The following is a 95040-nucleotide window of genomic DNA, read 5'->3' as shown; positions in this document are numbered from 1 at the left end:
CCGCCTGCAGGGCGCAGATCGGATCGATCTCGGTCACCATCACGCGTGCCCCGGCATGGCGCAGGGACTCGGCCGAGCCCTTGCCCACGTCGCCGAAGCCGGCCACGACGGCGGTCTTGCCCGCCATCATCACGTCGGTGGCGCGGCGGATGCCGTCCACCAGGCTCTCGCGGCAGCCGTACTTGTTGTCGAACTTCGACTTGGTCACCGAGTCGTTCACGTTGATCGCCGGTGCCAGCAGCGTGCCGGCCTTGGCCATCTCATAGAGACGCAGCACACCCGTGGTGGTCTCCTCCGAAATGCCCTTCACGTCCTTCATGATCTCGGCGTACTCGGGCTGGTGCAGCATCGCCGTCAGGTCGCCGCCGTCGTCCAGAACCATGTTCGGGCGCCAGCCGTTGGGGCCCTCGATGGTCTGCTTGATGCACCACTCGTATTCCTCCTCGCTCATGCCCTTCCAGGCAAAGACAGGAACACCCGAGGCCGCGATCGCCGCCGCCGCCTGGTCCTGGGTCGAGAAGATGTTGCACGACGACCAGCGCACCTCGGCGCCCAGCGCCGTCAGCGTCTCGATCAGCACACCCGTCTGGATCGTCATGTGCAGGCAGCCGGCAATGCGCGCACCCTTCAGTGGCTGCGAGGACGCAAACTCCTCGCGCGTCGCCATCAGACCCGGCATCTCCGTCTCGGCAATCTCAAGCTCAAGACGGCCCCAGTCCGCCAAACTGATGTCCTTCACCTTGTAGTCGCTCTGATCACCCATCGTTCGTTCCATTCCCGTTGCATGGAAGTGATGAAGTCGATTTAGCAACCGGCTTCACCCCCGGCAAGTCCCTTGCGGGCCACCGAACTGCAGTACTGTCGCGTTTCAGCCACGACGAGTCGCGACCACCGAAGCTGGGGAAAGGCCAATCAAGAGAACATGCAGTGACAAAACAGCACAGCCAGCCAAAGGTCGCTGTGTCAGTTTGGCAACAGGAAACCGGGCCACCAATAAAAAGGGTGTGGTGACATGGCTGATACCGACGATCTGGATCTGCGTTCGCTCAACGACGAGGAACTCGTGCAGCAGATGCATGATGACCTCTACGACGGCCTGAAGGAAGAGGTCGCGGAAGGCGTGAATATCCTGCTGGAGCGCGGGTGGTCACCCTACCGCATTCTGACCGAAGCCCTGGTGGAAGGCATGCGTATCGTTGGCATCGACTTCCGCGACGGCATCCTCTTCGTGCCCGAAGTCTTGATGGCAGCCAATTCCATGAAGGGCGGCATGACCATCCTGCGCCCGCTGCTGGCCGAAACCGGGGCGCCCAAGATCGGCAAGATGGTGATCGGCACCGTCAAGGGCGACATCCACGATATCGGCAAGAACCTGGTTTCCATGATGATGGAAGGGGCCGGCTTCGAAGTGGTCGACCTGGGCATCAACAACCCGGTCGAGAACTACCTGGAGGCGCTCGAGGAGCACAAGCCCGACATCCTGGGCATGTCCGCCCTGCTGACCACCACCATGCCCTACATGAAGGTCGTCATCGAGAGCATGAAGGAACAGGGTCTGCGCGACGACTACGTCGTCCTGGTCGGGGGGGCTCCCTTGAACGAGGCCTTCTCGGAAGCCATTGGCGCCGACGCCTATTGCCGCGATGCGGCCGTCACCGTGGACACGGCCAAGGACTTCATGCAGCGCCGTCACAACAGCCTGGCTTCGGCCTCGGCGATGGCCTGACCCCCTACACCCCCTGCGCGGGAGGTTGCCATGTCTGAACGGAAGACCCTGGTCCTGGCCTGTGGCGCCCTGGCGCGCGAGATCGTCGATGCAATTCGCCTGAACGGCTGGTCACATCTGCAAATTCGCTGCCTGCCGGCAATCTGGCACAACACCCCCCAGCGCATCCCCGAAGCCCTGCGAGGGAAAATCCGCAAGGCCCGCGAGGAAGGCTTCGAAGAGATTCTTGTCGCTTATGGAGACTGTGGCACCGGGGGTTTGCTGGACGCCATGCTGGCCGAGGAAGGCGTGGAGCGTATCGCCGGCGATCATTGCTATGCCTTCTATGCCGGCCTCGAGACCTTTGCCGAGCTGCAGGAAGCCGACCCGGCCACCTTCTACCTGACCGACTACCTGGTGCGCCATTTCGACCGCCTGGTGGTGCGCGGCCTGGGTCTGGACCGGCACCCGGACCTGCTGCAGCTTTGTTTCGGCAACTACAACCGCCTGATCTACCTGGCCCAGACCCACGATCCGGAGCTGCAACGACAAGCCGTGGCCGCAGCAGACAGACTGGGACTGTCCTATGAGTACCGCTACTGCGGGTTGGGCGGCCTGGCCGGTTTTCTGGGAAAGACGGCCCAAGAGGAGGCAAAGCTGTCATGGCCAGCCTGACCATTCTCTACTGGCGCGACATCCCGGCCCAGGTCGTGGCCAAGGCAGGACGACAGAATGCCAAGGCCGTGCTCTCGACACGCTTCGAGACGGCCATCGACCGCGCCGCCATGAAAGCCGGGCTGCGCGACACCGACAGCTACCTGGCCCACTGGCGCCGCGGCGAACCGCAGCCCTGTGGCGAAGACCTGGAAGCCGCCGTCCGGCAGATGGTGGAGCAACTGGAAACTGACTACGACACACAGCACCTGCAGGCGCTGATCGACAATGGCGGGCAGACGGTCGCGCGCCGTGCACACCCGGTGACTGAAGGATGCGGGCCATGAGCGTACTTGAAATGACCCCGATGCAGGACCCCTTTATGCAGGACCCCCTAATGCAGGATGGCGAACGCGACCTGAAAAGCGCCATACGTGCCTTCATGCAGGGCTTCACCGTGGAAACCACCCCGGGTGCCTCAGCCAAGACCGCGGATTATCGCGAGATGCTGCGGCCCGGAACCTCCGTGGCGGTTACCTTCCTGCCCGGATCCGACTTTGGTGATACCATAGCCACTGCCGCCCGCCTGAAGCGGGAAGGCTTCATTCCTCTGCCCCACCTGGCCGCACGCTCCATACCCAGCCAGAACGCTTTCCAGGATTATCTGGCCCGCCTGCAGGGCGAAGTAGGCGTTGAGGAGGTGATCGTGCTGGGCGGCGCCGTACCTACACCGCTTGGACCGTACGACAATTCCATGCAGCTGCTGGAAAGCGGCCTGCTGGATCGTCACGGCATTCGCCGGATCGGCGTGGCCGGGCACCCGGAGGGCAGCCCGGACATCCGCGACGAGGACATCATGGCAGCGCTCACATGGAAGAATGCCTTTGCCGAACGCACCGATGCAGAACTCTACGTCATCACGCAGTTCGTCTTTCAGGCCGAGCCCATAATCGCCTGGGACCGTCGCATCCAGGCGGAAGGCAACCGCCTGCCGATCCGCATCGGCGTTCCCGGCCTGGCGACCCTCAAGACGTTGCTGAACCATGCCCGGAACTGTGGGATCGGGGCTTCAATGGGGTTTCTCGTCAAGCAGGCACGCAATGTGACGAAGCTGATGACGGTGAATGCGCCCGACAAGCTGGTTCTGGATCTGGCGCACTACAAGGCCACGGATCCAAACTGCGGCATCCAGAACGTGCACATGTATCCTCTGGGGGGCCTGCGCAAGACGGCAGCCTGGAGCCATGCCGTGGTTGATGGCGACTTTGAGCTGAAACGAGACCACAGCGGCTTCACCGTCAATCGCAGCATCGAATAGCCCGCAATCGCAGCTCGTTCGCGGCGTCGGCTCAGGCGCAAAGCCGCCATTGAGTGTCGCGCCGACACGAGCCCGACTCCACCCCGGACTCCCCTAATGGGCCTGAACAGCGGCCAGCAATCAGGAGTTTCTTGCGCATGTCCCGCACTGTCGTTTCCTCCCACAACCGCGAAGTGATCATCGGCTTCGACCAGCCCTTCTGCATCATCGGTGAGCGCATCAATCCCACAGGGCGCAAGAAGCTGGCCGCCGAGATGGCGGCCGGCGACTACAGCACCGTCGAGCGGGATACCCTGGCCCAGGTCCAGGCCGGGGCGCGCATGCTGGACGTGAATGCCGGCATACCGCTGGCCGACGAACCGGCCATCCTGGCCGACACGATCAAGCTGGTGCAGTCCCTGGTGGATGTCCCGCTGAGCATCGATTCCTCGATTGTCGAGGCCCTGGAATCCGGGCTGTCCGTCTATCAGGGCAAACCGCTGGTCAACTCGGTCACCGGCGAGGAAGAGCGGCTCGAAGCGGTCCTGCCCCTGATCAAGAAGTATGATGCTGCCGTGGTGGCCATCTCCAACGATGAAACCGGCATCTCCGAGGATCCGGACGTGCGTTTCGCGGTGGCGAAGAAGATCGTCGAACGCGCGCTGGATTACGGTATCCCGCGCGAGGACGTGGTCGTGGATCCGCTCGTCATGCCGATCGGCGCCATGCGCACGGCCGGCCAGCAGGCCTTCAGCATCCTCCGGCGCCTGCGCGAGGAGTTGGGCGTGAACACGACCTGCGGTGCCTCCAATATCTCCTTCGGCCTGCCCAACCGGCACGCCCTCAACGCGGCCTTCCTGTCCATGGCGGCCTGCGCCGGCATGACCTCGGCCATCATGAATCCCCTGCACAGCGAAGAGATGGCTGGCGTGATGGCCGCCGACGTACTGCTGGGCACCGACCGGGACTGCCGTTCCTGGATCCGCAAGTTCCGCGAGCCGGCGGCAGAGGGCTCAGCCGAGGCTTCGGCCCGCGAGGCGCGTGGCGAACGCAGGCGCAGGAGGGCGGCGGCCGGTTGAACCGGTCGCACGCAGTATATTCATGCCCGACAACCGCGATGATGCCCTGGTCGTCTTCACTCCCTCGGGAAAGCGTGGACGCTTCCCCGTTGGTACACCCCTGCTGAAATGCGCCCGCAACCTGGGCGTTGATATCGACACGGTCTGCGGCGGACGCGGTCTCTGCGGACGTTGCCAGGTCACCATTGGCGAGGGCGAATTCGCCAAGCACGCCATCGAAAGCCGCAAGGATCACGTTTCCGACTGGAGCGGCGTCGAGGCCCGCTACCAGTCAAAGAAGGGCATGAAATCCGGCCGGCGCCTGTCCTGCCAGGCGCGGCTCATGGCCGATGCGGTCATCGATGTCCCGGCGGAAAGCCAGGTCCACAAGCAGGTGGTGCGCAAGCGCGCGGAAGTGCGCAATATCGAGCTGGACCCCGCCATTCGCCTGCATTACGTCGAGGTTCAGCAACCCGACATGCACAATCCCACGGGCGATCTGGAACGCCTGCTGAAGGCGCTGGAAACCCAATGGGGCCTGACCGACCTGACCGCCGACCTGCGCGTATTACAGGGCTTGCAACAGGCTCTGCGGGCCAGTGACTGGAAGGTGACGGCGGCGGTACATCGCGGCCAGGTGCTCACCACCATCTGGCCGGGCTTTCGCGACAAGGCCTATGGCCTGGCCATCGATATCGGCTCCACCACCATTGCCGCGCATCTCTGCGACCTGGCCACGGGCGAAGTCCTGGCCTCCAACGGAGTCATGAACCCGCAGATACGCTTCGGCGAGGATCTCATGAGCCGGGTTTCCTACATCATGATGAACCCCGGCGGCGACAGCGAGATGACCGAGACCGTACGCGATGGCATCAATCGCCTGGTTCAGGAGATCTGCGGCGAAGTCGGCCTGACACCGCAGGACGTGCTGAACGCAACCTTCGTCGGCAATCCCATCATGCACCACCTGTTGCTGGGCATCGACCCGAGCGAGCTCGGCGGCGCGCCCTTCGCGCTGACCTTCAACTCGGGCATCACGCTCTGGGCGGAACAGCTGGGCATCGACCTGGCCCCCGATGCCCGGGTCTATGTCCTGCCCTGCATTGCCGGACACGTCGGTGCGGACACGGCAGGCGTGATCCTGTCCGAACAGCCGCACCTGCGCGACGAGACAACCCTGGTCGTCGATGTCGGCACCAATGCAGAGATCGTTCTGGGCAACCGGCAGCGCCTGCTGGCCTGCTCGTCTCCGACCGGTCCGGCCTTCGAGGGCGCCCAGATCTCGGGCGGCCAGCGCGCGGCGCCAGGCGCCATCGAACGCGTGCGCATCGATCCCGAAACCCTGACCCCGCGTTTCAAGGTGATCGGTTGCGATCTCTGGTCCGACGAGCCCGGCTTCGCCGAAGAGATACGAAAGATCGGTGTCACAGGCATCTGCGGTTCCGGAATCATCGAGACCCTGGCCGAGATGTTCCTGGCAGGCCTCATCCTGTCCGACGGTACGGTAAACGGCCGCAAGGCTGCCGTCAGCACGCGCGTCTTCATGGAGGGACGGACCTTCAGTTATCTGCTGCATGAACCGGCCAATCCGGAAGAGCCGCGCATTGTCATCACCCAGAACGACATCCGCGCCATCCAGTTGGCCAAGGCCGCCCTCTTCGCGGGAATCCGGTTGCTGATGGAGCGCCTGGGCGTGGAGCGGGTCGACCGAATCCAGCTCGCCGGAGCCTTTGGAAGTCACATTGACGTGAAGTATGCCATGATCCTGGGCATGATCCCCGACTGCGACCTGGACAAGGTCAGCTCGGCGGGCAACGCGGCGGGAACCGGTGCGCGTATCGCCTTGCTGAACCAGAAGGCACGCGACGAAATCGAGCGTGTCGTCAAGTTGGTGGAAAAGGTTGAAACCGCCGTGGAGCCCGCGTTCCAGGCTCACTTCGTCGAGGCCATGGCCATTCCGCACAAGTCCCTGAGCTATCCCTCGCTTGCTCAGGTGATCGACCTGCCGAAACCCCAGATCATCGACCCCTCACCCTCCGACGGCGCACAGCCGCGGCGTCGGCGCCGACGCGCTTCCTGAACCCGGGCTATGGGTTACAGGCCGTCGGGACCGGGCGGCAGCCCGCGTTCCTTGCGGGGGGTGCGGCCAAAGAAATCGCGATAGCACTTCGAGAAGTGCGAGGCCGAGACAAAACCACAGGCCAACGCCACGTCGATCACAGACAGGTTTGTCTGAAGTAGCAGCAGGCGGGCCCTGTTGAGACGAAGCTCAAGATAATAGCGTGCCGGCGAACGGCTCAGGTACTTGCGGAACAGGCGCTCGAGCTGTCGGGTGGACAGGCCGGCCTCGCGCGCGAGCTGGGCCCGCGACAGCGGTTCCTCCAGATTGCGCTCCATGGTCGAGATGACACTGAGCAGCTTGGGGTGACGGACGCCCAGACGTGCCGGCAGGCTCATGCGCTGATGGTCGTTCTGATCCCTGATTCTCTCGTGCAGGAGCTGCTCGGCCACGGCCGCGGCCAGCTCATGACCGTGCTGCAGGCTGACGACATTCAGCATCATGTCCAGCCCCGCCGTTCCGCCGGCACAGGTAAAGCGATGGCGATCAATCTCGAACAGCTCGTTGGTGACATCCAGTTCGGGGAAGTCCTCGACGAAACCGGCCAGGTTCTCCCAGTGGATGGTGCAGCTGTAGCCATCCAGAAGCCCCGCCTTCGCCAGGATGTGGCTGGCCGTGCAGAGACCGCCAATGTCCGCACCCTGCCGGTCCATGCGCCGCAACCAGGACAGCAGGCGCTTGTCAGCCACCTTCTTCACCTCAGGGCCCGAGCAAAGGGCGAAGGTCAGAACCTTGGACGCATCATCAAGGTTGCCCTCGGGCGTGATGGAAAGACCGTTGGACGCTTCCACCGGCTGCCCATCAAGCGAGAAGATGGGCCAGCTGTAAAGCTCGCGACCGCTCTGACGATTGGCCTGGCGCAGCACCTCGACAGCCGAGGCAAAGGCGATCATGGAGAAGTTCGGCAAGAGTATGAAGCCAATGGCCTGCGGAAACTCTCTCGGCACGCTGCCCAGCATGACACCCTCTGATCATTCAGCCTATCGTTGAATAACCGCACGCGGTCGAGGCGTACTATGCCAGATTCCATCGCTGTTGCACGCGCCTTTGTGTAACGGAATCATCATCAAGGAGACATTTTTCACCAGATTCTGGAAGTCAGAACGACAACCGGTCCGGAAGCCATTCTGGTGACTCTTTGTGAGACTTATGCCTGCCGCAAAAAGGGGGGCGCATTAGCCGTTTTGTGAAGGCTCTGGTGCCGCCTGCCCTGCCCGAGTCGCACTGGCATCCTGCCCGTCGGTGGATTGCGCGTTTCTGGCATCGGGCTGATAGAGATTCTCCCAATCATAGCGCCGCAATTTCGAGTTCATGCTCTCCAAGGGATCCAGACGATCCAGGTCGATGAAGTCATAGCCTGCGGCTGTCGCCGCCAGAAGCTGGCTGGTTTTGTGCACGCCGCACAGATAGACGCCCTGTTTGTTCTGGTCCGCCTTGCGTGCGAACTCATCCAGCATCTGTAGCAGGCGGGCATCCTCCATGGACTTGCCTTGCAGCAGGACATCAAGATCCTGCCCCACAGCCAGGAACCCCATCCCCTTCAAGCGTGACAGATAATCTGTCTTGAAAGTCGAGCGCAGCAGGAAGCCCTTTGCACAGGAACGCAGGTAATCCTGAACCTCACCAACACGAAGGACAGGCATCTCGGGCGTGACCCCACAGAGCTCGATGAGGGTCAGGCGCGCATAGGGCGCCACATGGGTCTTCAGCAAGTTGCCCAACACCTCACGATTGCGCCGCTTGCCCAGGCTCTGGATATGGACCGGCAGGATGAGCAGCATCGGGAAATCCCTTTCCTTCGCCTGGGCGTGCACCTCTCCGGCCTGACGCGCCGCCAGGCAATCGATCCGGCACAGCAAATCCTCCGAGTCCTCCCCCAGATCATCGGGGACGCGCTGCCATTGGCCATCCTCGGCCTGCCATAGTGTGTTCAGGTGGTTGGCCGCAATGACGCACTTCTGCACGTTCCAGACAGCCCGAAGGCTATAGCTGATTGCCCGTTGACGTCCCTTGTAGACCACCCTGGGGCGTGCGCCGGCGTCTTCGGAGTCGACCGGGGGCAGGCCGTCTTCCTTTGTCTGGTAATCTTCGCTCATGGGACGAATCGTGGCGGACTTGTCCTCAGGCGCCGTAGCGGCAGATTCGACAGCCTCGGGTCGCGGCGCGGTGGCTTCCGGTGCCAATGTAGTGGCCTGCCTCAACCCGCTCATCAGGCCCTCGGCGTCCACTGCCTGGAACTTGATCTTGCCATCCACGCGCTTCAGGCCCGTCCTGATGCTCACGTCCTTCAGGGCCGGCTCACCCAGGAAATACTGATAGATTTCCGAAGCAATGGTGGCCAGCTTGACTTTGGATTCCTGCTCGTCCAGGTGCGCGAAAACGACAACGAATTCCAATTCATCGACTTCAGCGCAAATGTCCTGCTTTTCCATGTGGCTGCGGATGCGCTGGTTCACAGCTTCGCGGATGGAATCTTGCATCTCCTCCCAACGCGCGCCGAAATGTTCCTTGAGGCGATCCAGATTCAGCATGCTGATCTGACCGGCCGGCACCCAGCTGTGATCGTAAAGCATGCCCAGAATCTGGTCGCGAAAGAGCTCCATGGTCTCCTTCTTAGCGACCTTGTTGCGCCGTTCGCGCACCACAACTTTCTTGGGCTGTTCCTCTTCACCCAGCAGGCGGCTCATCCAGGAAAGGATCATGGGCTCCCCCTTTTCCCGCTCACGCGGACGGCAAATCACGCTGCGTAGCGAGCAAACTGTGCAGCGATGCGATCAACTGCGACGGCTTGAAGGGTTTCTGCAAAACATCGTTCGCACCGAAATCCCGACTTATTTCCAGGAAATGCAGTTGCCGGGTGCGCCCACCTCCCGAAATCGCAATAATGGGCAGTTCTGGTTGCTTGCGTCGTATCTCGATGATGGTCTCCAGCCCTTCCTTCTCAGGCATGATGATGTCCGTGACGACGGCGTCCACAGCTTCTTTCTCAAGCAGTTGGAGCCCCTTTTCGCCATTTTCTGCCGGCAGGACTTCGTATCCAGCCTTGACCAGGGAATCCCCCATGACCTCAATGATACTCGTCTCGTCATCGATCAGCAGTATCGTTGGCATGTGATACAAGCCTCACTTTACACAATTCAGTAAAAACAAATGAATAATCTCTTTTATTAAGTAGTATGCGAGATGCAAATTAACAAATAGAAAATACCTCGTTGAAGATAAATAAATGCAATAAATAAAATATTTTGAAGAAAATTTTATAATAAATAATTAATATGGTATTTTTGAAATATTATCCCTTTTTGCAAGCAATCTCTTTCATTTGGATGTCGGTTTTGGATAGTCTCGTTCGACAAGAGGCAGGTTTACCGATCGTGTTTCCGCCTCTTTCGGAAAGCATTGAAAATAAATGGGGGTCATGAATGTTCAGGAAGTGGAGAGTCGCCACCGCTATCGCGTTCGGAGCGTGGGTCGCGCTGTCGATCGTACCGGCAGCGGCCGAAGACGACAGCAATATGAATACAAGCAAGCCCGACGGCATCGACTATGCCATGTATTTCCTAAGCGAGGCCAAGGACGCGGACCAGTGTTCCATGTCTGTGGTGGAGGATATGCTCATGGTCTCGCCCGAGATCAGCAATCCGGCCATGACCTGTCCGGACATGAGCGCCTGGAAGCTCTTCGCGGAGGTGATCCAGGATCGCTTCTGGCGCAACTGGGCCAGTGACGACCAGGTCTGGCCCAGCGAGCCCTATGGCATGTGCGAGGCCGGAGAAAGCGACGCAGATTGCTGCGCACCGGGTGCCGAGAACCCCGGTTACGACAGCGACACGCCCGCCACCCACTGTCCCTACTATCCGGGCGATCACCTGGCGGAAGGCGAAAGCCTGACACGGACCGGGCGGGCCCTCTCCAAGGCACATTCCACCAACATGACCGAGGCCATCGGGAACAGCGCCCACCCGAGCCGGGCGGACATCGATCCGGGTCGCGTCGCCCGCCAGGAAATGGCCGAGATCGTCCAGCGCAACAAGCCGATGTTCGACTACATCTTCGAGAACAATCTCTACAACACCCAGGGCCTGGCCGACGCCTTCGAGGCCAATGCCCGGAACATCGACCAGAATGCCCCCTATCGCGTCGGTGATGGCAAGCTGGCGAAGATCGATCTTCCGGTGCATTCGATCATGCTGAAAAGCAACTGGCTGCTCGAGGAACAGGCCCGCGAGCTCGGTTTCGAGCAGGACGGCGAGCATCCCTATATCACCATGACCATCGACAAGAAGGACGAGGACCGCTTTGGCGAAAAGATCCAGCCCGGAACCTACTGGCTGGTGGCCATGCACGTCAGTTCCAAGGACACACCCAACTGGGTCTGGGCCACCTTCGAGCATGTAGATAACCCCGGCCGTTGCGACTACACCGGCTGCAACGATTCCTACGGCTACGCCTCGGCCGATAACCTGCCCGAGGATGCAGCCGACAACTTCACGGCACCGCACCAGACCAGCGACGATCTGGCCACGCCGCAGCAGGTCTTCGAGCGCGGCAAGCCCTATGACAGCGGCCCCATCAACCCGGAACTGGAAAGAATCTTCGTGAATCTGGATATTGCCACGGAACCGGGAGGCGATGAGCCCAAGATCGCGGACCGGGCGTGGCGCTCCTATCGCCTGAAGGGCAGCCAGGTTGAATTCACGGACTCCATGGGGCGTGAGACCTACCTAGGCAACTCCGTGACGGAGGGCGGGTTCATGAATTCCGCCTCCTGCATCTCCTGCCACGCACGTGCCGGGACCGATGGCGTGGCAGACAGCAAGCCGCCGCAGATGCCGCTCGGGGTTTTTGAGAACCGCCTGAATGTCACCGGCTATCAGCAAAGCAACAGCGGCGTGCCCAATCCGGCCTGGTATCACAGCTCGGCCCAACCGCCGGAGCTGCAGGTCCTGCAGACCGACTTCAGCTGGGGCTTCATGCACGCGGCCCCGCTCAGCGAATAACACCGCAACCATCACATCCTACAGGGCCCCTTCCTCCTCAGGCAGGAAGGGGCCCTTTTCTTTACGCCATTTCCAACATGTCAACGCAGAGCGGGCAGATGCCATGGCTGATGCGGACCTCCGAATGACCGCCCCGGACATAGTAGTCCTCGGGCGAAATCCATTCCCGTGCATCTTCTCTGGTTTCACCCACCGGCCAGGCAACTTTTTGGCAATAGGAGCAAAGCGTGACAATGGGATAGGCTTGTTCATCCGCCAGGACACCCAGAATCAGGTCTGGATCCAGCAGACCGATTGGCGGCCGGACAACTTCCGAGAGCACCTGCGACTGGTAAAGCACCGCTGCATGGCCCTGATCCTGGTCCACACGCGAGAGCGACAGGCGCATCTGGCGCATCACCTCCGGGCCGTCGCAGCGGTACTGGAAGGTTACGCGCGGTTTCTCGCCCTGACAGACGGACTCATGCAAGCGCCTGTAGCTGGCCCGCACGTCATCGCCCGTAATCTGGGAAAACAGATTGGTTCCGATAGCCGCTTCCGTCACGGACGGCAGGAAACCCGTCTCCTCAAGGAATCCCTTCCACTGTGGCTGACCGACGCTCAGGATGGTGCCCTCACTGTCCGTGAGGTAGGCAATGCCATCCATGGCGTTCAATAGCTTCTGTGACGATTCAGTCATAATCGTTGAAATAGTAGCATTCTCTGGTGTTGGGCGACATGGCCTTTGTCCCGGAAAAGCCTGCAACAAACAGGTCTCAGGCCTCCCCAAGGACCTTCAACCCGACAATCCCCGACAGGATCAGAACGATGCAGCCAAGCCGGCCGGCATCCGCGGATTCATCGAACAACAGCATGCCCAGCAGCACCGTACCCGCTGTTCCGATACCCGTCCAGACGGCATAGGCGGTACCCAGGGGCAGGCTGCGCAGCGACAGGCCCAACAGGGCGAAGCTGCTGACGATCGCAACAAGCGTGAAAAGCGACGGCCAAAGCCGCGTAAAACCGTCGGTGTACTTCAGGCCAACGGCCCAACCGATCTCGAGCAGACCGGCCACCACCAGCATGAACCAGGCCATGAAATCCTCGCGTGTGATGGGGTCGTCCCCGATAACCGGACAGGACTGCCGGGTCGTCTCGGCAGATGAGCGTATAAACCGGAGAGATAATACCCTGGAAGCAAAGATTCCAGCTCTGGCTTAGGCAAGCGCTCCCTGCTGCAGCCAGTTCTCCAGTTCGCGCGAAAAGAGGCCCGGCGTATCCAGCATCGAGAAGTGGCCGGCATCGGGCAGGACGCGCAGCTCGGCTTCCGGCACCATCTGCTGCAGGCGGCGGCCCACGGCAATATCGACCCATTGATCGAGCGCCCCCCAGAGCACCAGGAATGGCACTTTCAGTTCCGGATAAAGCTGCTCCAGCTGTGCGGTATAGGCATGATCGTACTGGGCCACCTGGCGGTAATAGGCCGCCTGCCCGTCCTGGCCGCTCCAGGGCGCCAGCAGGGCTGCCTCCGTTTCCCTGTCCAGGGGCCGTGCCACAGCAGTGGCCAAATGCGCGCGCAACTGGGCCAGGTGCACGTACTCCGGCACGGCGGCAAAGACCGCTTCGTGCCGGCTGACATGCAACGAGAAATCCGTGCCCCAGGGATTCAGGACGACACCGTCGGCAACCACCAGGCTGGCCACCTCCTGCCCTTCCACAAGATGCGCCCCCAGGACGGCGGCGGCCCCGAAATCATGGCCCACCATGTGCGGTCGTTTCAGACCGGCTTCCCGACAGAACTCTCGGACCACACGCGCGAAGGCGCGCAAGCGGACCTCCTGTCCGGCGAACTTCTGCGAAGCCCCGTATCCCGGCAGGTCGAGCCATGTCAGTCGATAGTGTTTCTTCAGCCGCTCGATCACCGGTCGCCAGATCACCGAGGAGGTCGGCGTACCGTGAACGAGCAGAAGATCCGGTCCTTCGCCCGCAGTGTCCCAGGCCACTTCGCCCAGCGACGATGCAAAACGTCGTGACAGGGTATGCTTGTCGACATCCATGGCCAATCAGGCGAAAGCGTCGGGCATCGAATCCTTGCGCTTTCGGATGAAGTCCTGCAGCGCCTCCTCCACCGCCGGATCCAGCCCTGGCTCCTGATAGCTTTCCAGCCAGGACTTCCAGAGCTTGTTGGCCCGGGCCGTGGCATCCAGGCTGCCTTCCGCCAGCCACTGCTCATAGGAATTGTTGTCGGCAATGGTCGAGCGATAGAAGGCGCTTTCGAAATTCGCCTGGGTATGGGCGCAGCCCAGATAGTGCTTGCCCGGCCCGACCTCGCGGATCGCGTCCATGGCCTGTCCGTTCTCGCTCATGTCAACACCGCCCGCGATCACCTGCTGCATGCCGAGCTGGTCGATGTCCATCATGAACTTCTCGTACGAGGAGACCAGCCCGCCTTCCAGCCAGCCGGCCGCGTGCAGCGTGAAGTTCACCCCGCCCATCAGCGTGGCGTTCACTGTGTTGGCCGACTCATAGGCGGCCTGTGCGTCCGGCAACTTGGAGGCACAGAGACCGCCGCCCGAGCGGAAGGGCACACCCAACCGCCGCGCCAGCTGGCCCATGCCATAAAGCACCAGGGCCGGCTCGGGCGTACCGAAGGTCGGCGCGCCGGACTGCATGGACATGGAGCTGGCGAACGAGCCCAACACCACCGGCGCCCCAGGCCGGACCAACTGGGCCAGGGCCATGCCGGCCATGGATTCCGCCAGGGTCTGGGTCATGGTGCCGGCCACGGTACAGGGCGCCATCGCGCCTGCCAGGATGAAGGGCGTACAGATGACCGCCTGGTTGTTGCGGGCATAGACCTTCAGCGCTCCCAGCATGGTGTCGTCCCAGACCATGGGCGAGTTGGCGTTGATCAGGCTGATCATCACGGTGTTGTCCCGCACGAAATCCGCACCGAACAGCAACTGCGCCATTGCCACCGAATCCTCGGCCCGCTCCGGTGCCGTCACCGAGCCCATGAAGGGTTTGTCGGAATAGCGCATGTGGCTGTAGATCATGTCCAGGTGGCGCTTGTTCACTGGCACGTCGGTGGGCTCGCAGACCGTGCCGCCGGAGTGGTGGATCGCCGGCGCCATATAGGCCAGCTTCACGAAGTTGCGGAAGTCTTCCATGGTCCCATAGCGGCGCCCCCCCTCCAGGTCGCTGACGAAGGGCGGGCCGTAGACCGGCGCGAAGACCGTGGCATCGCCGCCGATCTCCACCGAGCGCTCGGGATTGCGTGCGTGCTGGGTAAAGCTGGCGGGTGCGTTTTCCTGGATCAGCTTCCGGCAGAGCCCGCGCGGGAAGCGCACGCGCTCGCCCTCAACGTCGCAGCCCGCCTCCTTCCAGATTTGCAACGTCTCGGGATCGCCGCGAAACTCCAGCCCGATCTCCTCCAGGATGGTATCTGCGTTCTGCTCGATGATCTCCAGCGCCTCGTCGTTCATCACCTCGAAGCGCGGCACCTTGCGCAGGATATAGCGCAGCTGCTGCTGGCCCGCGCCCCGGCGTGACGCGCGGCGGCTTTCCGCGCCGCCACGTCCTCTTCGCCCGGCGCGACCGCCTCCGTCTTCCGGGGCCGTGTCCGTTACCACTGCTGGCTCGTCTGTCGCCTGGTCGCTCATGGCCCTGTACCCGCTTTCTGGTGATCCGAGTCATACAGTCTCCATTTGGTAACGCCCCCGTTTGCAGAGCTTGCGAAACAGCGACCCTCAAAGGCGCAGAAACGCCTTATTTCCAAGGCTTTTCCATGTCGCAATCGACAAGGCCTGTGTCGCGATTCGGTCGGCACGGAAACGCCACCATTGCGATGCTCGAACTTGGCGGAACCCACGGCATCTTCGAGAAGGGCAGCGGTCATGAAAACACAGGCACGGGTGGTGGTTATCGGCGGCGGGGCTGTCGGCGTCTCGACCCTTTATCACTTGGCGAAATTCGGCTGGTCGGACGTTGTCCTTCTGGAGCGCACCGAACTGACGGCGGGCTCGACCTGGCATGCCGCGGGCCTGCTGCCGCTGTTCAACATGAGCTACAGCGTGGGCCAGATCCACAAGTATTCCGTGGACCTCTACAAGTCGCTCGAGGAGGAAACGGGCCAGAACGTCTCCTTCCACGTCAACGGCAACCTGCGCCTGGCCGAGACCCAGGAGCGCATGGACGAGTACCGAAAGTACTGCGGCACGGCCAACACCATCGGTGTGCCCTATGAACTGATAACGCCCAGCGAGGTGAAGGAACTCTGGCCGCTGGCCGAAGTCGACGACCTGGTGGGGGCCATCTACCACCCGGACGATGGCCACATCGCGCCAGCCGACCTGACCACAGCCCTGTCGATCGGCGCACGCAACCGCGGGGCCGAGATCTATCGCCAGACGCCGGTGACGGGCGTGACCCAGAAGGCGAACGACGAGTGGATCGTCCATACGACGAAAGGCGACATCACCTGCGAGCATGTGGTCTGCGCCACCGGCAACTATGCCCGCCAGACCGGCGCCCTCTTCGGCCTGGACGTGCCGGCCATTCCGGTGGAACACCAGTACATCGTGACCGAGCCCCATCCAGCGCTTGTCCAGCGTCAGAAGGAGGGCAAGCCCGAGCTCCCTGTCCTGAGGCCCTCCGACGACGCCTATTACTTCCGTGAAGAGCGCCAGGGCTTCCTGCTCGGCCCCTACGAGAAGGGCGCGCCCGCCTGCTTCGTCGACGGCGTGCCGGACTCCTTCGGCCAGGACCTCTTCCCGGGCGACCTGGAGCGCCTGATGCCCCATGTGGAAGCCGCCATGGAACGCATACCGGCCTTCACCGAAGTCGGCATCAAGGACATCATCAACGGCCCCATTTCCTACACGCCCGACGGCAACCCGCTGGTGGGCCCGGCCTGGGGCGTGAAGAACGTCTGGCTGAACGAGGGCCACTCCTTCGGCATTACCGCAGCCGGCGGCGCCGGTCGCTACCTGGCCGAATGGATCATCGAGGGCGACCCCTCCATCGAGTTGATCGACGTGGACCCGCGCCGCTATGGCGCCTATGCCAACAAGCGCTACACGAAGCTGAAGAACGAAGAAGCCTACGAGCACGTCTTCGTCATTCACTACCCCGACGAAGAGCGTCCGGCCGCACGCCCGGCCAAGATGAGCCCGGTGCATGACCGGCTGGATGCCGCCGGAGCCGTCTGGGGCCAGCGCTATGGCTGGGAGCGGCCGAACTGGTTCGCCCCCGAGGGCGTGGAACGCAAGGACGTCTGGTCCTTCCGCCGGACCAACTACTTCGAGCATGTGGGCAACGAGGCGCGGCATATGCGCGAGAAGGCCGGACTGATCGACCTGACCTCGTTCTCCAAGTTCGAGATTTCGGGCCCCGGGGCCGAGGCCTACCTGGACCGGCTGGTGGCCAACACCATCCCGAAAAAGGTTGGGCGCATGTCGCTCAGCCACGCTTTGACCCAAACGGGCGGTGTGCGCAGCGAGTTCACCATCACCAAGCTGGCGGAAAACCGCTACTACCTGATCTCCTCGGGGTCTGCGGAGCGTTTCGACTGGGACTTCCTGTTCAAGAACCTGCCCGACGACGGCAGTGTGCGCCTGGACAACGTCACCAACAGCCGCGGCGTCTTCGTTCTGTCCGGTCCCAATGCCCGGGATATCCTGCAGCAACTGACCGACAGCGACCTGTCCAACGCTGCCTTTCCCTGGCTGACCGGCCAGACCATCAACGTGGGCCTGGCCAGCGATGTGCGGGCCCTGCGTGTCAACTTCGTTGGCGAACTGGGCTGGGAGCTGCATCACCCCATCGAATACCAGCGCCATATCTTCGGGGAGATCATGCGGGCCGGCCAGGCCCACGAGCTTGGCCTGGTCGGAATCCGCGCCATGGATGTCCTGCGTGTCGAGAAGTCCTATCGCATGTGGGCCAAGGACCTGAGCCGTGAGTATTCCGCCTTCGAATCCGGGCTGGATCGCTTCATCAGGCTCAACAAGGGCGAATTCACCGGGCGTGAGGCCCTGGTCCGCCAGCAGCAGGAAGGCATTCCACAGCGTTTCGTCACGCTGGAGGTCTTTCCCGAAGCCCGCAACGGACGGCAGATCGCCGATCCCGGTGGCAACGAACCGCTCTACAGCAACGGCACCATGATCGGTCGCGCCACATCCGGCGTCTACGGCCACAATCTGGGCAAGAGCCTGGCGCTCGGCTATGTCACGCCGGACTATGCCGAGCCGGGCACCGAACTGGAAATCGAGATCCTGCGCGATCGCTTCCAGGCGCGGGTCCTGCCGGAATCGCCATGGGATCCCGAAAACGAGCGCCTGCGTGCCTAGTCCTCCCCGCATGAAGGCCTCCTCCGGCGGCTGGCCCTGCCAGTCGCCGGTCTTTCTCATCTCCCTCTGCCCATCTCGTGAAAAAGGTCCGGGACAGCACGGGGATCACGGCTTATTCTCGGCCCTGGTCTTAAGCCCTTGAGAGAGCAGGAGCCTCGACGATGAAAGTATTCTATCCCGCCCTTGGCATGGTCGCCCTCTTCCTGTTGGGCGCCTGCAGCCAGAGCGGCATCCCCGGATCCGAACGTGGCAACGCCCCGGCACCCGGCGCGGCGGACCTGGAAGACGAGGATGGCCTGCCCGAAACCGCCCCCATCGTCTATATCTGTGACGGCGGCGTGATGGTTGCGGCCATCTACGACGGTGAGGAAGCCGTGGTGACCTACGAAGGCCGTTCCGAGGAGATGCAGACCGTGCGCTCGGGCAGTGGCGCGCGCTATGCCGGTGAGGACTGGATCTGGTGGACCAAGGGCAACACCGGCTTCCTGCAGACCCGCGCCACCGAGGAAACCATCGTCGATGGCTGCTCCATTCATGGAGAAGACTGAGTCCAACCCTGACTGTATCGGGAGAAACGCCGCTATATGAGCGACCTGCTGCAAGACCTGCTGTCCCGCCGCCCCTGGTTGCTGGCCGATGGTGCGACCGGCACCAATCTCTTCGCCCTTGGCCTGCAGCACGGAGATTCCCCGGAACTCTGGAACCTGAACCAGCCCGAGAAGGTCCGCCAGCACTACCGCTCTTTCATCGATGCCGGTTCGGACATCGTGCTGACCAACTCCTTCGGCGGCACGGCCAACCGCTTGAAGCTGCACGCAGCCGACAGCCAGGTGCACGAAATCAATCGCGAAGCCGCCCGTCTGCTGAAAGCGGAAATCGCGGACAGCGGGCGCGAGGTGGTCTGCGCCGGCTCGGTCGGTCCCACGGGCGACCTCTTCGTGCCGCTGGGCCCGCTCAAGTACGAGGATGGCGTGGCCGCCTTCACGGCCCAGTGCGAAGGCCTGGCCGAAGGCGGTGCCGACGTGGCCTGGATCGAGACCATGTCGTCACCCGACGAACTCTCTGCCGCCATCGAGGGCGCAGACCAGGCCGGCCTGCCCGTGGTCTGCACGCTGTCCTTCGACACCAACGGACGTACCATGATGGGCGTGACACCGGAGGATCTGACCCGGTTGGCCCATGGCGCAATCCGTCAACCGCTTGCCTTTGGCGGCAATTGCGGGACGGGCCCGGCCGAGATGGTGGCCGCGCTGGTCAACATGCACAACGCCGCCGGACCCACAGATATCCTGGTCGCCAAAGCCAATTGCGGCATCCCGGTTTTTGTCGATGGCGAAGTGCGCTACAATGGCACGCCAGAGTTGATGGCGCGCTACGCTGTCCTGGCGCGCAATGCCGGGGCACGTATTATCGGCGGCTGCTGCGGCACCACCCCCGATCACCTGCGCAGCATGCGACATGTACTGGAGTCCACGGCGCCGGGCGACAGCCCCTCGCTGGAGGAAATAAGCCGCGAGCTGGGCAGCATCTCGGCCGGCGGCCGCGGCGAGAAACCCGGCGAAAGCAATGGACGGCGTGGAGCCAGACGGCGCAGCCGGGTCTGAACCCCTGCAACGGACAAGGGCGGAAGCACAATGGCCAAGCAAGACTGCAAGCTATATATCGCCGGCAAACAGCAGAACGCAGTCGACGGGCAGACATTCGAAACCCGCAATCCGGCCACAGGTGAGCTGCTGGCCCAGGTGCAGCAGGCCGGACAGGCGGATGTCGCACGTGCCGTTGAAGCCGCGCAGGCAGGCTTTGCCACCTGGTCGGCCATGACCTGTGCCGAGCGCGGGCGCATCCTGCGCCGTGCCGCCGACCTGCTGCGTGCCCGCAACGACGAGCTGGCCCGCCTGGAAACGCTGGATACCGGCCGTCCCATCCAGGAAACAAGCGTCGAGGATATCAATAGCGGCGCCGACTGCCTGGAATACTTCGGTGCGCTGGCGGCCGGCCTGTCGGGTGAGCACATCGACCTGGGCCCGCAGGCCTTCGCCTACACCCGGCGCGAACCGCTGGGCATCTGCGCCGGCATCGGCGCCTGGAACTACCCCACCCAGATCGCCTGCTGGAAGGCGGCTCCAGCACTGGCCTGCGGCAACGCCATGATCTTCAAGCCCGCCGAGCTGACGCCGCTGACCGCCATGAAGGTGGCCGAGATCCTCAGCGAGGCCGGCCTGCCCGACGGCGTCTTCAACGTGGTGCACGGCTTTGCCGAAACCGGGCAGCTGCTGACCCGTCATCCGGACATCGCCAAGGTCTCGCTAACCGGCGAAGTCGGCACTGGCCGCAAGATCATGGCCGATGCCGCGGGCACAGTGAAACACGTGACGCTAGAGCTGGGCGGCAAGTCCCCCATCCTGGTCTTCAAGGAAGCCGAGATCGACCGCGCCGTCACGGGCGCCATGCTGGGCAACTTCTACAGCGGCGGCGAGATATGCTCCAACGGCACGCGCGTCTTCGTGCATGAAAGCATCAAGGACAGCTTCCTGGAACGCCTGGTGGCACGCACCGAGGCGCTCAAGATCGGCGATCCTCTGGACCCGGATACCCAGGTGGGTGCGCTGATCTCCGAGGAGCACACCCAGAAGGTCCTGAAGGCCATCGCCGACGGCCAGAAAGAGGGGGCAAAACTGGTCACCGGCGGCCAACGCGTCACCGATCCGCCCTTCGACCGCGGCGGCTTCGTCACGCCCGCCATCTTCGATGCCTGCGAGGATGACATGACCCTGGTGCGCGAGGAGATCTTCGGGCCCGTCCTCTCGCTGCTGAGCTTCAAGGACGAGGAGGAAGCCATCGCGCGCGCCAACGATACGCCCTACGGCCTGGCCGCAGGCGTCTTTACCCGAGATCTGGCCCGCGCCCACCGCGTCATCGCCCGCCTGCAGGCCGGTACCTGCTGGATCAACAACTATAACCTGACGCCCATAGAGATGCCCTTCGGCGGCGTCAAGCAATCCGGCCTCGGCCGCGAGAACGGCAAGGCGGCCATCGAATACTATTCCCAGCTGAAAAGCGTCTATGTCGAGCTGGGCGAGCTAGAAAGCCCCTATTGAGGCGCGCCGGCACAGGGGCTCTATCAGGAGGTTGTCGCCGGATTTCGCATGAAAGCTGACACGCACTTCGACTACATCATCATCGGTGCCGGTTCGGCAGGCTGTGTCCTGGCCAACCGCCTGAGCGAGGATCCCGAAGTCAGCGTCCTGCTTCTGGAGGCCGGCCCGCGCGACCGTTCGATCTTCATCCGCATGCCAGCCGCGCTGGCCTACCCCCTGGGCGACCGCAAGTTCAACTGGTTCTATCAAAGCGAGCCTGAGCCCTGGATGGACCACCGCCGCCTCCACTGCCCACGCGGACGCGTGCTGGGCGGCTCTTCCTCCATCAACGGCATGGCCTATGTGCGTGGCCATGCCCGCGACTACGACCGCTGGAGCAGCTATGGCCTGGAAGGCTGGGACTATGCCCACTGCCTGCCCTATTTCCGGCGTGCCCAGGCCCATGAATACGGGGCCGACGACTACCGCGGCGGCGACGGGCCGCTGAAGGTCTCGGCCGGGCGCATGGAAAACCCGCTGCAACAGGCCTGGATCCAGGCCGGCCAGCAGGCCGGCTATGCCCTGACCCCTGACATGAACGGCGAGCGACAGGAAGGCATCGGCCACATGGACATGACGGTCCACAAGGGCGAACGCTGGTCCGCAGCCAAGGGCTACCTCTACCCCGTCCTGGATCGCCCGAACCTGACCGTCCGCCATTCCGCCCTTACCTTGCGCCTGCTGCTCGAGGGACAGCAGGCCAACGGGGTCGAGGTCACCTTCGGCGGCATGGCCCAGAAGTTCCATGCCGATCGCGAGGTCCTGCTCTGCGGCGGTGCCATCAACTCGCCCCAGCTGCTCATGCTATCGGGCATCGGTCCTGCCGACGAGCTGCAGGCCCTGGACATTCCCGTTGTGGCTGACAGGCCGGGTGTGGGCCGGAACCTCCAGGATCATCTGGAGGTCTATATCCAGCATGCCTGCAGCCAGCCGGTCTCGCTCTACAGCTCGACCAGGCTGTGGAACAAGGCCTGGGTCGGCCTGGAATGGCTGCTGTTCAAGCGCGGCGTCGGAGCCAGCAACCACTTCGAAGCCGGTGGTTTCATACGCAGCCGTGCGGGCATCGAGCACCCGAACCTGCAGTACCACTTCCTGCCCATCGCCATGAACTACGACGGCAACAATCCGCTCCGCGGTCACGGCTTCCAGGCCCATGTCGGCCCCATGCGTCCCACCAGCCGCGGCCAGGTGCGCCTGCTCAGTCCGGATGCGCGCGAAGCTCCGGTCATCCAGTTCAACTACATGGCCACGGAGAATGACCGGCAGGAAATGCGCGAGGCCATCCGCCTGACCCGCGAGATCTTCGCCCAGCCGGCCTTCGACCCCTACCGCGGCGCGGAACTGGCCCCCGGCCCCGATGTCCAGAACGACGCCGACCTGGACGCCTTCGTGCGCGCCCATGGCGAGAGCGCCTACCATCCCTCATGCACCTGCGCCATGGGTCCGGCCGGCGAAGAAATGGCCGTCACCGATGGCGCGGGGCGGGTTCACGGCATGGAGAACCTGCGCATCGTCGATGCCTCGATCATGCCCGACATCGCCAGCGGCAACCTGAATGCCCCCACCATCATGATCGCCGAGAAACTGGCCGACGCCATCCGCGGCAAGGAGCCCTTGGCTCCGTCCGACGCACCAGTCTGGATTCATCCGGAGTGGCAGACGAAACAGCGTTAGGCCGACCCGGCACTCCGGCCGGGTTAATCCTTATGCACTCTGGAAGATTCTCAGTCCGCAGCGTTAAGCTTTTGACCGGTGTAGGCATTATCCTGCTGCCGGAGGCACGAAGGATGATGAAACTGGCTGGCATAGCCCTGTTCATTGCAGTATTTCTTCTCGCGGACTCCCTTGGACCCGATGCCGTCACGGCACAGGCGGAAATGGGACAAAAGCTGGGGCGGCACAACACGCTTACCCTGATCTCAGAAAACACGCCTCGCTTCAGCTCACAGAGTTTTTCGCGCATACGTACGACCATCCGGGGTGCGGACGGCAAGTCGGTGCCTGTGGAGGTTTCGGTTCGCCTGCAGAGCCAGGGTGGGGACGAGGCCTTCCTGACTCTCGTCCGTGATGGCGCCCCCGGCGACCTGATCCTGGCTCTTCCTGACACCACCCTCGGTCCTGAAGATATCCACGCTCTCATCATCCAGGACGGTGGGGAGAGCGAGATGCACTACACCACCATCGGTGCCCTGCGCGCCGGAAAACACGGGCACGGCCTTTCCTTGCAACATCAGGAGATTGATGACTCAACACCGGCCCTCCTGCTGCGCCGCGCAGGCCGTGACAGACTGGAAGCACGCCTGCGTCTGCGCGACACAGTGCGGATCGGGCGCATCCTGGTCACCCTGGGCGGGACAAGCGGCTGGACCTCGGTTTGAGATCACGTAACGCAGATTGGTCTATGAATTTGCATTCTAACCCCATGCTGATTAAGGGTAATATTTTATCGATAGAAAATAACTTTAGAATGAGGTATTATTAGAGTTAAGCTTGTTTCACGATCATAGCAGGTGTTGTACGTGACAACAGGAATATTCTTAACCATAATAGCAATTATTATTTCTGGGTTTGCAACTATACTTGCTTCCAATATACAGCAGAGATATTGGGATATACAATATCGTCGCTCAATTGAAGATGCGCAGTTACAGAGAGCACAAATACTCTGTGATAAATTAATAGAACTGTGCGACAAAAGGCTCTATAGATTAAGATTACTTACTATATCCATAAGAGAAAGAGATAGTAAAAATAATATACAGGAAAAGAGAGATTTATATAAAGAATCGGTAAAATTATGGAATGAAAATTTTGGATTTGTAAGGTCAAATTTATTAACTTTATATAATAAAAGAAATTTAGATCATTTTGAAAAAAATATACATGATAAATTTTATAGAATTGGGAATCACATAGAATATTGCCTGAAAAATAGAAAAATACCATATAATAATATAGATGAAGATATAAATATATTATCTGCTGAGTATTATGATTTTTGCTCAAAATTACAAGAACGTATTCGCGATAGAACACTTCCTCATTTTGACGAAATAGATGAAATTAACTTCAAAAATTCAGATAGATTGACGTTAATATATCTCATACGAAGGCTTTATGGAATTTCCACGAAGATGAGCCGCGTATAGCATCCTTCTCTTTATGTTTTTACTCCAGATTGGAGAATAATTATTTGTAATATTTATAATTTCTTGGCAATCATTTAAAGGTAATATTTTATCTTTTCTCATATATATAGCTTTTGGTACTGGGTAAACTAATAGTGATGCAATTAAATCTGCTTGACTCTCACTCAAGTCAATTGCCTTTTTCCCAAATATCATCAATGATGCAGAATCTGCACCCTTTAACTTATACCCTGTATACGCAATACTAAGATATGATCTTAATATATCTATCTTTTTTACTCGGTAATTAATTGCATTTGCTATTACTGATTCTCTTAATTTTCTCGAAATATTTCTCCTCCTATCATCTAATATTGTTCTAACAATCTGCTGCTCTATCGTACTTATACCACCTATTCTCTTGAAGGATAAAATCCTTCTAATTGTACGAAGTATAGATCTTATTATTTCTAAACCAGAATGTTCAAAAAATCTTCTATCCTCTAGCAAAAGTACAGACCATTCCAAATTAGATATCTTATTATAATTAATTATAGATAAATAATTTTCTTCTAAAGCAATTTTATCTATATTATTTACAACTTTATCTGCAGATATATTTAGTGCGATTAATATTTGTTTCGGCGCAGGTGGCCACATTATATTTTTTAACTTATAGTGATAATTATATTTATTAATATTTCTACTATTATATTTTCTTATAAGTTTTTTCATAACCCCCCCCTATTCTAAAAGCATCTATTGCATAATATTGTAATTTAATTATTATGGAATTTTTAATAAAAGATAATTGTAATTTTTATTATATGAATAGTAATTATCTAATTTAATACATAACTATTACTCTGTAACTAAACAAATTCAATACATTTTTTATATTTCTACTTATGATATCAACCATCTTTTCCTGAAAATCAGTCATTCATATCGATGATAACGCATATCGATGATAGAATCAGTAATTCCCAATCCCAGTGCCATTCCCGGATCCGCACCATAGTAAGGGCCCAAAAAGCAGGTTCCTAACGGTAGAGTCCTCTGCACAATTCCAGCGTAAAGGCAACGACAACCGGCAGCTAAACTTGCGTATATCCGAAGCACCGGACGATCAAGTGCGTCTCCGAATGGCCCCCCTAAACATCCTGGAACTGATTGCCCAACATGCATCCCCTACCCCTCCACCAGCTTCTGTAGCGTTTCCAGCCGGTCTGCCTCTTCGGCCGGCTTATCCCAGCGGATGCGGCTGATGCGCGGGAAGCGCATGGCCAGCCCCGACTTGTGGCGGGTTGAGGGCTGGACGGCGTCGAAGACCACCTCGAAGACCAGGCCGGGGGCAACGGCACGCACCGGGCCGAAGCGCTCCACGGTGTTGTCGCGTACCCACTTGTCCAGCTTCTTCAGCTCTTCGTCCGTATAGCCGGAATAGGCCTTGCCCACCGGCACCAGCTCACCCGCCTCGGTCCAGGCGCCGAAGGTGTAGTCGGAATAGAACGAGCTGCGCTTGCCGTGGCCGCGCTGGGCGTACATCAGCACGGCGTCCAGCGACAGCGGGTCGCGTTTCCACTTGTACCAGAGCCCGCGCGGCCGTCCGGCGACATAGCTGCTGTCGCGCCGCTTTAGCATCAGACCCTCAAGGCTTTGCTGCCGCGCCTCGGCGCGCAGGCGTGCCAGGCTGTCCATGCCGTCGGCCACCACCAGGGGTGAGAGGTCCATGCGCGGCGGCCGGTGATGGGCATACCAGTCCTCAAGCCGGCGTCGGCGCTCAGTGAAGGAAAGATCGCGCAGGTCCTCATCGCCTTCGAACAGCAGGTCATAGAGGCGTATATGGGCCGGATGCTTGCGCAGGCCCGCCGCTGTCACGGACTTGCGGTTTAGGCGCTGCTGCAGGTCGTTGAAGGGCGCCACCTCGCCGTCACGCACCACCAGCAGCTCGCCGTCCAGCACGCCCTCGAAATTCACGCCCTCCAGCACGTCGGGAAAGCTGTGGCTGATCTCCTCGCCCGTGCGGCTGAACAGCCGCGCCTTGCCGTCATAGGCGACCAGCTGCACGCGAATGCCGTCCCACTTCCACTCAACAGCAAAGCTCTCCAACTGGAGAGACTCGACCTCGCGTTCCTCCAGAGGGTGCGCCAGCATCAGCGGACGGAAGGCGGCACTGCGGTCCGGCTCGGGGCGCGCGCCCTGCCCTTCCAACCAGGCGAAGAGCGTTTCATAGGGCGGGGCCAGGCCGTGCCAGACCTCCTCGATCTCACCCACGGCGCAGTTACCAAACTCGGCCAGGGCCGTCTTGGCCAACCGTTCGGAGACACCGACGCGCAGGCCACCGGTGATGAACTTCAGCAGCGCCCAGCGCCCGGTGGTATCCAGCGCGTCCAGCCAGCCTTCCAGCAGGCCCGGCACCTGGGCCCGGGGCGCGTCCTGCAGGCGCTCGACGATCTCGTTCAATTCGGGCGGGCGATTGGCGCCGGCGCGTGCCTGCCAGATCAGCGAGACGGTCTCCGCCAGATCGCCCACATAGTCGTGCGACCAGCGGAACAGCACGGGATCGTGGCGTTCCTCGGCCAGCGTACGCACCTGGGCGGGCTTGGCGCTGCGAAAATCCAGCGTGCCGGTCAGCGCCCCCAGCGCCCAGCCGCGATCCGGGTCCGGCGCATGGGCGAAATAGTCCGCCATCAGGCGCAGCTTGTCGTTGCGCCCGGGGGTCAGGCTGAGGCGATCGAGCAGGAAGGCGAAACGCTCCATGGGTTCAGACGGCCTCCTGCTCCTCGTCGCCGCGGCCGATCAGCGACAGGGCCCGGGCGCGCAGCCCCTGCTGCTGCGCATAGTGGATCAGAGCCTCCTCGTTGCCGTGGGTGACCCAGATCTCCGGCGCGCCCACATCGGCAAAGCTGCGCGTCAGCTCGTCCCAGTCGGCATGATCGGAGATCACAAGCGGCATCTCCACGCCGCGCTGGCGGGCGCGCTGGCGCACCTGCATCCAGCCCGAAGCCATGGCAATCACCGGCTCGCTCAGCCGGCGCGCCCAGCGGTCGGCGATGGCCGAGGGCGGCGCCAGCACCAGGGCGCCCGTCATCTCCTCCTTCTGGCTGGCGGTGGCCGGACGCAGCTCGCCCAGCTCGACCCCGTGGGCGCGGTAAAGCTCGCAAAGCTGCTGCAACGCACCGTGGATATAGATCGGCGCATCGTAGCCGGCGCGGCGCAGCAGGGCGATCATCCGTTGCGCCTTGCCCAGGGCATAGACGCCCACCACGTGCGTGCGCTCCGGAAAGAGCCGCAGGGAGTTGAGCAGCTTGGCCACCTCGCGATCCGGATCGGGATGACGGAAGACCGGCAGGCCGAAGGTAGCTTCCGTTATGAAGACGTCGCAGGGCACCGGCTCGAAGGGTGCGCAGGTGGGATCCTCCCGCCGCTTATAGTCGCCGGAGACGACGATGCGCTGCCCGCGATGTTCCAGCACCGCCTGGGCCGAACCCAGCACATGGCCGGCCGGCACCAGACGGACCCGTACCTCGCCGATCTGAATCACCTCGCCATAGGCCAGTACCTGCCATTCGCGGCCCGCCTTGTCCTTGTAGCGGCTGCGCATGATGGCCAGCGTCTCGGCCGTGGCCAATACCTTGTCATGGCCCGGACGCGCATGGTCGGCATGGCCGTGGGTCACCAGCGCGCGCGGCACGGCGCGGTGCGGGTCGACATGGAAATCGCCGGGCGCACAGTAGAGACCCTGGTCGGTCACATAGAGCCAGTTTTCGGGCAGGAGTTCGCTTCGAGGCATGCTTCAGGATATGGCGATCCGAACAGCCCTGACCAGCCCTCTTCGCACAAGCTGAAGGCATTACAGGTCGGCCCCAAGCAGGATCTCTACGGGCTCAGCTGCGCGCGCAGGACGTATTTCTGGATCTTGCCCGTCGAGGTCTTGGGCAGGTCTCCGAAGGTCACATGGGTCGGGCACTTGAACCGCGCAAGGTGCTGGCGGCACCAGTCAATGACCTCCTCCGCGGTCAACGCGGCGCCCTCGCGCGGCGTCACCACGGCATGCGGCGTCTCACCCCACTTCTCGTGCGGCACCGCCACCACCGCAGCCTCGACGATGTCGGGGTGGCTGTAGAGCACCTCCTCGATCTCCAGCGAAGAGATGTTCTCGCCGCCCGAGATGATCACGTCCTTGGCGCGGTCCTTGATCTGGACATAGCCATCGGGTTGCACCACCGCCAGGTCGCCCGTGTGATACCAGCCGCCTGCGAAGGCTTCCGCACTGGCTGTCGGGTTCTTCAGATAGCCCTTGTGTACGGTATTTCCCCGGATCATCAGCTCCCCCACCGTCTCACCGTCTGCAGGCACCGGGGTCATGTCCAGGGGATCCATGACCTGCAGGTCGGAGATCATCTGATGGGGCACGCCCTGGCGCGCAACAAAGGCCGCGCGTTCCTCCAACGGCACCCCCTGCAGGCCCGGCTGCCAGGCGCAGAGCATTGAGGGGCCGAAGGTTTCCGTCAGCCCGTAGAGATGTGTGAGCGCAAACCCCATCTCTTCCATCCGTGCGATCACGCTGCTTGGCGGTGCGGCACCGCCCGTTGCCACCTGGACCCTGTGCTCGAAGACCCGCTTTATGTCTTCCGGTGCATGGATCATCATGTTGAGCACGATCGGCGCGGCACAAAGGTGTGTCACCTGGTGCTCGGCGATCGCCGGGAAGATCAGGGCTGGATCGGGCCGCCGGATACAGACGTGCGTGCCCCCGGCGCAGGTCACGGCCCAGGTGTAGGTCCAGCCGTTGCAGTGGAACATCGGCAGGGTCCAGAGATAGACACTCTCCGGGCCGATCCGGAAGCTGATCACATTGGCCGCCGCATTCAAGTGCGCGCCGCGATGGTGGTAGACGACCCCCTTGGGGTTTCCCGTGGTGCCCGAAGTGTAATTGAGCGTGATGGCATCCCATTCACTGTCGGGCATCCAGTCGTCGAACCCGGGATCGCCCTCGCCCAGGAAGCCCTCGTAATCGGTCTCGCCGATCAGTTCGCCGCCCTCCACATGGGGCGGGTCGATATCGATGACAGCCGGCCGGGGCCCCTTCATCAGGTCCAGCGCCTCGCCGATCACGTCGGCAAACTCGCGATCCGTCAGCAGCACCCTGGCCTCGCCGTGATCCAGGATGAACGCCAGTTCCCGCGCGGCCAGGCGCACGTTCAGCGCATTGAGGACGGCGCCCGCCATGGGCACCCCGTAGTGCGCCTCCAGCAGCGCCAGGCTATTGGGGGCCATGACGGAGACCGTATCGCCCTTGCCGACCCCGCGGCGTTTGAGGGCCGAGGCCAGGCGCCGGCAGCGCGCCGCCATCTGCGCATAGGTGAATTCCTGCGGCCCGTCGATCACGGCCGTGCGAGACCCATAGACCCGCTCCGCCCAGGCGAGATAGGTCAGTGGCGTCAGCGGCACGTGATTGGCCGCGTTGGGCTCAAGGTCTGTCTCGAAAATGGAGTGTCCGTCAGACTGCTGGCTCATGCTTGCGCGCCTCCACCCTTCCGATCCACTTTAGCGGCCTGCATCGAATGCGGCCAAATACTTCGGATTGGCGCGTGCCAGCCGGTCCCGCGTATCCTCGACCAGCGCCCTGTACAGCGGATCGGCCGTGGCAGGATCATCCCAGGTGCCGGCCCGGATCGCCCCAGCCAGCGAAGCCGCGCCCCCCTGCTCGCCCCCCAGGGCCAGCAGGCGTGCCTCCTGGCGCAGCGGCAGGGCGTCCGTGCTGTCGCTCAAGGCCCGTTCGGCCAGCCCCATGGCGCTCAACACCATCAGCATGTCCAGGCGCCTGTCGTCCGGTACGGCCGGCAGAATCTTGTCCTTGAGCAGGGATCGCGCGGTCGCCAGCAGCGCCGCTGCATCGGGCCGGTCCGGGGTCATGCCGCTGTCTCCGCATCAACATGGCCAGGAAGCGCCTGTCCCGGCGCGGTCATGTTCAGAATCTCGATCTCGATTTCCGGCAGGCGCAGGCCGATCAGTCCCAGCTCCAGCGTCGCCTCCTCGCCGCTCAGGTAGCGGTCCGTCTGCTGCAAGGCGATCACGGCCCAGCGCAGGTGGGCAAAGACCTCCCACCAATAGACCTTTGCCGGATCGATAACGCGTCCGCTTTCCGCGCAATAACCGCGGTAGAAGGACTCCCGGCTGCCGATGCCGCCCGCCGGCCGGTCGCGCCGGCCGAAGCGCCAGCACATGGCACAGAACCACCCGATGTCCTCATGCGGGTCCGACCAGCCGGAAAACTCCCAGTCGAGAATGCCCGTCAGCCCGGTTTCGTCCACCATGTAGTTGCCGGTGCGGTAATCCCGGTGGGCCAGGACAACCTCCTCGTTCTCGGGCAGACGCAGGTGGAGCCAGCGCAGGCCCCACTCCAGGGCGAGCTGTGCGCCGTCGACGGCATCGACATAGCCATACAGGGTGCGAAGCTGGTGGGGGGCCGGCGCGTCTTCCGGCAGGTCGAGAAAGCCGAAACTGTGGGTCGTGGGCGTGATCGTGTGGATGCGTGCCAGTTCCCGGCCCAGCGTCTCGGCCAACTGCTCCCTGTCGCCGCCGGCCAAGGACTCGTCCTTCACCACCTTCTGCCCCACGGCCGTGCCCTCCACGCGGCGCATCAGGCAGAAGTCCTTGCCCAGCACGCTGTAGTCCCGGCTGTGATGGAGCGGTTCGGGCACGCGCACGCCGGCCTGCCAGGCGGCCTGGAGCAGTTCGAACTCCTCCAGGCGAGAATGACTGACGGCCACCCCGCTCGCACTGTCCGTGCGCAGCACCAGGGCATGGTTGCCGCCGCGCGGTCCCCCGCTGACCTCGACGTCCAGGGCCCAGTTCTCCTGTATGGCGCCGCCCGACAATTTCTCGTGCGCCGTCACCTGGACCTGCTGCGCGCCAAAAGCCTCGGTCAGGTGGTCTTCCAGTCTCGAGAGCTGCGCATCGTCCAGGTGCATCGCCATCGCCTTCAGACTCCCCAGCGCCAGAACTCCTGGCCTTCTTCGCGCAGGAAGCGGTTCAGCACCGTCTTGTGCACCTCGGACGCTCCGTCGACCAGCCGGGCCTGACGCGCATAGCGATAGATCCATTCCAGAACCGTGTCCTTGGAGTATCCGCGCGCGCCGTTGAGCTGGATCGCCGTGTCGACGGCCTGGTGTAGGGCGTCGGCCACCTCGATCTTGGCCATGGAGATCTGCTTGCGCGCCTTGTCGCCCTGGTCGAGGGTCCAGGCCGCGCGCATGGTCAGCAGGCGGCCGATCTCGATGCGCATGGCCGCCTCGCCCAGCTGCATCTGCACCGATTCCCGCTCCACCAGTTTCGTTCCGAAGGCCTCGCGCTCCTCGACATAGTCGCGGGCGATCTGCAGGGCGCGCTGCGCCAGGCCCAGCCAGCGCATGCAATGGGTCAGGCGCGCCGTACCCAGGCGGATCTGGGTGGCCTTCAGCCCATCGCCCACCTCCATCAGACGGTTCTCGTCGGGAATCTCCAGACCATCGAACAGCAGTTCGCAGTGCCCGCCATGCTCCTCCGGCCCCATGATTGGGATCCGCCGGACGATCTCCCAGTTGGGATCGTCGCGATGGAACAGGAAAGCCGTCAGCCCCTTGCGCGTGTCATCGGAGGTGCGCGCCACCAGGATGAAATGACTGGCCACCTGCGCCCCCGTGATGAACCACTTGCGCCCTGTGACACGCCAGTGATCGCCATGCCGCTCGGCGGTCGTGCGGATCATCGAGGGATCGGAGCCGCCGCCGGGGGCGGGCTCCGTCATGACGAAGGAGGAACGAACCTGCCCGTCGACGATGGGCTGCAGCCAGCGGCTTTTCTGATCCGCGCGCGCCACCTTCTCCAGCAGGATCATGTTGCCGTCATCCGGCGCCGCGCAGTTGAAGCAGACGGGGCCGAAGATCGAGTGATTGGCCGCCTCGTAGAACGCGGCCATGGCCTGCACGTTCAGGCCGAGACCACCGCGGCTCTCCGGCATCTGCGGCGCCCAGAGGCCGGCTTCCTTCGCCTTCTTCCGCATACGCTCGAGCAGCGGCCCGGCGATATTCTCGTGCGCGTCATAGCTTTCCGAATCAGCTTCCAGGGGCAGCAGCTCGGTCTCGACGAAACTGCGGACCCTCTGGCGCAGGGCTTCGACATCGTCCGGCAGGGCAAAATCCATGGGAGTTTTCTCCTAGAGCGCGTTGACCGAATGACCGCCGTCGACCGGAATGACCGCCCCCGTCATGTAGGTCGAAGCCGCGTCACAAAGCATCAGCAGCGGCGCATCCAGGTCCGAAAGCTGGCCGAGCCGGCGCTGCGGCACGCGCTTGATCAGCGCCTGCCCGCCCTCGCTGGCGAAGAATTCCCGGTTGAGGTCCGTTTCGATGTAGCCCGGAGCAAGGGCGTTCACGCGGATGCCATGGCGGGCCCACTCCACCGCCAGCTGGCGCGTCATCTGCGCCAGGCCCGCCTTGGAGATTGCATAGGGGCCAACGGCCCCCGCCGGGCGAAGTCCCGTGATGGAGGCGATATTGATCACCGTCCCGCCCTTGCCGGCCTCCACCATTTTCTCAGCAACCGCATTTGCGAAGAACCATGCACCCTTCAGGTTCGTGTCGAGCACGCTGTCCCAATGCTCTTCCGTGACCTCCAGGGCCTTGGCGGTCTCGACCGTGCCTGCATTGTTGATCAGGCCATCGGGCACCCCTGCACTTTCGACAATATTGGCAATGGCGGCACGTATGGCAGAGACATCGCGGATATCCGCTTCCGCTACCACGGGGGCCGTTCCCGTCTGGGAGGCCAGCTTACTGGACAGAGCCTCCAGCTTGCCCCGTCGACGGGCCACCAGAGCCACCTGTGCGCCGGCACTCGACAACACCTCCGCGAAATGTGCGCCAAGACCGCTCGAGGCGCCGGTTACGACAAAAAGCCTGCCAGTAAGGTCACTTGATAGAGTCATTGGAACGTACCTTGCCCTCCTTCACTTCCGTGGACAAGATCGCAACAGGGAATGAAGACCAATACTCTGCGTTCTCCGGCGCTGCCGGCCTGCATTGAGGCAAACTTGCAATACTTGCAGGAAATACGTACGGTTTTAAGCGATGGTCGGCGCATGACGTAGACCAAAAATAAGCGTGGACCACCACAAAATAATAATTTTTTTGGGGAGGAACGCACAAATGATTACACGAATAACGACGCCGCTCGGTGCGGCAGTTGTCGGTGCCGGCTTGACGCTTGGCGCAACTGCTTCGGCACAAGAACCAATCAGCATTGGCGCAATCTACATCCTCTCGGGTGTCGGTTCGACCTATGGCGAGTTTGCCCAGAACGGCGCCAATCTCGCCATTGATGAAATCAACGAGGACGGCGGTGTGCTGGGCCGCCCGCTGGAGATCACCTTCGAGGACAGCCAGCTCGAGGCACAGGCGGCGATCCAGGCAATGCGCAAACTGGTCTATCAGGACGGCGTGGATGTGCTGATGGGGCTCGACTCAAGCGGTGTCGCCACCGGGGTGGTGCCGGTGGTGCCCGAGGTCGAGACGCCGTTCATCATTACCCATGCGGCGACACCCGATGCCACCGGCAAGCTGTGCAATGAGTGGACCTACCGCAACAGCGTCAACATCCCGCAGAACATCAAGGGCGCGGCGATCATGGCGGACGAGAGCGGGGCGAACAGCTGGACCACCGTCGGCCCCGACTACGCCTTCGGCCACCAGTCCTGGGAATATTTCCAGCGCTATCTCGGTGAACTCAACCCGGATGCAACCTTTTCCGACGATCCTTCATTTCCAGCCTTTGGAACCGAGGACTTCACGCCGTTCATCAATACGGTGATTTCGAACCAGCCGGACGGCGTGTTCATTTCGGTCTGGGGCAGCGATCTTGTGAACTTTACGCGCCAGGCCAACGATCTCGGCTTCTTCGACGAGGATTTCGAGGTCCTGATGTCGCTTGGTGCCGCAACCGAGGTGCTCAGTGCTCTTGGCGAACAGATGCCCACCGGCATCACGGTCGGCACGCGCTATTGGTACGGCGCCTACGACAACGAGATGAACAAGGCCTTCGTCGAGGCCTATCGCGAGCGTCATGAAACACCGCCAAGCTATAACGCCCAGAATGCCTATTCTGCGGTCTATGCCTACAAGGCCGCCATCGAGAAGGCTGGAGAAGTCGACAAGGTCGCGATCCGCGATGCACTCAAGGGCATGAGTTACCAGGCGCCCATGGGTGAGGTGCGCTTCCGTGAAGGCGACAACCAGGCCCTGGTTGGCCCGACCTACGGCGTCACGGCGGAAGACCCCGACAGTGAACTGCGTCTGCTCGATCCGCAGCGCAACTTCGCGGCCGAGGACGTGACGCCGCCTCTGTCCGAGACCGGCTGCAATCTCGGCGGATAGCTCCGCTTATGCCGGCGGCGACCTGCTGTCGCCGCCGGCTTCCCTGCCCCGTTCGCCGTCAGCCTGGAGGTCCCGTGGAGAGTTTCATCGCCGCGCTCATGAACAGCCTGGCTCTGGGAATGCTGCTGTTTCTCATCGCCATCGGCCTCAACATCATCTTCGGCGTTCTCAACATCATCAACTTCGCGCATGGCGCACTCTATATGCTGGGCGCCTACATCACCTATACCGTGGCAGTGCTCACGGGGGTGAGCTTTTGGATTGCGCTCTTCGCCGCCCCGCTCATCGTGGCCGCCATCGCTGTGGTCATCGAGCGGGTGATGCTGCACCGGATCTATGATCGACCTATCACCGACAGCCTGCTCCTGACTTTTGCACTGCTGCTCATCATCGACGAAACGGTCCGCTGGATCTGGGGCAGCACGATCCACGTTGTCGACCCGCCCGCAAGCCTGAGCGGCACGGTAAGACTGCTCGGGATCCAGCAACCGGTCTATGGCCTCTTCGTGATCGCCATGGGTCTGATCGTCGGTCTTGGCCTCTGGGGCTTCTTCTCGGGGACAAGGGCCGGCAGGGTGATGCGGGCAGCGGCCATTGATCGGAAGATGTCCAGGCTGGTGGGCATCGACGTACCTCTGGTGTTCACCGCGGTCTTTGCCTTTGGGGCTGGAATCGCGGGATTCGGCGGTGCCATTGCCGCACCGATCCGCGCGATCAGCCCGGCAATGGGCGCCAACATCATCGTCGAATCCTTCATCGTTGTTGTGATCGGCGGGCTCGGCAGCTTCCCCGGCGCCTTTCTCGGGGCGCTGATCCTTGGAGCGATCAACGGCTTCGGCTCACGCTATCTGCCTGAACTCAACCTCGTGATGCCCTACATCGGGATGGCCCTGGTGCTGCTGCTGAAACCACAGGGCCTGATGGGGAGGACCGCATCATGAGCCGTCGGGCCGGGCTGATAACAGCCTTGATCGCGGTCATTCTGGTGGCCTTGTGGTTCCTGCCCGCCTGGGCGCCCTATTTCTACATCTTCGTCGCCGCGGAAATCCTGATCCTGGGCCTGTTCGCCGCCGGGTTCAACCTGGTGTTCGGCTATACCGGCATGCTCAGCCTGGGCCATGCCGCCTTCTTTGGTTTCGGTGCCTATGTAACGGCGATGCTGCTTCTGCACTTCGACACGCCGCTTGCTTTCGCCTTGATCGCCTCGCTTGCGGGCGGGGGACTGCTCGCCCTTGTGATCGGCTTCTTCTGCGTGCGCTTGACCGAGGTCTATTTCACGATGCTGACGCTGGCATTCGGGATGATGGTATTTTCCGTAGCCCAACAATGGCGCAGTTTCACCGGCGGTTCGGATGGCATCACCGGTTTTGCCGTCGGCTCGTTCGGTCTTGGTCTGGACCTTACGCTCGGCAATCCCGCGGTGTACTACCAACTGACTCTGGTCATCGTGACGCTGGCCGGCTTATGTCTCTATCTCATCACCATCTCGCCCTTCGGCCTGATCCTCCGCGCGATGGCCGAGAACCCCGAGCGCGTGGCGTTTACCGGCATTCCCGTGCGGCGCTATCGGCTTTACAGTTTCGTAATCTCGGGCGCCTTCTCCGGGCTCGCCGGCGGGCTCTTCGCCCCCTTCACGCGGGTTGCTTCGCCGGAAACGTTGCACTGGTCTCAATCAGCCGAACCGGTGCTCATGAGCATTCTCGGAGGCTCTGCAACCTTCCTCGGCCCCTTCATCGGCTCCGCGATCTTCGTCCTGCTCGAAACCTGGATCACCAGTTTCACCGACCGCTGGATGCTGTTCCTGGGCATCGTGCTGGCCCTCATGGTGATGTACCTGCGCCGCGGCCTGCTGGGCACGGCGCTCGACCGGCTGACGAAACGGGGGTGAGCCATGGCTGAACAGAACACCCCCATTCTCTCCACCGATGCATTGACCAAGCGTTTCGGCGGGCTCACTGCCGTCGATGGCGTGTCGATCGCCCTCAACGAAGGCGAAATCGTCGCGCTTATCGGACCCAACGGCGCCGGCAAGACGACATTCTACAACATGGTCTCGGGCCGCATGACGCCAACCTCGGGTCAGGTGCTGTTTCACGGCTCTGACATTGCCGGCAAACCGCCACACGAGATCGCACGCGCCGGGATCGGACGCTCCTTCCAGATCACAAATGTCTTCAACGAGCTGACGGTGCGCGAGAACGTCCAGGTCGCACTGGTCAGCCACCGGGGCAAGAGTCTCCGCCTGTTTGCCGTCCTCGGCATGGACAGGGCACTCCGCCGCGAAGCAGACGAGATCCTGGCCCGGCTCGGACTGGAAAGCATGGCCGAACTGCGTACGGGCACTCTGTCGTATGGTGACAAGCGGCTCCTGGAACTCGCCATCGTGCTTGCCATCGAACCGGAGATCGTGATGCTGGACGAGCCGACAGCCGGGCTCACGCCGGAAGAGACCAGGGCGGTCATCGAGCTGATCCGGAACCTGCGCGCTGAACGCCCCTATACCTTCTTCATCACCGAACACGACATGGAGGTGGTCTTCGGCCTCGCCGAGCGGGTGCTGGTGATGCACCGCGGCCAGCTCCTGGCCACGGGCGCACCCGAGGAAGTCCGCCAGAACCCCGAAGTGCGTCGCGCCTATCTTGGCGACGAGGAGGAGGATTCGGCGGCATGATGCTCGAGGTCTCGGATATCCACACCTTCTACGGTGAAAGCCGGGCGTTGTCGGGCGTCAGCCTGTCCGTGGACGAGGGCGAGACCGTTTGCCTTCTCGGACGCAACGGCGCCGGCAAGACGACGACCCTGTCTTCCATCGTCGGCATCGTGCCGCCAAGCCAGGGCACGGTCCACTTCCGCGGCGAGGACATCACGCGACGACCGGCGCATGCCATCACACGCATGGGAATCTGCCTGGTGCCGGAGGACCGGCGAATCTTCGGCGACCTGAGCGTGGCCGAGAACCTGGAAGTCTCGCTCTACCGCGGCCCGCGACAGGCCACTTGGTCGCTCGAGCGGGTTTACGACGAATTTCCGGTGATCGCGGAGTTCAAGGATCGGCCCGGCAAAACCCTGTCCGGTGGCGAGCAGCAGATGCTGGCGATCGCACGGGCCCTGGTCGGCCAGCCGGAACTCCTGCTGCTGGATGAGCCGAGCGAAGGCCTGGCGCCGGTGATCGTCAACCAGATTGGGCGGCTGCTTTCCAGCCTATCGGCGAGCACGACGATCCTGTTCACCGACCAGAACCTCGCGTTTGCTCTCAAGCATGCCGAGCGCTGCTATATCCTGGCCAAGGGTGAAGTGGTCCATGAAGGCCCGGCCGCGGCCTTGCGCGACAACCCGGAACTGCAGGAGCGTTACCTCTCCGTGGCGGCAAGCTGAGGCCTTACAGTGACTCGATGCTGCCGGTTCGGCCCATGCGCGGGTCGGGTATAGCCCCCCAATAGTCCATGTTCTCCGGCGCGAACGGAAGGGTGCGCGGCGGGCGCGGGTCCGCCTCGGGAAAGGTTTCCATGCCGAAGCTGTACTCCACGGTCAAGCCGTCCGGATCCAGGAAATAGAGGAACATGGACTCTGATGGCGGATGCCGCCCCGGCCCGAAGACGATGGGGGCGTCGTTCTTCTGCATCCGCCAGAAAGCCTTGCCGATGTCATCAACGTCCGTGACCATGAAATTCACGTGATGGAAATGATTGCGTCCGGAATGCGCAAGGCCCAGCGAATGGTGCAGCGGATTGGGGAAGCAGCGCATGAAGGTGATTGCCTCCTCGATCCGGTCCGAGGCGCGGAAATTCAGCTGCTCCAGGAAGAATCGCTCGGCCCGTGCATGATCCGCCGCACCAAGCACCACATGACCGAGGCGTTCGATCTTGGTGACAGTGGCCTCGAACGGCGTGGTGGCCTGTTCGAAGGAATGGAAGTATTCAAGGGTGGCGCCGGTATGCGGCTCGACCACGCGGAAGGCGTCTTCTACGCCCAGGCAGGCAGCCTCTTCACGCCCCACATCGTGGGTGGCCAGCTCCAGGCTTTCGAGATGCCGCCGCACCCGAGCCAGGTCCTCGGGGCTTTCCATTTCCCAACCAATACGGCGCAGGCCCGGTTCCGAAGCCTGGTGCAGGATCAGGTCGTGGTGACGTGGGCTGCAGCGGAACAGCCATTCCCCCTCGCCCGCCTCTCCGGCAGGCTGCAGGCCCACGAGGTCGCGGTAGAATTCGGACGAAGTTTGCAGGTCGCTGACGTTCAGGGCGACATAGCCCAGACGACGATAGCGGAAATCCAGTGTCATTCAGCCTCCCGGGGTCTTGCAGCCGACATTGCATCCTGGGGCAACATAACCACACGACAGGGTTGCAGGGAAGCCCGGGTTCTAAGCAGCTTTTTCGTTGCACCTGAACGGCAATGCTGGAACTTTTGACGAACCCGCAAAACTGCAAGGAGCCGTCACATGAGCGAGAGCTTCGAACTGCATCCGGACCTGGCACGCGACGGCATCGAGGTGATGGACCTGAGGCTTTCGCGCCTGCTGCTGATGAACGATGCGGCCTGGCCCTGGCTGGTGTTGGTCCCGCAGCGACCGAACAAGAAGGACTTTCACGACCTGGATCCCATGGACCAGTACCGCGTGTGCGATGAGATCACGATCTGCTCCCAGGCGCTGAGCCGTCTGTTCAGTCCGGACAAGGTGAACGTGGCCGCCCTGGGAAACATGACGCCGCAGCTGCACATCCATGTCATAGCCCGCTTCAGCGACGATCCCGCTTGGCCGGGTCCGGTCTGGGGCAAACAGGCGATGCAGCCCTATCCGGCTCACCAGTTGGAGGAACGCGTGAAAGCTCTGCATCAGGAACTGAAGCATCCGCTGTGAGCGTCCCTCTCGACATAGATCCGCAGGTGGCCGAGACCCTGCGGCAAGGCGGTCCCGTCGTGGCCCTGGAGTCCACCGTCATCGCCCATGGCCTTCCCTGGCCGGGCAACCTGGAAACCGCGCAGGCCATGGAAGCCCAGGTGCGCGAAGCCGGCGCCGTACCGGCCACCATTGGCTTGATTGCTGGGCAGGCGATCGTCGGAATGAGCGCGGATCAAATCGAAGGCTTTGCCCGTGAGGGCGGCTCCATGGCCAAGCTGGGCAGCCGCGACCTGGGCCCGGCAATGGCGCAGGGACTGGACGGTGCCACTACGGTCTCAGCCACCGCGCGCCTGGCAGCCTTGGCGGGAATCGGGATCTTTGCGACGGGCGGCATCGGCGGCGCGCATCGCGACTGCAACCAGACCTTCGACATCTCGGCTGACCTGATGGAGCTTTCCCGCAGTCCGGTCGCCGTGGTGGCCTCGGGCGCCAAGTCCATCCTGGACCTGCCGCGCACATTGGAAATCCTGGAGAGTCTCTCGGTGCCGGTGGTGGGCCTGGGGGGCCGGGAATTTCCCGCTTTCTATGCGGTCGGCAGCGGCCTTCCCCTGGACCACAGTGTTGGAGGCGCCCGGGACGCGGCAGAGCTGCTGCGGGCTCATTGGCAGGTCAGTTCGGGAGGATTGCTGCTCGCCCAGCCGGTCCCGGAGGCAGCCGCACTGTCCGGGACACAACTGGACGGCTGGATCGAAAATGCACTTCAGGATGCCACGCGCGAAAACATGTCCGGCAAGGCTGTCACGCCCTTCCTGCTTTCGCGGTTGCACGAGATGAGCGCCGGCGCAACCCTGGCCGCCAACCGAGCCCTCTTGCTGTCCAATGCCGCAATGGCCGGTCGGATTGCGGCAGCCTGGGCGGCGTAGAACGCTTACATCTCCGAGTCGGGCTTGCCCGAGTGCTTCCAGAAGTCCCAACCTGCCAGCAACAGCGTTATCAGGACCACCACGATAAGATCGATGTGTGGAACCCCGATCACCAAGACGCCAAGGAAGCCCAAAAGAACCAGGTAGGCCACCAGGGCCATAATTCGATCCGTCATTCTCAAGCCTCCTGAAGTTCGGGGGATGCCACCTGGAGTGCCAGCCAGCGGGCCGTGCGCAGCAAGCGGGCGTCATCTCCCTTGCGTCCAATCACCTGTACGCCCATGGGCAGGCCGTTCTCCGCTTCAAGAAGCGGTATGGTGACGGCCGGCAAGCCACAGAGTGTCCAAAGGCCATTGAACACGGAACTGCCCGTATACTCCAGACCCTCTGGTGCCGGCGTCGGCGTGGAGGGGGTCAGGATCACGTCGCAACGCTCGAAGACTTCAGCCAATCCTGCATTCAACACATCGGGCCAGTCCAGGGCAGCGATGTAGTCTCGCGCGGGCACAGCCTTACCCTTTTCCATCGCTTCACGCAGCTTGTCCGACAACCGATCCCAGCCGCGTCGTTCATAGCTGTAGTAGCACTTCGCCATTTCGGCAAAGTTGATCCGCTCACGAATCGCAGGGGCATCACTGAACACGTTTGGCAGCGGAGCTTCGAAGCAGCCCTCCCCCAAAAGATCCGTGAACTCCTTCATCGCCATCTGTGTCTGGGAATCGGCTTCGTCCCATCCGGGCGGACGCACGAACCCGACCATCGGCGTGACCGGAGGATCCGATTTTGCAATCTTCAGCATGCGTGGCGGAGGGGTCAAATCGGTTGCCTTGTCCGCCTCGTCATGACCAAACAGGCAATCGCTGAGCAGGGCGGCATCCTGAAGGGTTCGCGCGAAGATGCCAACTGTATCCAGACTCGGGGATTGGGCCAGGATACCGCTGCGCGGAATCGCCCCGAAACTGGGCTTGAAGCCGACCACGCCACAATAGGCGGCAGGACGAACAACCGAACCATCGGTCTGTGTGCCAATGGCCAGCGGCACCATGCCAGCGCCGACCGCCGCCGCAGATCCCGACGAGGAACCGCCCGGTGTATGCTTGGGATTGTGCGGATTGCGCGTCTTGCCGGGCTGGCGATAGGCCAGCTCGGTGGCCACCGTCTTGCCCATGATGATCGCACCGGCCGCCTTCAGCCGTTCGACGACATAGGCGTCCTTGACCGGTACCCGCCCCTCATCGATGGGCGTCCCGTTCTCGGTCGGAATGCGCCGGGTGTCGATGATGTCCTTCAAGGCCACCGGCAGGCCATGCAACGGGCCGGGGGCACGCCCCGTACCGCGATACTTGTCCAGGGCCGCAGCCTGTTCAAGGACATGATCGCTGTCCAGCCAGGCCCAGGCCTGGACCTCGCCCTCGCGGGCGGCAATCCGGTCCAGGAAGCCCTGCGCCACGTCCACGGCCTTCAGCTCGCCCTTGACCATTCGGTCCCGCAGCTCGACCGCACTCAGATCGAGCTTGGGGTCCACTTTGTTTTGTGTCTTAGCGGCCATAGAACACCTGCGGCAGATGGAAGACGAGCTCGTTGAAGTTGTAGACCAGTGCCATGGCGACAAAGACCATGAAGAGGAATGGCAAGACCCCCTTGAAGATCTGTGTCAGCTGCACTTCGGGCGGCGCAATTCCTTTCAGGTAATAGGCCGACATGGCCATGGGCGGTGTCAGGAAACTGGTCTGCAGATTGAGTGCCACCAGGATGCCGAAGAACAGCGGATCGACACCGAACATCGGCAGCAGCGGCAGGAAGATCGGCACGAAGATGATGATGATCTCGGACCATTCCAGCGGCCAGCCCAGAAGGAAGATGATCAACTGTGCCAGCAGCAGGAACTGCAGCGGCGTCAGATCGAGTCCCTCGACGAACTGCGAGATCAGCTGCTCGCCGCCCAGATAGGAGAAGACCGACGAAAAGACGTAGGAGCCCACGAACAGCCAGCAGACCATGGCCGTGGTTCGTACCGTCAGGTAGACGGATTCCCGCAGGCGTTGGAAGGTCATCGCGCGGTAGACCACGGCCAGCAGCATGCCGCCGAGGGCGCCGACAGCCGCGGCTTCCGTGGGCGTGGCCAGACCGAAGAGAATCGAGCCCAGAACCGCCAGGATCAGGACGGCCAGCGGTAGGAACGAGGTCGCCAGCATCCACAGCAGCTTCCCGAAGGGAATATCCGGCACCTCCTCTTTGGTGGGCTTGGGCGCCACGCTGGGCTGTAGGATCGCACGGCCGACCACATAGGTTATGTAAAGTCCGACCAGCACCAGCCCAGGGAGCAGGGCGCCGGCGTAGAGGCGCACAATCGAAACGCCCGACGCAGCGGCATAGACGATCAGCATGATCGACGGCGGGATCAGGATGCCCAGCGTTCCGCCGGCACAGATGATACCGCTGGCAAAACTGATATTGTAGCGCACCTTCAACATGGCCGGTAGAGCCAGCAGGCCCATAAGGGTCACCACGGCGCCCACGATGCCCGTCGCCGTGGCGAACAGCATGCAGGTAAGCAGGGCCGCCACGCCCATGGAGCCCGGAACTCTCTTGGCCGCCACGTTCAGGGTCGAGAACAAGCGATCGACGATATTGGCCCGTTCGACGATGTAGCCCATGAAGAGGAACAGGGGAACCGCGGTCAGGACCTCGTTCGACATGACCGTATAGGTCTGGTTCACGAAGAGGTCGAAGATCCGACTGTTAAGCAGACCGTCGAACCAGGTCGTGACCGAGGTCCACCAGTCGGCATTTTCGTCCAGGCGCAGGTAATCGCGCCACATGCGGTTCGGTTCGAAATAGGCGTAATAGCCTACGAACATGCCCAGGGCCATCAGCGTGAAAGCGATGGGAAACCCCAGGAAAACCAGAATGATAAAGATGGCCAGCATCAACAGGGCGACTTGGGGATCAGTCACGTTCAGCGGCTCCGTTCAAAAGAAGGTCCTGGACATCAGGTGCGGCCTTGGCAGGCGCACCAGGCTCACAGTTTGTGCTTTTCACTGTCGTAGCCCGTCATTTCATGTTCCGGGCCGGAGTGCAGCAACATCTCCTCGGTCTCCTTCACGTCCTCTTCCGGCAGGCGCCAATAGCCTTCGCGCATGCAGAGGATACAGCGGAAAACCTGTGCGATTCCCTGTATGATCAGCAGGACCGCGGCAAGCGCCATGGCGGTCTTGAACTGATAGATCGGAACGCCGGCCGGGCTGTTCACGCTGACCTCGCCGTAGCTCCAGCTTCGCTCAGCATAGTCCCAGCCCCGGATCATCAGGGCCAGAATTCCGGGGAAAAAGAAGAAGACGTACAGGAACAGATCGACCACGGCCTGGGTCCGCGGCTTCCAGAGGCGATAGAGAAAATCGCCGCGCACATGCCCCCCACGGGACAGGGTGTAGGCCCCGCCAACCATGAAAAGGCTGCCATACATGATGAAAGAAACGTCGAGAGACCAGGTGGTCGGCGCATTCAGGAGATAGCGAACAAAGACTTCGTAGCTGACGCCAAACGTCATCAGGATGATCAGCCACCCGAAGCCCTTGCCAAACCAGCCCGAAAGCTTGTCAGCAAACTGAATGTACCAGAGCATAAATCCCTCGTCGCTTCATTCAAGCGGCTCCGGCATCGCTGGTTTGCAATGCCGGAGCCGGTCGTTCCACCTGTTTTTATCGGCTGGCCTTAGAGGGCCAGCTTGCCCGGGAAGAAGTGCTCATAGGCCAGAGCATAATCGGGCGCATTCATCAGCTCGTAGTAGCTGACCCGCTCGACCCATTCGCGCTGGCTGTCCATGATCCGCTTGTTGAGGTCATCCTCTTCCTCAAGCCGCTCGATCAGGACATCCCAAGCCTCGAGCTGGGCGGCCAGGATCTCTTCGGAAGTACGGTGTACGGTAACACCGTGCTCTTCCTGGATCTTCTGGAGGTCGGCCGAATAGTTGTCCATGGCCGAAGCGGTGTTGGACGTGGAGGCCGCCTCGACAGCGTGCTTGAGGATCGCCTGCAAGTCCGGATCGAGATCTTCGTAGAAATCCTTGTTGAAGATGAACTCGAAGCTCTCCGAAGCCTGGTGATAGGACGACAGGTAGTAGTTCTTGGCCACGTCTGGGGAACCGAAGCGAAGGTCCGACGACGGGTTGTTGAACTCGAAGGCATCGATCACGCCGCGTTCCATGGCCGGCACGATCTCACCGCCCGGCAGCTGGGCCACGGACATGCCCATCTCCTGCAGCAGGTCGGCTGCCAGGCCCACCGTGCGATAGCGGAAACCTTCGATATCCTCGACGGTGTTGACCTCTTCCTTGAACCAGCCAAAGGGCTGGGCAAACATCGGGAAGCCCATGAAGCCGATCACGTTCATGCCCAGGATATCCTGGGTCAGCTCGCGATAGAACTCGGCACCACCGCCCTGATAGAACCACGACAGCATGGTCGTGGCCGAGCCGCCAAACACCGGACCGGTGCCAAAGAAGGAAGCCGCCTTGTGCTTGCCATACCAGTAGACCGGCACCGAATGCGCGCAGTCGATCACGCCGTCATGCACGCCGTCCATCACCTGGAAGGCGCCGACGACCGCGCCGGCTGGCAGCAGGTCGACTTCGATACGTCCATTGGACATGTCCTGAACACGATCGACGAACTCCTGGGCGAAATCCATCCAGATGTCCGAGGACGGCCAGGATGTCTGCATGCGCATGACGATCGGGCTCTGGGCCAGCACGGCCGGAGCCGCGAAACCGGACGCAGCGGCCACACCGCCGGCCAGAGCGCCCTTGCTCAGGAACGAGCGGCGTGACGCATCCTTCGGCCCGGAAGCTGCCTCGGTCGACGCAACATCCGTCTCCCTTGAGACATTGTCCTTGGTTACTTTCTTGGTCATTAAAGTACCTCCCTTATACCTCTATATTTCAGAGTCGTTTTTTCCTGTGCAATCTTCGGGACTGCTGAGGCAGGAGTAAATCATAAAGTTGTTCGCTTAGAAAGACGGATCAGACACATTCTTGCCATTTCACTGATTTCACAATCGTATATGTAAATATATTATCTATATATTCCATAGAGTTGATATTGATGTTTTAATTATTATAACAGAAACCCTTTGGGCAGGAACACGGCTCTTGCGGGGCTCAATTCACTATATCACCGGGCTTTTGCCCCGCAAAATACGCGTCTAGATTGTCCAGTGCGCGGAATCCCATGGCATCCCGCGTCTCCTCCGTGGCCGATCCGATATGCGGCAACAGGAAGACGTTCTCCAGGGCGGCAATGTCCGGATTGCCCCCGGGTTCGGTCCGGAAGACATCCAGGCCGGCAGCAAAGAGCTTGCCGGATTTCAGCGCCGCGATCAGCGCCTCCTCGTCCACCAGGTTGCCGCGGGCCGTGTTCACCAGAATCGCCCGGTCCGGCAGTTTTTCCAGGGTTTCGGCATTGATGATATTCTGGGTTTCCGGGGTGGCCGGACAATGCAGTGACAGCACGTCGGAGACCGCAAGCAGGCTGTCCAGATCGGGGTGAAAGACTGCCCCCTTCTCCAGATGGTCCGGCAAGCGCGTACGATTGTGATAGTGCACCTCCATGCCGAATCCGCGCGCCCGCTCGGCCGTGACCTGGCCGACCCGGCCCATGCCCAGGACGCCGAATCGTTTGCCGGTCACCTGGCGGCCCACCATGAAAGCCGGCGACCAGAAATCCCAATTGCCCTGGCGGATCAGGCGGTCGCCCTCCGCACCCCGCCGGGCCGCCCCCAGCATACAGAGCATGGCGATTTCGGCCGTGGCGTCGGACAGCACATCCGGGGTGTTGGTAACCACAATGCCTTTCTCGCGGGCAGCCTTCAGGTCCACGTGATCCACACCCACCGAGTGATTGGCGATGACCTTCAGCCGGTCCGGAAGCTGTGCGATCACCTCGGCCGTGAACTGCTCCGAATGACAGGGCAGGACCGCGTCCACCTCCTGGCAACGCGCGATAAGCTCGTCGCGCGAGAAGACCTTGTCGTCCATGTTCAATATTGTTTCGTAGTCGCGCTGAGCCCGGGCATGCACGGCATTGGTCAGCCGACGGGTAATCAGCAGTACGGGTTTATCGGACATGGAACCTCCCTCATCCTCTTGTTTGGGTTTTCAGCCTGCAGACTAGACGGCTTTTCTCCGCTTGCCCACCCAATGGACTTGACGCAGCGCCAGCCTGCACCATGAAGAAAGGTATGATGCCGCCTGCCGAAACCAGTTCCTTCGATGAGGCCGAACTGCTGCCCCCGGGCTTTCGCACATGGTTCGCCGCGCGTGGCTGGCAGGCGCATTCCCATCAGCTGGAGATGATCTCCGCAGCGCGCGCCGGCCAGTCGGCCCTGCTGATCGCGCCCACGGGTGGCGGCAAGACGCTCGCCGGTTTCCTGCCCTCGCTGATCGAACTCGCGAACGCGCCCCATACCGGCCTGCACACCCTCTATGTCTCACCACTCAAGGCCCTGGCCGTGGACATCGAGCGCAACCTGGCGGCCCCGATTCGCGAGCTGGAGCTTGGAGTTGCCGTGGAGACCCGCAGTGGCGACACCCCCCAGGGCAAGAAACTGCGCCAGCGCTCCCGGCCGCCGCAGATGTTGCTGACCACACCGGAGTCGCTCGCCCTGATGCTGAGCTATCCGGACGCACCCGAGATTTTCGGCAGCCTGCGCTGCATCGTCCTGGACGAACTGCACGAACTGGTGACCAGCAAGCGCGGCGACCTGCTGTCCCTCGGCCTGGCGCGGCTCGGCAGCCTGGCGCCGCAGGCCCGGCGCGTCGGCCTGTCGGCCACGGTCCACGATCCCGACAGCCTGCGCGCCTGGGTTTCGGCAGAGGCCGACCCCGCGGATGCCAGGGTGCGACAGGTCCACGGCATGCCGGCGGAAAGGCCCGAGGTGGAGATCCTGACCACCCGCGAGCGCCTGCCCTGGTCCGGGCACATGGCGCTTCACGCCATGCCCGAGGTCTATGAGCGCATCCAGCAGGCGCACACCACGCTGGTCTTCGTGAACACCCGTGCCCAGGCCGAGCTGGCCTTCCAGGAACTCTGGCGACTCAACGACAACGCCCTGCCCATCGCCATGCATCACGGCAGCCTGGCGGTGGAGCAGCGCCGACGCGTCGAGGCCGCCATGGCCCGTGGCGAGCTGCGCGCCGTGGTCGCCACCTCCTCGCTCGACCTGGGCATCGACTGGGCGGCGGTGGACCTGGTGATCCAGGTGGGCGCACCCAAGGGTGCCGCCCGGCTGCTGCAGCGGCTGGGTCGCGCCAACCACCGCCTGGATGCGCCCAGTCGCGCCCTGCTGGTGCCCGGCAACCGCTTCGAGGTGCTGGAATGCCGCGCCGCCCTGGACGCCATCGAGGCGCAGACCCTGGACGGCGACCCGCCGCGCCAGGGCGGCCTGGACGTGCTGGCCCAGCATATCCTGGCCACGGCCTGCAGCGGTCCCTTCGATGCCGAGCAGCTCTACGCGGAGGTGCGCAGGGCCCCGCCCTATGCAGCACTCCCGCGCAAGGATTTCGACGACGTTCTCGCCTTTGTTGCCCATGGTGGCTACGCCCTGCGCAGCTACGAGAAGTACCGGCGGCTGAAGACGGACAAGCAGGGCCGATGGCGCGTCGCCTCGACCCAGCAGATTCGCCGCTATCGCCTGAACGCCGGCGTCATCGTCGACGCCCCGACCCTCAAGGTCACATTGGGCCGCGGCCGCGTGCTGGGCGAGGTCGAGGAGTACTTCGCCCAGGGGCTTCAGCCGGGCGACACCTTCGTCTTCGCAGGCCAGTTGCTGAAGTTCGAGCGCCTGCGCGAGAACCGCATGGAGGTCTCGAGTGGCGGCAGTGGCGAGCCCAAGGTGCCGGCCTACATGGGCGGGCGCCTGCCGCTGTCTACCCATCTGGCCGAGCGGGTGCGCGGCCTGCTGGAAGCGCCCGATCGCTGGCCGACCCTGCCCGCGGCGGTTTCGGACTGGCTGTCACTGCAACGCCACCGCTCGCTGCTGCCGCCCGGCGACGGCCTGCTGGTGGAGAGCTTCCCGCGCGGCGGCAAGGCCTTCACCGTGGCCTACTGCTTCGAGGGGCGCAACGCGCACCAGACCCTGGGCATGCTGCTGACCCGGCGCATGGAGCGCGCCGGTCTGCAGCCTCTGGGCTTCGTCGCCACCGACTACGTCATCGCCATCTGGAGCCTGCAGCCGGTGGAGGACGCCGCCGCCCTGTTCGACCAGGACATGCTGGGCGACGACCTGGAGGAATGGATGGCCGAATCCTCCCTGCTGCGCCGCACCTTCCGCAACGTCGCCGTGATCGCCGGCCTGATCGACCGCCGCGCCCCGGGGCAGGAGAAGACGGGCCGACAGGTCACCTTCAACTCGGACCTGATCTACGATGTGTTGCGAAAGTACGAGCCCGACCACGTCCTGCTGCGCGCCACCCGTGCGGATGCGGCCAGTGGCCTGACCGACATCGGCCGGCTGTCCACCATGCTGACCCGCGTCCAGGGACACATTGACCATCGCCGCCTGAAACGCATCTCGCCACTGGCCGTTCCGGTCCTGCTGGAAATCGGCCGCGAGCGCGTGGCCGGAAGCGCCGAGGAGGCCCTGCTGGAGGAGGCCGCCGAGGAGATGATCGCCGAAGTCATGAAGGGCACCAACTAGGAATTACCCATGCTCCGGAGCGTCTCATCAATCTCTTAAGACACGCCTTTCCTCTTCGCTCTGCTTAGAACCAAGAAGGGCTATCTAAGGGTCTCGCCGGGTCATCCTAACGGGCAGTGAAAGGCTCGCAGGCAATGCCATCACGGTCCCGATCGTGACGCCGGTAATAGCCGGGAGTACCTCGCTTGGCTGGTGCCAGGCCCACCCATCGAGCGGCAGTGCAATTGGGAGCCGCTGCGAAATGCTTGCCGACCGTTAGCAGGGACCAGGGAGAAAGCCGATCAAACGTAGCATACACCCCACCCGCAAAAGCACCGAACATCAAGCCTAACACCAGAGATAATGCGGCGCTTCGCAGGCGTTTGGGGCGCTCGAGGCGGTTCGAAACCCGTTCGAACTTGCGACGAAGCTTGAAAAGGTTTCGATGCTCCGTTCGATCTCGAGAACGCAGTTTGCCGTCGTTGAGCGGTGGGAGCGCACGAACCATGGGATGAGACCCTACACTGATCTATAGACAATCCATGGTTAGCACACCGACATGGCTGATAAGTTAACGTCCCCGACCGAAAACACTCAGCTACAATGGTTCACACTGCGTAGTGATACACAGTATTGCAGCCTACCAGACTCTCCGGAGCTAGTACTGCTTCGATATTCCGACAATAGGGTCTTCCTACGGCCGACGAATTGAAGGGCTCCTGAACCACGACAAGGCTGGTCGACTCCCCCTTTGTACAACTAGGATGCTCGCATGCAGCAAGCCTTCGATTTCCCCGAAACTGTAGAGTTGGGCAGCTTTCGCTTCAACGGGGCCGACCTGGTCACCGATCCCTCCGGCGCGCTATGGTGGCCGGCGGAAGGCTGCCTGGTGGTGGCCGACCTGCATCTGGAAAAGGGCTCGTCCTTCGCCGCCCGCGGCAGCTTCCTGCCCCCCTACGACAGCCGTGAAACGCTGGCGCGCCTGCAGGCGGTGCTCGCACGGCGCCAGCCGCAACGCGTGATCTGTCTGGGCGATTCCTTCCATGACAGACAGGCAGGCGAACGCCTGGATGCGGCGGAACGGGAAAGACTGAAGGCGCTGACTCGCGCCCACGACTGGATCTGGATCGCCGGCAATCACGACCCGGAGCCGCCGCGCGAACTGGGCGGAGAGGTGACGGCCGAGGTGGAGATGCGCCGGCTGGTCTTTCGGCACGAAGCCGAAGCGCGGAGAGAGGATCGCGGCGAGGTCTCGGGCCACTACCACCCCAAGGCCGCGGTGCGCGTGAAAGGCCGGCATTTTTCCCGGCCCTGCTTCGTATTCGACGGGAGCCGGCTGATCCTGCCGTCCTTTGGAGCCTACACCGGTGGCCTGGACGTCTTCGCGCCGGCGCTCCGCACTCTTCTGGCCCCGGACTTCCGGGTGCGCCTGATCGACGGGCGCAAGGTCTACGGCTTTTCCTCGGAAATGCTGGAGCCGCTCACCGTTTCTGCCTGAGCGGCGCCGGCCTCCTGGCCGGCATGGCGCCATTCGCCCAAGGCCTGGCGCAGGATGGACCAGGCGGAGGACAGGAAGATCGCTCCCATCAGGCCGCCGACGACCAGGTCAGGCCAGGCCGTACCGCTGGCCCAGACTCCGCTGGCCGCCAGCAGGACCGCCAGGTTGCCGATGGCATCGTTGCGGCTGCACAGCCAGACGGAGCGCACATTGGCATCCCCCTCGCGGAAGCGGAACAGCAGCAGCGCACAGAAAGCATTGACCGCCAGCGCCACCAAGCCGACCGTCCCCATGGTCATGGCATCCGGGGTACCCAGGACGAAAACCCGATAAAGGGCGCCGGCGAGGATGAAAAGCCCCAGCGCCGCCAGGGTGAAGGCCTTGAAGAGCGCCGCTCCGGCACGTACGCGCAGGGCGCTCCCGATTACGGCCAGACTGATGCCGTAGGTCAGCGTATCCCCCAGGAAATCGCCTGCATCGGCCAAGAGAGCCAGTGAACCGGCGGCAACGCCGGCGACGATCTCGACGGCAAACATCAGGCCGTTCAGGCCCATGACGGTCCAGAGGACTCGCCGGAAGGCCTTCGAGTTTCCGTCAAATTCCGTTGCACAGTGATGGCAGCCCGCCAAAACAGTCTCTCCTGCACCCCTCCGGCTCAGACCATCCGGGGCGTCATCTTGATAATCTGCGAATGATTCACAAGATAGGAGCTACAGCCACTGTAGGTTCAAGGGATTTTTTTTCGGGAGGCCAAGATGACGGCCGCACAGCTTTCCATTGGCGACCTGGCGCGCGACAGCGGCGTCAAGGTTCAGACCATCCGCTATTACGAGACCATCGGCCTGCTGCCTGTGGCCGAGCGCTCGGCCGGGAACCAGCGACGTTACAGCGAAGCACACCGGGAGCGCCTGCGCTTCCTGCGTCACGCCCGCGAGCTGGGGTTCACCCTGGACCAGATCCGCAGCCTGCTGAGCCTCAGCGAAAGCCCCGACATGCCCTGTGAGCAGGCCGACCGCATCGCGCGCGAACACCTGGAAACGGTGGAACAGCGCCTGGAACGCCTGAAAACCCTGCAGACCGAATTGCAGCGCATGCTGCGCCAGTGCGCTGGCGGCAAGGTCGAGGACTGCCGCGTCATCGAGGTGCTCTCGGATCACACCCTCTGCGCCACCGAGCATGGGCATCGGGAAGTTGCAGAGACGCCCGCCGAAACCTGATCAGTCCGCGTCCTCCTCCCCCAGTACGCGGTTCAGGGGACGAATGGAGCCGTTGTCGGCACTGACTTCCCCATCGATCTCGGCCTCGCGGACACGCGGCGTTTCGCCTGGCTCGATCGTCAGGCGTTCTCCCTCCATGGTCTCGACCTCCTGGGTCCCCTGGCTCATGTCGATCTCGCCCTTGATGATATGACGGGACAGCAGCGAGAAGGTTTCCTTCTTGTTTTCCGGATCCAGCATAGCCTCCACACGTTCCGTCGGCAGGCGGCGAAAGGCGTCGTCGGTCGGTGCCAGTACCGTGAAGGGACCATTGCTTTTCAGCACCACGACCAGACCCACGGTCTGCGCCGCCGTGATGAAAGTCCTGAACCGTCCGTCGGTCAGGGCCGTATCGATGATGTCGGCCGCCCGGGCCTGGGCCGGCATGAGAAGGGCCAGCGATATGAACGCGGCCAGGAAACTACGGGTCAGGATCTTCATGGGAGTGTCCTTGTTCAAGAGGCAGAGGTCGCTGGGACTTGCCTAAAATAGGGCGGAATTATGAGGTACCCCGGATCAGGAAACAACCGAATGCCCCGGAACGACTGGTCCCCCTGATCCAGTGTCCGGTTTTCTTCGTAATTCTCCTGACAACCCAAACGCCGGAAAAGTTCCCGCATGAGTGAAAATGCGCCCACGATTGTCTGGTTCCGCCAGGATCTGAGGCTAGCCGACAACCCGGCCCTCCGCCACGCCGTCCAGCGGGGCGGGCCTGTCGTAGCGCTGTTCATCCTGGAGGATTCGGACGCCGGCGCATGTGCACCTGGAGGGGCCAGCCGCTGGTGGCTGCATTCTTCTTTGGCTGCTCTGGCCCATGATCTCCGCACCTGCGGCAGCGAACTGATCCTGCGCCGCGGCCCTGCCCAAAAGGTCCTTTCCGAAATCGTCCAGGCCAGTGGCGCCAGGGCGGTTTACTGGAACCGCTGCTACGAGCCCTGGCGGATCGCCCGCGACAGCCGGATCAAGCAGGGACTGCAGGATCAGGGTCTTGACGCGGAAAGTTTCAACGCCGCCCTGTTGTTCGAGCCCTGGACCGTAGCCACCGGCAGCGGCACCCCCTTCAAGGTCTTCACGCCCTTCTGGAAAGCCGTGCGCGAACGGCCCGTTGACCGCCCCGAGCCTGCGCCGCCGCAGCTCCCGCCGGCAAGCGGCCTGGCCTCGGACCGACTGGAAGACTGGGGGCTGTGCCCCACCCGACCGGACTGGGCCGGCGGCCTGCGCGAAACCTGGCAACCAGGCGAAGCGGGCGCCCGGGCACGCCTCGTCGATTTCCTGGATCACGGCCTGGGCGATTACGGGACACTCAGGGATTACCCGGCGCGGGCGGCCACCTCGCGCCTGTCCCCCCATCTGCATTGGGGAGAGATCGGTCCACGCCAGGTCTGGCACGCAACACAGCACCGCATAGAGCAGGAGGATCTGAGCACGGCCGGCTGGAAGTTTCTCAGCGAAATGGGCTGGCGCGAGTTCTGTCACCACCTGCTCTATCACTGGCCCAGCCTGCCGGACGAGAACTGGCGCACGGCCTTCGACGCCTTCCCCTGGTCCACCTCCGAAGACCACCTGAAGGCCTGGCAGGCCGGGCAGACCGGCTATCCCATCGTCGATGCCGGCATGCGCGAGCTCTGGCACACCGGCTGGATGCACAACCGCCTGCGCATGATCGTCGGCTCGTTCCTGGTCAAGGACCTGCACCTTCACTGGAAGGCGGGCGAGGCCTGGTTCTGGGACACGCTGGTGGACGCCGATCTGGCGAACAATGCGGCCGGCTGGCAATGGATCGCCGGCAGCGGGGCGGATGCCGCCCCCTTCTTTCGCATCTTCAATCCCGTTACCCAGTCGGAAAAATTCGATCCAAAGGGCGAATACCTGCGTACATGGTTACCAGAGATCGCGGCGCTGCCCGATCCCTACATACACAGGCCCTGGCATGCACCCGAAGAGGTGCGCCGGCAGGCCGGCGTAGTCCTCGGGGGGAATTACCCCTGCCCCCTGGTGGACCACGCCCAGGCCCGCCGGGCGGCCCTGGAGGCCTTCCAGACAATCAAGAAGGATCAGTAATGCGCATTGCCATTGTAGGCGCCGGGATAACGGGTCTCTCCGCGGCCTGGCTGCTGTCCCGCCGACATGAAGTCACGCTGTTCGAGGCGGAAGACCGCTTGGGCGGGCACAGCAACACCGTGTCGTTCCAGGAAGACGGTCGCAGCATCGACGTCGATACCGGATTCATCGTCTACAACGAGTTGAACTATCCAAACCTGGTGGCCCTCTTCGACCACCTTGGCGTGGCCAGCGAGCCCAGCGACATGTCCTTTGCCGTTTCGGCCGACAACGGTGCGTTCGAGTATGCCGGCAGCCTGCCCGGCCTGATCGCCCAGAGGCGCAACCTGCTGCGCCCACGCTTCTGGCGCATGACGCGCGAGATCCTGCGCTTCTATCGCGAGGCCGAGCAGTTCCTGAACGCTCCCGACCCGGCTTTGACCATCGCCGGCTACCTGGATCGCGAAGGTTACAGCCCGGACTTCCGCCGCGACCACCTGCTGCCCATGGCGGCCGCCATCTGGTCCTCGTCCTTCAAGGAAATACAGGACTTCCCCGCTGTCAGCTTCCTGCAATTCTTCCGCAACCACGGCCTCTTGAAGCTCAAGGACCGCCCCCAGTGGCGCACCGTCAGCGGTGGCAGCCGCAGCTACGTGGACCGCCTGTCCGCGGCCGTCGAGGGCCAGATACGCACAGGCACGGCGGTCCAGCATCTGGAACGCACCAACCATGACCTGCGCTTGACCCTGGCCAATGGGAAACAAGCTGGCTTCGACCAGGTTGTCCTGGCCTGCCACGCCGACCAGGCGCGTCGCATCCTGGGCCATCAGGCCAGTCCCATGGAGGGCGTCCTGCTGAACGCCTTCCGCTATGAGACAAACCGCGCCGTCCTGCACCAGGACAGTCGCCTGATGCCCCGCAATCGCGGGGCCTGGGCCAGCTGGAACTACATTTCAAGCGGCCACACGCGCCAGGACAAAGCCGTCAGCATCACCTACTGGATGAACCGCCTGCAGAACCTGCAAAGCCGCCGCCCGGTGCTGGTCTCGCTCAACCCCGCCACGGAACCCGATCCACAGCTGGTCATCGGCGAATACAGCTACAGCCATCCCCTGTTCGATTCCGCAGCCATCGCCGCCCAGCGAGACCTGTCCGCCATCCAGGGGCAGGACCGTGTCTGGTTCTGCGGCAGCTATTGCGGCTACGGCTTCCACGAGGATGGATTGCAGGCCGGGTTGGCCGTGGCCGACGCGCTCGGCTGTCCGGCCCCCTGGGCACGACAGGTGCCAACCCACTCGCCGGCGCTGGAGCATGCCTCGCCCGAACCCTTTCCCATGGCCGCGGAGTAGGCGCCATCATGTCCTTCGCTTCCGCGCTCTATTTCGGACAGGTCATGCACAAGCGGCTCAGGCCCTTCGGGCATCGCTTCGTCTATCGCATCTTTCAGCTCTGGCTGGACCTGGATGAGTTGCCTAAGCTTGGCCACCGGCTGCGCCTCTTCTCGCACAACCGCTTCAACCTCTTCAGCTTTTACGACCGCGACCATGGTGCCCGCGACGGCGGCGCGCTGCGTCCCTGGATCGAAGCGCGCCTGGCAGAGGCCGACATCGACCTGGAGGGCGGTGCAGTCCGCCTGCTCTGCTTCCCGCGCATTCTCGGCTATGTCTTCAATCCGCTGACCCTCTGGTTCTGCCACCATCGCGACGGAAGCCTGCGCGCCGTGCTCTACGAGGTGCGCAACACCTTCGGCGACAAGCACGGCTACCTGATTCCCGTAGAGCATTCGCCGGGCCCGGGCGAAGCCCTGCAGCAGTCTTGCGACAAGGCCTTCCACGTCTCGCCCTTCATCCCCATGCAGGCGCGCTACCGCTTCCGCCTGCCCCTGCCCGATGCGCGACTATCCGTCGTGATCCGCCAGTCGGTGCCCGAGGGCGAGCAGCTGGTGGCCGTGCAGAGTGCCCGGCGGCAGGTCCTTTCGGACCGCAAGCTGCTGCGGGCCTTTTTCACCTATCCCCTGCTGACCCTGAAGGTGATCGGCGCCATTCACTGGCAGGCCCTGCGCCTCTGGTTGAAGGGCGCGTCCTTCCACCGCCGGCCCCAGCCACCGGTGGAGGCTGTCAGCCTGGTTTCACAGACCCCCGATGGGAGACATTCGGATGAGTGACGCTTTCGGCGAAACGCAAAACAGTTCGGTGGTGCTTCCCCTTGAAAATCAACCAGGTCTTGCTGAAATCCGACTCAATAATGACATGCGCGCGCGCTCAGCATGCACGCTCCAGACACCGGCTGACGTCGCAGCCAGCTGGAACCGACAAGGGTCTCCGCCGCCACGCAACAATCAAGGCCCCGCGTCCATGACCCCCTTGCCCCATCTCAATAGAAAGGCAAACATGAACCAACGATTCCAGCACCAACTGGATGGAACCATGGGATCACATCGCTCGCTGCAAGAATCGCGCACCGTTCCCGTACTTTATCGCCCGCTGATGCTGCTGGGCGAACGCCTGCGCTATGGTCAACTGACGCTGACGCTGCCCGACGGGAACCGTTACCTCTTCCAAGGCCAGGACCGTGGCCCCCATGCCGAGCTGACAATCCAGAACGCACGTTTCCTAAGTCGATTCCTGGCTGGTGGCGCGGAAGGCCTGGCCGAGGCCTATATGGCCGGCGACTGCGACACGCCCGACCTGGCGGCCTTCCTCTACCTGGCGGCCCTGAACATGGAGTACTGGGGCGAAAGGATGTACGGCAACCTGTTCTATCGGGTGTTCCAGCGCACGCTCCACCGGTTGCGCCCGAACAGCCAGCGCGGCTCGAAGCGCAACATTGCCTATCACTATGACCTGGGCAACGACTTCTATGCCGCCTGGCTGGACAGCAGCATGACCTACTCGGCCGCCCTGTTCGAGGACCCGGACCAGTCCCTGACCGAGGCCCAGTTGGCCAAGTACCGCCGCTTGGCCGAATGCGCCGGCATACGGCCGGGGGACAGCGTGCTGGAGATCGGCTGCGGCTGGGGCGGTTTCGCTGAATATCTCGCCCGCACCTACGACGCCCGGGTCACCGCCATCACCATTTCCGACGAGCAGTATGCCTATGCCCGGGCCCGCATCCAGCGCGCCGGCCTGGACCATCTGGTCGAAATCCGCCACCAGGACTACCGTGATGTGGACGCACGCTACGACCGAATCGTCTCCATCGAGATGTTCGAGGCCGTAGGCGAGCAGTACTGGCCCCTGTTCTTCGAGCGCCTGCGCAGCTACCTGAAACCCAGAGGGCGGGCCGCCCTGCAGATCATCACCATCTCCAGCCGCCATTTCGAGCGCTATCGCCGCGGGGCTGACTTCATTCAGAACTATATCTTCCCCGGTGGCATGCTGCCTTCGCCCGAGGTGCTGCAGGGCCATATCCGCCAGAACGGCCTGGTCTGCACGACCGACCGCGGGTTCGGCCAGGACTATGCCCGCACGCTGGCCATCTGGCGCGCACGCTTCGAGGCCGCCTGGCCGCGCCTGGATCATGCCAGTTTCGATGAACGCTTCCGCCGCATGTGGAACTACTACCTCGCCTATTGCGAGGCCGGATTCCGCACCGGACGGATCGACGTGCGCCATGTGACCCTGGCCCATAGCTGATCCACACAAATGACCTCCTCGAATGGGAACAGGCGGCTGCCAGCTGCCGTACTGGCGGCCTATGGCCTGCCCGGTCTGCCTTTGGCGGCCCTGCAGTTTCCGCTGTTCATCCACCTGCCGGCCTATTACGCCCAGGACCTGGGGCTGGGCCTGACGGCCGTGGGCGCGGTGCTGCTGATCGCACGGCTGTGGGACGTGGTGACCGACCCTCTGATCGGCCTGCTGTCCGACCGCACGCCCGGCCGTTTCGGCCGGCGCAAGCCCTGGCTGCTGCTGGGCACGCCCTTGCTGCTGCTGGCCGCCTGGCAGTTGCTGGTGCCGGGTCCCGACGTGGGCTGGGGGCACCTGCTGGTCTGGACGCTGGCGATCTACCTGGCCGGCACGCTGATCACCCTGCCCTACCAGGCCTGGGGAGCCGAGCTGTCGCCGAACTACAACGAGCGCAGCCGCATTTCCTCGGCACGCGAGATCTTCGTCGTCCTCGGCACCCTGCTTGCCGCCGGCCTGCCGGCGCTGTTCGGCAACACGGCCGAGGAGGCCCTGAAGCTGATCACACTGGGGCTGTTCGTCACCCTGCCGCTGGCCATTGCCGCCTGCCTGGTTTTCGTGCCCGACGCCGAGATCCTGCGTCGCTCGGCACTCACCTGGCGCCAGGGCCTGCAAGCCCTGCGTGATAACGCACCCTTCCGGCGCCTGATCGCGGCCTATCTGCTGAACGGCATCGCCAACGGCCTGCCGGCCACGCTCTTCGTTATATTTGTCACCCGTTACCTGCAGCTGCCCCAGGATCCCTGGGTGGGCATCCTGCTGTTCACCTATTTCTTCTGCGGCATCGCGGCGGTGCCGGCCTGGCTGAAACTCTCCTATCGCTTCGGCAAGCACCGGGTCTGGGCCGGAGCCATGATCTGGGCCTGCCTGGTCTTTGCCACTGTGCCGCTGCTGGGCCCGGGGGACGTCTGGGGGTTCTTCGCCATCTGCGTGCTGACCGGGGTCAGCCTGGGCGCCGACCTGGTGCTGCCCGCCTCCATGCAGGCCGACGTGGTGGACCAGGACACCCTGCAGACCGGCGAGCGACGGGCTGGCCTCTACTTCGCGCTCTGGGGCATGGTGACCAAGCTGGCGCTGGCGCTGGCCGTCGGCCTGTCCTTCCCGCTGCTGGACCTGGCCGGTTTCCGCGACCAGGCCGAGGGCCAGGATGCCCTTGCCCGTTTCGCCCTGGCCGGGCTCTACGCCCTGGTGCCCATCGCCTTCAAGATACCGGCCATCGCACTCATCGCCCGCTTCCAGATCACGGCCGCCGAGCAGTTGCGCATCCGCCGCCTGATCGAACAACAACAGACACAGACAGGCTAGGAGCCAGGAATGCACGTCCAGATCCCCGCAACGACACGCCTCCTGAAAGCGCTCGCCGGCTTTCTGGCCCTCACCCTCCTTTTGACAGGATGCAACAGCATGAAACCGGAAGACTTTGAGAACAAGGAACCGCGCCTGGTGCTCGAGGCGTACTTCCTGGGCGAAACCCGCGCCTGGGGCATCTTCGAGGACCGCTTCGGCAACCTGCGCCGACAGTTCGTGGTGGATGTGGAGGGCAGCTGGGACGGAGAAACCCTGGTCCTGGACGAGCGCTTCCGCTATGCCGACGGCGAAACCGACCGGCGCGTCTGGCGGCTACGGAAGATCGACGAACACCGCTGGGAAGGCACCGCTGACGACGTACAGGGCACCGGCGTGGCCGAAGTCTACGGCAATGCGCTCAACCTGCGTTACACCCTGGCGCTCGATGTCGGGGGACGGACCTGGAACGTCAACTTCGACGACTGGATGTACCTGATGGACGACGGCGTCATCATCAATCGCGCCCGCGTCAGCAAGCTGGGCATCGAGCTGGGCCAGGCCACCATCTTCTTCAAGAAGCCGGACAGCAGCGTGGCGGACACGGAAAGACCCCAAGAAGCAGCGCAGTAGAGCGAAGACACGCCTGCAGCTTCTCCAATCGCGATGTGTTCTGCTATTGCTCGCCGTCCCTGTCCGGGCTACGACGAAGACCATGCGAACACGGGTCAAGATATGCTGCATCGCCTCCGCCGAGGAAGCCGCCATGGCGGTCAAGGCGGGCGCCGATGCACTGGGCCTGGTTGCCCGCATGCCTTCGGGCCCGGGCCCCATCCCCGACGCGCGCATCGCCGAGATCGCGCAGGCGGTGCCGCCTCCGGTCTCCAGCTTCCTGCTGACGTCCGAAACGACCGCCGAGGCCATCTCGGACCATGTCCGAGCCACGCGCCCCACTACGGTCCAGATCGTCTCCCACATCGACCCGGCGGAGTCCGCCAGGCTGGCGGAACTGCAACCTCACCTGCGCCGTGTCCAGGTGATCCATGTGGAGGATCGCGGCGCCCTGGAGCTTATCCAAACCTACAGCCCGCATGTTCACGCCTTCCTGCTGGATTCCGGCCGACCGGGCGCGGCGGTGCCGGAACTCGGCGGCACGGGCCGCGCCCACGACTGGTCGGTCAGTGCCGACTTCGTCCAGGCAAGCGACCGGCCCGTTTTCCTGGCCGGCGGTCTGACCCCCGAGAACGCCGCAGAAGCCATCCGGCAGGTCCGGCCCTATGGCCTCGACCTCTGCTCGGGCGTGCGCCGCGACGGCAGGCTGGACCCGGACAGGCTTGCCGCGTTCTTCGCGGCCGTTTCAAGAGCCGATCAAGAGACGGGAGCCAAGAATTCCGCGTGAACTAAGTTCCGTCCTACAGGAAGTCACGCAAGGGAAAGCCAATGCCCCTTGCCTGCACTTCCTCGGGCAAGTGGTGGATTTCGCCACCGCTCCCCATCCAGACCTGGGGTGTCAGCTCGCACTCTCCAAAGCGCTGGTCTTGTTGCCGATCGCCACTTGGAAGGAATCGTACTTTTTCAGCGTCTCGACCCAGCTTTCAAGGTTGGGCGTGGGCTTGCGCTCGCCCGAGAATTCCAGGCAGCGTTTCATAATCGGGCCAAGTGCGATGTCGGCCAGGGTCAGCCGATTGAGCGCGAAGTAATTCTTGCCCTGCATATGAGCCTCGGCAATGGGCAGCAGTTCGTCGAGCGCGCTGACAGCGGAGGCGAAAGCAGCGCTGTTGCGCTCTTGCTCCGGCTTCTTGCTTTCCTGGAAAGCCGTGGAATAGTGCGGATTGACGGAAGCCAGCAGCCAATCCATCCAGCCTTCCACCACTGCCGCCTGTGAAGGCGAGCTGCCGTTCAGCTTCGGATTCTTGGTCGCTGCCAGATAGCGAAGAATGGTGTTGGATTCCCAGACGACCGTCTTGTCCTCGATCAGGGTGGGAACCCTCCCATGGGGATTCAGCGCAAGGTACTCCGGCGTCTGGAGCTTGCCGAACTCGCCGCCGTAATCCTCGCGTGCGTACTCGACGCCAAGTTCCTCGAGCAGGAAGATGACCTTCTGGACGTTCCCGGAGGTCTGGCGGCCTAGCAGGCTGATCATCCGTTCATCTCCTTTTTGGGTGGCGACGAGAGTATCTCGAAGCATTCAACGGGATGAGGCATGATCCCCCTCTGCCCTCTGTGGAGCAAGAGACGGAGCACAGATGACCAGGGGGCCGCCGGACAAACCCTCCGCTCAGGCCATCAAGGTTTCACAAGAAGTCCCACAGCGCATCCACGATGGCCTCGGGGGCATCCTCCTGCATCAGGTGGCCGCAGTTGGGCACGAGGACGAAGCGGGCCTGAGGAATCATGGCCGCCAGGTCGCGGCCGCGTTCGATGGGGATCCACTGGCCCTCCTCGCCCCAGAGGATCTGGACCGGCCCCTCGATCTCGCCATAGCGGCCCTGGACCTCGTCGGTATAAGCCATGTCCATCTGGGCGATCTGGCGATAGAAGGCCGCCTGGCCCCGCTCGCCCATCCAGGGGGCGATATAGCCCTCCAGCGTTGCGTCGGCCACAGGCCGGTGCAGGGACGAGCGGATATAGGGCGGCAGGATCGCCTGGTGCATATAGGCCGGCATGCCGGCAAAGGCCGCTTCGTGCTGGTTCACGTGCTGCACCAGCGGCGAGCCCCAGGGGCGGGTCGCCACGGGATCGATCAGGGTCAGCGAGCGATAGACGCAACCGTCCAGCAGGTGCGCGCGCAGGGCCGTGGCGCCGCCGAAGTCGTGCGCCACCACATGCGGCAGGTTCGATTCCTCCTGGGCGATCCCCCAGTGCTTAAGCAGGGCCGCGAAGACGCGGTTTTGGATGCCAAGCGAGACATCCCGGCCGGCCTCCATCGTCGAGCGGCCATAGCCGGGCATGTCATGGAAGTGCACCCGATAACGCTGCGCCAGCAGCGGCGCGATCCGCCGCCATACGTAGGAGGAAAAGGGCGTGCCGTGCAGCAGTACCAGCGGCGGCGCCTCCTCGTCCCCCAGAATGCCGTAGCGGACCTCCTGACCATCGAACGTGAAAGTCAGAGGCAGATCCCATCTGTTCATAGCTCCGCTCCCATTCAAATTTCTAACTGTTATTTTTTATTATATAGGTTATATTTCACCTGCAACCTCTTTCTCAAGAGACACCGATTTCTACGGGAATAACAATGGCATGGCGGAGAGTTTCGAACCCTGGAGCGCGAACAGCCTGGTCGGCGGTCATCCCTGCCTGGATCTGGTGAACACGCGCGGCGGACCCACCAAGGAACGCGATCTGGATCGCCTGAGCGATTATGCCGTTGCGCTCGCCTGGGCCCAGACGGCGGGCCTGATCACGGCCGGCGAAGCCACAGAGCTAGCACGGAGTTCCGAGACGCAACAGCGCGCCGCGCTCACGCGCCTAAGGCGCTTTCGCGACAGCCTCTATACGGTGCTGACCGGCATGGTCGAACAGCGCGTACCCGAACCGGCGCCCTGGAAGGCCGTGCAGGACACACTGCGGAAGGCCCACGGCAAGGCCATCCTCTGGCCCGACGGCCCACGCCTGCAATGGCTGATTCCGGTGAAGGGCGCCGGCCCGGACACCCCTTGCCTGCGTGCGGCACTCGCCGCCCAGGATCTGCTCACCGGCGAAGAGGTCACCCGCATCCGCAGCTGCGAACGCTGCTCCTGGCTCTACATCGACCGCTCACGCGGCAAACCCCGCCGCTGGTGCTCCATGGCCATCTGCGGGAACAGAGCGAAGGCTGAGCGGCATTATCGGCGAAGGAAGAAAGACTGAAACGGAAACAGACACTTTAAGGTCTTGATAATGTTTGCAATAACGCGACGGACCCATCTTTCATAACCATTCCAGAATACACACTTCACTGAAGTGTCACCCGAACGACAATACTATGCAATTCAGCTAACTTAATAGGAAGGGCTCATTCCATTACCGGCGCTATGCGCCTCTTGAATCTGGAGCCCTATATGTTGCGACCACAGTATAGCCTGCCTGCGTATATCCTGCCCGCCCTCATGTCGGTGGGGATAGCATTCGCTGCCAATGCCAATGAGCTCTCCATAGCCGTTCAGAAGGTTCCGGACAGCCTGGATCCGGCCCTTGAGAACTCCAATGTTAACCAACGGATCATGTGGTCGCTGTTCAATACCCTGGTCACCGTAGATTATAGGGATGGCGGCAAAATGGTCCCGGGACTCGCCACGGACTGGGACGTCATCAGCCCGAGAACAGTCGAGTTCAAGCTGCGCGAAGGCGTAACCTTTCATAACGGGGACAGCTTCGATGCAGAGGATGTGGCCTATACCTTTTCCCCAGAACGGCTGCAACGAGAAGGCGGCAGCAGTGGAACCACTGTTGTCACAAAACCCTTCCTGGGCGGCATCGAAAACGTAGAGGTCATGGACCCCATGACGGTTCGCATCACCATGAAGGAACCCGATGCGATCATCGTTCAGCGTTTTGCGAATTATCCTTCACAGATTCTGTCCAAGGAAGGCCTTAAAGAAGCCGACAGCCAAGAGGACTACAGCAAACACCCGATCGGCACCGGCCCCTATCGCTTGGTCGACTACGAACTGGGTGAGCATGTCACCCTGGAGGCATTCGGGAATTATTGGGGCGAAGAGAAAGCGGCCGCAGAAAAGGTTACCTTCACGGTTGTCCCTGAAGTTTCAACTAGGATTGCCGGCCTACGCTCCGGGCAGTTCGATATCATTACGGAGGTCGGCCCGGACAGCCTCGAGCAGATCAATAAAGCTCCCAACACGCAGAGCGCCGGCGGGCCGGTCGAAAATATCCGCGGCCTGATCTATGACAGCACCAACGACATCCTGGACGATCCAAGCATTCGACAGGCCATGAACCTGGCTATCGACCGCCAAGCAATTGTCGACTCTCTCTATCATGGCCGCACCGAGGTTCCGCACGGATGGCAACTCGACATATTCGGCGACATGTTCCTTGCCGACCGTAGTACGCCGGAATACGACCCCGAACGCGCCCGGTCGCTACTGGATGAAGCGGGCTATGACGGAGAGGAAATCGTCTATCGCACGCAGAATGCCTACTACACCAATGAGATCGAGACAGCGCAGATCCTGCAGTCCATGTGGACCGAGGTAGGCTTAAACGTCAAATTGGATGTCAAGGAAACCTGGGCACAGGTCATGGAGGATACGGAAGATCGGCATATCTTCAACGGGTCCTTCACGGCTTACTATCCGGACCCGATGGGGCAGTTCTGGCGGCGATTCGGTCCGAACGGCGGCTGGGCTCAGGAAGATGTCTTCGAGGTTGAACCCGAAATGCTGCGGTTGGGGGACACGCTTTCCACCAGCCCGGACCTTGAAGAGCGACGCCGTGTCTTCAGTGAGATGCTGGATATCTTCCAGGCTGATCCCGACGGGGCTGCGCTCCATCTTTTGACCCAGTTTTTTGGTGTCAATACGGACCGGATAGAGCTTGATCCCATGCCGACGCTCTATCTGGACCTGACCACCTCTGGCGTGCGTTACCAGGACCAAAAATGAACCTGCAACAGTCAGTTTTTGAGCATTCTGCTGGCTGCATGACGTCGAAGGCCCTGCTCTCGGTGCAGGGCCTTCGGGTCGGTTTCGGAAGCAGCGACAATGTGCTCCATGGAATCGACTTCGATCTGCTGCAGGGCGAAATCCTGGGAATTGTCGGAGAAAGTGGCAGCGGGAAAAGCGTCACGTGCCGTGCTGTGATGGGTTTGTTGCCCAAGACTGCGCATATCCAAGGGATTGTGGGTTTCAATGGGGGGCAACTACCGGCTTCCCAGTCGGATGAACTGGCTCGACTGCGCGGCCAGGATATGGCCATGATCTTCCAGGATCCGATGAGTGCCCTGGATCCTCTGATGTCCGTTCGCCGGCAGTTTGCGCTGCGCGGGATAGATGGATCTGGGACAGAAGAACTGCTCCTGCGTAGCGGTCTCTCTGACCCTGGGCAGATACTGGACAGCTACCCTCATCGCATGTCGGGCGGCCAGTGCCAGCGTGTGGCAATTGCCTGTGCGCTGGCCCGCCGGCCGAAAGTCCTGTTCGCGGATGAACCCACCACCGCCCTCGACGTAACGGTGCAGGCAAGCCTCCTCCGGGAGTTGCGCAAACTGGCCCGCGAGTCAGGTATGAGCATTGTTCTGGTCACGCACGACATAGGCGTTGTTGCAGAAGTCTGTGACCGCATGCTGGTCATGCATCAGGGCAGATTGATTGAACGTGGGAATGTCCAGGATGTGCTCCGGGCACCGCAAGCGACCTATACGCGCGGACTACTCGGTGCTATCCCGCGAACCGAGGGAAAAGGAAAAAGACTGATAACCGTAAACGAGTCCGGGCAGGGTATGTCCACTGCGCCTCTGCCCCCACCGCCTGTCATCGATACAGCGGCCGGACCGGTGCTGAGCTTTCATGCCGTCAACGTGACATACCCCCGCCCTGACGGAACGCGCTTTGCCGCTGTAAAGGACGTTTCCCTGGAAGTCTACCCGCGAGAAATTGTGGGAATCGTTGGCGAAAGCGGCAGTGGGAAGAGCACGCTTGCCAAGACCGCTGTAGGATTGGTGCCCCCCAGCAAAGGCTATGTGGATCTTGATGGCAGGAAGCTTGATTGGCAGAGGCGGCCGCGCCGAGACCGGCGATTCATCCAATATATCTTCCAGGACCCTCGTGGCGCGCTAGATCCCTTGCGCAGGGCCGTCGATCAGGTGCGTGAAGTTTTGGATCTGCATGCAATTGGAGATCGATGTGCGCGCACCGCCCTTGCACGCCAGGAACTCTTGCGCGCAGGTCTCGAAGAAGACTTGCACGAGCGCAGGCCTGCACGGCTTTCCGGAGGGCAGCGCCAGCGCGTGACGATCGCCCGGGCCTTGGCTTTGAAACCCCGTGTCCTGATCTGTGACGAGAGCGTATCCGCTCTCGACGTATCGGTTCAGGCAAGAATACTGAATACACTGCTACGCCTGCGCGCTGAAAGCGACCTGACGATCCTCTTCATCAGCCACGATCTCTCCGTCATCCATCACCTCTGCGATCGTGTCGCGGTGATGCGGCAAGGACAGATACTCGAACAAGGCGAAACGACGGCCGTCTGGAAAGCGCCCCGCCAGTCCTATACGCGCAATCTTCTGGCGGCCCTGCCTCAATTGCCCGTGGATGCACATGGCGAGAAGGTTCCGGCATGACACGCTGGATTGCGGCACGCCTGGGACGGGCCGGATTCACCCTGTTGCTCCTGATTAGCTTTACCTTCTTCGCCCTGATGATCAGTGCGGATCCAGCTCTACAGATTCTTGGGCCCGATGCAGGACCCGAAGCCATAGCTGCATTTAGGGAAAAATGGAATCTCGACAAACCACTCTGGTATCGCTACCTCACCTATCTGAACGGTGTGTTGCACCTGGACCTTGGACTGTCCTATCGCACAGGAGAACCGGCAATCCATATGGTCCTGGACCGATTGCCGGCCACACTGGCGCTGATGATCCCGACAGCTATTGTATCCTTGTTGATTGGGGTGCCGGCCGGAATCTACGCGGCATATATGCACAGGACCACAGCCGATCGCGTAACCATGCTGCTATCGGTCGTGGGCCTGGCGATCCCCAATTTCCTGGTCGGCATCCTGTTGATGTACTTCTTCTCGGTCAGACTGGGCTGGCTGACGCCAAGCGGCATTGTGGGCTGGAGTTCGTTCATCATGCCCATCCTGACAATGGCGACCGCAGAAGCCGGCATTTTCGCACGCTTCACGCGGTCGGCCATGATTGAACTCCTACAGCACCCCATGGTGGAGACGGGAATGGCGAGCGGATTTTCTCGCTGGAAGGTCCTTTTTGTCCATGTCCTGCCGAATGCTGCATTGCCGCTACTGACAGTCGCCGGCCTGTTCATGGGCAGTCTGATTGGCGGGGCCGTGATAACGGAGAACGTCTTTTCCTGGCCTGGGACTGGGCGCCTTCTGGTGGAGAGCGTCGGCGCACGTGATTTCACGGTCGTGCAAACAACGGTCTTGCTGATCGGAAGCACGATGATCCTGGCGAATCTGGCTGTTGATCTCTCCTACCTCTGGATCGACCCGCGCCTGAGGGACGCAAGGCAGGTGGCAAGGCGATGATGGAGTCCGTTCCACCCGCTCTGGAACTACCTCGGAAGCGGTGCGCCCCCATCCCGCTGATGGTCAAGGCCGCCATTGCTGTGATGGGTTTTCTGACCTTCTGTGCGATCTTCGCCCAGTGGCTGATGCCTTACGATATTGCCCAAACGGATCTGCTCAACCGCTTTGCCCTTCCTGTCTTCCTAGGGGGAAGCTGGGCACATCCCCTCGGCACCGACAATCTTGGCCACGACATGCTGTCCATGGTCCTGCGGGGAATCCAGATCAGCTTTACAATCGCTGTCCTCGGCACCTTGGGCGGAGCGATCGCCGGCACGCTTCTCGGTCTGCTGGCCGCCTGGGCCGGCGGGGTTACAGAGGATCTGGTCGGCATACTCGTGGATTTTCAGGCTACCCTGCCCTTTCTGGTGCTGGCCCTCGCGTTACTGGCCGTGCTGCCCGATGCGGACATGATGCTGTTCATCCTGATCATGTGTATCTATGGGTGGGAACGCTATGCACGGCTGGCACGTTCCGTGGCCCTTTCCGCAAAGGAAGCAACCTACATTCAGGCGCTCGGCGTGATAGGGGCACCGACATATCGAATTTACCTGGCCCATATTCTGCCCAATGCCCTGGGCGTTCTCATCGTGAACATGTCCCTGAACTTCCCGGCCACCATACTGGCAGAAACATCCCTGAATTTTCTCGGAATCGGCATACAGCCACCTGACACGAGTCTGGGTGTCCTGATGGGGCAGGGGCGCAACCATATCTACAACGCCCCCTGGATGGCCCTGGTGCCGGGTGCCGTAATCTTGGTTGCAACGCTTTCCATGTCGCTGATCGGTGACTGGTTGCGCGACCAGTTAGAAGAAACCTGACCTCCCAATAAATGAAAGGATCAAGGCATGATCAAAGTTCTCGTAATGAGCGACTTGCACCTGGGACCGGAGGGACGCGTAAAGTATGGTCTCGATACGGCCCAGCGTTTCTCCAGTGCACTCGAAGATGCCGCACGGCTTTACGGGGATGCAGACCTCTGCGTCTTTGCCGGAGATATTGCGGACAAAGGGGAAGCGGAAGCCTATCAACGCTTTGACGAGATGCGCTCAGAATTCAAGATCCCCCAGGCCGTCCTGCTGGGCAATCATGACGACCGGGAGACCTATCTGCGAGTGGCGCAGGAGCCAATGACCAACGGCACTCATCACGTCCAGGGCCGCCGTGATATCGGTGATGTTCGCTTGCTTCTGCTCGACAGTTCCGAACCCGGCCGGGTGGAGGGCGTACTCGACCAGGCGCGCTTGGAGTGGCTAAGAGATGAATTGGCGACGGCCAAGGCCGAGTCGAAACCTGTCCTGATAATAACCCACCACCATCCGCAACGGCTGCACATGCCGGTAGACCGCTACAAGCTGACCGCGCCCGAAACCTTGCGGGAAGTCCTGGACGCGTCCGGCGCACGGATAGACCTGATCCTGGCGGGGCATTGCCATATTCCCACGGCGGGAAACTGGTATGGCTATTCCGTCGCAACGATCAGCGGAAACCAGCACCGCGTGTCCCCTTTCCTGCCCGGCATGACGGGCCAGCAGACATCATATGAAGGGCCGGCGCAATTTGCGGTCATTTTGCATGATGAAGAGGAGTGTGTTGTTCACTTCCATAACTATGTGGATCGCAATATCGCGCTGCCGGATGCTATGTTTCCTTGGAAGTATGATCAATGGGAGCACATTCCCCATTTCCTGAGGAAAACCGCTACATACAACTGATTCGGCACGTTTTCTGCCACACAACGACTGCGAAGCTAAATCTCCCGTCCCCACAATCTCAGAATGCGGTTCATTTGACTATCATATAAATTCTTCAACTCAGACTCATAGTATCCCATCAACCAGGCGGGCCGATCATGCGGTGCTTCAAGGTTGGGTTCCGGGAAGGTGAGGCCAGCGATCCTCAGCGACGCAACTGGTCCGGTGACGGCCCTCGGCCCATTCGATGGTCCGCCTGGTATCCAGCCTGGAACGACGCTGTTGAGCAAGTGGTCACAATTCCCACAGCGCCCCCACTCTTCGTCATGGGTTCGGTCGCGCGTGAGGCTCCTCTTAGTACCGACCATGAGCGTTTCCCCGTCGTCTTGCTGTCACATGGCACCGGCGGCACGGCATCGAGCCTGGGGTGGTTGGCACAGCATCTCGCATCAGCCGGTTTCATCGTTATTGGCGTCGATCATCATGGAAACACGGCCTCAGAGCCTTATCGGCCGGAAGGTTTCCTCTGCTGGTGGGAAAGGCCACGGGATCTGTCTGTGATTCTGGATCAACTCATGCAAACAGGTCCCTTCGCCGGCAGAATGGATCTGGAGCGTGTGTCTGCTGCCGGCTTTTCCCTCGGTGGCTACACAGCCATGTCACTCGCGGGCGCCATTACCGATGTAGATCTTTATCTGGAATGGGCAGGAGAATCTCGATTTGCTCGAGGCCCTAGAGAATTCCCTGACGTAGTCGACCATATCGAGACTCTCTTGGATCAGAACCCGGTTTTCAGAGCGTCTTGGGAGAGCCAATCCGCCTCCAATTACGATGCCCGAATCAAAAGTTTCATTGCGCTCGCACCGGCTCCTACCCGAGCACTCACCTTGCAAAGCCTCCAGGGTATCCACGCCCCGGTAACCATCATCGTGGGCGAAGGAGATACCGAAGCTCCGGCCGATCTATTTTCAGTCTGGATGCATGAGCAGCTCCCTCGAAGCAGCCTGCATCTGCTCGGTCGCGATGTCGGTCACTACACCTTCCTGTGTGAATGCACCGAGGCGAGCAAGGACAATGAGCCCGCACTCTGCCAAGACCAGAGCGGTATCAACCGTGCTTCGGTTCATGAGATGGCAGCGGGCATTGCCTTGTCCGCGCTGCGGGTGACAGGGGTCTCATGACATGCTCCTTGTAACGATTTGCGCCTGAAGCGGACAGAAACCACACTGTGATGCCCCTCACCCCCGCTCGTCCTTCGAGGTGTCCAGCACGACATAGCTGGTCATCGAGGTGACCTGCGGCAGAGCACCCAGGACTTCGGTGTGGAAGCGCTTGTAGGCCTTGATGTCGGCCACCTCGATGCGCAGCAGGTATTCCACCGTACCGGTGATGTTGTGGCATTCCACCACCTCGGGGGTGTGGGCGACAGCACGTTCGAAGGCCTCCTGGCTGGCCTTGGAGTGCGCCGACAGCCCGACGGCGATATAGGCGAGGAAACCGGCGCCGAGCTGGGAGCGATCGATGACGGCGCGATAGCCCTGGATCACCCCGGCCCGCTCCAGCTCCTGGACACGGCGGAGGCAGGCCGAGGGCGACAGGCCGACCCGTTCGGCCAGCCGCACATTGGGCTGGCGCGCGTCGCGCCTCAATTCCTGCAATATTTGCTCGTCTATCTCATCTATATTCGTCATTCATTGCAAAATTTCTCTCATTCTTCGTGAGAAAGCAACCATCTGCAATGAACCTCCCGCTATTCTTGTGGGCATGACTGACCTGGCCGTGCTCCTGCCCTATATCGTCTTCTGCATCGTGATGACCGGCACCCCCGGTCCCAACAACGCGATGGCGCTGGCTGCCGGCGTCAAGGTGGGATTCTGGCGCTCCATGCCCCTGGTCGCCGGTATCGCGGTGGGCGTTGCCGTGCAGCTTGTCATGATCGGCCTGGGTCTGGGCGCCGCCTTCGAGGCTGTCCCGCTGCTCCACGACCTGTTGCGCGTGGCCGGCGCGGCCTACCTATTGTGGCTGGCCTGGAAGATCGCACGCAGCGGCCCGCTGCGTAGCGATGGCGGCGAACGTCCGCCGCTGGGCTTCCTGGGCGGTGCGGTGTTCCAGTGGATCAATCCCAAGGCCTGGGCGATCACCACCAGCGCCGTGGCGGCCTATGTGCCGGCCGCCGACTTCCGGCTGAACATCGCAATCGCCGCGCTCGTCATGGTGCTGGTCTCGGTGCCCTGCGTGTCGGTCTGGGCGGCCGGCGGCACGGTCCTCAGGCGCTTCCTCTTCCAGCCGCGCTATGCCCGGATCTTCAACGTCACGGTGGCCCTGCTGCTGGTCGCCACGACCGTCTCGATCCTGCTGGACGCATAGCAGGGCACCGGACCGGCGGCCACCCGACTCACAGCGACAGGGGGCCGATTAGCCGAGAGCCTGGCTGGCCAGACCATGCACCGTCATGGCGCTGCCATTGTCCTGCCGCGGATCGGGGCCGCGCTGCATGCGGGTGACCAGGCCCACGGCCGGCAGGCCCTGTCGCTGGACCCAGTCGGCCAGGGGGCTGTCGACCGGCACGTCGAAACGCACATGACAACCGCCCGGCACTTCCGACAGGCAGGCGGCGGCCAGCGCGACGGCGCCGGCATCGCTGTCGGCCACGACGGGGCCGACCTGGATGCCACGCCCGAAGGGCCGGCTGATGGCATAGCCGTGCAATCCGCTCTCGTCCGGCAGGCCATAACAGCGGCCCATCCGGGCGATCCCGGTTAGCAGGTCGCTGCGGTCCGCGCCGGTGGCCCGGGCGTCGAGCGCCAGGATCTCGTCCAGGGCGGACGGCTTCAGGACCCTCACGCCGGTCCTGTCCTCGGACAGGGCGAAGCCCTGCGACGGCGCCTCGCCCTGGCATTGCCGCACCTGGCCCACGGGCATGAACTCGAAGGCGCGATAGAGCGGCGCGGCCTGCTCCGTGGCATGCAACTGGATGGACGGAGCGGCAATGCGGTCCATCAGACGCTTGAACAGCGCCTTACCCATGCCGCTGCCGCGGCGCCGCGGATGCACCAGCACCATTCCCACCGTGGAGACAGCCTCGCCGAACGGCCAGGCCATGGCCGTGCCGATCAGCTTCTCGCCGTCGAAGGCAGCCAGCCCCTCGCCCAACTGCAGCATGAAGCGCCAGTCTTCCTCACGGTGCGGCCAGCCCTCGGCGGCGGACAGCTGCCGTGCCTGGTGCAGGTCCGCCTCCTGCAACTCGGAGAATCGCACCACTCCAGCATCGGCCTCCATCGGCTCGTGAGCCATTCTTGTCTCCTTGTCGTCTTCCACCATCACCCGAGCGCTGGCCTTCCCCATTGCACCCGACCCGCACAAATGTATCGTGCAGACAGGAACATACGACAACAGGGAGGTTCGATGACGAAGCGCCTGAAAGACACCCACACCTTCGATATAGAGTTGCAAAAGGCACCTGCGGTACTTGGCCCAGACTTCGTCGGCAACGGAGGGCAGACGCCGTGACCGATGGTGAGCAGACTTCAAATGAAGCTCTCGATCCCGTTTCGGTGAACGACCTGGAGCGCTTCTGTCGCGAGGTTCTGGCAGCAGCCGGTGCCGATGAGGCGACCGTGGATGCCGCCGCGCGGGCCATGATGCACGGCACGCGGCTGGGGGTCGACAGTCATGGCGTGCGCCTGCTCGACCACTACGTGACGGCCATGACGGGCGGCCGGGTCAATCCCCGCCCCCATCTGGAAATCCTGCAGGAGAGCGGCGCGGTCGCCACGCTCGACGCGGACAACGGGCACGGCGCGCGTGCGGCCTACTACGGGATGGAGCAGGCGATTCGCCTGGCCGGGCAAAGCGGGATCGGGGCGGTCGCCATACGCAACAGCTCCCACTTCGGGCCGGCCGGGGCCTACGCGCTTGCCGCCGCCGAGGCCGGCCTGATCGGCGTTGCCACCTGCAATTCCGACAGCCTCGTGCGGCTGCACGACGGGGCGACGCCCTTCCACGGCACCAACCCAATCGCCTGCGCCGTTCCAGCGGGCGGCAACCAGCCCTGGCTGCTCGACATGGCAACGAGTGCGATCCCGGGCAATCGCGTCGAGCTGTACAAGAGTCTTGGCCAGGCGCTGCCGGAGCACACGGCCTCGGATGCCGAGGGCCAGGACACCCGCGATCCCGAAGCCATGTCCATGCTGGCGCCTCTCGGCGGCATGCAGGGCTTCAAGGGCGCTGGCCTGGCGGGCCTGGCCGAGATCCTCAGCGCCGTCCTGACGGGCATGCGGCTCAGCTTCGACATTGCCCCCATGGGTGGACCGGATTTCAGCACGCCGCGCGGACTTGGCGCATTCGTCCTGGCGCTCAAGCCCGATGCCTTCGTCGACAGGGAGACCTTCGAGGCGGGCATGACACGCTACCTGGATGCCCTGCGCAGCTCTTCGCCGCGCAGCGGAGCCAGCGTCATGGCGCCGGGAGACCGCGAATGGGCCGAAGCCGAACGCCGGACACAAGACGGCATTCCCCTGGATCCGGCGACGAGCTCGGCCTTCGCCCGCCTGGCAGACTCCTACGGCATCGCGTTGCCGCGGACCGCGGCGGCAGGCAAGTGAATTCGGATCTACGCGGGGACTAGGCTCAACTCACCTGAAGCCGGCGGCGAACCAGGCGCAGCAACCCGCCAAGGACAGGCAGGCGTTCATAGAGCTGCCCGGCGGCGTCCCAGTGATCGATATGCACCTGCACACGCCCATCGTCGGCCAGGAGGATCTCGCTCATGCCCTCGATGCACTGCTCGGAACCCTGTTTGCGTCGGTAGATCATGCTCCAGCGCAGGTAGGCCGCCCTGTCGCTGCAGGCCAGGTCATGCACCTCGAAACGCACTTCGTCCAGCAGGTCGAACATGTGCCGGAAGGCCCGCTCCATGCGCGGCCGTCCGATGAAGTCGTTGAAGGGGTCGCGGAAATGCACCTCCTTCGTTACGTACTGGTCCAGGTCGGTCAGCGTCTCGGGTGAGAGCGACTCGAAGAAGGCGGCATAGCGCCGGGCCGCGGCCAGGCGATCCTGACTGTTCATGTCGCCTGCCCTTCCGGACGGCGCAGCATGCGGGCGGTCACGGCCAATTTCAGGGAATAGGGCAGAATGCGCAGCAGCTTCATCATCCAGGTGAAGCGCCGCGGGAAGGTAATCTCGAAGCTGTTCCGCGACAGGCCCCTGTAGAGCGCACGCGCGGCATCCTCGACTTCCATCAGGAAGGGCATGGGAAAGTCGTTGCGGTCGGTCAGCGGTGTGCGCACGAAGCCCGGATTGACCAGCTGCAGCGTGACGCCGTCGGGCTTCAGTTCCACACGCAGGGCCTCACAGAGATTGATCAGCCCGGCCTTGGTCAGGCCATAGGCCGAGGCCTGGGGCAGGCCGGTATATCCGGCCACCGAAGCCACCACCGCTATGCGCCCGGCCCGTCGTTCGCGGAAACGTCCGATCAGCCTTTCCAGGCAGTTGATGGTGCCCATCAGGTTCAGGTCCACCAGCTTGCGGAAATCCGAAGCCTTGAATTCGTGAACCGGTGTCGGCTGATGCGTGCCGGCATTCAGAACCGCCTGGTCGATGGACCCCAGCTCGCTCTCGATCCGCGCCACCGTTCGGCCCACGGCGTCCGCGTCGGTGACATCCAGTGGATAGGCCGCCACGCGGCCCCCGGCGCCCGCGGCCTCGGCCACCAGGCTGTCCAGTTTCTCGGCCGAGCGGGCCGAGACGGCGACGCTCCAGCCATCACGCGCCATCTGCAGCGCCAGTTCCCGGCCCAGGCCGCTGCTGGCGCCGGTGATCCAGGCGCATTTCGTTGCCTCGCTCATATCCTCTCTACCTTTCTCGAAACACGTGATGGGCGGGTCAAGCGCCATTGCCACCGGCAGCAGCGTCCGCGCTCAGCGGTGCGCGCAGGTAGCGGACCGGCTTGCCCCGGGCCTCGAATTCCAAACCGCTCCATTGACCGGCTTGGTCGTACCAGATGTCCAGGTTGAGATCTCCGCTGACGCTGTAATGGGTTGCTTCGACAGAGCCGTCCCGCGTTTCCAGGCCTTCACGGCCTTGCTCGTCCACCTGCAGCTCGACAATGCGCCCGAACTGCGTATCCAACAGGCGCTCTCGCGCCATGGCATCGGGGTTCCAATAGCTGGTCGTCAGCATGTCGGCCGGCGCGGTGAACGCTCCCTCCTGGCTGGAGGTTACCTGCAACCCGTCGTCGCTGGCCTGGGCTTCCACCTGGTATTGCGTGCCGTCATCATCGGTTTCGCTGGACAGCGAAACCAGCTTGCCACCCCGCCAGATCTCATGGTTTCGGTGGCTGTAGCTGTAAACGGGAATGAAGGCCAGACGGACCTCCAGTTCGATCTCGACGAAGACATGCAGTTCTTCGCCCCGTTCCTCGAACCGCAGGCTGTGGGTTCCGATCTCGTCACCACCGCGCAGGACCTGGAAGTCCAGGGCCTTGTCCTGGGGAATGGCGGCAAACACGGGCGCCACGACCAGGGTCAGCATCAAGGCCAGCCCGCCCCAGCGGCGTACGCCCGAGGCGGCCTGTTTCAATCCATATCCAGACACAGCGTCTTCATCCCCATTTCGGAAAGATCGGAGGCCACCTTCCGGCGTGCGGAGACGGCCTCGATCAGCGCGGTCATGATCGACCGGCTTACCGAAGGTTCTTTACGCAGCCAGGGGCTGTCTGGATCGCTTCTTAATGAAGGGTCAGGTCAGTCTCGACCCTGTAGCCGCTTCTTCACGCGCCCGGTCATGCGACCGGCAAAGCGCATGGGATTGTCCGAGGGGCGGGTCTGGGAGACCTGCTCCTCCCAGTCCTTGCGCAGGGTCTGGCTGGTTTCCACCATCTTTGGCTGGACCTGTGTCTGATAGACGTCCTTCGCTTTGGCGCGCACCCGAGGATCGGACGCAGCGCGGCGGGCCGCTCTCATCAAGAAACTTCTGACAAGGGTCATGGCTTTTTCCCTGCTGCCTTTCCTCAACCTGGCCCACCAGTGGGCCAGTAGGGTTGCATGCCCGGCGATAGCCAGCCGAACACGACCGTTTCACGCACGGCCTCAATCTCTTTACCGAATATAATGCGAAAGGGGGCCCCTGTAAAAGAGGCTGCCGAAAAGCCGTGGAAAATCACTCGGGCTTCGAAAGACAGGCCGCGATCTGCTCGCCCAAGCGGCGCATCAGCTGAAAATAGGCGTCAGGCCCGGGCTCCAGATCGGCCCCCAAGGGGTCCAGTTCCCCTGTGCGCACCGATGTCCCCCGCACCAGGCTGGACACCAGCCGTGGCTCGAACTGCGGCTCAGTGAAAACGCAGACGGCCTCGAGCTGTTCGATCTTGTCGCGCAGGCTCGCAATGCGGCCAGCCCCCGGCTGGCGGCCAGGGTTCAGGGTCACGGAGCCCACGGCATTCAGGTCGAAGGCCTGCTCGAAATAGCCATAGGCATCATGGAAAACGATATAGGGACGATCGGCCACGGGAGACAGCGTCTCGTTCAGTTCCGCCTCGAGCCTGTCCAGGCGGTCCAGTGCTTCGTCCGCATTGGCGCGATAGGCCTCGGCGTTTTCCGCATCCAGCTTCACAAGACGGTCGCGAATCTGTTCCAGCAGGATCCGGGCGTTGTCGGGCGACAGCCAGATGTGCATGTCCAGGAGCCCATGAGAATGTTCCGCGTGGGCATGGTCGTGCCCGTCGCTGTCCGCGTCTTCATGAGGGTGCTCTTCCTCGTGGTAAGACCCGTGTTCATGGTTGCGGTCCCCCTCCCCGTGATGAGCATAGTCATCATCATCGTGATGGCCGTGACCGTCTGCAGAATCAGACTGCTCATGGCGCTCCCAGTCTCCACTGCTGCGGGTTTCCAGCAAATGCAGTCCCGCCAACTCCGACAGGGGCACGATCTGGGCTTCGTCACCCAGATTCTGCAGGGCGCGCTCCAGGAAGCTCTCCAATTCCGGGCCAACCCAGAAAATCGCATCGGCGGTTTCCAGAGCGCGCGCCTGCGAGGGTCGCAGGCTGTAACTGTGCGGCGAGCCGCCACCCTCGACCAACAGTGACGGCTTGCCAACGCCTTCCATGACGGCAGACACCAGGCTGTGCACCGGCTGTATGCTGGCCACCACGTTCGGGGCCGCCTCTGTCGCTCTGGCTCCAAGCGCCAGGACACTCGCGGCTAGCAATGCGGCCATAGCAGCATGTCGTGTTGTCTTCATGGAAAGGGTCTCCTGACTACCGAGAAAAGCGGGATTTGCGTTGACTGCAGGCGCATGGCTCGCAAAGGTTATATTATAACATTTTCCTCTCGACAAGGACCCGCTGCTGTCCTATTCCTTGCCGCTGCAAGGGAGTTAAGGCCATGCAACTGCACGATCATGACCACGATCTCTGCCTGCGCGAAGCGCTGGATCGGATCCAGGCCGTCTGCCATGAACGCGGCGTGAAGCTGACCGAGGTACGCCGACGCATCCTGGAATTGATCTGGACAAGCCACCGCGCCTACGGGGCCTATGACCTGCTGGATATGTTGCGTGCCGAGCGCGGGCGCGTGGACCCGCCAACGGTCTACAGGGCGCTGGACTTCCTGCTGGATCAGGGCTTCATCCATCGGGTCGAAAGCCTGAATGCCTTCATCGGCTGTCCTCTGCCCGATCGCAGCCACAGCGTCCAGTTCTTCATCTGCGATGGCTGCGGCACCACCCTCGAGGCGCAGGACCGGGGCATCACCCAGGCCCTGGAGCGCAGTGCGAAAGCGCAAGGTTTTCAGGTTGAACAGAAGATCGTCGAACTCAGGGGCCGCTGTGCAGGCTGCTGTACGGATTGAAGCATGCAATATGACAAACAGCTCTGCCACACTGATCGAAACCTCGGGGGTCGGCCTGACCTTGGGCAGCCGTCAGATTCTGGAGTCCATCGACCTGGTCATTGCGCCCGGCGAGATCGTCACGGTCATCGGACCGAACGGTGCGGGCAAGACCAGCCTGCTGCGCATCATCCTGGGCCTGCAGAAACCCGGCCGCGGAAAGGTGCGTCGCCGGTCCGGCCTGCGCATGGGCTACGTGCCCCAGAGCATGTCCGTCGGGCCCACCCTGCCCCTGTCGGTGCTGCACTTCCTGTCCCTGCCGGATCGCCAGCCACGCCAGAAGCGCCTGGAGGCACTGAATGAACTGGGCATTGGCCACCTGGCCGAGGCACAGCTGTACAGTCTCTCGGGCGGTGAATTCCAGCGCGTGCTGCTGGCCCGCACTCTGCTGCGCGATCCGGATCTTCTGGTCCTGGACGAGCCGGCGCAGGCCATCGACTTCATCGGACAGACCGAGCTTTATCGCCTGATCGACCGGGTGCGACGCGAACGCGGCTGCGGTGTGCTGCTGGTCTCGCACGACCTGCATCTGGTGATGGCCGCCACGGACCGGGTTATCTGCCTGAACCGGCACATCTGCTGTTCCGGGGAACCCGAAACCGTCAGCCAGCATCCCGAGTACCTCTCCATGTTCGGCCCGCGCGCGGCCCAGGCTCTGGCCGTCTATCACCACCACCATGACCATCATCACGACCTGGACGGAACGCCGGTCGAAGAGGCCGACAGCACCGCCCGGCAGACCGAACAGCAGAAAGAAAACAGCCATGCTGGATGACTTTCTCGTCCGCGCCTTCCTGGCTGGCGCCGGTGTCGCCCTGGTCGCCGGTCCGCTGGGCTGTTTCGTGATCTGGCGGCGCATGGCCTATTTCGGGGACAGCCTGTCGCACACCGCCCTTCTGGGCATTGCGCTGGGTTTCCTGTTGGGCATCGATCTGGAGCTGGGCGTGATGGCAAGCTGCATTGCCATGGCCATTCTGGTCGTCGGCCTGCAGCAACAGAATCGCCTGCCCACCGACACCCTGTTGGGCATCCTGGCGCATTCGGGCCTGGCCCTGGGACTGGTGGCCATTGCCTTCCTGGACCGCCTGCGGGTCGACCTGATGGGTTATCTGTTTGGGGACATCCTGGCGGTTTCCACGACAGACCTGGCCTGGATCTATGCCGGCGCCGCCTTGGTGCTGGCTTTGCTGATCCTGGTCTGGCGCCAACTGCTGCTCGCCACCCTGCACGAGGATCTGGCACGTGCCGAAGGCGTGCGCGTCCTGCCGCTGCGTCTCCTGCTGATGCTCACCATGGCCGTCACCATCGCCGCGGCAATGAAGATCGTTGGCGTGCTGCTGATCACCGCGCTGCTGATCATCCCTGCGGCCACCGCGCGCCGCTTTGCCACCACACCGGAACAGATGGCCGTGATGGCGGCCGTTGCCGGCATCCTCTCCGTAGCCGGCGGCCTGTGGGGGTCACTGATCTATGACACCCCTTCAGGACCCAGCATCGTCGTCTGTGCGCTTGTGCTGTTTCTCACCAGCCTTGGCCTCGGTGGACTGCTCCGCCGCGCCTGAATTCCCCTGAACCTGCGCCTCCTTCTCCTCGAAGGCCTTCAGGCGAGTATCCAGCAGTTCCCCGTGACTTTTCAGGATGGGATGCGCAAAGGATGTCAGGTGCGCCGTGATGCGCTTGAAATCGCGCAGGATATCCAGGTGCAGGGCGCTGGTCTCGATGCTCTCCGTCTGGCCGTGCCGCAGACGCTCCATGTGACGTTCCGAGGCCTCCTGCTCCCAGTCGCGGATCTTGTCCTTCTCGCGCACCAATTGCCGTGCCATCTCGATATCCCGGCTGAAGAAGACCGTCATGGCCAACTGCATCTGGGAGACCACCAGGCCGTGGAACTCCTTGATCTCCTGCCAGCCCTCCTCGGAAAACTGCAGGCGATTGCGCAGGCGTTTGCTGGCGATACGCAGCAGGTTCTTGTCGATGACGTCGCCAATATGCTCCAGGTCTGTCGTCATCGCCATGATGTCGAAACAGCGCTTCATCTCGTCTTCCGACAGCTGGTTGCGCATGACCTTGGCGACATAGAGCTTGATGGCCTCGTGCAGGCGATCCACGTCGTTGTCGCGCCGACTGATCGCGTTGATGGTTTCCTGCTCGTTCGCCTTGAAGCCATCCATGGTCTGCCGCAGCATGGTTTCCACCAGATCGGCCATGCGCATCATTTCGCGCGAGGCACAGGCCAAAGCCATAGAGGGCTGGTCGATCACCGCCTCGTCCAGGAACCTCGGCGCCACGCGCTCCTCACTCAGCGATTTCTCTTCCGGAACCGCCTTTTCCAGGAAGCGTGCCATGGGTCCGACAAGCGGCACGAAAAGCAGGGCCAGCGCAATATTGAACAGGGTGTGGAAATTGGCCAGATCACGCGCCGGATTGTCCTCCAGCATCCCGAGGCCGGCCGATATGGGTTCCAGTAACGGCAGGGCGATCAAGGCGCCGCTCACGCGGAACAGCAGGTTCCCGATGGGAAGGCGCTTGGTCACTGCATCCCCTTGGGCAGTGAGGCCGATCATCACCAGGCCCGAACCCACATTGGCACCCAGCACCAGCGCCAGTCCCAGGGTTCCCGGAAAGACGCCGGACATGGACATGATCAACAGCACGATGGCGGCGCTGGAATGCGACAGCCAGGTCAGCAGGGCGGCGATGATCAGCGCAAGCACAGGTTGTCCGGCGAGGGCGTCCAGAACCGTCTCGACCAACTGGCTTTCGCGCATGGGTTCGGTCGCATCGACGATCATGTTGAGCGAAAGGACGATCAGGCCGAGCGCCAGGATGATACGACCCAGACTGCGCAGCCAGGCAAACTGGCCCGCGGAAAAGGCCAGGAAACCGGCGATCAGAAGGCCCGGTGCCAGGAAGGAGATATCGAAGGACAGAACCTGGACCACGACGGTGGTGCCAATGTCGGCACCCAGCATGATGGCCAGGGCGGGCGCCAGCATCACCAGTCCCTGCTGCAGGAAGGTCACCAGCAGCAGCGCCGTGGCCGTCGAGCTTTGCAACGCGGTGGCAACGCCGGCTCCGGTCGCGCAGGCAAGCCAACGGTTCTGCGTCGCTCGCGAGAGATAACGCCGGAAGTTGGCACCGAAGGACTCGCGGACATCGTGCGAGACCATCTTTGTCGCCCAAAGCAGCAGGGCGACGCTTCCCAATAGGTGTATGAGCCAGAAATCTTCCGACATGTTCAGAGGCGATCAGGGCAATTCCAGTGGAGAGACACAGACCTGTCAGCCGCAGCTTTCATGCGACTGTCATAAATGTGAAACAGAGCTTCACTATGTCAGACAATTCTGATTTGTCCAACGCTCGGCTAAAACACTGCACGCGTGCCAAGCTTCGTACAGCTTGCCAGGAGACCGCGCAAATGGGAAATCAGCTCCCTGCTGCCAGCAGCTTCCCGATCTTCTGCGCCAGTTCCGAGCGGCGATAGGGCTTGTGCAGGATCCCTGTCCCTGGGGGCAGGTTTTCCTCCTCCTGCGCAATCTTTTCTTCAGCATATCCCGAGGTGAAGAGAACTTTCAGGCCAGGCTCCAATTCGCGGGCCCTCGCTGCCAGTTGCCGTCCATCCATGTTTCCGGGCATGACGATATCCGTGAACAGAAGGTCGAAATCCTTTGCCGCTTCCAGCTCCGCCAGGGCCGAATCTCCATTGCTCACCGCAACGACTTGGTGCCCCAGATTCTCCAGTTGGCTCTCGGCATAGCCACGGAGCAGCTCATCGTCCTCCACAATCAACAGCTTGCCGCATGTTTTCGGCAGGCTGCGCTTTGCCGGGGAAGTGGTCGATCTGGGCGGTGCCGCCTCTGTCGAGCGCGGCAGGTACATGCGAAGCGTGGTCCCCACACCCGGTCGGGACTCGATATGCACATGTCCTTGCGACTGGCGCACGAAACCATAAACCATGCTGAGGCCCAGGCCACTGCCCTGGCCGATGTCCTTGGTGGTGAAGAAGGGTTCGAAGGCGCGCGCCTCGACCTCGGGCGGCATGCCCGTTCCATTGTCGGCCACGGCAATCATGACATAGTCGCCGGCAGCTATCTGCAAGGACTTCGCGGTTTCGGCATCGAAGGTCACATTCGAGGTCTCAAGGCGAACATGACCGCCGGATGCAATGGCATCACGTGCGTTGATAACCAAGTTCAACAGGGCCACCTCGAGTAAAACCGGGTCCACGAAGGTCGACCAGGCCTCCTCGGCCAAATCGGTCGTGATCTGGATATCCTCGCGCAGTGTGCGCTGGAAAAGAGCATCGAGCCCTACAACCAGGTCGTTGGGGTTCAACAACCGTGGTTCCAGGGTTTGCCGGCCGGCAAATGCCAGCAGGCGCCGGGTCAGCTCAGCGCCACGCTCGGCAGCACTGGCCGCCGTCTCCGCCAGCTCGTGCAGATAGGGATCCTCCAGGCGGCTGCCCAGAACCTCTGTATTGCCAAGGACGATGGTCAAAAGATTGTTGAAGTCGTGCGCCACACCGCCAGTCAGCTGCCCCAGGGCGCGCAGGCGCTCGGACTGGATCAATTCTTCCGCCATCTGCCGGCTGCGCAGCATGCGCCCCACATGATCCGCTACGCCGTCAATCAGATCGCGCTCCTCCTTCATCAGGACCTCTTCTCCACGTTCCTGTGCCTCTACAGAATCGCGCGGTCCGGCCTCGATGACACCGACATGACCGTAGACGCTCTTTATGGGCGCTTTGTAGCTGGCTACCGGCGCAGACCAGTTCCGGGAGAGACAGTCCTCTCCTTCCACATTGATGCGCACGGCCGGCGTGCGCAATTGGATCAGACTGTTTTCAAGCACCTGTGCGATGTCCCGGCATACCTGCGTCGACGACCTGGAACGATCTGATGTCAGCTCCAGTACATCATAGAGACACCGCAGCTCGGTCACGCGCTCGCGCAGGGACAAGCGCAAGTGCTCGACGGAATCGTTGAGTTCCTCCAGCTCCTTGACCCAGGTCTGGCGCCTTTGCGGTGCGCTGAAATCGAGTTCGGCTATGCGGCCGACATCGCTGGCCAGGCGCTCGACGGGCCGCGCCAGGGTCCTGCCGGCAAGCCAGACAACCGGGATGACAAACAGCATCACGATTCCGAAGGTCTGTAACAACCGCGTGCGCAGTTGACGCGATCCGGCTGCCAGCTCCTGCATGGGCGCAGCCATGACAAAGGTGGTCCCCTGCCCGTTCAAGGGCACGAGGGTCGAAAGCCAGTCTCGTCCCTCGACGGAGAGCGTTCCGGTAAAATCCTCCTGCAGTCCCTTACTCTGCTCAGACAGGGTGGCCAGGACGGGGGGACCGACCTTGTCCGCTTTCGGCAGGGCCTCGAGTGTGCTCATGTCCTCACTGACCCCGCTGCGCACCACCTCCTGCAGACGGCCTATATCGCTATAGGCCAGGACACTGCCCTGTGAATCCAGGATGGCCGCCTCTGTTGTCAGTGCATCACGATCACTTTGCAGCCTGTCCGACAGCTCCCACAGGGAGAGGTCCACGCCCGCTACGGCACCCGATTGGGAGCGCCGTGCCGCAGTGATGCCAGGCTCGCGGGTTGTGAAGAAGACATAAGGACTGGTGACGATGGTTTCGTCGCTCTGCTGTGCACCCTTGTACCAGGGCCGCTCGCGCGGATCGAAGTCGTACTCCACGTCATTGCGGATCTCGACAACCTCCAGCCTCTCGTTCAGGAATTCGAAGCGCGCACCACCGCTGTCTGCCCACTGTGCCAGCCACCGGGCCTGATCGGGAGCATCAAGCTGTTCCTCGAGTCGCCCTACCGGGCGCAACAAAAGGAAATCGCCATCCGGCCAGCCCACATAGGCGGCCGAGACACCGGGGACGGCCCTCAACACCGTGGCCAAGGCATGAAACTGCTGGCTGCGCTCCTCTTCGTTCCGGGTCTCGATAATCGGGTTCGAGGCCAGCGAGTCAGCTGCCGAGCGGGCCGTATCCTGGAGCTGATGCAACTCCAGGAGTGCCAGGCTTGCACTTTTGTGAAAGGAAGTGGAGACCGTCTCGTCCACAAGCTGCTGGCTGCTGCGACTCGCAACCGCTCCCAGAACCAGACCCAGGATGGCGAAGAGGAGGAGAAATAGCAGTATGATGTTGATTCGCAGGGGAATGCGAAACCTCGACTTCCACGGACGCCCGACGCCTCTGGCCCTCTTTCGTGCCATTTCCGCTGCCCCATATTCCGGGAAACGGGAGCCCTGCCTGCTCCTGATTGCCTCCGGTCCTCTGGTCGAACTGGCTACTTGCCGATCACCCTTTTTCTTGCAGTCCAAGATATACCAGCGATTTCTACAATGCCAGCGCGAACAATCCAATCATGATCAGGGGTTTCGCAGGGGCCATGCAAGCAAGCCAAGGGCGCAGCGTTTACAGCTTTGCGCGTACCCGGCGAACCGGTAGACTTATTCAGATCAGGACTCAGGGCTTGAAGCAGGCATCAAGAAGTCAGTGTGAAAGGTACCATGCCGGACGTTGTCACCCCCCCCACCATCCCGACCGAATCCTTCACGGATGCCACGGCTGCCGAAGCCCACATCCGCAAAATCTACGAACGCAATACCGCCTTCCTGAGAGAACGCTTTGAAGCCTATCTGGGGGGTGATTCACAGCTGCAGGCCAGCCGCGCCACCTATCCCTTCGTGCGTGTGGCCACCACCTCCCACGCATTGGTCGATTCTCGCTATGCCTATGGCTTCGTTTCACGGCCCGGTATTCACGAAACGACGGTGACCCGGCCCGATGTCTTCGGGAACTATCTGCGTGAACAGATCGCCCTGCTGTTGGAGAACCACGAGGTAGAGGTCCAGATCGGCGAGTCAGCCGAACCGATCCCGGTGCACTTCGCCTACAAGCGGGACATCAACCTGGAAACCGGCCCCCTGCAGCAGGACCCGGATGCCATAACCCGGCCCTTGCGGGACCTGTTCGATGTTCCGGACCTGGCGGGCATGGATGACTCCATCATCAACGGCACGCTGGACGCCGATCACGATACCCCCCAGCCCCTGGCGCTCTTCCGGGCGGGCCGGATCGACTATTCGCTGCACCGCCTGCTCCACTACACCGGCACCAGCCCCTCCTGGTTCCAGAACTTCGTGATCTTCACCAACTACCAGTTCTACCTCGATTCCTTCGTGCGCATCGGGCGCGGCCGGGTCGAGCGCGGCGACGCCGGCTGCCTGGCCTTTGTCGAACCGGGCAACGTGGTGACCCGAATCAATGAAGACGGGCAGCTCGAGACCACGGGTCAGCCGCCCGAACGCATGCCGCAGATGCCGGCCTATCACCTGGTCGGCGAGAACAATGCAGGGATCACCATCATCAACATCGGGGCCGGCCCCTCCAATGCCCGGACCATGACGGATCACGTGGCCGTCCTGCGTCCCCACGCCTGGCTGATGCTGGGTCACTGCGCAGGGCTCAGGAACACCCAGAAGATGGGCGACTATGTCCTGGCGCATGGCTATGTGCGCGAAGATCATGTGCTGGACGAGGACCTGCCGACCTGGGTGCCGGTTCCAGCCCTGGCAGAGGTCCAGGTTGCGCTCGAGAAAGCCGTGGCCGAAGTGACCGGACTGTCCGACTATGACCTGAAGAAAATCATGCGCACCGGCACCGTGGCCAGCGTGGACAATCGCAATTGGGAACTGAGCGAGCACAAGGCCGTCATGCGCCGACTCTCGCAGTCACGCGCCATTGCGCTGGACATGGAGTCTGCTGCCATTGCCGCCAACGGTTTCCGCTGCCGCGTCCCCTACGGCACGCTGCTCTGTGTTTCCGACAAGCCGCTGCACGGGGAGATCAAGCTGGCCGGCATGGCCGGGCAGTTCTATCGCCAACGCGTGGACCAGCACCTTGAAATCGGCCTGAAAGCCTTGGAAAGCCTGCAGAGTCAGGAACGTGAACGCCTGCATTCCCGCAAGCTGCGCAGCATCACGGAAGTCGCCTTCCAGTAAATCTCGGCCAAGACCGTCCGAAACGAAAAAGGCCCGGCGCGCCCCAAGCCGGGGCGGGCACCGGGCCCTTGTCCGGGAAGAGCTGTCCCTCAGGCTGCGGACGATTTCTCGTCGGCGCGCTTCATGGACTCTTCGATCATCTTGCGGGCTTCGGCGTCATCGCCCCAGCGCTTCACCTTCACCCACTTCTCCTTCTCCAGATCCTTGTAATGCTCGAAGAAGTGCGTGATTTGATCCAGCAGGATTTCCGGCAGTTCGGTGTAGGTCCGGATGCCGCTGTAATAGGGATGCAGCCGGTCGGAGGGCACCGCCAGGATCTTCTCGTCCTCGCCCTTTTCGTCCTCCATGATGAGCACGCCGATGGGACGGGCCGAAACCACGGCACCCGGCAGGATCGGTCGGCGGGAGACGATCATCACGTCGATGGGATCTCCATCGTCCGACAGCGTGTGCGGGATGAAACCGTAGTTGCAGGGATAGTGCATTGCCGTGTGCAGGAAGCGATCGACGAAGAGCGCCCCGGAGTCCTTGTCCAGTTCGTACTTCACCGGCGAGCTTCCGATCGGAACCTCGATCAGAACGTTGCAGTCTTCCGGCGGGTTCTCGCCAACGGGAATTTTGTTGATGTCCATCTTCTTCTCCGCGATTGATCGCTTGGAATTCCAAATGGCGTCACAAGGAACATCGAGCCCTGGTCACGTCAAGGAAAGTTTTGCAGTGCAGCATCAAAAGGCTGGACGGTGGCCGTGGACTCCGGCCCTGTTTCATTCTACATGCGATGGGTCGCAATTGACCCAGACATGAAAAGATCAGGTACCGCATGCCCGCAGATCCCGAGCAGAGTACGTCTCCGCCGCCTCCGCCGCCTCCGCCGCCTCGCCAGCCGGCCCTGAACATGCCGCGGACCGTCATGGTCCTGCTGCTTGTCATGGCCGGGGTCAGCCTGCTGCGTGCCATCCTGCCGGCAAACCTGGATTACCAGTTCATCGTCTGGTTTGCGCTCTATCTCTTCGTGAACGGGCAGTTCGTCTGGGAACGCCTCTACAGCCTGGTTACCAGCGTCTTCATTCACGAAGGTCTGCTGCACCTCCTGTTCAACGGCTTCTGGATCGCCACTATTGGCACCCTGGTTCAGAGAACGCTGAACGGACGGGATTTCCTGCTTCTCTTCATGACCAGCGCCGTGGCCGGCGGCATTCTCTTCATCGCACTGAACTGGGGCGTCACCGCCATAGCCGTGGGCGCGTCCGGCGGCGTGTTCGGGCTGCTGGGGGCCTTCGGGCATATTGGCGTTGCGCGTCCCTGGGAAGAGCGCGCCACCCGCTGGCGCAAACTGGCCGCCTTCACGGCCGTAATGATGGCCCTGAACATCGCCTATGCCATGCTGGGCGGCATGGGTGGGCCAGGCGCGCCCGCCATTGCCTGGGAAGCGCATGCCGGTGGCTTCTTTGCCGGACTGTTCCTCTATCCCTGGCTGCTGAAACGTCACCTGGACAGACAGCAGAAATCGCGCTTCCACGTTGTCGACTAGCCGCTGTAGGCGCGCCAGACGAAGGACAGGCCGATGACCACCAGCACCAGCAGCACCACGGTCTGAAAGCGGGCTTGCGAGACGAACCTGCGCACCCATTGACCCAGGAAGACGCCGCCAAAGACCGGAAGCACCGCGAAGGCAGACAGCAGGAGCTCGTACCAGCCCAGGATGCCGTGCAGCGCCAGCGACGCATAGAGGGGCGCAGAATTGATCAGGAAGAAGATCGAAATCGCGCTGATGAAGAAGGTCTTCTCCAAACGCAGGGCGACAAGATAGAGCGCAAGCGGTGGGCCAGGCAGGTTGGAAACACCCCCCAGGACCCCGGCCCCGAAACAGACCGCAAGGCCGACCGGCCGCTCCTGGGAGGGCTTCAAGGTAAAACGCGGACTGGACAGCGTCAGCAATGCCATGCCGGTAATGGCAATGCCCAGCAGCAGGTAGAGCAGCTGGGGATCCAGTGAGACCAGGAGCTGCACGCCCAGCAGCACACCCACGACGAGCGACAGCATCACAGGCCAGAAACGCTTGATCACACCCAGGAAATAGCCGCCCTGGAAGGCCTGGACCAGATTGCTGAATATCACCGGCAGCGACAGTACGGTAATGGCTTCCGGCACAGGCATCATATAGGCCAGCACCGGCAAGGCCACCAGCGGCAGGCCCATGCCGATCACGCCCTTCACGAAGCCGGCCAGGAACAACCCGCAGAATCCGGCGATATAGAGGACAAGAGTATCGGCTGTCAGGGGCTCCATGGGTGCTTGCCGTGCTGTTGAGAAGATCGTGCTGGGCGGGTAGCCGCCAGCATAAGCCTTGCGCCCGACAGGAAAAGCCCCTTGCGGGGATTTGTCCGCGCGTGGAAGGCCTCAGGTGCCCCCGACCGGTATATCCAACTGATCGCGGGCAGCCTCCAGGACGGCCTCGGCTCCGGCATCGGCCTCCAGGCGCAACCAGTCGATCGTGCCGGGATCGTAGGTCAGTTGTTTCTCCAGCACGGCAACGTCGGCATCCGAGCTGTCGTTGCGCCTGGCTTGCACCCTGGCTTCCAGGGTTTCACGGGACGCCTCCAGCCAGGCCCCCTGGAAGGTCGCTCCGGCTGCATCGGCCACCGCCTGCAGGCGGCTGCGTTCCTCCGGCCGTGCCCAGACCGCATCGGCGATCACGCTGTGACCAGCCTTCAAAGCCGTCTCCGCTTCCGAGAACAGCGTTTCATAGACCTGCTCGTTCATGCCGGCGCTGTAGGCGTCGGCAGACAGCCTTGTTTCCGGTGCCACACCGTTCAGGCGCTTTCGGATCACGTCGCTGCGCAGTTGCAACGCCCCGGGTGCGCGGCCCAGGTCCGGTGCCAAGCGGGCCGCCAGCGTCGACTTTCCAGTGCCCGAGAAGCCGCCGACGGCGATCAGCCTGGGCATCTCGGCCGGGCGCAGGAATTCCAGTGCCAGAGCAAAAAAGCCCTGGGCGTCTGCTGCCAACTTCTCGGCTTCTGCCGGGTCGTCCTGGCCTTCAACTGCGGCGGCCGTCACCTTGGCCCGGATGGCCGCGCGCACGCTGAGCATCAGGGGCAGGGCCTCCAGGACCTGCGGTTGCCCCATGCGGCCGAAGTAACGGTTCATCGCCAGGTTGGCGAGGTCGGGCCGCCCACGGTTGACCAGATCCATCAGCAGGTAGGCCAGGTCATAGACGACATCGATGCCGGCAATGCGCTGGCTGAACTCGATACAATCGAAAGGCGTCGCCTGCCCTTGCCAGAGGACCACGTTGCCCAGGTGCAGATCCCCGTGGCATTGCCTGACCCAGCCATCCGCGCGCCTCCGGTCCAGCAGGCCCGCGACCCCTGCCAGGCCCTCACGGCTGCGGGACGTCAAATCGGCCACGGCCTCGGGGCTGAACGTTCCGGACAGGGCTTGCATGTCCTGGGCATTCTCCTCGATCACGCTGCCAAGGCCCGCGGCGCCACCGAAAGGTTCGGACAAGCGTTCGGCCTTTTCATGCAGATCGTAGACCCGGTCGACCAGTTCGACGACATGTTCCCGCGTCAACTGGCCCTTTTCGATCAGGTGGTCGAACATCTGGTCTTCGTCGAAACGACGCATCTCGATGACCCATTCCATCACGGGGCCGTCTCCGTCGAACTCGAGGCCACCGTCCGCCCTGCGCGTGATGGAATGCACATCGAGGTAGATCTCCGGCGCAGTCCGGCGGTTGAGTTCGATCTCGCGCCGGCAAACCTCCTCACGGGCCTCTATATCGGTGAAGTCCAGGAAGGAATAGGCCACCGCCCGCTTCATCTTCCAGGCGCGGCTCTCGGTCAGGAAGACGTGGGCCACATGAGTCGTCACATGCCGGACTGTGTCTGAGCCGTCCGTATGGTTTGCCGGCGCCTTCAGGAATTCAACAACCTCTTCCTGCGTAGTTTCTCTGTCTTCTGCTTCCACGACTGATGCCCCTTGCCCGTTGTTCTTTGGTACATTTCGATGCGATTGCGGTTTTCCTGCCTGCCCTGTTCGCCATGCAGTTCACCCCTGCAGGATTGGCACTTACCCCGTCCGGCGGAACGAGGCTACAACTCCAGGACAGGAAGACGACAAAACAATCCATTCGCCTTCGGGGGCTCCATGTCAACGCATCTGCAACCAGTCAACGCGCTGTCCGTCGCGGCGGCCAACCGGCGTGGCATCTTCTGGATGCTGTTCGCGGTCTTCCTGTTCGTCAGCATGGACGGCATCGCAAAGACCCTGTCACAGAGCTACGATGTCGCTCAGATCGTCTGGGCGCGTTACACCTTCCACGTCCTGATCATGGTGGCGTTGCTGAACCTGCGCCTGCCGGCCTTACTGCACACGCGCCGCCTGCCCTTGCAGTTGTTCCGCTCGTTGATGTTGCTGGTGACCACCAGCCTCTTCTTCCTGGGCATTTCGCATATCCCCCTGGCGGAAGCGGCTGCGGTCATGCTGGCAGTCCCCCTGATCGTCACGGCCCTGTCCATGCCCTTGCTGGGCGAGCCCGTTGGCATCCGTCGCTGGACCGGCGTCTTCCTGGGCTTTGCCGGGGCCCTGATCATCATCCGCCCAGGCAGCGACATCTTCGACCCGGCCACACTCTATGTCCTGGCCGCCGCCTGCACCAACGGCCTCTATCACATCAACACCCGCCAGCTGAGCCAGAGCGAGTCGCCCATGACGACCCTGACCTACAGCGCCTTGGTGGGCATGATCGTGATGTTCTTCGTGGTGCCCTTCTTCTGGACCACGCCGGATTTCTGGGGATGGGTCGGCCTGATCTCCATCGGAGCGATCGGCGGGGCCAGCCACTTCTGCATCATCAAGGCCTACCAGGCCGCGGCCGCAGCCGTGGTTGCCCCGTTCAACTATTCGAACATCCTCTGGGCCACTTTCTACGGCTTCCTGCTGTTTGGCGACCTGCCCGACGGCTTTACCGTGCTGGGGGCTGCGATCCTGATTGCCAGTGGGCTCTATGTTTTCTATCGCGAACAGAAGAAGCAGGCTGCTTCCCAATAACTTCCTGACTGTACTGAATTCTTTTTCGCTCAAAGGCTCTTGAAAATGCATTGGGGCGGCCGTAAATAAAGCCTGCCTTAGCACTCGCCGAAAGGGAGTGCTAGCAAACCTTCTCTTAAACACGTCAGTCTCTATTGGGAGGACGAGCAATGAAGTTCAGACCGCTTCACGACCGCGTGGTGGTTCGGCGCATCGAGGAAAACGAGCGTACCGCCGGCGGCATCATCATTCCGGACACGGCCAAGGAAAAGCCGATGCAGGGCGAAGTCGTCGCCGTCGGCCCCGGTGCGCGCAACGACAAGGGCGAGCTTGTCGCTCTGGATCTCAAGGAAGGCGACCGGATCATCTTCGGCAAATGGTCAGGCACTGAGGTCAAGATCGACGGTGAAGACCTGCTGATCATGAAGGAATCCGACATCATGGGCGTTCTCGAGGGCAAAGCCGCCTCGAAGAAAGCCGCTTAACACGAAGGACGACAGGAAATGTCTGCCAAGGAAGTCAAATTTTCACAGGATGCACGCCAGCGCCTGCTGCGCGGCGTCGACATTCTTGCCGATGCGGTCAAGGTGACGCTCGGCCCCAAGGGCCGCAACGTGGTCCTCGACAAGTCCTTCGGCGCGCCGCGCATCACCAAGGACGGTGTGACGGTCGCCAAGGAAATCGAGCTTTCTGACAAGTTCGAGAACATGGGCGCGCAGATGGTGCGCGAAGTCGCCACCAAGACCAACGACATGGCCGGTGACGGCACCACCACAGCCACCGTTCTGGCACAATCCATCGTGCGTGAGGGCGGCAAGGCCGTGGCCGCGGGCCTGAACCCCATGGACCTGAAGCGCGGCATCGACCTGGCTGTTGACGCCGTGATCGCCGACCTGCGCAAGCGGGCACGCGACATCAGTCAGAATTCCGAGATTGCCCAGGTCGGCACGATCTCGGCCAATGGTGACAAGGAAATCGGCGAGATGCTGGCCAAGGCCATGCAGAAGGTCGGCAACGAGGGTGTCATCACGGTCGAGGAAGCCAAGTCTCTCGAGACCGAACTCGAGGTCGTCGAAGGCATGCAGTTCGACCGCGGCTATCTCTCGCCCTATTTCGTCACCGACGGCGAGAAGATGCGTGTCGAGCTTGAGGACCCCTATGTCCTGATCTTCGAGAAGAAGCTGTCCAACCTGCAGGCGCTGCTGCCGGTACTCGAATCGGTTGTCCAGTCGAGCAACCCCCTGCTGATCATTGCCGAGGATGTCGAGGGCGAAGCCCTGGCAACCCTGGTGGTCAACAAGCTGCGCGGCGGCCTGAAGGTCGCGGCCGTCAAGGCCCCTGGTTTCGGCGATCGCCGCAAGGCCATGCTCGAGGACATCGCCGTCCTGACCGACGGCCAGGTTGTCTCCGAGGACCTGGGCATCAAGCTGGAGAACGTGACCCTCGACATGCTGGGCCGCGCCAAGAAGGTCACCATCACGAAGGACGAAACCACCATCGTGGATGGTGCGGGCAAGAAGAAGCAGATCGAAGCCCGCGTCAACCAGATCAAGGCGCAGATCGAGGAGACCTCCTCGGACTACGACCGCGAGAAGCTTCAGGAACGCCTGGCGAAGCTGGCTGGCGGTGTCGCCGTGATCCGCGTCGGCGGCTCCACGGAAACCGAGGTGAAGGAGAAGAAGGACCGTGTCGACGACGCCCTGCACGCGACGCGCGCAGCCGTCGAGGAAGGCATCCTGCCCGGTGGCGGTGTCGCTTTGCTGCACTCGCTGTCCGCACTGGACAAGGTGAAGCCGCTCAACAACGACCAGAAGGTGGGCGTCGACATCATTCGTCGTGCCCTCCAGTCACCGGTGCGCCAGATCGCACAGAACGCCGGGCTGGATGGAGCGGTCGTAGCTGGCAAGCTGGCCGAATCGAAGGACTACAACTTCGGCTTCGATGCCTACAAGGGTGAGTATACCGATATGGTGAAGGCCGGCATTATCGACCCGACCAAGGTCGTGCGCACGGCCCTGCAGGACGCAGCCTCCATCGCTGGCCTGCTGATCATGACCGAGGCCATGGTGGCCGAGAAGCCCGACACCAAGAAAGCTGCGGCTGGTGCCGGTGCCGGAATGGGCGACATGGACTTCTGAGCAGATCCCTAAGTCGAGTAAGCTGTCTTGGGCCGGCGGGGCAACCTGCCGGCCCTTTTTCTTTGACGTTGGAAGTTGCCCCCTTCCGCCCCAATATCCGGAGTCGAGAGCAACCGATCAGCAAGGATGGAGTGTCATGACAGCCGAGAAGCAGAGCGATCGCTTCGACCTTTCGCACCTGACCCCCGAGCAGCGCGAGGTGACCCAGAACGAGGGCACCGAACGTGCCTTCACGGGCGCGCTCTACAACGAAAAGCGTCCCGGAACCTATAACTGTGTTGTCTGTGGAACACCGCTGTTCTCCTCACAGCACAAGTTCGAAAGCGGGACGGGCTGGCCGTCGTTCTGGCAGCCCGTCAACGAAGATGCCGTCGGCACCAAGCAGGACCGCAAGCTCTGGATGAGCCGTACAGAGGCTCACTGCGCAAACTGCGGCGCCCATCAGGGCCATGTCTTTCCGGATGGCCCCGAGCCCACCGGGCTTCGCTACTGCATCAACTCCGCCGCCCTGGACTTCACGCCTGAAACGCAGGAGGACTAGGCTCATGAGCGGCGCCGAAAGGCACCTTGACCACTACCCGGAATCTGCCCTGGTCACGGGCGCCGGCCAGCGCCTCGGACAGGCCATGGCCCTGGAACTGGCCGCGCAGGGTTATCGCGTAGCCCTGCACTACAACAGGTCCCGCCAGGACGCCGAAGGAACCGCCGAGGAAATCCGCAAGGGCGGCGGTCAGGCCGTGCTGTTCCAGGCCGACCTGTCCAGCGAAACCGAGACAAGTAGACTGGCCGAGGATGTGAATCGCGAGCTCGGGCCCCTGGGCGTACTGATCAACAATGCGGCCACCTTCGTACGCGATGAATGGAACGACACGACTCGGGACAGCTGGGACCTGCACATGGAGCCCAATCTGAGGGCTCCCTTCGTCCTGGCCCAGGCCATGGCGCGCAACCTGCCGGAGGAGCGAGGTGGCCTGGTCATCAACCTGCTGGACCAGCGGGTCTGGAACCTGACCCCGCATTTCATCAGCTATACTGTGAGCAAGAGCGGACTCTGGACCCTGACCCGAACGCTGGCCCTGTCATTGGCGCCACGCATTCGGGTCAACGCGATTGGCCCCGGCCCCACCTTGCCCAGCCCCAACCAGACCCAGGAGCAATTCAATGCTCAGGTCAGAAAAGTTCCGCTTCGCCGCGGTCCAGACATGGACGAAATCAGGAACACGCTGACTTTCCTGCTGGGCGCCGGTTCGGTAACCGGACAGATGATCGCACTTGATGGCGGGCAGCACCTCGGTTGGGGGCAAGTGAACTGACTTTGCCGCTTGACTCTCCGAAAGTTTTGCACATCGCCCAAGGAAACCAGGTGGTACCCCGCTTGAGCTGAATTTTCTTCCCAAGTGACAGTTTCATGACGATTGACAAAGAAAAAAATACTTTAAATCAATGAGTTAATATTGTGATTAAAAATTGGGCAATCTCTAGAAAAGCTTGATTCTCTTGGGCCTCAGCTTTGACAAGACAAAGATAATCACAGAGTTATCCACAGAATTGGTGGATAGCATTCGCAAGTCCAGAGATTCCGCGCGATTCCATTAAGCGGCGCCTGAGAAGGCTTGCAGGACTCCGGCCATCGGCCCCAATTAGAACGGACCGAAAGGCATACTGGGACCGGATTCGATCATCCATGGCAAAGGCAAAAGGCAACCGACGCATCAAGGACCCTTCGGCAGGCGGCAAGCGGGCACCGCAGTTCCATGACGACGCTCCCGACTCGCTGGATATGCCTGGGGCGACTCCTGGACTGGCCGAAGCGGGCGCGGCATTCGAAGGCCAGGCCCAGGTCGAGGGCGAGGCCTCGCTGACCCAGGGGGTTGCCGTGCTGGACAAGGCGGTGAAGACCCTTCCGGACAGTCCAGGCGTCTATCGCATGCTCAGCCGCCGCAATGACGTGCTCTATGTCGGCAAGGCCAAGAACCTGCGCAAACGG

At 62.2% G+C, this 95040-nt stretch carries 91 protein-coding genes (1 of these 91 running past the window's edge); 51 read left to right on the top strand and 40 right to left on the bottom strand.

Features of this window, described 5'->3' with window-relative positions; all coding sequences use genetic code 11:
• Window positions 1-763 (bottom strand): adenosylhomocysteinase (locus BP38_RS0113950; protein ID WP_026988234.1); only part of this gene is annotated, 763 nt, incomplete at its 3' end.
• Window positions 764-1012: 249 nt separating this feature from the next.
• Between BP38_RS0113950 and BP38_RS0113945 the strand changes: the two genes are divergently transcribed.
• The 6 genes from BP38_RS0113945 to BP38_RS0113920 all read left to right on the top strand — a co-directional run bounded on the left by BP38_RS0113945 (window position 1013) and on the right by BP38_RS0113920 (window position 6794).
• A complete protein-coding gene (locus tag BP38_RS0113945; RefSeq protein ID WP_026988233.1) occupies window positions 1013-1726 on the top strand; it encodes a corrinoid protein in 714 nt (237 codons plus the stop codon).
• A 30-nt stretch (window positions 1727-1756) separates the two neighbouring features.
• Window positions 1757-2380 (top strand): DUF1638 domain-containing protein, encoded by a 624-nt coding sequence (locus BP38_RS0113940; protein ID WP_026988232.1) that lies wholly within the window; start codon window positions 1757-1759, stop codon window positions 2378-2380.
• Window positions 2368-2706, top strand: coding sequence for a virulence factor (locus BP38_RS20765; protein ID WP_051609379.1), 339 nt, complete (start codon window positions 2368-2370; stop codon window positions 2704-2706). The genes BP38_RS0113940 and BP38_RS20765 overlap by 13 nt, the downstream gene beginning before the upstream one ends.
• Window positions 2703-3677: a methylenetetrahydrofolate reductase gene (locus BP38_RS0113930; RefSeq protein ID WP_211250326.1), complete on the top strand. Its 975-nt coding sequence runs from the start codon at window positions 2703-2705 to the stop codon at window positions 3675-3677. The genes BP38_RS20765 and BP38_RS0113930 overlap by 4 nt, the downstream gene beginning before the upstream one ends.
• 137 nt (window positions 3678-3814) lie before the next feature.
• Window positions 3815-4735, top strand: a complete 921-nt coding sequence (locus BP38_RS0113925; protein ID WP_026988230.1) for a methyltetrahydrofolate cobalamin methyltransferase — start codon at window positions 3815-3817, stop codon at window positions 4733-4735.
• Window positions 4736-4757: 22 nt separating this feature from the next.
• Complete coding sequence (locus BP38_RS0113920) at window positions 4758-6794, top strand: ASKHA domain-containing protein (protein WP_035725312.1); 2037 nt, start codon at window positions 4758-4760, stop codon at window positions 6792-6794.
• Between the two features lie 14 nt (window positions 6795-6808).
• Here the strand turns inward: BP38_RS0113920 and BP38_RS0113915 are convergent, their stop codons facing one another.
• From BP38_RS0113915 to BP38_RS0113905, 3 genes are all read right to left on the bottom strand, one after another.
• The gene (locus tag BP38_RS0113915; protein WP_026988228.1) at window positions 6809-7792 is read right to left on the bottom strand and encodes a GlxA family transcriptional regulator; all 984 of its coding nucleotides are present in this window, start codon (window positions 7790-7792) and stop codon (window positions 6809-6811) included.
• Window positions 7793-8008: 216 nt separating this feature from the next.
• Window positions 8009-9535, bottom strand: coding sequence for a hypothetical protein (locus tag BP38_RS0113910; protein ID WP_026988227.1), 1527 nt, complete (start codon window positions 9533-9535; stop codon window positions 8009-8011).
• Window positions 9536-9554: 19 nt separating this feature from the next.
• A complete protein-coding gene (locus BP38_RS0113905; protein WP_026988226.1) occupies window positions 9555-9944 on the bottom strand; it encodes a response regulator in 390 nt (129 codons plus the stop codon).
• Window positions 9945-10255: 311 nt separating this feature from the next.
• On the opposite strand from BP38_RS0113905, the gene BP38_RS20760 reads away from it, so the two are divergent.
• Window positions 10256-11833, top strand: coding sequence for a hypothetical protein (locus BP38_RS20760; RefSeq protein ID WP_155992446.1), 1578 nt, complete (start codon window positions 10256-10258; stop codon window positions 11831-11833).
• Window positions 11834-11894: 61 nt separating this feature from the next.
• Here BP38_RS20760 and BP38_RS0113895 read toward each other — a convergent pair whose 3' ends face one another.
• The 4 genes from BP38_RS0113895 to BP38_RS0113880 all read right to left on the bottom strand — a co-directional run bounded on the left by BP38_RS0113895 (window position 11895) and on the right by BP38_RS0113880 (window position 15474).
• The gene (locus BP38_RS0113895) at window positions 11895-12512 is read right to left on the bottom strand and encodes a hypothetical protein (protein ID WP_155992445.1); all 618 of its coding nucleotides are present in this window, start codon (window positions 12510-12512) and stop codon (window positions 11895-11897) included.
• 76 nt (window positions 12513-12588) lie between these two features.
• Window positions 12589-12909 (bottom strand): quaternary ammonium compound efflux SMR transporter SugE, encoded by a 321-nt coding sequence (gene sugE / locus BP38_RS0113890; RefSeq protein ID WP_026988224.1) that lies wholly within the window; start codon window positions 12907-12909, stop codon window positions 12589-12591.
• Window positions 12910-13029: 120 nt separating this feature from the next.
• The gene (locus BP38_RS20755; protein ID WP_155992444.1) at window positions 13030-13869 is read right to left on the bottom strand and encodes an alpha/beta fold hydrolase; all 840 of its coding nucleotides are present in this window, start codon (window positions 13867-13869) and stop codon (window positions 13030-13032) included.
• A gap of 6 nt (window positions 13870-13875) precedes the next feature.
• On the bottom strand, window positions 13876-15474 hold the full coding sequence (locus BP38_RS0113880; protein ID WP_026988223.1) for a trimethylamine methyltransferase family protein: 1599 nt from the start codon (window positions 15472-15474) through the stop codon (window positions 13876-13878).
• A 234-nt stretch (window positions 15475-15708) separates the two neighbouring features.
• Between BP38_RS0113880 and BP38_RS0113875 the strand changes: the two genes are divergently transcribed.
• From BP38_RS0113875 to BP38_RS22675, 7 genes are all read left to right on the top strand, one after another.
• The gene (locus BP38_RS0113875; protein ID WP_026988222.1) at window positions 15709-18162 is read left to right on the top strand and encodes a GcvT family protein; all 2454 of its coding nucleotides are present in this window, start codon (window positions 15709-15711) and stop codon (window positions 18160-18162) included.
• A 161-nt stretch (window positions 18163-18323) separates the two neighbouring features.
• Window positions 18324-18710, top strand: a complete 387-nt coding sequence (locus BP38_RS20750) for an MliC family protein (protein ID WP_035725307.1) — start codon at window positions 18324-18326, stop codon at window positions 18708-18710.
• A gap of 36 nt (window positions 18711-18746) precedes the next feature.
• Window positions 18747-19766: a betaine--homocysteine S-methyltransferase gene (gene bmt, locus BP38_RS0113865; protein WP_026988221.1), complete on the top strand. Its 1020-nt coding sequence runs from the start codon at window positions 18747-18749 to the stop codon at window positions 19764-19766.
• Window positions 19767-19796: 30 nt separating this feature from the next.
• Entirely contained in the window at window positions 19797-21260 is a 1464-nt protein-coding gene (gene betB, locus BP38_RS0113860) for a betaine-aldehyde dehydrogenase (RefSeq protein ID WP_026988220.1), read from the top strand.
• Window positions 21261-21308: 48 nt separating this feature from the next.
• Window positions 21309-22973: a choline dehydrogenase gene (gene betA / locus BP38_RS0113855; protein WP_026988219.1), complete on the top strand. Its 1665-nt coding sequence runs from the start codon at window positions 21309-21311 to the stop codon at window positions 22971-22973.
• 113 nt (window positions 22974-23086) lie between these two features.
• Window positions 23087-23677 (top strand): hypothetical protein, encoded by a 591-nt coding sequence (locus BP38_RS0113850; protein WP_026988218.1) that lies wholly within the window; start codon window positions 23087-23089, stop codon window positions 23675-23677.
• A gap of 141 nt (window positions 23678-23818) precedes the next feature.
• Window positions 23819-24448, top strand: coding sequence for a hypothetical protein (locus BP38_RS22675; protein WP_155992443.1), 630 nt, complete (start codon window positions 23819-23821; stop codon window positions 24446-24448).
• On the opposite strand, the gene BP38_RS22325 is transcribed toward BP38_RS22675, so the two are convergent.
• The 8 genes from BP38_RS22325 to BP38_RS0113815 form a co-directional block, all read right to left on the bottom strand.
• Window positions 24392-25162, bottom strand: a complete 771-nt coding sequence (locus BP38_RS22325) for a biosynthetic peptidoglycan transglycosylase (protein WP_081816681.1) — start codon at window positions 25160-25162, stop codon at window positions 24392-24394. The two genes, BP38_RS22675 and BP38_RS22325, sit on opposite strands and share 57 nt — an antisense overlap.
• 456 nt (window positions 25163-25618) lie before the next feature.
• Window positions 25619-27190 carry a cisplatin damage response ATP-dependent DNA ligase gene (locus BP38_RS0113845; RefSeq protein WP_026988217.1) on the bottom strand — a complete coding sequence of 524 codons (1572 nt, stop codon included), beginning with the start codon at window positions 27188-27190 and terminating at the stop codon, window positions 25619-25621.
• A 4-nt stretch (window positions 27191-27194) separates the two neighbouring features.
• Window positions 27195-28223 (bottom strand): ligase-associated DNA damage response exonuclease, encoded by a 1029-nt coding sequence (locus BP38_RS0113840; protein WP_026988216.1) that lies wholly within the window; start codon window positions 28221-28223, stop codon window positions 27195-27197.
• A gap of 86 nt (window positions 28224-28309) precedes the next feature.
• Window positions 28310-29950, bottom strand: a complete 1641-nt coding sequence (locus BP38_RS0113835; protein WP_051609376.1) for an acyl-CoA synthetase — start codon at window positions 29948-29950, stop codon at window positions 28310-28312.
• A gap of 30 nt (window positions 29951-29980) precedes the next feature.
• The gene (locus BP38_RS0113830) at window positions 29981-30349 is read right to left on the bottom strand and encodes a DUF6285 domain-containing protein (RefSeq protein WP_026988214.1); all 369 of its coding nucleotides are present in this window, start codon (window positions 30347-30349) and stop codon (window positions 29981-29983) included.
• Window positions 30346-31413, bottom strand: a complete 1068-nt coding sequence (locus BP38_RS20745) for a phosphotransferase family protein (RefSeq protein ID WP_211250324.1) — start codon at window positions 31411-31413, stop codon at window positions 30346-30348. Before BP38_RS20745 ends, BP38_RS0113830 begins: the two co-directional genes overlap by 4 nt.
• A 5-nt stretch (window positions 31414-31418) precedes the next feature.
• Window positions 31419-32618, bottom strand: a complete 1200-nt coding sequence (locus BP38_RS0113820; protein WP_026988213.1) for an acyl-CoA dehydrogenase family protein — start codon at window positions 32616-32618, stop codon at window positions 31419-31421.
• Window positions 32619-32630: 12 nt separating this feature from the next.
• A complete protein-coding gene (locus tag BP38_RS0113815) occupies window positions 32631-33401 on the bottom strand; it encodes an SDR family oxidoreductase (protein ID WP_026988212.1) in 771 nt (256 codons plus the stop codon).
• A 220-nt stretch (window positions 33402-33621) separates the two neighbouring features.
• Between BP38_RS0113815 and BP38_RS0113810 the strand changes: the two genes are divergently transcribed.
• From BP38_RS0113810 to BP38_RS0113790, 5 genes are all read left to right on the top strand, one after another.
• On the top strand, window positions 33622-34845 hold the full coding sequence (locus BP38_RS0113810) for an ABC transporter substrate-binding protein (protein WP_051609375.1): 1224 nt from the start codon (window positions 33622-33624) through the stop codon (window positions 34843-34845).
• Window positions 34846-34919: 74 nt separating this feature from the next.
• The gene (locus tag BP38_RS0113805) at window positions 34920-35786 is read left to right on the top strand and encodes a branched-chain amino acid ABC transporter permease (protein ID WP_026988210.1); all 867 of its coding nucleotides are present in this window, start codon (window positions 34920-34922) and stop codon (window positions 35784-35786) included.
• A complete protein-coding gene (locus BP38_RS0113800) occupies window positions 35783-36733 on the top strand; it encodes a branched-chain amino acid ABC transporter permease (RefSeq protein WP_035725301.1) in 951 nt (316 codons plus the stop codon). The genes BP38_RS0113805 and BP38_RS0113800 overlap by 4 nt, the downstream gene beginning before the upstream one ends.
• A 3-nt stretch (window positions 36734-36736) precedes the next feature.
• A complete protein-coding gene (locus BP38_RS0113795) occupies window positions 36737-37516 on the top strand; it encodes an ABC transporter ATP-binding protein (RefSeq protein ID WP_026988208.1) in 780 nt (259 codons plus the stop codon).
• On the top strand, window positions 37513-38220 hold the full coding sequence (locus tag BP38_RS0113790) for an ABC transporter ATP-binding protein (RefSeq protein WP_026988207.1): 708 nt from the start codon (window positions 37513-37515) through the stop codon (window positions 38218-38220). The genes BP38_RS0113795 and BP38_RS0113790 overlap by 4 nt, the downstream gene beginning before the upstream one ends.
• A gap of 4 nt (window positions 38221-38224) precedes the next feature.
• On the opposite strand, the gene BP38_RS0113785 is transcribed toward BP38_RS0113790, so the two are convergent.
• Window positions 38225-39124 (bottom strand): VOC family protein, encoded by a 900-nt coding sequence (locus BP38_RS0113785; RefSeq protein WP_026988206.1) that lies wholly within the window; start codon window positions 39122-39124, stop codon window positions 38225-38227.
• Between the two features lie 159 nt (window positions 39125-39283).
• Between BP38_RS0113785 and BP38_RS0113780 the strand changes: the two genes are divergently transcribed.
• Window positions 39284-39703 carry an HIT domain-containing protein gene (locus BP38_RS0113780; protein WP_026988205.1) on the top strand — a complete coding sequence of 140 codons (420 nt, stop codon included), beginning with the start codon at window positions 39284-39286 and terminating at the stop codon, window positions 39701-39703.
• Window positions 39700-40608 carry a pseudouridine-5'-phosphate glycosidase gene (locus BP38_RS0113775; protein ID WP_026988204.1) on the top strand — a complete coding sequence of 303 codons (909 nt, stop codon included), beginning with the start codon at window positions 39700-39702 and terminating at the stop codon, window positions 40606-40608. The genes BP38_RS0113780 and BP38_RS0113775 overlap by 4 nt, the downstream gene beginning before the upstream one ends.
• A gap of 5 nt (window positions 40609-40613) precedes the next feature.
• Here the strand turns inward: BP38_RS0113775 and BP38_RS22905 are convergent, their stop codons facing one another.
• The 6 genes from BP38_RS22905 to BP38_RS0113745 form a co-directional block, all read right to left on the bottom strand.
• A complete protein-coding gene (locus BP38_RS22905; RefSeq protein ID WP_169737838.1) occupies window positions 40614-40784 on the bottom strand; it encodes a hypothetical protein in 171 nt (56 codons plus the stop codon).
• Window positions 40785-40786: 2 nt separating this feature from the next.
• Window positions 40787-42157, bottom strand: coding sequence for an amidase (locus tag BP38_RS0113765; RefSeq protein WP_026988203.1), 1371 nt, complete (start codon window positions 42155-42157; stop codon window positions 40787-40789).
• Complete coding sequence (locus BP38_RS0113760; protein WP_026988202.1) at window positions 42147-43565, bottom strand: TRAP transporter large permease; 1419 nt, start codon at window positions 43563-43565, stop codon at window positions 42147-42149. The genes BP38_RS0113765 and BP38_RS0113760 overlap by 11 nt, the downstream gene beginning before the upstream one ends.
• 65 nt (window positions 43566-43630) lie before the next feature.
• Window positions 43631-44233 (bottom strand): TRAP transporter small permease subunit, encoded by a 603-nt coding sequence (locus tag BP38_RS0113755; protein ID WP_026988201.1) that lies wholly within the window; start codon window positions 44231-44233, stop codon window positions 43631-43633.
• An 89-nt stretch (window positions 44234-44322) separates the two neighbouring features.
• Complete coding sequence (locus BP38_RS0113750) at window positions 44323-45519, bottom strand: TRAP transporter substrate-binding protein (RefSeq protein WP_081816678.1); 1197 nt, start codon at window positions 45517-45519, stop codon at window positions 44323-44325.
• Window positions 45520-45766: 247 nt separating this feature from the next.
• A complete protein-coding gene (locus tag BP38_RS0113745; RefSeq protein ID WP_026988199.1) occupies window positions 45767-46732 on the bottom strand; it encodes a 2-hydroxyacid dehydrogenase in 966 nt (321 codons plus the stop codon).
• Window positions 46733-46845: 113 nt separating this feature from the next.
• Between BP38_RS0113745 and BP38_RS0113740 the strand changes: the two genes are divergently transcribed.
• Window positions 46846-49302, top strand: a complete 2457-nt coding sequence (locus BP38_RS0113740) for a ligase-associated DNA damage response DEXH box helicase (protein WP_245602415.1) — start codon at window positions 46846-46848, stop codon at window positions 49300-49302.
• 106 nt (window positions 49303-49408) lie between these two features.
• Here BP38_RS0113740 and BP38_RS23345 read toward each other — a convergent pair whose 3' ends face one another.
• Complete coding sequence (locus BP38_RS23345; protein ID WP_155992448.1) at window positions 49409-49624, bottom strand: excalibur calcium-binding domain-containing protein; 216 nt, start codon at window positions 49622-49624, stop codon at window positions 49409-49411.
• A gap of 429 nt (window positions 49625-50053) precedes the next feature.
• Here BP38_RS23345 and pdeM point away from each other — a divergent pair, with 429 nt between their 5' ends.
• Window positions 50054-50779: a ligase-associated DNA damage response endonuclease PdeM gene (gene pdeM / locus BP38_RS0113735; protein ID WP_051609374.1), complete on the top strand. Its 726-nt coding sequence runs from the start codon at window positions 50054-50056 to the stop codon at window positions 50777-50779.
• Here the strand turns inward: pdeM and BP38_RS20740 are convergent.
• Window positions 50731-51408 (bottom strand): cation efflux transmembrane domain-containing protein, encoded by a 678-nt coding sequence (locus tag BP38_RS20740; protein ID WP_051609373.1) that lies wholly within the window; start codon window positions 51406-51408, stop codon window positions 50731-50733. The two genes, pdeM and BP38_RS20740, sit on opposite strands and share 49 nt — an antisense overlap.
• Window positions 51409-51534: 126 nt before the next feature.
• Between BP38_RS20740 and BP38_RS0113725 the strand changes: the two genes are divergently transcribed.
• The gene (locus tag BP38_RS0113725) at window positions 51535-51996 is read left to right on the top strand and encodes a MerR family transcriptional regulator (RefSeq protein WP_026988196.1); all 462 of its coding nucleotides are present in this window, start codon (window positions 51535-51537) and stop codon (window positions 51994-51996) included.
• Here BP38_RS0113725 and BP38_RS0113720 read toward each other — a convergent pair whose 3' ends face one another.
• Entirely contained in the window at window positions 51997-52476 is a 480-nt protein-coding gene (locus tag BP38_RS0113720) for a fasciclin domain-containing protein (RefSeq protein ID WP_051609372.1), read from the bottom strand. It lies immediately after the preceding gene.
• Between the two features lie 177 nt (window positions 52477-52653).
• On the opposite strand from BP38_RS0113720, the gene BP38_RS0113715 reads away from it, so the two are divergent.
• From BP38_RS0113715 to BP38_RS0113685, 7 genes are all read left to right on the top strand, one after another.
• Window positions 52654-54096, top strand: coding sequence for a cryptochrome/photolyase family protein (locus BP38_RS0113715; RefSeq protein ID WP_026988194.1), 1443 nt, complete (start codon window positions 52654-52656; stop codon window positions 54094-54096).
• The gene (locus BP38_RS20735) at window positions 54096-55424 is read left to right on the top strand and encodes an NAD(P)/FAD-dependent oxidoreductase (protein ID WP_035725299.1); all 1329 of its coding nucleotides are present in this window, start codon (window positions 54096-54098) and stop codon (window positions 55422-55424) included. The genes BP38_RS0113715 and BP38_RS20735 overlap by 1 nt, the downstream gene beginning before the upstream one ends.
• Window positions 55425-55432: 8 nt before the next feature.
• Entirely contained in the window at window positions 55433-56239 is an 807-nt protein-coding gene (locus BP38_RS0113705; protein WP_026988193.1) for a DUF1365 domain-containing protein, read from the top strand.
• Between the two features lie 226 nt (window positions 56240-56465).
• Window positions 56466-57710: an SAM-dependent methyltransferase gene (locus BP38_RS0113700; protein WP_162175167.1), complete on the top strand. Its 1245-nt coding sequence runs from the start codon at window positions 56466-56468 to the stop codon at window positions 57708-57710.
• A 9-nt stretch (window positions 57711-57719) separates the two neighbouring features.
• Window positions 57720-59063, top strand: a complete 1344-nt coding sequence (locus BP38_RS0113695) for an MFS transporter (protein ID WP_051609371.1) — start codon at window positions 57720-57722, stop codon at window positions 59061-59063.
• Window positions 59064-59072: 9 nt separating this feature from the next.
• On the top strand, window positions 59073-59675 hold the full coding sequence (locus tag BP38_RS0113690) for a DUF3833 domain-containing protein (protein ID WP_081816676.1): 603 nt from the start codon (window positions 59073-59075) through the stop codon (window positions 59673-59675).
• An 82-nt stretch (window positions 59676-59757) separates the two neighbouring features.
• Window positions 59758-60441 (top strand): phosphoribosylanthranilate isomerase, encoded by a 684-nt coding sequence (locus tag BP38_RS0113685; protein ID WP_026988189.1) that lies wholly within the window; start codon window positions 59758-59760, stop codon window positions 60439-60441.
• A gap of 111 nt (window positions 60442-60552) precedes the next feature.
• Here the strand turns inward: BP38_RS0113685 and BP38_RS0113680 are convergent, their stop codons facing one another.
• Both BP38_RS0113680 and BP38_RS0113675 read right to left on the bottom strand, forming a co-directional pair.
• Complete coding sequence (locus BP38_RS0113680) at window positions 60553-61185, bottom strand: glutathione S-transferase family protein (RefSeq protein WP_026988188.1); 633 nt, start codon at window positions 61183-61185, stop codon at window positions 60553-60555.
• Window positions 61186-61336: 151 nt separating this feature from the next.
• Window positions 61337-62173 carry an alpha/beta fold hydrolase gene (locus BP38_RS0113675; RefSeq protein ID WP_026988187.1) on the bottom strand — a complete coding sequence of 279 codons (837 nt, stop codon included), beginning with the start codon at window positions 62171-62173 and terminating at the stop codon, window positions 61337-61339.
• 109 nt (window positions 62174-62282) lie between these two features.
• Between BP38_RS0113675 and BP38_RS0113670 the strand changes: the two genes are divergently transcribed.
• The 7 genes from BP38_RS0113670 to BP38_RS0113640 all read left to right on the top strand — a co-directional run bounded on the left by BP38_RS0113670 (window position 62283) and on the right by BP38_RS0113640 (window position 70170).
• Window positions 62283-62891: a CGNR zinc finger domain-containing protein gene (locus BP38_RS0113670; RefSeq protein ID WP_026988186.1), complete on the top strand. Its 609-nt coding sequence runs from the start codon at window positions 62283-62285 to the stop codon at window positions 62889-62891.
• 191 nt (window positions 62892-63082) lie between these two features.
• Window positions 63083-64645 (top strand): ABC transporter substrate-binding protein, encoded by a 1563-nt coding sequence (locus BP38_RS20730; protein ID WP_162175166.1) that lies wholly within the window; start codon window positions 63083-63085, stop codon window positions 64643-64645.
• Between the two features lie 38 nt (window positions 64646-64683).
• A complete protein-coding gene (locus BP38_RS0113660) occupies window positions 64684-66321 on the top strand; it encodes an ATP-binding cassette domain-containing protein (RefSeq protein ID WP_026988185.1) in 1638 nt (545 codons plus the stop codon).
• Window positions 66318-67253, top strand: coding sequence for an ABC transporter permease (locus BP38_RS0113655; RefSeq protein WP_026988184.1), 936 nt, complete (start codon window positions 66318-66320; stop codon window positions 67251-67253). Before BP38_RS0113660 ends, BP38_RS0113655 begins: the two co-directional genes overlap by 4 nt.
• Window positions 67250-68116, top strand: a complete 867-nt coding sequence (locus BP38_RS0113650; RefSeq protein WP_081816675.1) for an ABC transporter permease — start codon at window positions 67250-67252, stop codon at window positions 68114-68116. The genes BP38_RS0113655 and BP38_RS0113650 overlap by 4 nt, the downstream gene beginning before the upstream one ends.
• 27 nt (window positions 68117-68143) lie before the next feature.
• Window positions 68144-69010, top strand: a complete 867-nt coding sequence (locus BP38_RS0113645) for a metallophosphoesterase (RefSeq protein ID WP_081816674.1) — start codon at window positions 68144-68146, stop codon at window positions 69008-69010.
• A gap of 305 nt (window positions 69011-69315) precedes the next feature.
• Window positions 69316-70170 carry an alpha/beta hydrolase family protein gene (locus BP38_RS0113640; protein ID WP_162175165.1) on the top strand — a complete coding sequence of 285 codons (855 nt, stop codon included), beginning with the start codon at window positions 69316-69318 and terminating at the stop codon, window positions 70168-70170.
• Between the two features lie 57 nt (window positions 70171-70227).
• Here BP38_RS0113640 and BP38_RS0113635 read toward each other — a convergent pair whose 3' ends face one another.
• A complete protein-coding gene (locus tag BP38_RS0113635) occupies window positions 70228-70680 on the bottom strand; it encodes an Lrp/AsnC family transcriptional regulator (RefSeq protein ID WP_026988180.1) in 453 nt (150 codons plus the stop codon).
• Between the two features lie 73 nt (window positions 70681-70753).
• On the opposite strand from BP38_RS0113635, the gene BP38_RS0113630 reads away from it, so the two are divergent.
• Window positions 70754-71356, top strand: a complete 603-nt coding sequence (locus BP38_RS0113630; RefSeq protein WP_026988179.1) for a LysE family translocator — start codon at window positions 70754-70756, stop codon at window positions 71354-71356.
• Window positions 71357-71404: 48 nt separating this feature from the next.
• On the opposite strand, the gene BP38_RS0113625 is transcribed toward BP38_RS0113630, so the two are convergent.
• Window positions 71405-72283, bottom strand: coding sequence for a GNAT family N-acetyltransferase (locus BP38_RS0113625; protein WP_162175164.1), 879 nt, complete (start codon window positions 72281-72283; stop codon window positions 71405-71407).
• Window positions 72284-72495: 212 nt separating this feature from the next.
• Between BP38_RS0113625 and BP38_RS0113615 the strand changes: the two genes are divergently transcribed.
• Window positions 72496-73593 carry an Ldh family oxidoreductase gene (locus BP38_RS0113615; RefSeq protein WP_026988177.1) on the top strand — a complete coding sequence of 366 codons (1098 nt, stop codon included), beginning with the start codon at window positions 72496-72498 and terminating at the stop codon, window positions 73591-73593.
• Between the two features lie 25 nt (window positions 73594-73618).
• On the opposite strand, the gene BP38_RS0113610 is transcribed toward BP38_RS0113615, so the two are convergent.
• The 5 genes from BP38_RS0113610 to znuA all read right to left on the bottom strand — a co-directional run bounded on the left by BP38_RS0113610 (window position 73619) and on the right by znuA (window position 77224).
• Window positions 73619-74056, bottom strand: coding sequence for a nuclear transport factor 2 family protein (locus BP38_RS0113610; RefSeq protein WP_026988176.1), 438 nt, complete (start codon window positions 74054-74056; stop codon window positions 73619-73621).
• A complete protein-coding gene (locus BP38_RS0113605; protein ID WP_026988175.1) occupies window positions 74053-74835 on the bottom strand; it encodes an SDR family NAD(P)-dependent oxidoreductase in 783 nt (260 codons plus the stop codon). Before BP38_RS0113605 ends, BP38_RS0113610 begins: the two co-directional genes overlap by 4 nt.
• A gap of 37 nt (window positions 74836-74872) precedes the next feature.
• On the bottom strand, window positions 74873-75568 hold the full coding sequence (locus BP38_RS0113600; protein WP_026988174.1) for a DUF6134 family protein: 696 nt from the start codon (window positions 75566-75568) through the stop codon (window positions 74873-74875).
• A gap of 164 nt (window positions 75569-75732) precedes the next feature.
• Entirely contained in the window at window positions 75733-75975 is a 243-nt protein-coding gene (locus tag BP38_RS0113590; protein WP_026988173.1) for a hypothetical protein, read from the bottom strand.
• Between the two features lie 172 nt (window positions 75976-76147).
• Window positions 76148-77224 carry a zinc ABC transporter substrate-binding protein ZnuA gene (gene znuA / locus BP38_RS0113585; protein ID WP_026988172.1) on the bottom strand — a complete coding sequence of 359 codons (1077 nt, stop codon included), beginning with the start codon at window positions 77222-77224 and terminating at the stop codon, window positions 76148-76150.
• A 143-nt stretch (window positions 77225-77367) separates the two neighbouring features.
• On the opposite strand from znuA, the gene BP38_RS0113580 reads away from it, so the two are divergent.
• From BP38_RS0113580 to znuB, 3 genes are read left to right on the top strand one after another with little or no spacing between them, the layout of a single operon-like run.
• Complete coding sequence (locus BP38_RS0113580; protein ID WP_026988171.1) at window positions 77368-77832, top strand: transcriptional repressor; 465 nt, start codon at window positions 77368-77370, stop codon at window positions 77830-77832.
• A gap of 10 nt (window positions 77833-77842) precedes the next feature.
• Window positions 77843-78646, top strand: coding sequence for a zinc ABC transporter ATP-binding protein ZnuC (znuC, locus tag BP38_RS20725; protein WP_051609365.1), 804 nt, complete (start codon window positions 77843-77845; stop codon window positions 78644-78646).
• Window positions 78639-79433, top strand: coding sequence for a zinc ABC transporter permease subunit ZnuB (gene znuB / locus BP38_RS0113570; RefSeq protein WP_026988170.1), 795 nt, complete (start codon window positions 78639-78641; stop codon window positions 79431-79433). The genes znuC and znuB overlap by 8 nt, the downstream gene beginning before the upstream one ends.
• Here znuB and BP38_RS20720 read toward each other — a convergent pair.
• Window positions 79353-81107: a Na/Pi cotransporter family protein gene (locus tag BP38_RS20720; protein WP_051609364.1), complete on the bottom strand. Its 1755-nt coding sequence runs from the start codon at window positions 81105-81107 to the stop codon at window positions 79353-79355. The genes znuB and BP38_RS20720 overlap by 81 nt on opposite strands.
• Before the next feature lie 190 nt (window positions 81108-81297).
• Complete coding sequence (locus BP38_RS21895; protein WP_051609363.1) at window positions 81298-84093, bottom strand: ATP-binding protein; 2796 nt, start codon at window positions 84091-84093, stop codon at window positions 81298-81300.
• A 297-nt stretch (window positions 84094-84390) separates the two neighbouring features.
• Between BP38_RS21895 and BP38_RS0113555 the strand changes: the two genes are divergently transcribed.
• Window positions 84391-85884 carry an AMP nucleosidase gene (locus BP38_RS0113555; RefSeq protein ID WP_026988169.1) on the top strand — a complete coding sequence of 498 codons (1494 nt, stop codon included), beginning with the start codon at window positions 84391-84393 and terminating at the stop codon, window positions 85882-85884.
• An 89-nt stretch (window positions 85885-85973) separates the two neighbouring features.
• Here the strand turns inward: BP38_RS0113555 and ppa are convergent, their stop codons facing one another.
• A complete protein-coding gene (ppa, locus tag BP38_RS0113550) occupies window positions 85974-86516 on the bottom strand; it encodes an inorganic diphosphatase (protein WP_026988168.1) in 543 nt (180 codons plus the stop codon).
• Window positions 86517-86704: 188 nt separating this feature from the next.
• Here ppa and BP38_RS0113545 point away from each other — a divergent pair, with 188 nt between their 5' ends.
• Window positions 86705-87415 carry a rhomboid family intramembrane serine protease gene (locus BP38_RS0113545; RefSeq protein WP_035725292.1) on the top strand — a complete coding sequence of 237 codons (711 nt, stop codon included), beginning with the start codon at window positions 86705-86707 and terminating at the stop codon, window positions 87413-87415.
• On the opposite strand, the gene BP38_RS0113540 is transcribed toward BP38_RS0113545, so the two are convergent.
• A complete protein-coding gene (locus tag BP38_RS0113540) occupies window positions 87412-88173 on the bottom strand; it encodes a sulfite exporter TauE/SafE family protein (RefSeq protein ID WP_026988166.1) in 762 nt (253 codons plus the stop codon). The two genes, BP38_RS0113545 and BP38_RS0113540, sit on opposite strands and share 4 nt — an antisense overlap.
• Window positions 88174-88284: 111 nt before the next feature.
• Complete coding sequence (locus BP38_RS0113535; RefSeq protein ID WP_026988165.1) at window positions 88285-89853, bottom strand: bifunctional aminoglycoside phosphotransferase/ATP-binding protein; 1569 nt, start codon at window positions 89851-89853, stop codon at window positions 88285-88287.
• Between the two features lie 180 nt (window positions 89854-90033).
• Here BP38_RS0113535 and BP38_RS0113530 point away from each other — a divergent pair, with 180 nt between their 5' ends.
• The 6 genes from BP38_RS0113530 to uvrC form a co-directional block, all read left to right on the top strand.
• Window positions 90034-90936: a DMT family transporter gene (locus BP38_RS0113530; RefSeq protein ID WP_162175163.1), complete on the top strand. Its 903-nt coding sequence runs from the start codon at window positions 90034-90036 to the stop codon at window positions 90934-90936.
• Window positions 90937-91085: 149 nt separating this feature from the next.
• Complete coding sequence (gene groES, locus BP38_RS0113525) at window positions 91086-91400, top strand: co-chaperone GroES (RefSeq protein ID WP_026988163.1); 315 nt, start codon at window positions 91086-91088, stop codon at window positions 91398-91400.
• An 18-nt stretch (window positions 91401-91418) separates the two neighbouring features.
• Window positions 91419-93053, top strand: a complete 1635-nt coding sequence (groL, locus tag BP38_RS0113520) for a chaperonin GroEL (RefSeq protein ID WP_026988162.1) — start codon at window positions 91419-91421, stop codon at window positions 93051-93053.
• Between the two features lie 136 nt (window positions 93054-93189).
• Window positions 93190-93594, top strand: a complete 405-nt coding sequence (msrB, locus tag BP38_RS0113515) for a peptide-methionine (R)-S-oxide reductase MsrB (RefSeq protein WP_026988161.1) — start codon at window positions 93190-93192, stop codon at window positions 93592-93594.
• Between the two features lie 4 nt (window positions 93595-93598).
• A complete protein-coding gene (locus BP38_RS0113510; protein WP_026988160.1) occupies window positions 93599-94366 on the top strand; it encodes an SDR family oxidoreductase in 768 nt (255 codons plus the stop codon).
• A gap of 467 nt (window positions 94367-94833) precedes the next feature.
• Window positions 94834-95040, top strand: partial view of an excinuclease ABC subunit UvrC gene (uvrC, locus tag BP38_RS20710; protein WP_081816682.1) — the start only. Its footprint extends 1716 nt past the window's final position; only the first 207 of its 1923 coding nucleotides appear in the window; it begins with the start codon at window positions 94834-94836; its stop codon lies beyond the right edge, outside the window.

It is taken from the genome of Fodinicurvata fenggangensis DSM 21160 (genome assembly GCF_000686045.1).
GTDB lineage: Bacteria > Pseudomonadota > Alphaproteobacteria > Kiloniellales > DSM-21159 > Fodinicurvata > Fodinicurvata fenggangensis.
This window is presented reverse-complemented; position numbering and strand designations above follow the sequence as displayed.

Bases quoted from the DNA above. Each gene is read 5' to 3' on its own strand.
- BP38_RS0113945 (WP_026988233.1), top strand. From the start codon at position 1,013: ATGGCTGATACCGACGATCTGGATCTGCGTTCGCTCAACGACGAGGAA.
- BP38_RS0113940 (WP_026988232.1), top strand. From the start codon at position 1,757: ATGTCTGAACGGAAGACCCTGGTCCTGGCCTGTGGCGCCCTGGCGCGC.
- BP38_RS20765 (WP_051609379.1), top strand. From the start codon at position 2,368: ATGGCCAGCCTGACCATTCTCTACTGGCGCGACATCCCGGCCCAGGTC.
- BP38_RS0113930 (WP_211250326.1), top strand. From the start codon at position 2,703: ATGAGCGTACTTGAAATGACCCCGATGCAGGACCCCTTTATGCAGGAC.
- BP38_RS0113925 (WP_026988230.1), top strand. From the start codon at position 3,815: ATGTCCCGCACTGTCGTTTCCTCCCACAACCGCGAAGTGATCATCGGC.
- BP38_RS0113920 (WP_035725312.1), top strand. From the start codon at position 4,758: ATGCCCGACAACCGCGATGATGCCCTGGTCGTCTTCACTCCCTCGGGA.
- BP38_RS0113915 (WP_026988228.1), bottom strand. From the start codon at position 7,792: ATGCTGGGCAGCGTGCCGAGAGAGTTTCCGCAGGCCATTGGCTTCATA.
- BP38_RS0113910 (WP_026988227.1), bottom strand. From the start codon at position 9,535: ATGATCCTTTCCTGGATGAGCCGCCTGCTGGGTGAAGAGGAACAGCCC.
- BP38_RS0113905 (WP_026988226.1), bottom strand. From the start codon at position 9,944: ATGCCAACGATACTGCTGATCGATGACGAGACGAGTATCATTGAGGTC.
- BP38_RS20760 (WP_155992446.1), top strand. From the start codon at position 10,256: ATGTTCAGGAAGTGGAGAGTCGCCACCGCTATCGCGTTCGGAGCGTGG.
- BP38_RS0113895 (WP_155992445.1), bottom strand. From the start codon at position 12,512: ATGACTGAATCGTCACAGAAGCTATTGAACGCCATGGATGGCATTGCC.
- sugE (WP_026988224.1), bottom strand. From the start codon at position 12,909: ATGGCCTGGTTCATGCTGGTGGTGGCCGGTCTGCTCGAGATCGGTTGG.
- BP38_RS20755 (WP_155992444.1), bottom strand. From the start codon at position 13,869: ATGGATGTCGACAAGCATACCCTGTCACGACGTTTTGCATCGTCGCTG.
- BP38_RS0113880 (WP_026988223.1), bottom strand. From the start codon at position 15,474: ATGAGCGACCAGGCGACAGACGAGCCAGCAGTGGTAACGGACACGGCC.
- BP38_RS0113875 (WP_026988222.1), top strand. From the start codon at position 15,709: ATGAAAACACAGGCACGGGTGGTGGTTATCGGCGGCGGGGCTGTCGGC.
- BP38_RS20750 (WP_035725307.1), top strand. From the start codon at position 18,324: ATGAAAGTATTCTATCCCGCCCTTGGCATGGTCGCCCTCTTCCTGTTG.
- bmt (WP_026988221.1), top strand. From the start codon at position 18,747: ATGAGCGACCTGCTGCAAGACCTGCTGTCCCGCCGCCCCTGGTTGCTG.
- betB (WP_026988220.1), top strand. From the start codon at position 19,797: ATGGCCAAGCAAGACTGCAAGCTATATATCGCCGGCAAACAGCAGAAC.
- betA (WP_026988219.1), top strand. From the start codon at position 21,309: ATGAAAGCTGACACGCACTTCGACTACATCATCATCGGTGCCGGTTCG.
- BP38_RS0113850 (WP_026988218.1), top strand. From the start codon at position 23,087: ATGATGAAACTGGCTGGCATAGCCCTGTTCATTGCAGTATTTCTTCTC.
- BP38_RS22325 (WP_081816681.1), bottom strand. From the start codon at position 25,162: ATGAAAAAACTTATAAGAAAATATAATAGTAGAAATATTAATAAATAT.
- BP38_RS0113845 (WP_026988217.1), bottom strand. From the start codon at position 27,190: ATGGAGCGTTTCGCCTTCCTGCTCGATCGCCTCAGCCTGACCCCCGGG.
- BP38_RS0113840 (WP_026988216.1), bottom strand. From the start codon at position 28,223: ATGCCTCGAAGCGAACTCCTGCCCGAAAACTGGCTCTATGTGACCGAC.
- BP38_RS0113835 (WP_051609376.1), bottom strand. From the start codon at position 29,950: ATGAGCCAGCAGTCTGACGGACACTCCATTTTCGAGACAGACCTTGAG.
- BP38_RS0113830 (WP_026988214.1), bottom strand. From the start codon at position 30,349: ATGACCCCGGACCGGCCCGATGCAGCGGCGCTGCTGGCGACCGCGCGA.
- BP38_RS20745 (WP_211250324.1), bottom strand. From the start codon at position 31,413: ATGGCGATGCACCTGGACGATGCGCAGCTCTCGAGACTGGAAGACCAC.
- BP38_RS0113820 (WP_026988213.1), bottom strand. From the start codon at position 32,618: ATGGATTTTGCCCTGCCGGACGATGTCGAAGCCCTGCGCCAGAGGGTC.
- BP38_RS0113815 (WP_026988212.1), bottom strand. From the start codon at position 33,401: ATGACTCTATCAAGTGACCTTACTGGCAGGCTTTTTGTCGTAACCGGC.
- BP38_RS0113810 (WP_051609375.1), top strand. From the start codon at position 33,622: ATGATTACACGAATAACGACGCCGCTCGGTGCGGCAGTTGTCGGTGCC.
- BP38_RS0113800 (WP_035725301.1), top strand. From the start codon at position 35,783: ATGAGCCGTCGGGCCGGGCTGATAACAGCCTTGATCGCGGTCATTCTG.
- BP38_RS0113795 (WP_026988208.1), top strand. From the start codon at position 36,737: ATGGCTGAACAGAACACCCCCATTCTCTCCACCGATGCATTGACCAAG.
- BP38_RS0113790 (WP_026988207.1), top strand. From the start codon at position 37,513: ATGATGCTCGAGGTCTCGGATATCCACACCTTCTACGGTGAAAGCCGG.
- BP38_RS0113785 (WP_026988206.1), bottom strand. From the start codon at position 39,124: ATGACACTGGATTTCCGCTATCGTCGTCTGGGCTATGTCGCCCTGAAC.
- BP38_RS0113780 (WP_026988205.1), top strand. From the start codon at position 39,284: ATGAGCGAGAGCTTCGAACTGCATCCGGACCTGGCACGCGACGGCATC.
- BP38_RS22905 (WP_169737838.1), bottom strand. From the start codon at position 40,784: ATGACGGATCGAATTATGGCCCTGGTGGCCTACCTGGTTCTTTTGGGC.
- BP38_RS0113765 (WP_026988203.1), bottom strand. From the start codon at position 42,157: ATGGCCGCTAAGACACAAAACAAAGTGGACCCCAAGCTCGATCTGAGT.
- BP38_RS0113755 (WP_026988201.1), bottom strand. From the start codon at position 44,233: ATGCTCTGGTACATTCAGTTTGCTGACAAGCTTTCGGGCTGGTTTGGC.
- BP38_RS0113750 (WP_081816678.1), bottom strand. From the start codon at position 45,519: ATGACCAAGAAAGTAACCAAGGACAATGTCTCAAGGGAGACGGATGTT.
- BP38_RS0113745 (WP_026988199.1), bottom strand. From the start codon at position 46,732: ATGTCCGATAAACCCGTACTGCTGATTACCCGTCGGCTGACCAATGCC.
- BP38_RS0113740 (WP_245602415.1), top strand. From the start codon at position 46,846: ATGATGCCGCCTGCCGAAACCAGTTCCTTCGATGAGGCCGAACTGCTG.
- BP38_RS23345 (WP_155992448.1), bottom strand. From the start codon at position 49,624: ATGTTCGGTGCTTTTGCGGGTGGGGTGTATGCTACGTTTGATCGGCTT.
- pdeM (WP_051609374.1), top strand. From the start codon at position 50,054: ATGCAGCAAGCCTTCGATTTCCCCGAAACTGTAGAGTTGGGCAGCTTT.
- BP38_RS0113725 (WP_026988196.1), top strand. From the start codon at position 51,535: ATGACGGCCGCACAGCTTTCCATTGGCGACCTGGCGCGCGACAGCGGC.
- BP38_RS0113720 (WP_051609372.1), bottom strand. From the start codon at position 52,476: ATGAAGATCCTGACCCGTAGTTTCCTGGCCGCGTTCATATCGCTGGCC.
- BP38_RS0113715 (WP_026988194.1), top strand. From the start codon at position 52,654: ATGAGTGAAAATGCGCCCACGATTGTCTGGTTCCGCCAGGATCTGAGG.
- BP38_RS20735 (WP_035725299.1), top strand. From the start codon at position 54,096: ATGCGCATTGCCATTGTAGGCGCCGGGATAACGGGTCTCTCCGCGGCC.
- BP38_RS0113705 (WP_026988193.1), top strand. From the start codon at position 55,433: ATGTCCTTCGCTTCCGCGCTCTATTTCGGACAGGTCATGCACAAGCGG.
- BP38_RS0113700 (WP_162175167.1), top strand. From the start codon at position 56,466: ATGAACCAACGATTCCAGCACCAACTGGATGGAACCATGGGATCACAT.
- BP38_RS0113695 (WP_051609371.1), top strand. From the start codon at position 57,720: ATGACCTCCTCGAATGGGAACAGGCGGCTGCCAGCTGCCGTACTGGCG.
- BP38_RS0113690 (WP_081816676.1), top strand. From the start codon at position 59,073: ATGCACGTCCAGATCCCCGCAACGACACGCCTCCTGAAAGCGCTCGCC.
- BP38_RS0113685 (WP_026988189.1), top strand. From the start codon at position 59,758: ATGCGAACACGGGTCAAGATATGCTGCATCGCCTCCGCCGAGGAAGCC.
- BP38_RS0113680 (WP_026988188.1), bottom strand. From the start codon at position 61,185: ATGATCAGCCTGCTAGGCCGCCAGACCTCCGGGAACGTCCAGAAGGTC.
- BP38_RS0113675 (WP_026988187.1), bottom strand. From the start codon at position 62,173: ATGAACAGATGGGATCTGCCTCTGACTTTCACGTTCGATGGTCAGGAG.
- BP38_RS0113670 (WP_026988186.1), top strand. From the start codon at position 62,283: ATGGCGGAGAGTTTCGAACCCTGGAGCGCGAACAGCCTGGTCGGCGGT.
- BP38_RS20730 (WP_162175166.1), top strand. From the start codon at position 63,083: ATGTTGCGACCACAGTATAGCCTGCCTGCGTATATCCTGCCCGCCCTC.
- BP38_RS0113660 (WP_026988185.1), top strand. From the start codon at position 64,684: ATGACGTCGAAGGCCCTGCTCTCGGTGCAGGGCCTTCGGGTCGGTTTC.
- BP38_RS0113655 (WP_026988184.1), top strand. From the start codon at position 66,318: ATGACACGCTGGATTGCGGCACGCCTGGGACGGGCCGGATTCACCCTG.
- BP38_RS0113650 (WP_081816675.1), top strand. From the start codon at position 67,250: ATGATGGAGTCCGTTCCACCCGCTCTGGAACTACCTCGGAAGCGGTGC.
- BP38_RS0113645 (WP_081816674.1), top strand. From the start codon at position 68,144: ATGATCAAAGTTCTCGTAATGAGCGACTTGCACCTGGGACCGGAGGGA.
- BP38_RS0113640 (WP_162175165.1), top strand. From the start codon at position 69,316: ATGGGTTCGGTCGCGCGTGAGGCTCCTCTTAGTACCGACCATGAGCGT.
- BP38_RS0113635 (WP_026988180.1), bottom strand. From the start codon at position 70,680: ATGACGAATATAGATGAGATAGACGAGCAAATATTGCAGGAATTGAGG.
- BP38_RS0113630 (WP_026988179.1), top strand. From the start codon at position 70,754: ATGACTGACCTGGCCGTGCTCCTGCCCTATATCGTCTTCTGCATCGTG.
- BP38_RS0113625 (WP_162175164.1), bottom strand. From the start codon at position 72,283: ATGGCTCACGAGCCGATGGAGGCCGATGCTGGAGTGGTGCGATTCTCC.
- BP38_RS0113610 (WP_026988176.1), bottom strand. From the start codon at position 74,056: ATGAACAGTCAGGATCGCCTGGCCGCGGCCCGGCGCTATGCCGCCTTC.
- BP38_RS0113605 (WP_026988175.1), bottom strand. From the start codon at position 74,835: ATGAGCGAGGCAACGAAATGCGCCTGGATCACCGGCGCCAGCAGCGGC.
- BP38_RS0113590 (WP_026988173.1), bottom strand. From the start codon at position 75,975: ATGACCCTTGTCAGAAGTTTCTTGATGAGAGCGGCCCGCCGCGCTGCG.
- znuA (WP_026988172.1), bottom strand. From the start codon at position 77,224: ATGAAGACAACACGACATGCTGCTATGGCCGCATTGCTAGCCGCGAGT.
- BP38_RS0113580 (WP_026988171.1), top strand. From the start codon at position 77,368: ATGCAACTGCACGATCATGACCACGATCTCTGCCTGCGCGAAGCGCTG.
- znuC (WP_051609365.1), top strand. From the start codon at position 77,843: ATGACAAACAGCTCTGCCACACTGATCGAAACCTCGGGGGTCGGCCTG.
- BP38_RS20720 (WP_051609364.1), bottom strand. From the start codon at position 81,107: ATGTCGGAAGATTTCTGGCTCATACACCTATTGGGAAGCGTCGCCCTG.
- BP38_RS21895 (WP_051609363.1), bottom strand. From the start codon at position 84,093: ATGGCACGAAAGAGGGCCAGAGGCGTCGGGCGTCCGTGGAAGTCGAGG.
- BP38_RS0113555 (WP_026988169.1), top strand. From the start codon at position 84,391: ATGCCGGACGTTGTCACCCCCCCCACCATCCCGACCGAATCCTTCACG.
- ppa (WP_026988168.1), bottom strand. From the start codon at position 86,516: ATGGACATCAACAAAATTCCCGTTGGCGAGAACCCGCCGGAAGACTGC.
- BP38_RS0113545 (WP_035725292.1), top strand. From the start codon at position 86,705: ATGCCCGCAGATCCCGAGCAGAGTACGTCTCCGCCGCCTCCGCCGCCT.
- BP38_RS0113540 (WP_026988166.1), bottom strand. From the start codon at position 88,173: ATGGAGCCCCTGACAGCCGATACTCTTGTCCTCTATATCGCCGGATTC.
- BP38_RS0113530 (WP_162175163.1), top strand. From the start codon at position 90,034: ATGTCAACGCATCTGCAACCAGTCAACGCGCTGTCCGTCGCGGCGGCC.
- groES (WP_026988163.1), top strand. From the start codon at position 91,086: ATGAAGTTCAGACCGCTTCACGACCGCGTGGTGGTTCGGCGCATCGAG.
- groL (WP_026988162.1), top strand. From the start codon at position 91,419: ATGTCTGCCAAGGAAGTCAAATTTTCACAGGATGCACGCCAGCGCCTG.
- msrB (WP_026988161.1), top strand. From the start codon at position 93,190: ATGACAGCCGAGAAGCAGAGCGATCGCTTCGACCTTTCGCACCTGACC.
- BP38_RS0113510 (WP_026988160.1), top strand. From the start codon at position 93,599: ATGAGCGGCGCCGAAAGGCACCTTGACCACTACCCGGAATCTGCCCTG.